We start from the raw sequence: 113,113 nt of genomic DNA, 5'->3' as shown, positions 1-113,113 counted from the left end.
GCCACCGAGGGGATCATGGAGGAGGACGACTTCTGGCGCACGGTCGCCGAGGTCACCCGTGCCTACCAGGAGTCGAGGCCCGAACTCGCCGACAAGTTCAAGCAGTACGACATGTTCGCCCCCGAGTTCTCCCTCTCCTGCCTCAACCGCCTCCAACTCCGCAACAACGAACAGATGGTGGACCTGTCGGACCCCTCCGGCGCCCTCCAACTGATCGGCACCCTGCAGAACCCGATCGCCGAGTTCTGACCCACGAGCAGACAGGCACCCCCGGAGTACGGTCCTCCGGGGGTGCCCGTCTCTGTTAGGGGCGCGGGGAACGGCGCATCTCTTAGGGGCGCGGGGAACCGCGCATCTTTTAGGGGCGCGGGGAACTGCGCGACCAGCCCCCACCGGCCCGCGGACGAATCACTGCGCACCCCACGGAACCTGCGGCGACCGATACCACTCAATCCCCAGGGCATTCCACCGCTCAGCCTGCGCAGCAAGCCGCACCTTGTACCGCGACCAGTCATGCGAAGCCGCCGAAGACCACCCCAACTCGGCCACGCCAGGCAACCGCGGAAACGCCATGAACTCGATTTGCCGGGAGTTCTCCAGGGTCTCCGACCACATCGGCGCCTCGACCCCCTTCACCGCCCCGCCCGGCACTCCCGGCAAATACGCCCCGGGATCCCAGTCATAAGACCGCCGCACCTCGACATACCCCGCCCACGACAGCCCCAACGGCGTGTCCTTCGTGTACTTCATATCGAGATACACCCGGTCGGCCGGCGACAGAATCAGCCCCGTGCCGCCCTGCGCGGCCTTCGCCACCCGCGCCTTCTCCTCCGCACTCGTACTGTCGAGCCCCCAGTACTGCGCGAGAGCCCCCTCCGCCGGCGTCGCCCCGGTCAGCTGGTGCCACCCGACGACCGTCTTCCCGTACTTCGCGACGACCGGCTGCACCCGGTCCATGAACGCGACGTAGTCCTCATGGCTGGTGGAGTGCGCCTCGTCGCCGCCGATGTGGAGGTACTTGCCCGGAGTCAGCGCGGCGAGCTCCCGAACGACGTCATCCACGAAGTCGTACGTGACCTCCTTGCCGACGCACAGCGAGCTGAAGCCCACCTCGGTCCCGGTGTAGAGCGGCGGAGCAACACCGTCGCAGTTGAGCTCGGCGTAGGAGGCGAGGGCCGCGTTGGTGTGGCCGGGCATGTCTATCTCGGGGACGACCTCGAGGTAGCGGGAGGACGCGTACCGCACGATCTCCTTGTAGTCGGCCTTGGTGTAGAAGCCGCCGGGCCCACCGCCGACCTCGGTCGAACCGCCGTAGGTGGCCAGCCGCGGCCAGGAGTCGATGGCGATGCGCCAGCCCTGGTCGTCGCTGAGGTGAAGGTGCAGCTTGTTGATCTTGTAGAGGGCCAACTGGTCGATGTAGCGCTTGACCTGGTCGACGGTGAAGAAATGCCGGGAGACGTCGAGCATCGCGCCGCGCCAGCCGTAGCGCGGGGTGTCCGTGACGGTGCCGCCCGCGACCAGCCAGGGGCCGGGCTGGACGGAGTCCCTCTCGACGGCCGCCGGGAGCAGCTGACGCAGGGTCTGCACGCCGTGGAAGAGGCCGGCGGGCCCCGCCGCGGTGATGGTGACGCCCTTGCGTCCGCTGTCGAGGCGGTAGCCCTCGGCGCCGAACGGGCCTTTGGCGAGCCGCAGCTGAATGCCTCCGGCGCCACGGTCGGTCACGGGAAGGCGGTAACCGGTGGAGGGCCGGAGGATCTTCGCGAGGTACTCGCCGATGCGCCGGGTCTCGCGGGAGCCGTCGACGCGTATGTGCGTGCCGCGGGTGATCCGGTAGGCGGACCCGCTCGGGGCGACCGAGGCGGGCGCGGGGACCACACGGTCGAGCGGGGTGGGCGAGGCCGCAGGTGCGGGGGCGGCTCCGGTCACGGAGACGCCCATCGCGACCAGCAGCAGGGAACCGAGAAGGCGGAGCGTTCTGTGGTGCTGTCTCACACGGCCGTCTCTCACAAGCGTGTCCCTTCAACGAGCCATTGAGCCCTAAGAGGTCTGGACCACTCTCTCGTGAGACTGGTGGAACAATCCACCCCATGGCGGAAATCATCCAGAAGGACGGCACATGGGCCTTCGACGGCGACGCCCTGCGACTGACTCCCGGACGGGACAAGAACGTCAGCCTGCTGCGCAGGGAACTGGGTGAACTGGTCGTCCCGCTCGGGGCGTTGGCGGGCATCTCGTTCGAGCAGGGCAAGAAGAGCGGGCGTCTGCGGCTGCGCCTGCGCGACGGTGCCGATCCCCTGCTGCACGCGACCGGCGGGCGGCTCGCCGAGCCCCATGACCCGTACCAGCTGCTCGTCGAGTCCGACCGCTACGGGGTCGCCGAGTACTTCACGGACGAGGTGCGCAGCGCGCTGCTCCTGGACCAGGTGCCGAGCGACCCGGTGACCGCGTACCTGCTGCCGGGTCCCTCCGTCCCCCTGTCGGTCTCCGCCGGAGACGGCACGGCCAGCTTCGACGGCGAGCGCATACGCCTGGAATGGAACTGGAAGACGGAGGACGCCAAGGCCGCCGCCGGCGCCCGCACGCTCGCGCTCGGCGACATCACGGGCGTGGAATGGCAGCCGGCGGCCGGCCTGGAGAACGGCTATGTCCGCTTCACCGTGCGGAACGCTCCCACCAAGGCCCCGCCCAAGTACGACCCCAACGCCGTGGAGCTGTGGGGCTTCAAGAAGGACCCGCTGATGGCCCTGGTCGCGGCGGCGGTCCAGGCCAGGCTTCCGCACCCGGCCGGGACCGCCCCCGACGTGCCTGCCGCGCGACCGGAAATGCCTTCCCTCCCGATCGCACCCGCCGAGGACGACCACGACGCCCTGCTGCGCCGCCTGCGCGAGCTCGGTGAACTGCACCGCACGGGCGTGCTGACGGACGACGAGTTCGCGCTCGCCAAGCAGGCCGTCCTCAAGCGCATGTAACGCCCCGGACACCCCGGAACACCCCGGGCCGCTACTTCGCGCGGCGCGCGATGGTGAAGTGGTCCACCTGCTCACCGCTCTCGGCGATTCCGCGCACCTTCAGCGTGGCCGTCCGTCCCTTCGGCGCGGGGGTGACGTCCACGCGCAGGAAGGAGTAGTCGAGGTAGCGCACCCGGGACCAGGCGACGGTCTCGTTCTGCTTGCCGCCCTTGACGTTGACGAACGAGGCCACGGAGTCCACGTCGTGCTCGTTGCCCTCGTACGACAGCGGGGCGGTGAACGCGTAGAGGCTGCGGCCCGCCGCACCGGCCGTCACGTACACGACGCCGTCGGTCTCGGGGTAGGCCGTGCCGCCGATCGGCAGCTTCTTGGCGACCTTGTTCTCCTTGATGACGTCCGTGCGCTCGTACTGGTGGTTGTGACCGTTGATGACCAGGTCCACCGTGTACTTCTCGAACAGCGGCACCCACTCCTGGCGCACACCCCCCTCCGAGGCGTGCGAGGTGGAGGTGCAGTAGGCGCAGTGGTGGAAGAAGACCACGATGAAGTCGACGTCCTGCGACGCCCGGTACTTCTTCAGCTGGGCTTCCAGCCACTTGGTCTGGGTGCCGCCGGAGATGCCGAGGTTGGCCGGGATCTCGAAGGAGATGTCGTTGGCGTCGAGCGAGATGACGGCCGTGTTGCCGTAGACGAAGGTGTAGACGCCCGGCAGGTTCTTCTTGTCGGGGCCGTTGCCCGGGAGGTTCCAGCGGGCCTCCTCGCCGCCGTAGCCGTTGGGCGAGTACCAGGCCTCCATGTCGTGGTTGCCGTAGGCGGGCATCCACGGGACGGACTTGGCGACGGACTCGGTCTGGGCGAGGAACTGGTCCCAGATCCGCGAGTCGAAGCCGGTGTCGGAGGTCTGGCCCGAGCCGGACGGGTCGGCGTAGGCGATGTCACCGGCGTGCAGATGGAAGGCCGGGTTCTGGCCGAGCAGCAGGCTGTTGTTGGCGAGGCCGTGGTAGCTGACGCCCTCGTCGCCGAAGGCCGTGAAGGTGAACGGCGTCTTGTGCGCGGGGGCGGTGGTGAAGGTGCCGAGGGTGCCCAGCAGGTGCGGTGCGGCCGGGTCGAAGCCCTGGTGGCCGACGCCGTAGTAGTAGGTCCGGCCCGGGCGCAGGTGCGCCAGCTCGGCGTGCACGTAGTACTGGGTGTGGTCGCCGCTCGCGCCGACGCCGGCGGGCGTGAAGAGGGTGCGGACCTCGGCGTCGATCTTCCGGGAGAGGTCCGTGGGGTGGGCGCCGATCCGGATGAACGGCTTCTTGACGGCGACCGGGACCTGCCAGGAGACGGTCATCTCGGTGCGCGGGTCGGCGCCGTAGGCGAGGTGGCGGCCGAAGGGGGCGACGAAAGCGCCGTCGACGGTCTCGGCCGCGGGGGCGGTGCGGGCGACCGGTACGGCCGCCTGGGCGGTGGCTCCGGGAACGAAGACGCCACCCGCGACGGCGCCGAGGGTGACGGCACCGCCTCTGATCATCGTGCGCCGGGAGAATCCGGCGCGCAGGTACTCGTGCTGCTCGGCCATGCTCATGCGCTCGGCGAGCCGCTCGGGTACGCCCATACGAGGAATGTCCATGGCGCCACAAATTGCTCCCCTCACACATCCGCCCGGGGAACAATCACCCATCAGACTCCCATGGGCGTCCCATAAGTGTTCCAACACTCATCTGCCCGAAACCGGGCAGATTTCTTGCGAAAGCATCGCCGGTGCCTCAGGATCTAGCGAGTGCACGACGAACTCGTTGATCATCTGACGCGGTCCAGCCCCCTCAGCCGGGGCGAGGCGCTGCGCGTGATCCAGGACGTGCTCGCGTACTTCGACGAGACGACCGAGGAGTACGTCCGTCGCCGCCACCGTGAGCTCCAGGCCCAGGGCCTGGTGAACACGGCGATCTTCGAACGGATCGAGGCGGACCTGAAATATCGCGCGGTGGCACCGCCGGAACTCTCGCTCCGGCAGCTGCGGCGCATCGTCTACGGCTAGGAATACGTATATATGTGCGGAATCGTCGGTTACATCGGGAAGCGTGACGTCGCGCCCCTCCTCCTGGAGGGCCTCCAGCGCCTGGAGTACCGCGGCTACGACTCCGCGGGCATCGTCGTCACGTCCCCGAAGACGTCCGGCCTGAAGATGGTCAAGGCCAAGGGCCGCGTGCGCGACCTGGAGGCCAAGGTCCCGGCCCGCTTCAAGGGCACGACCGGCATCGCCCACACCCGCTGGGCCACGCACGGCGCCCCCTCCGACGTCAACGCCCACCCGCACCTGGACGCCGAGGGCAAGGTCGCCGTCGTCCACAACGGCATCATCGACAACGCCTCCGACCTGCGCCGCAAGCTGGAGGCGGACGGCGTCGAGTTCCTCTCCGAGACCGACACCGAGGTCCTCACCCACCTCATCGCCCGCTCGCAGGCCACCAAGCTGGAGGACAAGGTCCGCGAGACCCTCCGGCTCATCGAGGGCACGTACGGCATCGCCGTCATGCACGCCGACTTCCCCGACCGGATCGTCGTCGCCCGCAACGGTTCCCCGGTCGTCCTCGGCATCGGCGAGAAGGAGATGTTCGTCGCCTCGGACATCGCCGCGCTGGTCGCCCACACCCGCCAGATCGTCACCCTGGACGACGGCGAGATGGCCACCCTCAAGGCCGACGACTTCCGCACCTACACCACCGAGGGCACCCGCACCACGGCCGAGCCCACCACCGTGGAGTGGGAAGCGGCGTCGTACGACATGGGCGGCCACGACACCTACATGCACAAGGAGATCCACGAGCAGGCCGACGCCGTGGACCGCGTGCTGCGCGGCCGCATCGACGACCGCTTCTCCACCGTGCACCTGGGCGGCCTCAACCTGGACGCCCGCGAGGCCCGCCGGATCCGCCGCGTGAAGATCCTCGGCTGCGGCACCTCGTACCACGCGGGCCAGATCGGCGCCCAGATGATCGAGGAACTGGCCCGCATCCCCGCCGACGCCGAGCCCGCCTCCGAGTTCCGCTACCGCAACGCGGTCGTCGACCCCGACACCCTCTACGTCGCGGTCTCCCAGTCCGGCGAGACCTACGACGTCCTCGCCGCGGTGCAGGAGCTCAAGCGCAAGGGCGCGCGGGTCCTGGGCGTGGTGAACGTGGTCGGCTCGGCGATCGCCCGCGAGGCCGACGGCGGCATCTACGTCCACGCCGGGCCGGAGGTCTGCGTGGTCTCCACCAAGTGCTTCACCAACACCACGGTCGCCTTCGCCCTGCTCGCCCTGCACCTGGGCCGCACCCGCGACCTCTCGGTCCGCGACGGCAAGCGGATCATCGCGGGCCTGCGGAAGCTGCCCGCCCAGATCGCCGAGATCATGGAGCACGAGGAGGACGTCAAGAAGCTGGCCCTGCAGTTCGCCGAGGCCCGCTCGATGCTCTTCATCGGCCGGGTGCGGGGCTACCCGGTGGCCCGCGAGGCCTCCCTGAAGCTCAAGGAGGTCTCCTACATCCACGCCGAGGCCTACCCCGCCTCCGAGCTCAAGCACGGCCCGCTGGCCCTGATCGAGCCGGCCCTCCCCACGGTCGCGATCGTCCCCGACGACGACCTGCTGGAGAAGAACCGCGCGGCACTGGAGGAGATCAAGGCCCGCAGCGGCAAGATCCTCGCGGTCGCCCACCAGCACCAGGAGAAGGCCGACGAGACGCTCGTCGTCCCGAAGAACGAGGACGAACTCGACCCGATCCTGATGGGCATCCCCCTCCAACTCCTGGCGTACCACACGGCTTTGGCGCTCGGGCGGGACATCGACAAGCCGCGCAACCTGGCCAAGTCGGTGACGGTTGAGTAGTTGGCCTCTCAGGGGCGCGGGGAATTGCGCGAGCACCCCCCACGCACCCGCACAGGCCAAACAATGAGGACGGACCCCCACGTGCTGCCACCAGCGCACAGGGGGTCCGTTTTCACACGCCGGGGCCGCCCAATACCCCAGCGCCGGCTGCCAGTTTCAGCCGGTGGCCGTCACGCCCCGACCGGCAGCACGCCGTCGCGGAACCGCCGTAGGCCAGTGCGCCAGAGCCGCGGTCGCCGCATACCAGGCCACCGCCCCCGCGGCGACGGCGAACCAGCCACCCACCTTCACGAGCCCGCCGTTGCCGGCGAAACTCGCGATCGCCATGAGCAACAGGCCGACAAAGAACAGCCCGTACATCCCCTGACCCAGCTGGTCACCACCCGCGAGCGTCAGAGACAGCGCCACCAGCGCGAACAACAGCAGGAACAAGCCTGCCGCGTTGGCGGACGCCTCCCCCGCCACGGCCCACGTGAACCAGAGCGCCCCGAGCACCGAGAACGCCGTACCCCCGGCGGAGTCCCCCTCCCGGAGGGCCATCAGCCCGGCGACGAAGAGGGCGACGCCGCCCACATACCGGGCGATTGACGCGGCGTCAGTGGCTGACACACCGTCGATGACGGCCGTGTGCCCCAACCCGAAGGCCAACAGGGTGATTCCGAGGGCGAGTCGACCGACCACGGTCGTGATTCCGCTTCCCGCGGAGACGTCTTTGTCCACGGCGGGCTCCCTTCGTGCATGTGCAGTTGTGCGGTGCACCGTATATGCCCTTCACAAGGGCACAAACACCTCTACGCGCAAGTAGTTTTACGCGCTGCACAGGGGAAGCCCGTACGCGGGGAACGCTCAGGGAGTCCGAGAATCAGGGAATGACCATGACCGGCCGCTGCGCCCGCTTGGCGAGCCGTCCCGCGACCGAGCCGAAGATGCGTCCCACGATGCCGTGACTCGACCCGACGACGATCGCGTCGGCCTCGTACTCCCGGCCGACCTCTTCGAGTTCGTGGCAGATGTCCCCGCCCCGCTCGACGAGGATCCAGGGCACCTCGGCGAGGTACTCCGCACACGCCAGCTCCAGCCCGAGCACCTCGGTCCGGTGGTCCGGCACGTCCACGAAGACGGGCGGCTCGCAGCCGGCCCACACCGTGGTCGGCAGCCGGTTGGCGACATGGACGATGATCAGGCCCGACCCGGAGCGATGGGCCATGCCGATCGCGTAGGCCAGGGCGCGCTCACTGGACGTGGAGCCGTCGAATCCGACGACGACGCCGTGCTTGAAGGCGGGATCGCAGGAATGGCGTGGCTCTTGTGCCGCCAGGGGCTCGGCCGCCGTGGGATCGGCGACGGGCCGCTTGCGGTCCGCTGGTTCGAAGAATTCGTGACCGGCCATGGCTGTCTCGGCGTTGTGATCCTTATATGGGGGACAACAGTGTGCGGCGGAGCTGTGTCCGGGAATGGTCTTCCCAACCCCATACCCCCAAGGGTACGGCGGCACGCCTCCTTAGCCCAGATCCCGCTCACGGTGCGTGCGGGTTCCAGGGAGCATGCACGAGGCGACGCCCGTAACGCAATGGTTGCTGCGTTGTACAGGCGGTTTGCACAGGATTCACTTACCCGTGGGGGTGATCCGCTCGCCCAGTGACCGACGCCCCCTCCGCGCGTTGAACCCCGTGAGTCACGCCACAGGGAGCACCCATGTCCGGACCCAGCATCGCCTCCGAGGCGGACCGCGCGGCCCCGCCGCCGCGGGACACCGCGACGGATGTGGTTCGCTGGGCGGCCTTCAGCTGCCTGCTCGTCCCGGTCGTGCTCCTCGGCTACGGCAGCTCCCTGGCCGGTGCCGCCGGCACGGCCCTCGGGCTCGCCGCCGTCACAGGCGCCTGCCGGGTGCTGCTGCGCCAGTCGGAGCGTGGTGCGGCCCGGCTGGCGGCGGAGGACCGGGCGCCCCACCGGGGCCGGCACCACCGCACCGGAACGGGGTCGCACCGGGGCGGACGGCACACTGGAGGAGATACACCGGTCGGCTGACCGGTTTCAGTGCACGTGCACGATGGTTTTCAGCCAACTTCTCGCCCCCGTGCATCACCCCGCCGAAGCACCCCCCAACCCTCGTTCGACCTGCACGGAAAGGGCCTCAGGGGACCTGCGCACCCTACGCGGATTGGCCACTGCGACAAGGCGCACTTCCCTGCACGCCCCACGAGTGCAACGCTTCGTGATCGAATGCTTCACGCCAAGTTGCCAAGTCGACAATGCGCCGAGTGCCGAACCGGCCACCTCGGCGCGACGGCACACAGTAGATTCGATCTTGACTGTCTACGGCGGGGGACTCGTGCAGGACCGAGGGGAAACGTGCAGGAGCGACACAACCGAGGAGCCGCGACCACCGAGGGGGGCTTAGCAGTATGAGCCACGACTCCACTGCCGCGCCGGAAGCCGGCGTCCGGAAGCTTTCCGGGCGACGCCGCAAGGAGATCGTCGCGGTGCTGCTGTTCAGCGGCGGCCCCATCTTCGAGAGTTCCATACCACTGTCGGTGTTCGGGATCGACCGCCAGGACGCCGGCGTGCCGCGCTACCGACTGCTGGTGTGCGGGGGTGAGGACGGCCCACTGCGGACCACAGGGGGCCTCGAACTCAGCGCACCGCATGGCCTGGAAGCGATCTCACGCGCGGGCACGGTCGTCGTGCCGGCCTGGCGTTCGATCACTTCTCCGCCACCGGACGAGGCGCTCGACGCGCTGCGCCGCGCCCACGAGGAGGGTGCCCGCATCGTCGGGCTGTGCACCGGCGCCTTCGTCCTCGCGGCGGCGGGCCTGCTGGACGGCCGGCCCGCGACGACACACTGGATGTACGCGCCGACACTGGCGAAACGCTACCCGTCGGTGCACGTCGATCCGCGCGAGCTGTTCGTCGACGACGGGGACGTCCTGACATCGGCGGGCACCGCGGCCGGAATCGATCTCTGTCTCCACATCGTGCGGACGGACCACGGCAACGAGGCGGCCGGCGCGCTGGCCCGCCGCCTGGTGGTCCCGCCGCGCCGGTCGGGCGGCCAGGAGCGCTACCTCGACAGGTCTTTACCAGAGGAGATCGGCGCCGACCCGCTCGCGGAGGTCGTCGCCTGGGCGCTGGAGCACCTCCACGAACAGTTCGACGTGGAGACGCTGGCGGCACGCGCGTACATGAGCCGTCGTACGTTCGACCGCCGCTTCCGCTCGCTGACCGGGAGTGCCCCGCTGCAGTGGCTGATCACGCAGCGGGTCCTCCAGGCGCAGCGCCTGCTGGAGACGTCGGACTACTCGGTGGACGAGGTGGCGGGTCGCTGCGGCTTCCGGTCGCCGGTCGCCCTGCGCGGGCACTTCCGCCGCCAGCTGGGCTCGTCCCCGGCCGCGTACCGGGCGGCGTACCGCGCCCGGCGTCCGCAGGCCGAGCGGCCCCAGGACGTCGACGGCGGACCGGGCGGTCCCGGGGGCGGCATGCCCGGCCACACGGGGCATCCCGGCCAGGCGCCCGCCCCGCTCCACCCGGAGCACCCGGTCCCGCTGCAGTCCCGCCGTACGGCGGCCGCGAGCGCGGTCGGATCGTCCCCGCCCCTGTCGGCTTCGGCCGCGTCCGACAACGGGCGGGAGGCCTACATATCGGCCCGGGCGAGTCTGCCGGGACAGCGCAGCGCGACGTGAGCCGGTGACCGGGCCCGGGGGGAGGAAGCCCTCCCCGCGGGCCCGGCGCCGTTTCCGGAGCAGGGCGGACCTTCGACGACAAGGTCACTGCACGGCCGGGCCGAGCCCGGGGCAGTGGGCCGTAAGGTTAGACACATGAACGATCGCATGGTGTGGATCGACTGCGAGATGACCGGCCTCTCGCTGTCGGACGACGCGCTCATCGAGGTGGCCGCCCTCGTGACCGACTCCGAGCTGAACGTGCTCGGCGAAGGCGTGGACATCGTCATCCGGCCGCCGGACCGGGCGCTGGAGACGATGCCGGATGTGGTGCGCCAGATGCACACCGCGTCCGGGCTGCTCGCCGAGCTGCCGGACGGCACGACGCTGAAGGACGCCGAGGAGCAGGTCCTGGCGTATGTGAGGGAGTTCGTCAAGGAGCCGGGCAAGGCCCCGCTGTGCGGCAACTCCGTCGGCACGGACCGCGGCTTCCTGCTGCGCGACATGCCGACGCTGGAGGACTACCTCCACTACCGGATCGTCGATGTCTCGTCGGTCAAGGAACTGGCCCGCCGCTGGTACCCGCGGGCGTACTTCAACAGCCCGAAGAAGAACGGCAACCACCGCGCGCTCGCCGACATCCGCGAGTCCATCGCGGAGCTGCGCTACTACCGCGAGGCCGTCTTCGTCCCGCAGCCCGGGCCCGACTCGGACACCGCGAAGAAGATCGCCGCGAAGCACGTTCTGCCTGCTCAGTAGGCGCGCCGGGGGCCCGTCGGGGAGCGCCGGGAAAGGTGGGCGCGAGCACCCCTTCGGACCCTGTACACTTTTTCTCGGCCGGTCAGGAAGTCACAGACCTCCAAGCCGGTCATGGTGGGTGTAGCTCAGCTGGTAGAGCACCTGGTTGTGGTCCAGGAAGTCGCGGGTTCAAGTCCCGTCACTCACCCTGAGTATTCAGCCGGTGGCTTCGACGAAGCCACCGGCTGAAGCTTTTTGCGCGCCTCTCCGGGGCTGCGTGGCAGGCGGGGCTACCGTCAGCGCCATGGACGGTGGATGCCGAGGGTGGCGCGCGTGTGTGCTCAGCGGGGCGGTGTTCGCCGTCTGCATGGCCGGCACCACGCTGCCGACTCCCCTCTACCCCCTTTACCAGGACAAGTTCGGGTTCTCCGAGCTGACCGTGACCGTGGTGTACGCCCTGTACGCCTTCGCGGTCATCGGTGTACTGCTGCTGGTCGGCAACGCCTCGGACGCCGTGGGCAGACGCCCGGTTCTGCTGTGCGGCCTGGGCCTCGCCGCGGCGAGCGCCGTCTGTTTCCTGTGCGCCACCGGGCTCGGCTGGCTGTACGCGGGGCGGCTGCTGTCAGGACTGTCCGCCGGGCTGTTCACCGGGGCGGCCACCGCGTACGTGATGGAGCTGGCGCCCGAGGGCGGCGCCGCCCGGGCCACGTTCGTGGCGACAGCCGCCAACATGGGCGGACTGGGCTGCGGTCCCCTGCTGTCCGGGGTGCTCGCGCAGTACGCCCCCTGGCCGCTGTATCTGCCGTTCGTCACGCACCTCGTCCTGGTGGCCGGTTCGGCCGCCGTCCTGCTGCGGCTCGCGGAGACCGTGCGGGAGCGGCGGCCGCTGCGCACCGTCCGGCCGCGGCGGCCCGCTCTGCCCCCGCGGGTGCGGGCGGTGTTCGGGCCCGCGGCGACCGCCTCGTTCGTGGGGTTCGCGCTGTTCGGGGTGTTCACGTCGGTCAGCCCGGAGTTCCTCGCCGAGTCCCTGGGCGTGACCGACCACGCCGTGAGCGGGCTGATCGTCGCGCTGGCCTTCTTCGCCTCGACCGCCGGCCAACTCGCGGTCGGCCGGGTCGGGGTACGGCGTTCCCTGCCCCTGGGCTGCGCCGGGCTCCTCGCTGGGCTCGCCCTGCTCGCGGGCGCGCTGCGGTGGGACCTGATGGCCCTGGTGGTGCTGAGCGCGCTCATCGGCGGGGCCGGGCAGGGACTGGCGTTCCGCGGCGCGCTGTCCGAGGTGGCCGAGGCCTCGCCCGAGCACCAGCGGGCCGCGGTGATCTCGACCCTGTTCGTGGTGGCCTACGCGGGCATCTCGGTCCCGGTGATCGGCGTCGGCCTGCTGACGGGCCCCGTCGGCCTGGAGGGCGCGGGCCTGGTGTTCATCGCGTGCATGGCCGTCCTGGTGTCGACGGCGGCCGCCTATGTGCTGCGGCGTCCGGCACCGGCCAGGACGTGACTCCCGCGGACGGCGGCCCCCGTCACGACGACGACCGCGACACCAGCTCCGTGGCCAGGACCATCTGGCGTCGTTCCAGGCCCCGGGATGCCGAGGGGCGGCGGTCGGCGATCTCCGTGAGCAGGAGGTCGATCATGCCGTGGCCCATCTCCTCGATGGGCTGGCGGACGCTGGTGAGGGGCGGGTCCATGTGGCGGGCGATGGCGGAGTCGTCGTAGCCGACGAGCGCGACGTCGTCCGGGATGCGGCGGCCCGCCTCGCGCAGGGCCTGGCGGGCACCGGCCGCGGTGACGTCGGAGGCGGCGAAGACCGCGTCCAGGGTGGGGCGGCGCTCCAGCAGGGCCGCCATGGCGCGGCGGCCGCCCTCCTCCGTGAAGTCGCCCGCCTCGATCAGTGCCTCGTCCGCCTCGTGGCCCGCGTCGCTCAGGGCGTCGCGGTAGCCCTCGATACGGCGCTGGGCACCGTAGACGTCGAGACGGCCGGTGATGTGGGCTATCCGGCGGCGGCCACCGGACAACAGGTGCTCGACGGCCTGGCGGCCGCCGCCGTAGTTGTCGGAGTCGACCGACGGGAGGGTCTCCGCCGACGAGCGCGGGCCGCTGATCACCGCCGGTATCTCCAGCTGGGCCAGCAGGTCGGGCAGCGGGTCGTCCGCGTGCACGGAGACCAGCAGGACGCCGTCCACCCGGTGGGCCGCCAAGTACTGGGCGAGGCGGCGGCGTTCGCGGTCGCTGCCCGCGAAGATCAGCAGCAGCTGCATCTCCGTGTCGGAGATCGCCGCCCCGACGCCCTTCAGCATGTCCGAGAAGTACGGCTCCGCGAAGAACCGGGTCTCCGGCTCCGGTACGACCAGCGCGATCGCGTCCGTACGGTTCGCCGCCAGGGCGCGCGCGGCGGTGTTCGGGACATATCCGAGCTCCGCGACCGCCGCCTCGACGGCCGCGCGGGTCGCGTCGCTGACCCGGGGAGAGCCGTTGATCACCCGGGAGACGGTGCCGCGGCCGACACCGGCGCGCGCCGCCACCTCTTCGAGGGTGGGCCGGCCACCGCTTCGGCCCCGCGCTCCGTGGCTTGCCATGGGCTCCGCCTTCCCGTCCACACCCGCACTCTGCGGCTGGCCTGGAATTTAACAGGCTAGTCAGCTGTAGTGACCGCCACCGAGGGCTGCCGCCCCCGGCCTCCGCTTGTGTCCGGCGGCCGGTTCGACTGGCTCGATACCGCCGGCCCGGGCCGCAACGGGCCCCGGTCCGGGTCCAGTTAACGGCCCGATAACTGAACGCATCTCTCCCTGTCCGGTCCCTTGACACCCCCGCCCCGACCCGCGAACCTTCAACACATCACTGGTGGGAGCGCTCCCACAGTACCTGACACATACACAACCCGCACGTTCCCCGCCCGAGCCGAAGCGAGTAAAAACGGGTCCAACAATGCAGTTGGCCGGGGGGTCGGCACGTCAGGGCAACAGGAGGACGCAATGCGAGCACGTACCCGATCCGCCCGCAACCGGGCGGTTGTCCTCGCGGCAGTCGCGTCGCTGGGCGCCGGACTGCTGGCCGGCTGCGCCGACGACGGCGGCGGCGACGACACTTCCGGCTCCTCGTCCGGCGACAGCAGCGGCAAGACCACGATCTCGGTGGGGCTCTTCGGCACCATGGGCTTCAAGGAGGCCGGCCTCTACGACGACTACGAGAAGCTCAACCCGAAGATCAAGATCGAGCAGAACGTCGTCGAGCGGAACGAGAACTACTACCCGGCGCTGCTGAACCACCTCACCACCAACAGTGGTCTGCTGGACGTCCAGGCCGTCGAAGTCGCCAACATCGCCGAGGTCACGGCCACCCAGGCCGGCAAGCTCGAGGACATGTCCAAGGCTCCGGGCGTGGACAAGAGCAAGTGGCTGCCCTGGAAGTGGCAGCAGGCCACCACCAAGGACGGCAAGACGATCGGCCTCGGTACCGACGTCGGCCCGATGGCGATCTGCTACCGCACGGACCTCTTCAAGCAGGCCGGTCTGCCCACCGACCCGGCCGAGGTCGGCAAGCTGTGGGCCGGTGACTGGGCCAAGCTCGTCGACGTCGGCGAGCGCTACAAGTCGAAGGCCCCCAAGGGCACCTTCTTCATGGACTCCCCCGGCGGTCTGATCAACGCGATCCTCGGCAGCGAGGAGGAGAAGTTCTACGACTCCTCCGGCAAGGTCATCTACAAGACGAATCCCGCCGTGAAGGCCGCCTTCGACCTGACCTCCGAGGCCGCCGAGAAGGGCCTGGTGCAGGCGCAGACGCAGTTCCAGCCGGCCTGGAACTCCACGATCGCCAACAACAAGTTCGCCGCGGTCGCCTGCCCGCCCTGGATGCTCGGCCACATCAAGGCCAACTCGAAGCCGGACGCGGCCGGCAAGTGGGCCGTGGCCGAGGCGCCCAAGGGCGGCAACTGGGGCGGCACCTTCCTCACCGTGCCGACGAGCGGCAAGAACGTGAAGGAGGCCCAGAAGTTCGTGGCCTGGCTGACCGCGCCGGAGCAGCAGGCGAAGCTGTTCAAGGTGCAGGCCAGCTTCCCGAGCGCCCCGTCCACCTACACGATGCCCGAAGTGACGGGCGCCACGAACGACATGACGGGCAAGCAGGAGATCGGCCCGATCTTCGCTGAGGCCGCCAAGGCCGCCCCGGTCCAGGTGATCGGCCCGAAGGACCAGATCATCCAGCAGGGCCTGTCGGACAACGGCGTGTTCCTGGTGACGAAGGGCAAGTCGGCCAAGGACGCCTGGGAGTCCGCGGTCAAGACCATCGACAACAAGCTGGACCAGTGACCCGTATGGCCACCCGCCACGACACCGCCGCGCCCCCCGCTGAGGGGGGCGCGGCCCCGGGCCGCCCGCCCGCGGACCCCGTGTCCCTGGAGAAGGAGCGGCGGCGCCGGGACCGGCTGTCCCGGCGCTGGCAGCGGGACATCCGCTGGAGCCCGTACGCCTTCGTGTCCCCGTTCTTCCTGCTGTTCGTCGCGTTCGGCCTGTTCCCGCTGATCTACACGGGCTGGGCCTCGCTGCATCAGGTGGAGCTGACCGCGCCGACCGACATGAACTGGGTCGGGCTGCGCAACTACACCCGGATCTTCGACGACGAGTTCTTCTGGAACGCGGCGAAGAACACCCTGACCATCGGCATCATCTCCACCGTTCCGCAGCTGCTGATGGCGATGGGCATCGCCCACATCCTCAACTACAAGCTGCGGGCCTCGACCTTCTTCCGGGTCGCGATGCTCGCGCCGTACGCGACGTCGATCGCCGCGGCCTCGCTGGTGTTCGTGCTGCTCTTCGGCCGTGACTACGGCATGATCAACTGGGCGCTGGACTTCGTCGGCATCGATCCGCTCGACTGGCAGAACGACCACTGGCCCTCGCAGATCGCCGTCTCGACGATCATCATCTGGCGCTGGACCGGCTACAACGCGCTGATCTATCTCGCCGCGATGCAGGCGATCCCGCAGGACCTCTACGAGTCGGCGGCCCTGGACGGGGCCAACCGCTGGCAGCAGTTCATCCATGTGACGCTGCCGTCGCTGCGCCCGACGATCCTGTTCACCTGTGTCGTCTCGACGATCGGCGCGAGCCAGGTCTTCGGCGAGCCGCTGCTGTTCGACGCCAACAAGGGCACCTCCGGCGGCGGGGAGCACCAGTTCCAGACGCTCGGTCTGTATCTGTACGAGCAGGGCTGGGTGGCCCAGCACCTGGGCCGTGCCTCGGCGATCGCCTGGACGATGTTCCTGATCCTGATCGTCATCGGCATCGTCAACTACGTCATCTCGCGCCGGCTGCGCGCCAGTAGTTAAGGAGTGGTGGCCGTGACGACGACTGTGACGCCCCCCGACGCGCCGCCGCCCGGTGCGCCCGTGAAGGAGTCCAAACGCCCGCGCCTGCCGAAGTCCGCACGGGCCGGCGGGCAGCTGCACGGCGGTCCGATCGCCTACGCGATCCTGATCCTGTTCACGATCGTTTCGCTGTTCCCGCTGGTGTGGACGGCGATCGCCGCCTCGCGTGACAACCAGCGGCTCGCCGAGACGCCGCCGCCGTTCTGGTTCGGCTCCGGCCTCTTCGACAAGCTGGAGATCGCCTGGAAGGACGCCAACCTCGGCGAGGCGTTCCTCAACACTACGATCGTGGCGGGGGTTTCGGCGGCCACCATCGTCGTCCTGTCGACGATCGCCGGTTTCGCCTTCGCCAAGCTGCGGTTCAGGGGCCGCGGCGCGCTGATGCTGATCGTGATCGGCACGATGATGGTGCCGCCGCAGCTCAGCGTGATCCCGCTGTACATGATGGTCGCCAAGCTCGACTGGACGGACCAGTTGCAGGCGGTGATCTTCCCGTCGCTGGTGAGCGCGTTCGGTGTGTTCTTCATGCGGCAGTACCTGATCCAGGCGCTGCCGGACGAGATCATAGAGGCCGCCCGGGTCGACGGGGCGAGCAGCTGGCGCGTGGTGTGGCATGTGGTGTTCCCGGCGGCGCGGCCGGCGATGGCCGTGCTCGGGATGCTGACGTTCGTGCAGACCTGGAACGACTTCATGTGGCCGTTCCTGGTGCTGACCCAGATGGGCAACCCGACCGTGCAGGTCGCGGTCGCGGGCCTGGGCCGCGGGTACACCCCCGACCAGTCCCTGATCATGGCGGGCGCACTGCTGGGCACGCTGCCGCTGCTGCTGGTCTTCGCGATCTTCGGCAAGCAGATCGTGGGCGGCATCATGCAGGGCGCCGTGAAGGGCTGACGCCCGCGTTGCCTTCCCTCGGGGGCCGGGTCACCGCTGCCTCGGCCCCTCGCTTCTCTTCCCTCCACCGTCGCCTCTCCACGACCCCCAATGGGAGCGCTTCCATGCCTGATTCCGAGAACCCGGCCACTCCGGTGACCTTCCCTCCCGCCTTCGTCTGGGGCGCGGCCACGTCCGCGTACCAGATCGAGGGTGCGGTGCGGGAGGACGGCCGTACGCCGTCGATCTGGGACACCTTCAGCCATACGCCGGGCAAGACCGTGGGCGGCGACCACGGTGACATCGCTGTCGACCACTACCACCGCTACCGCGAGGACGTGGCGATGATGGCGGACCTGGGCCTGGGCGCCTACCGCTTCTCCGTCTCGTGGTCGCGGGTGCAGCCGACCGGCCGGGGCCCGGCCGTCCAGAAGGGCCTGGACTTCTACCGCCGGCTGGTCGACGAGCTGCTGTCCAAGGGCATCAAGCCGGCCGTCACGCTCTACCACTGGGATCTTCCGCAGGATCTGGAGGACGCGGGCGGCTGGCCGGAGCGCGACACGGCGTACCGCTTCGCGGAGTACGCGCAGATCGTCGGTGAGGCGCTGGGCGACCGTGTCGAGCAGTGGATGACGCTCAACGAGCCGTGGTGCAGCGCGTTCCTCGGCTACGCGTCCGGGGTGCACGCGCCGGGCCGTACGGATCCGGCGGCCTCGCTGCGTGCCGCGCATCATCTGAACCTGGCGCACGGTCTTGGCGCGTCGGCGCTGCGGTCGGTGATGCCGGCCCGCAACCAGGTCGCGATCGCCCTCAACTCCGCGACCGTGCGGCCGCTTTCGCAGAACCCGGCGGACCTGGCGGCGGCCCGGAAGATCGACGACCTGGCCAACAGGGTCTTCCACGGCCCGATCCTGCACGGCGCCTACCCGGAGTCGCTGTACGTGGCGACGTCGGAGCTCACCGACTGGGACTACGTCCTGGACGACGACCTGACCCTGATCAACCAGCCGCTGGACGCGCTGGGCCTCAACTACTACACGCCCGCGCTGGTCTCGGCGGCGGACGCGGCGGCGCGGGCGCCGCGTGCCGACGGCCACGGGGCGAGCGACCACTCGCCGTGGCCGGCCGCGGGCGACGTCGCCTTCCACCAGACGCCCGGTGACCGCACGGAGATGGGCTGGACGATCGACCCGACCGGTCTGCACGAGCTGATCATGCGCTACACCCGGGAGGCGCCGGGCCTGCCGCTGTACATCACCGAGAACGGCGCGGCCTACGACGACAAGATCGACTCGGACGGCCGGGTGCACGACCCGGAGCGGGTCTCCTACCTCCACGGCCATCTGTCCGCGGTCCGCCGCGCGATCACCGACGGCGCCGATGTCCGCGGCTATTTCCTGTGGTCCCTGCTGGACAACTTCGAGTGGGCGTACGGCTACGGCAAGCGCTTCGGCGCGGTGTACGTGGACTACGCGACGCTCCAGCGGACGCCGAAGTCCAGCGCCCTGTGGTACGGGAAGGCGGCGCGCACCGGGGCGCTGCCGCCACTGGAGCCGGCCGCTTAGGCCGCCCCTGGGGGAGCGGGGAAGGGGCGCGGTACCCGACGGGGGGTGCCGCGCCCCGGGCGCTCAAGGGGAGGAGACGATGCGTTGCTCCTGGCCCGTGCCCAGGTCCTTCGCCGACACCCGGATCAGGTTGTCGGCGTCGACCTGGAACGTGACCTCGATCTGCGGGACGCCCCGCGGCGCCGGCGGCAGGTCGCACAGCTCGAACGTCCCGAGCAGCGTGTTGTGTGCCACCAGCTCATGCTCCCCCTGGAAGAGCCGGATCTGGAGGGACAGCTGGTTGTCCTCGGCTGTCGTGAAGATCTCGGAGCGCTTCGTCGGGATGGTGGTGTTGCGCTCGATCAGTTTGGTCATGATGCCGCCCTTGGTCTCGACCCCGAGGGAGAACGGCGTCACGTCGAGGATCAGGACCTCCTCGATCTGCTCCTTGAGGAGACCGGACTGCAGGGCGGCGCCCATGGCCACCACCTCGTCCGCGTTGATGCCTCTGCCGGTCTCCTTGCCTGCGGTCAGTTCCCTGACGAGTTCGGCGACCGCGGGCATCCGGGTGGAACCTCCGACGAGCACCACCCGGTCGATGTCGGCGAGGCCGGTGCCGGAGTCCCGGAGCACGGTGTGGAACGGGGTTTCGCAGCGCTTCAGCAGGTCGGCCGTCAGCTGCTGGAACTGGACCCGGGTGAGCTTCTCCTCCAGATGCAGCGTGCCTTTCGCGGACGTGGCGACGTACGGCAGGCTGACAAAGGTCTCGGCGGAGGAGGACAGGTCGGTCTTGGCTCTCTCGGCGGCCTCACGCACGCGCTGCAGAGCCATCTTGTCCGTGCGCAGGTCGACCCCGTGGTCGGCCCGGAACCGCTGCACCAGGTGGTCGACGATGCGCTGGTCCCAGTCGTCACCCCCGAGCGCGGTGTCACCGCTCGTGGCCTTCACCTCGACGACACCGTCGCCGACCTCCAGCAGGGACACGCCGAAGGTGCCCGCGCCCAGGTCGAAGACGAGGACGGTCCGGTCGTTCCTGTCGCGGCCATAGGCGGCGAGTGCGGCCGCGGTGGGCTCACTGACGATACGCAGGACGTTCAGGCCGGCGAGCTCCCCGGCCTTTCTGGTCGCCTCCCTCTGGGCCTGGTGGAAGTGGGCCGGGACGGTGATGACGGCCTCGGAGATCTCGCACCGCAGGCGGGCCTCGGCATCCCGCTTCAGCTTGTGCAGGGTGAACGCGGCGATCTGCTCCGGGCGGAATGTCTTGCCGTCGACCCGGAACTCCCAGTCGGTGCCCAGGTGACGCTTCACGGAGTGGATCGTCCGCTCCGCGTTGACGACGGCCTGGCGTCTGGCCTCCTCGCCGACGAGCACCTCACCGTTCTTGGCGAAGGCGACGACGGACGGGGTGCTCTTGGCCCCTTCGGCGTTGACGAGGACGATGGGCTCGCCGTCCTGCAGCACGCTGACGACCGAATTGCCGGCCCCGTAGTCGACGCAGATGCAGACGGGGGTCACGGCGGCAGGGGATACGAGCCGCCACGGGGGTGGGGTGGTCCAGGTGACCCGCTGTCTCCAGAAGTCACGGCTGGCCTGCGCGCTGCGCACGTTCGGTGAGTCCGCGCCGTACAGCGGGAGGAGCAGTTGGGTGATCTCCGTGTAGCGGCGGACCGCCGCCGCCGCGTCGCCGCCGTGGCCGAGCTGTTCGGCGTCCTCGACGACCAGTCGGCCGCTGCCGCCGGCCGTGCCCTGGTATTCGCCGTCCCGGGGGCTGTCGGCGGATGGCGGGCGGTAGCCCCGGTTGTGGGCCAGCACCAGGTCCTCGACGGTGTCCGTGCCCTGCCGCCGCGGCTCGGGCAGACCGCGGCTCTTGAGCCCGCGGTAGAGGGACCGGTACATGTGGTCCAGCGTCAACTGCTCGGGGGCTCTGGGGTCTCCCTCCCGCAGCAGCCTCAGCAGTTCGCCGGTGAAGGCGGTGTTGCGCTCACCCTTCGGGGCCAGGGCGGTCACGCCGCTCGCGGTCGCGGTGAGGGTGAACGTGCCGGTGATCTGGGTCTGTTCCCGCACGACGTCGTCGGGTGCCATGACGTCGATGGCGCGTCCCGAGAAGCAGCAGTCGAGAATGACGACTCGGTTGCGGGCGGGGCTGTCCGCGACGGCTTCCCGCACCCCGTCGTACGGCATGGCCGTGTAACGGAGCAGGTCCCGCTCCGTTCCGGTGAGTCCCAGATACAGGTTCCCGCGGCTGTCGAGCAATCCGTGACCGGAGTAGTAGATGAGCAGCAGGTCCTCCGCCTGCCGGGCGCGCAGGTTGAGCCGGCCGGCCAGGTCCGAGGCCGTGCCCGGGTCTCGGACGACCTCACAGATCCCCGGGTCGAACCAGCCGTGGACGGGTTCGCCCAGCTCGCTCACCAGGTCCGTGAGGTTGTTCAGCACCGGAGGGAGGTCGGGCAGTGAGGCGTCGGCCAGGTACTCGGCCGTGCCGATGAGCACGACACTCGAGGTGGCGCCGTCAGGCCGTCTCATCGGAGTCCGTGCTCTGCCGCCGTTCCAGGAATTCGAGGAGTTCGGTGACCAGCGCGTCCTGGGAGGTCGCGCGCCGGACACTGATCTCGAGGCTTTCCCCGCCGGGTTCGACCACCTTCAGGGTCACGTCCCGCGTGCGGTGCTTCACCCACTCGACGGCGGCGCGGGCCAGCACGCTCACGGCGCCGCCCGCGGCCACGGCGACGACCACGGCTTCGGGCAGCCCGCCCATCTCGCCACCGGCGATCTCGCCGTGCTCCGTGCGCACCCGGCCGCGCAGCTCCCGCTCGTGGCGGAGCCAGTCGGCCAGTTCTCCGAGTTGTGTCGCCGCCGCCCCCGGGCCGGCGTCGTCGATCAGCAGCCGGTACTCCACTGTTGCCCCCGTACGAAGAGTCACTGTCTCGGCACCCTACGAGAGGATCATCCAGTGACGCACGGAGAGTTGGGAAGAGTCCGGCCCTTGAGGAGAGCGGTCAGCCCTTGTTGGCCCCCAGGGTCAGGCCGCTGACGAACTGGCGCTGGAGCACGAAGTACACGATCAGTGTCGGGATCGCGGTGAGCAGGGCGCCGGCGGCGACCAGGTTGGGGTCGGTGAAGTACTGGCCGGAGAGGTTGTTCAGCGCCGAGGTGATCGGCATGTTCTCGCCGGTGGAGATGAGCACGATCGCCCAGAAGAAGTCGTTGTAGATCCAGATGGAGAGCAGCGTCGCGAGGGCGGCCATCGCGGGCTTGCACAGGGGCAGGACGATCTGCCAGTACAGCCGCCAGACGGAGGCGCCGTCGACCAGGGCGGCCTCGGTCAGCTCGTGCGGCAGCGAGCGCATGTAGTTGCTGAGCACGAACGCGCAGAAGCCGGACTGGAACGCCACATGGATCAGCACCAGGCCGAGCGCGGAGTCGTACAGCTTGCCGCTCATCGTGATGCCGGGCAGGTCGATCAGCAGGTACAGGCGGTACAGCGGGGTGATGATGACCTGCTGGGGCAGCAGGTTGCCCGCCGTGAAGAGCAGCAGCAGCGACAGGTTGACCCGGAAGTCGAAGCGGCTGACGTAGAAGGCGACCATCGACGACAGCAACAGCGTCAGCAGCACGGCCGGCACCGCGATGAGCAGTGTGTTGCCGAAGTAGTGCAGCATGTCCGACTGCTCGAAGGCGTTGGTGAAGTTGTCGAAGGTCAGCTTGTCGGGCCAGGAGACATAGCCCTTCTCGCTGGTCTCCGCGTACGGCCGCATCGCCGCGAGCAGCGCCCACAGCAGGGGCGCGAGCCAGGCGAGCGCCGTGACGACGAGGAAGGTGTGCAGCAGGACCCGGGCGGGGCGGATCGGGGTGCGCTGCTTGACCGGTGCGCTCACGGTGCTCATGCGCGCCGCTCCTTCCGGAAGGTGGCGATCAGATACGGAATGATCACCGCGAGCGAGATCACCAGCAGGACGACGGCGATGGCGGAGCCGTATCCGACACGGCTGGACTCGCCGATGATGTTGTTGGTCACCAGGATCGACAGCAGTTCGGTGCCCTGGGCGCCCTTGTTGAAGACGAAGACCAGGTCGAAGGCGCGCAGTGCCTCGATGATGGTGACGACCAGGACGACGGTGTTGGTGGGCCGAAGGGTGGGGAAGACGACGTTCTTGAACGTCTGCCACTCGTTGGCGCCGTCCAGGGCGGAGGCCTCGCGCAGGGCGGGATCGACGCCCTTCAGGCCGGCCAGGTACAGGATCATCATGTAGCCGGCGTGCCGCCAGGAGGCGGCGATCAGTACGGCCCACAGGTTGAGGTCCGGGTCGCCGATCCAGTCGATGTAGTGGCCGGGCTTGTTGGCGCCGATGACGCTGTTGATCAGGCCCGTGTCGGGGTTGTAGACCAGCTGCCAGACGAACCCGATGACCGCCAGCGACATCACGACCGGCAGGAAGAACGCGGTCTGGTAGACGCGGCTGAAGCGGATGCTCTTGTCCAGCTGCACGGCGAGGAACAGCCCGAAGGGCGTGGGCAGCAGGATGAGCACCACGAACCAGACGACGTTGTGCTCGACGGCCGGCCAGAACTGCGGGTTGCTGGTGAACAGTTCCCTGAAGTTCTGCAGGCCGACCCACTGGATGGAGTCGAAGCCGATGCCGTTCCAGCTGGTGAAGGCCAGCGCGATGGAGGCGAGCGCCGTCAGCCACACCAGGGCGACGTGCAGGATCGTCGGAAGGCCCGCCATGAGAGCGAGCGTGATGCGGTCGCGGCGGGTGAGGAGGCGACGGTGGCCCGTCGGGCTCGTGCGGGCAGCGGCTCCCGGAGACGGCTCGGCGGCCGCCTCCGGGTTCTCGGTGGTGGTGTCGGTGCTCATGCGGAGGCGAAGATCGTCTTCTTCTGGCGCTCGATCGACGAGAGGATGCTGTCGACGTTCTTGGGGTTGCGGACGAAGTTCTGCAGCGCCGGCTGCATCACCGTGGAGGTGAAGTCCGGGCGGGAGTCGCGGTCCATGAACTGCGTCAGGCTCTTCGCGCTGGAGATCATCTCGAAGGACTTCTTCTGCAGCGCGGTGTAGGAGGAGGTGTCGGCCTTCGTCGAGGCGGCCACCACGCTGGAGTCGGCCTTGAGGTAGATCTGCTCGGCCTCGGGGGTGCCGAGGTACTCCAGCAGCTTGACCGCGCCCGACCTGTTCTTCGGCGCCTTGGAGAGCATGAAGCCGTCGGTGGGCGCCTCGACCGTGTCCTGCCCGAAGGCCGGGTCGATCTCCGGGAAGGCGAAGAAGTCCAGGTCGTCCAGGTCGGCCTTGTCGGTGAACTGCTGGCCGACGAAGGTGCCCAGCAGATACATGCCCGCCTTCTTCGCCACGAGCGTCTGCGCCGCGTCCTGCCAGGTGCGGCCCACCGCGCCTTCCTGGTGGAAGGGCAGGATCTCCGTCCAGTGGTCGAAGACCTTGCGCACCTTCGCATCGGTCCAGGAGGCCTTGCCCGCCATCAGCTCGACATGGAAGTCGTAGCCGTTGGTGCGGAAGTTGATCTGGTCGAAGGTGCCCATCGCGGGCCAGGCGTCCTTGTCGCCGAACGCGATCGGGACCAGCCCGTCCTTCTTCATCCGCTTGCACAGGGCGACGAAGTCGTCCCAGGTGGTGGGGACCTCGTAGCCGTGCTGGGCGAAGACGCTCTTGCGGTAGAAGACCGCCCAGGGGTAGGTGTACAGCGGCACGAAGTAGTACTTGCCGTCCTCACCCTTGCTGAGCTTCTTCATCGCCTCGGGGAAGTCCCCGCCGATCTTCTGCCACACGTCGTCGATCGGGGTGGCGAGCTTCTTCGACGCGAAGAACTGCATCCGGTAGCCCGCGAACCAGGTGAACACGTCGTCCGGCGCGCCCTGCAGATAGGAGTTGATCTGCTCCTGGAACGTGTTGTGGTCCTTGGTGTTCACGTCGACCTTGATGCCGGACTTCTTCGTGAAGGCGGCGTAGATCTCGGCGAACGCCTTCTTCGGCACCGCGTCCGAGGAGTTCGATCCGAGACTGACCGTCTTCGGATCGGCGGCCGTGCCGCTGCCGCCGCAGGCGCTCAGCAGGGGTATGCCGGCGCCGAGCAGGGCCGCGCCGCCTATGCCGCGCAGCAGGGTCCGGCGGCCGGGAGCGGGGAGGGCGGGTCCCGAGGGAGTGAGGTCGTGCATGAACGGCTCCTGAGGGCAGGGTTCGGCCACGAGGGTGTGGCGTGAAACCCGGTCGTAATCGACCAGAAATCAACTTGACCGAACACGGTGGCGCAATAACAGCCGTGTGTCCGGCCATGCGTCAAGAGCCGTTGACTTCATTTGTCGAAACGTGACCGACTCGTGCGCAGGTCGTGCGCGGGTCGTGCGCGGGGTCAGTGAGACCGGGAGCGGTGGTAGGCGGCCGCCAGCCTGCCGGGCCGCCGGCGTCGCACCGCCCCGCGGTGCCCCCTGCTGACCGGCGCTCTGCCGTCCAGCTGGATCCAGATCCGCACCTCGGTCCCGCCGAGCACCGAGGAGCCGATCCGTACGTCCCCGCCGGTCGACTCCGCGAGCCGGCGCACGATGTCCAGGCCGAGGCCGGTCGAGCCGTCGCTCCCGGAGCCGCGGCCCCGCGCCATCGCGGCCTCCGGGTCGGGTATGCCCGCGCCCGCGTCGGACACGAGAACGATCACGGCGTCCTCGCCGTTGTGCAGGTCGACCGCGAAGGCGGTGCCCTCCGGGGTGTGCCGGAAGACGTTGCCGAGCAGCGCGTCGAGCGCGGCGGCCAGATCGGCGCGGGCCACGGGTATGCGCACCGGCCGCTCGGCCCCGGCCACCCGCCATTTGCGGCCCTCGTCCTCCGCCAGCGCCGACCAGAACGCCATCCGCTCCCGGACCACCTCGGCCGCGTCGCACCCGGCGCCCGGACCGGCCGCTGCCGTCTGCGGCTTGGCCTCCCGGGCCGTACGGATGATGGTGTCGACCTCGCGCTCCAGTTGCTCGACCGCGGTCCGGGTCTGGTCGGCGGCCGTCCCCTCACCGAGCGAGGCGGTGTTCAGCCGCAGCACGGTCAGGGGCGTACGCAGCCGGTGGGACAGGTCGGCCGCCAGCTCCCGCTCGTTCGCCAGAAGTTGGACGACCTGGTCGGCCATGGAGTTGAACGCGACCGCCGCGAGCCGCAGTTCGGTCGGGCCCTCCTCGGGCACCCGGGCACCGAGCTGGCCCTCCCCCAGGTCACGCGCCCCCTCGACCAGGCGTTTCGCGGGCCGGACCATCCGCACGCCCAGCCGGTCGGCGACGGCGACCGAGCCGAGGATCAGCGCGATCCCGACCGCGGCGAGCACAGCCCAGGCCGTGCCCAGGCCGTTGGTGACCTCGGACTCCGGCACATACACCTCGACGACCGCGATCTCGCCGGTGCTCAGCGCGACCGGCTGGAGCAGCGTCGAGCCGCCGGTGACGCCGGTGGTGGAGGCGCGGCCCAGCTTCCGCACGGCAGCGATGTCCTGGTCGGCGGCGCGCTGCCGTCCGAGCTCGATGGCGTCCTGACCGTCGCCCGCCGGTATGTGCACGGCCATCCCGGCGTCCGAGCCGGCGGAGGCGACGACCCGTTCGAGCTGGTCGCGGTCGGTGGTGATGGACAGGGCGGGGGCGACGGCCGCGGCCTCCCGCTCGGCGTTGGAGAAGGCGCGGTCCCGGGCCATCTCGCGGATGACGAGTCCGAGCGGCACCGCGAAGGCGAGCACGACCATGGTGGTCACCGCCAACGACACCTTGACCAGGGCCCACCTCATCGCGGCGCCTCCGCTCCCGGCGGTTCGAGCTTCACACCGACGCCCCTCAGGGTGTGCAGATAGCGCGGGTTCGCGGCCGTCTCGCCCAGCTTCCTGCGCAGCCAGGACAGATGGACGTCGATGGTCTGGTCGTCGCCGTACGACTGCTGCCACACCTCGGCGAGCAGCTCCTTGCGGGGGACGACGACACCGGGCCGGCGGGCCAGGAAGGCGAGCAGGTCGAACTCGCGGCGGGTGAGGTCGAGCCGCGCGCCGTCCAGCTCGGCCTGGCGCCGCAGCGGGTCGACGGTCAGACCGCCGACCCGGATCACCGGGGACGGCTCCCCTTCTCCCGCTCCGGAGCGGGCCCGGCGCAGCACGGCCGCCATCCGGGCCGACAGGTGCTCGACCGAGAAGGGCTTGGTCAGATAGTCGTCCGCTCCCGCGTTCAGCAGCCGGACGATCTCCGTCTCGTCGTCCCGGGCCGTGGCGACGATCACCGGCACGTCCGTGATGCCGCGCAGCATCTTCAGGGCCTCGGAGCCGTCGAGATCGGGCAGCCCGAGGTCCAGGATCACCACGTCGAAGCGGACGTGGGCGACCTCGCGCAGCGCCTCCAGGGCCGTCCCCACGCTGCGCACGGTGTGCGAGGCGTCGGTCAGGTGCCGGATGAGCGCCGAGCGTACGAACTGGTCGTCCTCGACCACGAGTACACGTGCCATGCGCCGCACCGTACGCCATCTCGAACAGCCCGGTACGGGCCTGTGGACAACTCTCGCCTGTGGACAACTCGTGGGACCCGTGGGGCAGTATGGCCCGCGATGCGCAGAGGACTCGTACACGTACTGGCCTGGCTGCTCGCCACGGGCGCGGCGGTCACGCTGTCGTGGTGGGGTGTCCACACGGTGATGGCGGGCACGGCCTACGAGCCGCCGCGCGCCCTGCCCATCAAGGCCGCCGACGCGACCAGGCAGAAGCCGGAGCCGTCGGCGACGCCGACACGGAGGCAGAGTCCGCCACAGCGCACCCCGAGTACACCGCCCGCCGCCAGGAAGCCGAGCCCCACCTCCACGAAGCCGCCCGGCCCCTCCCCCACTCCCCCTGCCTCCGCCTCCGGAGAGGTCAAGAGCTACGACACCGACGGCGGCCGGGCCGTCTTCGACCTCGGGCGGACCTCCGCCTCCCTGGTCTCTGCGACCCCCGGGGCGGGCTGGTCGATGCAGGTGTGGAAGACGGAGTCGTGGATCCGCGTGGAGTTCTCCTCGGGCGCGGACCGGGTGTCGGTGTTCTGCACCTGGCACGACGGACCGCCGCGCGTGGAGATCGGGACCTACTGAGAGACGTACGGAGTGCCGTACGGGGTCACGTCCCGTGCGGGGTCATCTGAACACCGACGCGGGCGGTGCCGGGGAGGCCACCGCCGCGAGGTCCGTCACGGGCACGGCCCCGCCGGTGAAGTCGGTGAGCGTCCTGCCGTGCTCGACCCGGCCGGGATGCGGGTCGGAGGCGGCGCGGCGGGTCAGTTCGGCGACGGGCAGGGGGTGGTCGGAGGCGACCAGGACGGCGTTCCCGAAGCGCTTGCCGCGCAGCACCGTCGGGTCGGCGACCAGCGCGAGCTGCTCGAAACGGGCGGCGGCGGTGGCGATCTGGCCGCGCAGGTGGGCCAGCGGCGGCCCGTCGGCGAGGTTGACGGCGTAGACACCACCGGGCTTGAGGGACCTGCGGACATCGTCGAGGAACTCGGTCGAGGTCAGGTGGGCCGGGGTCCGGGCCCCGCTGAACACATCGGTGACGACGAGATCAGCCCAGCCGTCCGGCACCTTGGCGAGGCCCTCGCGGGCGTCGACGGACCGCACCCGGATCCGCGCGTTCGGATCCAACGGCAGCTCCCGGCGGACCAGTTGCACGAGGGCGGCGTCCCGTTCGACGACCTGCTGGGTGGAGCGGGGCCGGGTGGCGGCGACGTAGCGGGCGAGGGTGAGCGCGCCACCGCCGAGGTGCACGGCGTGCACGGGCCGGCCGGGCGGAGCGGCGAGGTCGATGACGTGCCCGAGCCGGCGCTGGTACTCGAAGGACAGGTACGCCGGGTCGTCCAGGTCGACGTGCGACTGCGGGGCTCCGTCGATCACCAGGGTCCAGGCGCGGGACCGCTCACGGTCGGGGATCAGCTCGGCGAGCCCGCCGTCGACGCTCTCGACGACGGCCTCCGCGTCGGCCTGCCTGCGCCGGCCGCTCCTCGACTTTCCCATGGGGCCATTATCGGGGTCGGCCCGGCAAGCGGGGCGTACGCTCCGGGGCAGCCGCTCCGCGGCCTCAGGGCCTGTCGTTCGGATAACGCCGGTGAGCGGGGCGCCGCCGATTCCCTGCGGCCTGATCCGGACGACAGACCCTAGCGGCAGCTGTCCGCGGCCTTGATCATCCGGGCCGCCTCCCCCAGGGCCTCGCGCAGGACCGCGGGATCCGTCGCCAGGTCCGCCTCCCCGGGCGGCAGCAGCCAGTCCGAGCCCTCCACCGGCGGCTCGGGGGCCAGGGTCGTGCCGCGCCCGTCGGTTCCGGTGCAGGTGCTGCCCGGCATGTCCCACGCCGCGGCCGTGCCCGGCGGCACCAGGAAGCCCAGCGTGCCGCCCCCGTCGTCGTGCAGGACGGGCCCGACCGCTTCCGCGGGGCCGCGCCGCAGGATGTCGACCGCCTCCAGACCCTGCCGGGCCGGCACCGTCACGACATCGCAGCTGATCTCCATCCCGGCCTCCACCGCGGAACCCCTGCTTGGACGAGTGGTCGGAAGTCGGGGGCCTCCCGGTCCGTGGGGTTCAACGCGGCCGCCCGTCAACGGCTACGGCGGAAGTCAGCCGCAAAGGATGGCAGTTCATGGCAGATCACGTATGAGATATCCGGTTTGTAGCCAAACCCAGCGTGACGACTCCGGCACAGCAGGTACGTTCTTGCTCGCCGGACGCAAGGCGAGGCCTTACGGGCAATACGCACAGGCCTCCCCATTTCCGGCATGGTTCGACGGTTCGCACGAGAGGACCCGGCCATGGCGTCGTCAACAGTGACCTCGTCTCAACCCGACCGGCCGTCACGGCCGAACCTCGCCTTCCGGCAGCTGCGCGGACAGCGCTCGCCGGCCGAGTTCGCCGCGGTGATCCGCCGGGCCGCCCTCGAGATCGGCGAGCAGGTCAGCTGTGACGCCCGGTACATCGGCCGGGTCGAGGCGGGCGAGATCCGCTGCCCCAACTACGCGTACGAACGGGTGTTCCTGCATATGTTCCCAGGCCGCACGCTCACCGACCTGGGCTTCGCGCCCCGCTCGTCGGTACGCGGACGCCGGGCGCGCGACACCGAGGACGCGCCCCTGACGTGCACCACGAACCCGGCGAACGCCACGAGTGAGACCAGCGGGGCGTGCGAGCCGTATGAAACACAGAACCCGTACGACCCGTACCACCCGCACGACACCTACGAGGAGAGCGACGTGCTACGTCGCGCATTCATGACCAGCGGGGGCGCCACCGTGGCCGCCGCCTCGCTGGGCCCCGTCGGCCTCACCCTCGACGCCGCGGCGGCACAGCGCCCCGTGCACCGCGCCGGGGGCAGTGACGCGGGTGCCCTGGAAGAAGCCGTCCGCCGCATCCGGCTGCTCGACGACCGGCACGGAGCCGACGGCCTCTACCGCCGTGCGGCCGCCCCGCTGCGCGCCGCCTACGCCCTGCTGGACGCCGGCGCGACCCGGCAGACCACAGCGGACCGGCTCTACTCCGGCGCCGGTGAACTGGCCATCTCCGTGGGCTGGCTGGCCCACGACTCGGGACGCTTCGACGACGCCCGCTCCCACTACGCGGAGGCACTGGCGACCGCCCGGATGACCGGCGATCCGGGCCTGGAGGCGCATGCCTTCTGCAATACGGCGTTCCTCGCGCGCGACGCGGGCCGGCCGCGCGAGGCGGTCAGGGCGGCCCAGGCCGCGCAGCGCGTCGCCCGGCCCGTGGGCTCGGCCCGGCTGATGTCGCTGCTCGCGCTGCGCGAGGCGGGCGGCTGGTCGGGACTCGCCGACCGCGTCGGCTGCGAACAGGCACTGGCCCGGGCACAGACCTTCTTCGAACGCGGCACCTCGGAGGCCGACCCCGAGTGGATGAGCTTCTACGGAGAGGCCGAACTGGAGGGCCTGGAGGCGCAGTGCTGGTCCGCGCTCGGCGACTGGCGCCGGGCGGCACGGCACGCGCGGCGGGCGGCGGACCTGCAGGATCCGCACTTCACGCGGAACATCGCGCTGTACACGGCGGAGCTGGCGGACGACCTCGCGCGGGGCGGACGGCCCGACGAGGCGGCGACGGCGGGGATGCGGGTGCTGGATCTGCTGGAGGAGGTCCAGTCGTCCCGGATCCAGACGATGCTGGCGGCCACGGCACGCGTGCTGTTGCCGCATCGCCGGGCTTCCGGGGTGTCGGCGTTCCTGGAGCGGCACGCTTCGGCGCCGAGGGTCACCTAGCTATCCGAGGTGCCCGAGGTCGTTCCAGCTCTCGATCGCCGGCTCGCCGTACGCCCACCCCAGTACCGACAGTGACGTCGGGTTCAGCCGTATCCGCGCCGCGAAGTCGATCGGCAGACCCAGCCATCGCGCCCCGAGGGTGCGCAGGATGTGCCCGTGGGCGAAGACCAGGACGTCGCGGTCCTCGGAGCGCGCCCAGGAAACCACCTGGTCCGCCCGGGCCGTCACCTCGGCGAGGGTCTCGCCCTCGGGGACGCCGTCGCGCCAGATCAGCCAGCCGGGCCGGACGGCCTGGATGTCCGCCGGGGTCATGCCCTCGTAGGCCCCGTAGTCGACCTCCAGCAACGCGTCCCAGGCACGCGCGCGGTCACCGAAACCGGCCAGTTCACATGTTTCACGCGCGCGTGCCAGCGGGCTGGTGCGCACCTCGATGCCGGGCAGTCCGTCGTACGGCGCCCGGTGCAGACGTTCGCCGAGCAGCTTGGCACCACGCCTGCCCTCCTCCAGGAGGGGTACATCGGTCCTGCCGGTGTGCTTGCCGGACAGGGACCACTCGGTCTGTCCGTGCCGGGCCAGCAGGATGCGCGGAGCCATGGGGGACCTTTCCGGAAGAAAAACGCGAGCGGAACTCCTCCATCATCGCGCACGCTGGTGACGGGCAACCCGGGGGGCGATCTCTGCGTCTTTGAGGTCCGGAGGGCGCCCCCAGGGCGCGCACACGCGCCGTAAGGTGGCACGACCGGCCGGCGGGGAGCCGTGACGACGAAGGGGGAGGGCGATCGGATGCCGCACACCGAGACACCGGGCACCGAGGCGGCCCCTGCGCCCCGGCTGCGCTGGTGGACGGAGCTGCCGCTCATCCTGCTGGTGTACGCGTGCTACTCGGCGGGCCGGCTCCTCGTGCGGGGCGACGTCTCCGGGGCGGTCGACAACGGTCTGGCGATCCTGCGGATCGAGAAGGCCCTGTTCCTCAACGCAGAGCACCCGCTCAACCGCCTCTTCACGCACGAGGCGTGGATAGGCATACCGGCGGACTTCTGGTACGCGTCGCTGCACTACCTGGTCACGCCGGCGATCCTCATATGGCTGTTCCGCTCCCGGACCGTGCGCTACCGCGCCGCGCGCACCTGGCTGTGGACGTCGACCTTCGTGGGCCTGATCGGCTTCACGCTGCTGCCGACCTGCCCGCCCCGACTCCTCGACGCGAGCCACGGCTTCGTGGACACGATGGCCCAGTACAGCTCGTACGGCTGGTGGGGCGGCGAGGCGAGCGCCCCGCGGGGCCTGGGGGGTATGACCAACCAGTACGCGGCCATGCCGAGTCTGCACGTGGGCTGGGCCCTGTGGTGCGGAGTGATGCTGTGGCGCTACGGCGGTACGCGCACGGCGAAGGCGGCCGCCGTCGCCTACCCGCTGATCACCACGATCGTGGTCATGGGCACCGCCAACCACTACTTCCTCGACGCGGTCGCGGGCGCGGCCGTCATGGGCGTCGGACTGCTGCTGGCGCCGCTGGTGATGCGCACGGCGGACCAGGTCAGGGCACGGTTCGTGCCGCGGTTCGCGGCGGTCTCGGCGGTCTCGGCGGACTCCTCTTCCGCAGCCACTCCCGCATCCGCCTCCGCAGCCACATCCGCGGCCTCTTCCGCCGCGGGTTCCTCGGATGTCAGTGCCGGATGCCAGACTTCCGCGGGTGAGCGAATTCCACGGCAGCGCGATGCGCGGTTCGGAGCGGGAGCCGAGCCGAGTGCCTCTCCCCAGGACGCGGGGGACGGCGCTCCGGCAGCGGCTCGCTGAGCTGCGCGGGCCCGACGTACCCGCGAAGGCACTGGACGCACGCGCTCTGGCGGCGCTGGCCGCCAACCCCGGTTGTGCGCGCCGCGCGATCCTCGACGGTGCCGGGGTGAACAAGGCGGCGCTGGCAAGCGCGCTGGGTGCGCCGTCGGCCTTCGGACAGTCCCAGTTCGCGCTCACGCGAGGCAACGCGTTCGAGGCGCGGGTCAAGGCCGACGGCGGCGCGGAGCTGCTGCGGCTGGTGCACGAGAAGCTGGACCGGACCGCCGAGCCGCCCGCCGACGCGCGCGTGCCCGACCTGACCGCGACCGGCCCCCAGGGGCGTACGGCCCGTACGGCGCTGGAACTGCGCGAGGCCACCGAGCATCCCGGCGCGTGGACGCTGCTCGACCACCCGATGCTCGCGCTGGACGTCGCGGGCTCCCCGGCGTTCCTGGAGCCGGACGCGGTGGTGGTGCACCCGGACGGCAGCTGGACCGTGGTCGAGATCAAGTCCTTCCCGCTGCTGGACGGTTCGGCGGACCCGGCGAAGGTCGGGGCGGCGGCCCGGCAGGCGGCGGTGTACGTGCTGGCCCTGGAGGAGGTCGCGGAGCATCTGGATCCGGCCCCGCGCGTGCGGCACCGGGTCCTGCTCGTCTGCCCCCGGGACTTCTCCAACCTGCCGGCCGCGTCCGCCGTCGACATCCGCAAGCAGCGCGCGGTGACGGCCCGCCAGCTGGCCCGGCTGACCCGTATCGAGGACATCGCCGACGAGCTCCCCGAGGGCACGTGCTTCTCCCCCGAGCTGCCCGCCGACGAGCTGACCTCCGCCGTGGAGTCGGTCCCGGCGACCTACGCGCCCGAGTGCCTGTCCGCGTGCGAGCTGGCCTTCCACTGCCGGGGCCGGTCCCGGGAGGCGGGCGCGGTGACGACGCTCGGCCGTCCGGCGCGGGCGGAACTGGGCGGCCTCGAAACCGTCGAGGACGTCCTCGCGGCGGCCCGCGGGGAGGCCGGGGATCCCGGTGACCCTGCGGTGGCGGCGCTGCGGCGGGCGGCGGCCCTGCGGGCCGAGGCGCTGGAGGCGGCGTGTCGCTGATCTCCACCCTTGCCCGGCTCGAGGCCGTCAGCACCGGGCGCGCCCAGCCCGCCGCCACCGTCCGGCACCGGCATCTCGGCGACCGCCCGCTGGTGTTCGTGCCGCTGATCACCGCCGGTGAGGCCGGCGCCCCGCTCGGCGCGCTGGTCGGCACCGACCGGGACGAGCCGCGCCTGCTGGTCGTCCCACAGCCCCGCGACCGCGACCTCAGGTTCGCGTTCCTGGCCGAACTGGCCGACGTGGTGCTGCCGTACGTCGACGCGTTCGCCGAGGTCGTGGAGGCCGCGGAGCGCACCGAGACCGACCCGGAGACCGGCAAACGCGTGAAGGTCGAGGTCGACCTGTGCGCGGACGCCCCGCAGCTGATCGTGCCGAGCCGCGCGGGCATCGACCTGGTGCGGCTGCTCGGACGCTCCACCCGCTTCCGGCGTACGGCGGAACAGGACCCGGAAGCCCCGTATCCGGCGCCGCCCCGGGTGCCGTTGCTGGGGCGGTGGCTGACGCACTTCGGGGAGCGGGCCCGGGTGCCCGGATCCTCGCTGCTGCTGGCGATGACCGACGTCCTGGGCCGGCACTGGGCGACCGGGCAGTCCACCCTGGAGGACCAGCATCTGGGGGCGCTGCTCGCCTGGATCGACCCGCCGGAGGGCCTGTCCGGCGCCGAGGCCGCGCTGCGGGCCGAGCTGGAGCGGGACGAGCGGGGCCAGCTGACGTGTCCTCCGGCCGGTCCGGCCACCGACCCGGCGTTCGACAACAAGCTGCTCGCCCCGGCCATCGAGCGCTACGACCGGGCCCGCACGGCCCACGCCGTCGCCGAGGACGGGCTGGAGGCCGACGACCGGCTCGGCTCGCTGACCGGCGCCGAGCGGGAGATCCGCGACCTGGTGCTCAGCCGCACCCGGCCCACCTGGGACGCGATCTGGCGGGGCCTGGACCTGCTGCGGGAGCTGCCCGAGGGGGCGTATGCCGAGGAGCGGTGGACGCGCGACCGCTGGTCCTTCACCGGCCACCGCGACCGGGTCCTGGCCGGCGAGCCCCCGCAGCCGCGTCGCGACGACGCGGTCACCGCGGCGAACAAGCTGGCCACGCGCGAGCGCGAACAGGCCCGGCTGGAGGCGCAGGAGGCCCTCGACGATCCGCTGGTGATGGCCGGACGGCGGCTGTCCGGGGAGGCGTTCGCCGGCGAGGTCACCGATGTCGTGATGGCGTACAGCGAGGGCAAGCGGCCCAGCCCGCGCCCCCTGGTCACGGTCCGCACGGACGACCGGCCGCATCTCGGGGAGCGGACGAAGGTGTACCGGTCGCTGGGCGGGAAGTCGCAGTCGGCGGAGTTCGTCCGGGACGAGGAGGACGGCGCGTACGTCGTGCTGCGGGTCCTCGACAAGATGGGCCGCGGCAAGGAGCCCGAGCCGGGGTCCGTGCCGGAGAAGGGCGACCGGGTCTGCTTCACGCTCTTCGAGCACGAGCAGCGGGGCGGCGCGAAGCTCCCCGACCCGGAGGAGACGCCGTGGACGCACGGCGGGCCGCCCGGTGAGCCGACGCTGGAGACGGCCGACCCGGTGACCGAGGAGGACGTGCTGTGACGACGGTCTTCGACCCTTCCGCCGCCGCGACACAGGCCACCGACGCGATCCTCCACGACACGCTGCACGGCACCGCGCGCGGTGTGGTCGTCGACTCGCCGCCCGGTGCCGGCAAGTCCACGCTCGTCGTGCGCGCGGCCCTGGAACTCGCCGGGGCGGGCCACTCATTGATGGTCGTCGCGCAGACCAACGCCCAGGTCGACGACCTCGTCCTGAGGCTCGCCGAGAAGAATCCCGAGCTGCCGGTGGGCCGGCTGCACAGCAGCGACGCGGACCCGTACGACAAGGCGCTCGACGATCTGCCGAACGTCCGTAAGTCGGCGAAGGCGGGCGACCTCGCCGGGCTGGCCGTGGTGCTCTCGACGGCGGCGAAGTGGGCTCACGTCAAGGTCGACGAACCGTGGCGGCACGCGATCGTCGACGAGGCGTACCAGATGCGCTCGGACGCGCTGCTCGCGGTGGCCGGGCTGTTCGAGCGGGCGCTGTTCGTGGGCGACCCGGGGCAGCTGGACCCGTTCGCGATCGTGGGCAGCGAGCAGTGGGCGGGCCTGGCGTACGACCCGTCGGCCTCGGCGGTGACGACCCTGCTCGCGCACAACCCGGATCTGCCCCAGCACCGCCTGCCGGTCTCCTGGCGGCTCCCGGCCTCGGCGGCTCCCCTGGTCTCGGACGCGTTCTACCCGTTCACGCCGTTCCGCAGCGGCACCGGCCCGGGCGACCGTGCCCTGTCCTTCGCCGTCCCCTCCGACGGCTCGGGCTCCGACCGGGTGATCGACGAGGCGGCCGTATCGGGCTGGGGCCTGCTGGAACTTCCCCCGCGACACACCCCGCGCACGGACCCGGAGGCGGTACGGGCGGTGGCGACGGTCGTACGGCGCCTGCTGGACCGGGGCGGCGCGGCGACGTCGGAACGCTCAACGGACCCCTCGCCCCTCACCGCCGACCGCATCGCCGTCGGCACGGCGCACCGGGACCAGGCGGCGGCGGTACGTGCCGCCCTGGCCGACCTCGGCGTCACCGACGTGGTCGTGGACACGGCGAACCGGCTGCAGGGACGTGAGTACGACGCCACGGTGGTCCTGCACCCCCTCTCCGGCCGCCCCGACGCCACGGCCTTCCACCTGGAAACAGGCCGCCTCTGCGTCCTGGCCTCCCGCCACCGGCACGCCTGCATCGTGGTGTGCCGGGCGGGAGTGAGCGACCTGCTGGACGACTATCCGTCGACGGAGCCGGTGCAACTGGGGACAGTGGTGAAGTTTCCGGACGGGTGGGAGGCGAATCACGCGGTGCTGGCGCACCTGGCAGAACACCGCGTGACGTGGCGCCCGTGAGCCGCGCGGGCAGAGACCCCCGCGGGCACATGTGGCTGAACATCGCGGGTCCCGGCGGCCCCGGCGAACGCCGGGTGGTGTGGCGGCCGTACCCACTCCCGCGATGCCCACTTGCGCGCCCGCGAGACAATGGACGGTGGCCCACTCCACCGGGAGGGCCGTGCGCGACGTACGAGGAGGAGAAGACATGGCGGAGCCCACGCCGCGTCGGAACGAACCGCGGCTACGCCCCGCGCCCCTGCTTTTCGAGCCCGCGGAGGCGGCCTCCGACCCTGAGCACTTCTTCGACCTCGAGTCGATCGACGATCCCCGGGCCCTGCTGGCCCGGTCGACGGAGCTGACGCTGGCGTTCCGGGCCGCGGCGGACCGGGCCGTCGAGTTCCAGGCGATCGCGGCGGCACAGCTGGCCGATCCACGGCGGTTCGACCGGCTGACGACCGCGGACATCGCCGAGCGGGCCGAGTGGACCGAGGACTACGCCAAGAAGATGGTCGAGTTCGGCCGGGACCTGCTGCGGGGCGGCGTCGAGGGCCGGGGGCCCGTCGACCCGGTGTGATCTACGTGGCATATGCCAGGCGGGCAAGATACTCCCTCCCACCCCCTCCTGTCCCGGTTTCCCGCAACCCTCGGGAACCGCACGCTCACGGCCGGTAGATGTAGATGTCATGAGCAGCGGATGGAACGCCTCCCATGTCACCCCGGACGGAGCCGCCTGGCTCGCTTCGGCAGGAACGTATCCGCGAAGCACGCTCGCCCTCTGGGCGGAGCGGCCTGACGCGCCGATCGTGCTGCCCTGCGGGGCGGTCTTCGACGTGGTCAGCGCGCCCTCCACGTTCGGGCGGCGGATGCTCGACCGACTGTGGGACGACGGCCCCGGCTCGGGCCCGGTCGCGGAGTTCCGCGGCCGCATGCTGCTGTTCGCCGCACCGGGCACGGCCCAGCGGCTCCCGGCGCTGCTGGAGTGGGAGGAGTGGGGCACGCTCGGCCGCGACGGCGGGGAGGCCGGCCGCACGGGCGCCGTACCGCCCCTGCTGTGCCACGGCACGGGCGACGCCGTGACCATCCCCGCACCGACGGAGCCCGCCTCCCCCGCCCGCTCCGGCTGCCGCTGGCTCGTCGCCCCCGACACCCGTCAGCCCTGGCTCCCGGGCCCGGAAGTACTGCTGTGGGCGGCCGTGCGGGCGGCCCGTTCGGCGGTGCGGATTTCGATTTTTCCTCCCGCCGACCAGGGTGCTAAGGTCTACGACGTCAGCAGGCGCCGCTAGCTCAGTTGGTTAGAGCAGCTGACTCTTAATCAGCGGGTCCGGGGTTCGAGTCCCTGGCGGCGCACAGACGGTGAAAGACCCCCTCGCGAGAGCGAGGGGGTCTTTCGCGTGTCCGCGACGCCCTCAGCGGCCCACCGTGATCTTCACCGTCCACGCCCCCGAAGCCGTACGCCCCTCCACCTCCACCCGCACCCCCTCCCCCGGCACCGTGAAGCTCTCGCCGAGGGCGATCGGCGCGTCCGCGAGGGGCGGGTACACCGAGTCCTCCCAGCACGCCTCGGTCCGCGGATGGGCGTCGATCACCTCGATGGGGCCGCCCCCGGACTGTGCCTCGCCCCGCACCCGGTACACGAGCACCCCCTGCCGGCACGCGGCCGTGTCATTGCCCACCGGCCCCCGCGCCTCGAAGGCGAGCACACTGTCGGGGCCCGTCCGCACCACCGCGAGCTTGGCGCCCCGCCCGAGGCCGAAGACCGGCGCCCCGGCGACGCCCGAGACCGGCACCCCCGGCGCCGCGGCCAGCGGCTCCAGGGTCAGCCGGGCCGGCCCGGCGTCCTGCACACACCGCACCTGCCGCGGATTCAGCCAGCCCAGCTTCCACTTGTGCCAGCCGAACAGGTCAGGGGCGAGTCCGAACTGGCTGCCCATCAGGTCCCAGTCGCCGACATGCGTGTCCCAGTCGCCCTTGCCGTCGGCGGGCCGGTGGTAGAGGTCGGGCAGATCGAAGACATGCCCGGTCTCGTGGGCGAGGACGAGCCGGTCCGGCGGATGCTGCTCGAACACCGTGACGACCCGGCGCAGATCGGTACCGTCGGCCCGCATCGGGCTGGTGAGATTGACGACCTTGGTCGCGTCGGAGTCCACGCCGGGCGCGTCCGGGTCGGCGACGAAGTACACGACGTCGTAGCGCGAGAAGTCGACCTCCGGGTCGGCCGCGGAGAGGGCGTCCCGGAGGTAGGCGGCCCGGTGCTCGGCGCTCCAGTCGCGCTGTATGGCGTACGCCGTGGAGGGGCGCGGCATCTGGATCCAGTGGCCGAGCGGGTGCGGGCGCAGGGTGAAGCGGCCGTAGGACGCCCGTTCGAAGAATCGGGTGGTGTCCGGGAAGTGGTCGGCGGTCAGTTCCTGCGGCGTGGTCAGCGGACGGGCGTCCGGGAAGGAGAGGAAGACCATGACCGCGTCCAGGGAGCGGGCCGGGCGCGGATAGGCGGCGTTCCAGGTGTCCAGGCCCTCCGAGTGGTGGGCGTCGGTGCGGGTCAGGGCGCAGGGTTCGGCCGAGTCGGGCCCCGCGGCCGAGTGGCCGGTGCCGAGGGAGGTGGCGGCGAGGGCCGACATGGTGGTGAACACGGCCGCGGTAGCGCGCAGTCGGGCGCGCGAGAACTGACGCGGCACGGATACCTCCGGGTACGGTTCGCGGGACACCGCACCCAGCCTGTGTCGATTTGTATTACTGCGCCCTGTTTGCCTGCACCAGTCGGGTGAAGGAGCCGAAACATCGCGGAAGGCGACATCCCAGAAGCACTCACGGAATGTCACAACTGGTCGGGGGCCTGAAGAAGCCGTCCAGGTGCGAGCAGAAACGATCTGGCAGAAGGGCCGGTTGGTCGGGAACACTGGACACCGGCTGGAAGGCCCTGGGGCCAGCCTCTATGATCGGCACACTTTCCTGACCTTTCCTGCACGGACAGAGATCGAATACATGCGGGAGCGAGCGGTGAGCGGAACCTCCGAAGGGCCGGCGCCCGCGGCAGACCTCGACCGGCCGGTCGTCACAGAGAGTGAGATCGATACGTCCCCCCGTACCGAGCACGTGTCGCAGCCGCCCTATCGCTCCGTCTTCACGGCCGCCCCGCTCGCCATGGCCGTCGTGGACCGCGAGGGCACGGTCGTCAGCGCCAACGACTCACTCGCCGCGCTGCTCGGCACCGCCCCGGACGAACTCGCCGGGGCCGTCGCCGCAGATCTGGTCGACCTCACCTCCGACGCCCGCACCTGGCACGCCTACCGCGAGGTGCTGCGCGGCCGGCAGTCCCGGCTGCGCTGCACACGCCGCCTCAAGCACCCCGACGGGCACTCGCTGTGGGTGCAGGTGACGGTCGCCCCGCTGCCCGCCGACGACCGGGGCGTGCTCATGTCCGTCGCCGACATCAGCTCCCGCCGGGAACTCCAGGCCCGGCTGCGGCACTTGCAGATGCACGACGCGGTGACCCGGCTGCCCAACCGCACGCTGTTCTTCGAACGTCTGTCTGCCGCACTGGAGGCGGAGTCGTACGAGCAGAGCGGCACGGGCCGGATCGGGCTGTGCTATCTGGACCTGGACGGCTTCAAGGCCATCAACGACACCCTCGGCCACCGCGTCGGCGACCGGCTGCTGGCCGCCGTCGCCGAGCGTCTGATGCGCTGCGCGGACGAGACGGGTTTCGCCCGCACCAGCACCCCGCTGGTGGCCCGGCTCGGCGGTGACGAGTTCGCGCTGCTCGTCGAGGACTCCACGGGCACCGAGCAACTGGCCGAGCTGGCCGAAGCCGTACTGCGGGCGATCCAGGACCCCTTCGACATCTCCGGCCAGCGGCTGTCGGTCTCAGCGTCGATCGGGGTCGTGGAACGGCACGCGGCCGGCACCACCCCCACCGCCCTGGTGCAGGCGGCGGACACGACGCTCTACTGGGCGAAGGCCGACGGCAAGGCCCGCTGGACGCTGTTCGACCCGGAGCGCAACGCCCACCGCATGACCCGCCAGGCCCTGGCCTCCACGCTCCGGCCGGCCATCGACCGGGGCGAGTTCCGGCTGGAGTACCAGCCGCTGGTCGGCATGGAGGACGACCGGCTGCACGGGGTCGAGGCGCTCATCCGCTGGAATCATCCTCAGTTCGGCGTACTGACGCCGAATCGGTTCATCGGACTGGCCGAAGAGGACGGGTCGATCGTCCCGCTGGGCCGCTGGGTGCTGCGTACGGCCTGCCGGCAGGCCCGCCGCTGGCAGCGGGAGCACCCGGACGAGCCGCCGATCTTCGTCAGCGTCAACGTGGCGGTCCGCCAGGTCTGGGACTCGGACCTGGTCGCGGACGTGGCCGAGACCCTGGCCGAGACGGGCCTCGCGCCGCATCTGCTCCAGCTGGAGCTGACCGAGTCGGCGGTGATGGGCTCGGGCGGGCGGCCGCTGCAGGCCCTGAAGGCCCTGAGCGACATGGGTGTGCGCATCGCCATCGACGACTTCGGCACGGGCTACTCGAACCTCGCGTATCTGAGCCGGCTGCCGGTGTCGGTGCTGAAGCTGGACGGTTCCTTCGTGCGGGGCTTCCAGTACGACGACCGGGACGCGGCGGCGCGCCCGAACCCCGCCGACGAGGTCGTGGTCGAGGCGATGATCCAGCTCGCCCACCGGCTGGGGCTGACCGTGACGGCCGAGTGCGTGGAGACCTCGGCCCAGGCGGTCCGGCTGCGGCGCATCGGCTGCGACACCGGACAGGGCTGGCTGTACTCCCGTCCGGTGTCGCCGGACCGTATCTCCGAGCTGCTGGGCACGCCGGATGTTCAGGCGGGCGTCGGCAACCCGTAGGCGTCGGCGATGAGTTCGTAGCTGCGGACACGGACGTCACCGCCGTGCGCGTTGGCCGTGATCATCAGCTCGTCGGCGCCGGTGCGCTTGGCGAGGTCGTCGAGGCCGGAGCGGACCTCGTCCGGGGTGCCGTGGATGACATTGGCGTTCCAGGAGTCGACGAAGTCGCGCTCCATGGGGCTGAACTCGTAGGCCGCCGCCTCCTCGGGGCTGGGCACGAGGCCGGGGCGGCCGGTGCGCAGCCGGACCATGCTGAGGGCGGCGGCCAGCACCTGTCGGCGGGCCTCCTTCTCCTCGTCGGCGGCGAGGGCGGAGACGCCGATGAGGGCGTACGGCCGGTCGAGCACGGCGGACGGCTGGAAGGACTCCCGGTACAGGTCCAGGGCGGGGAGGGTGTTCTGCGCCGAGAAGTGGTGCGCGAAGGCGAAGGGCAGCCCGAGGGCACCGGCGAGGCGGGCGCTGAAGCCGGAGGAGCCGAGCAGCCAGAGCGGCGGCCGGTGCGGGGACTGGACGCCGCCGGGGGACGTGGCCTGGACCGGACCCGGTACGGCGTGGATACGGCGGTAGCGGTGCCCGTCGGGGAAGTCGTCGTCGAGGAAGCGGGTCAGCTCGGCGAGCTGCTCGGGGAAGTCGTCGGCGCCCTCGTTCAGCCGGTCCGTGCGGCGCAGGGCCGCGGCCGTGGCGCCGTCCGTGCCGGGGGCGCGGCCGAGGCCGAGGTCGATCCGGCCCGGGGCCATCGCCTCCAGCGTGCCGAACTGCTCGGCGATCACCAGCGGGGCGTGGTTGGGCAGCATCACGCCGCCCGAGCCGAGCCGGATGCGGTCGGTGTGGGCGGCGAGGTGGGCCAGGATCACGGCCGGGGACGACGAGGCCACGCCCGGCATGGAGTGGTGCTCGGCGACCCAGTAGCGATGGAAACCGCGGGCCTCCGCGAGGCGGGCCAGGTCGACGCTGGTACGCAGCGCGTCGGAGGCGGTGCGGCCGGCCCCTACGGTGACCAGGTCCAGTACGGAGAGGGGGACGGGGGCGCTGCCCTGCGCCGCGCCGCGAATCTCGTCGCCGCGTATCTCGTCTGCCGCCACGGTGGGGTGCCTCCTGCTGTGGGCCGTGTGCTGTCGTTCCGGCCTTAACAGGAGACTGTCTCCGGTTATTCCCCGGGCGTCGGGCGGCCTGCGCGCAGTCATCACGCCGAACGCCCGGAGGGGCCCAAGAGGTGTGGCCGATTCCGGCCCTCATGGAAGGTGCGTTCGAGGGCACCGCTCTCTGATGACAAGGAACGGGTCCAGCCTGCGCGACCGTGACCGTGGCCGTGGCGCGTCGCCGGAGACGACGCCCCGTTCCACCACCACCGCCGTATCCTCCGCCCTCGCCCCCGCCCCCCGAACAAAGGACATGAGCCCATGTCGGTTCCGATGGCTCACGACGACGTCACGCTGGCCTACAAGGGCCTGGGGCTGCTGCCCGACTGGGCGGCGATCGCCATCGCCGTGCTCGTCTGTGTCTGGCTGGTCGTTGTCCTGGTCCGGCGCAAGCGGTCATAGGCCGGGCTCGTCCTCGCCGCCCGGGCAACGGCCCGGGCGGCGAGGACGGCACTCGTCGATCACGCCTGCACGATCGGCTCCCTCGTGAACAGCGCCCCCAGCTCCGGCGCGTTCACGCGGCGGTCGGCCAGGCGCAGGCACTCCCAGACCGTGACCTGGTTGGCGGTGAGGATCGGCTTGCCGAGTTCCTTCTCCAGGGCCGGGATGTGCGCGGCCGTGTGCAGGGCCGTGTCCGGGAGGAGCAGGGCCTCGGCGTCGGGGTGGTCGGAGTTGCGGGCCAGGGCGAGGAGTTCGGCCTCGCCCCAGGTGCCGACCTCGGCGGCCGTGATGATGCCGGAGCTGTTGACCGACACGACCTCCACACCGTCCGAGCGCAGGAACTCGGCGAAGAGCCGCGCCACGTCGTCCGGGTACGTCGCCCCGATCGCGACCCGCCGCGCTCCCAGCTCCTTCACCGCGTGCGCGAAGGCGAAGGACGTCGAGGAGGCGGGCATGCCGGCCGTCTGCGCCAGGGAGCGGACCTGCTCCTGGGCGCCGTCCCAGCCGTAGACGAAGCTGCCGCTCGTGCAGGCCCACACGACGGCCTCCGCGCCCGCGTGCCGCAGCTCCTGGACGCCCGCCGCGAGCCGCCCGGCGGAGCCCATCTCCAGCAGCGCGTCGACCCGGTGCGCGTCCTCACCGATATCGGTGTGCACCAGGTCCACCCGGATGTCGCTGCCCAGCAACTGCTCGATGCGCGGATAGTCGTCCTCGGCCGAGTGGCCCGGGTAGAGAAATCCCAGTGCTGTCATGTCCAGCCTTCCTGCTGCTCTTCTTCCGGCACTACAGGGCCGGGGTCCGCCCCCGGCGATCCGAGACCGGCGCGCGCCTCCGGGTTGATCAGCGCTTGATACGGTCCCACCGCACGGGTACCCAGTCGGCGCAGCGCAGCCCACATCGTCACTTGGTTGGCCGAGATCACCGGGATCCGCAGCTCGGCCTCCAGCTGCGGGATGACGTCGTAGGTGGGCAGGTTGGTACAGCTGATGAACAGGGCGTCGGCGTCGCCGCGTACGGCCTCCCGCGCCATGTCCACCACCTCACGGTAGGGGACCTTCCAGATGTGCCGGGTCAGGCCCATGAAGGCACACCCGGAGATCGTGACGCCCGCCTGGGCGACGTAGGCCTCCAGCGACTGGGTCACCGACACCGTGTACGGCGTCACCAGCGCGACCCGCCGTACGTCCAGCTCCACCAGGGCCTCCAGCAGCCCGCCCGAGGTGGTGATCGCCGGTACGGCACCCGCCCGGCTCATCGCCTCGCACATCGCGCGCTCGCCCATGACGCCGCCGACGAAGCTGCCCGACGTACAGGCGTAGGCGATGACCTCGGGGGCGATCGCGTTGATGGTGCGGACCGCCTCGCTCAGCGTCTCGTGCTCGCTGACCAGGCGGGCCAGATCGAGGCTCACCTCGACCGGCACGAACGGTGTTCGTGTCATGTGCAGGGAGACCTCGTCCGGCACCCAGCGCCACAGCTCGCGGTCGAGTGCGAAGTCGAAGGGTGCGACAACGCCGACCCCGCGCTGCGGGCTGGGCCCGCCGAGAAAAGAGACGTCCATGGCAGGCACCGGCCTCACGCTGGGCAACTAGTGTGCAACGGATCGTGGGAACGCCCGTGTTGACGACGGTAGGTTCGGGTGCGAGCGTGGTCAATCCGCCTGGATCACTCCTTGGTCAACACCCGGTTAACTCGTCGTCACCGGCCGGCACCCGAAACCCGGCCGACCCCGCCGCACGGCTGGAGAAACGGCTGCTCATGCCCACTCCCACCCTCCTCGTCCTGGACGCCGAACCCCTGCCCCGCCTCGGCCGACTCACCGGCCGCGCCCGGATCGAACACACCGACGCGGAAGGTCTCGCCGAGCGTCTGCCGCATGCGGACGCCTTGCTGGTGTGGGACTTCACCTCACGCGCCGTGCGGGACGCGTGGCCGGGCGAGGGTCCGCGGCCACGCTGGGTGCATACGGCGAGCGCCGGTGTGGACCATCTGATGTGTCCGGAACTCGCCGCTTCCGACACGGTGGTGACGAACGCGCGCGGGATCTTCGACCAGCCGATCGCCGAGTACGTCGCCGCGCTCGTGCTGGCGATGGCCAAGGATCTGCCGCGCACGCTGGAGTTGCAGCGGGAGCGGACCTGGCGGCACCGCGAGTCGCACAAGGTCGCCGGGGGCCGGGCCGTCGTGGTCGGCTCCGGGCCGATCGGCCGGGCGATCGCCCGCACGCTCGGGGCGCTGGACATCACGACCGCGCTCGTGGGCCGCGCCCCGCGCACCGGCGTGCACGGCCCGGAGGACCTGGACCGGCTGCTGGCACGCGCCGACTGGGTGATCGCGGCGGCGCCGCTCACCGAGCAGACGCACGGCATGTTCGACGCCCGCCGCTTCGGCGTGATGCAGCCGTCCGCCCGGTTCGTCAACATCGGCCGGGGCCAGCTGGTCGTCGAGGACGCGCTCGCCGACGCCCTGGCCAAGCACACGATCGCGGGCGCCGCGCTGGATGTCTTCGAGGCCGAACCCCTGACCCCCGACAGCCCGTTGTGGCAGCTCCCGGGCCTGATCGTGTCCCCGCACATGAGCGGCGACATCGTCGGCTGGCGGGACGAACTCGGCGCCCAGTTCGTGGACCTCTACGAACTCTGGGCGAGCGGAGAGCCACTGAAGAACGTGGTCGACAAACAACGTGGGTACGTACCTGGTCACTGACGTTCCTTGGAGGGTGGATGACCGAGCTCACCGACCTGACCGCCGTACGGCTCCTCGACGGGTACCGCAAGGGCGAGTGGAGTCCCGTGGAGGCGACCCGGGCGGCGCTGGAGCGGGCCGAAGCGATCCAGCCGGAGGTGAACGCCTTCGTCCGGCTGACCGCCGATGACGCGCTGGCCCGGGCCCGGGAGTCGGAGGAGCGATGGCGGCGCGGTGAGCCGCAGGGGCTGCTGGACGGGGTGCCCGTCACGGTGAAGGACATCCTGCTGCAGCGCGGCGCGCCGACCCTGCGCGGCTCGAAGGCCGTGGATCCGGCGGGGCGCTGGGACGAGGACGCCCCTTCCGTGGCGCGGCTGCGGGAGCACGGGGCGGTCTTCATCGGCAAGACGACGACCCCCGAGTACGGTTGGAAGGGCGTGACGGACTCGCCGCTCAGCGGCGTGACCCGCAACCCGTACGACCCCTCGCGCACCGCCGGCGGGTCGAGCGGCGGCAGCGCGGCGGCCGTGGCGCTCGGCGCGGGGCCGCTGTCGCTGGGCACGGACGGCGGCGGCAGTGTGCGCATCCCGGCGTCGTTCTGCGGGATCTTCGCGCTGAAGCCGACGTACGGGCGGGTGCCGCTCTACCCGGCGAGCGCGTTCGGCACGCTGGCGCACGTCGGGCCGATGACCCGGGACGCGGCGGACTCGGCACTGCTGATGGACGTGATCGGCCACCCGGACTCGCGCGACTGGTCGGCGCTCGCCCCGCCGCCGGGTGCGTACACGGAGGGCCTGACGGGCGGGGTGCGCGGGCTGCGCGTGGCGTACTCGCCGTCGCTGGGCGGGCAGGTGGCGGTGCGCCCGGAGGTCGCGACGGCGGTGCGGCACGCGGTGGAGCGGCTGGCGGAGCTCGGCGCGTACGTCACGGAGACCGACCCGGATCTCACCGACCCGGTGGAGGCCTTCCACACCCTGTGGTTCAGCGGGGCGGCCCGGGTGACCGAGCATCTGGGACCGCACCAGCGGGAGTTGCTGGACCCGGGCCTCAGGGAGATCTGCGCGCAGGGCGCCAGTGCCTCGGCGCTGGACTATCTGGCCGCGGTGGACGTCCGGATGGACCTGGGCCGCCGGATGGGCGACTTCCACGACACCTACGACCTGCTCGTCACCCCGACCCTGCCGATCACGGCGTTCGAGGCGGGCGCCGAGGTACCGAAGGGATCAGGCCACCGGCGCTGGACGGGCTGGACGCCGTTCACGTACCCGTTCAACATGACGCAGCAGCCCGCGGCGAGCGTGCCGGTCGGCGCGGACGGGGACGGTCTGCCGATCGGGCTGCAGCTCGTGGCCGCCCGGCACCGGGACGATCTGGTGCTGCGGGCGGCCCACGCGCTGTACGAGGCCGGGGTGGCTTCCGCCGGCCGGTCTAGGCCCTCCGGAAGCTGAGCGACTCCCCCGCCGCTCCCGACCTCCACAGGTCGTTGCACGCCTCGGCCATGTTCTGCAGGCCGTCGACGACCTGGCCCCAGACGATGCCGGGGACCCAGCCGACATCGCCGTTCAGCAGCAGGTTGTTGCGCTCGTAGAACAGGGCCAGGTCGACGAGCGTGGTCCCGGCGCGGACCTCGCGGTCGTAGCCGTAGGACTTGGTCCCCAACTCCGCACCCGCGAAGGTGAAATAACACAGATCGCCCGGAATGGGGGTGACTGTCGGGTTTTCCAGAGGTGGCTCGGTTTCGGCGAAGGGCGGGAAAAGGGCGTAGATCTCGTTGCGTGCGTACTTTGCGTGGTAGACGTCACTGGCCAGCGGAAGGGAATCCCAGACGGCCGCGCAGGTGATCGGCGCGCGATCGTCCAGCAGCTTGGCCGTGCAGGTCACGTCGCGCTTGACCAGCGAGAGTTCGATGAAGCGATCAGCCATGCCTCCATGGGAGTGCCCCTCGGCTCCGCGGTCAAGAGCGCGTCGGCGAAGTGCGGGGCTCGAAAAGATCGGCATAACTCGGGTTCGGTCGGGTAGCCGCGCGCCCATGGCTCCACCACAGAGAAGCCCCCTCAGAATTCCGGAACCCATAACCCGGACCATGTCCGGGGCTGCGTCCGGTCCCACACGCCGATCGCTGCTCGCGGGGGTCGCGGCGCTCGGCGCGCTGGGCGCCGCCGGATGCAGCCGGGTCGCCACCGCCTCGGACGTCGAGGGCGGTGACCTGCTCGGACGGCTCCGGGCCGCGGGCGTCGTCCGCCTCGGCATCGCCGGCGAGATCCCGTTCGGGTTCATCGACAAGAACGGCGAGCTGACCGGTGAGGCACCGGAACTGGCCAAGGTGATCTTCAAGCGTCTCGGCGTCGACCGGGTGCAGCCCGTGCCGACCGAGTTCGGCTCGCTCATCCCGGGCCTGAACTCCCAGCAGTTCGACGTCGTCGCGGCCGGGATGTACGTCAACCCCGAGCGCTGCGAGCAGGTCATCTTCTCCGACCCCGACTACCAGATGCTCGACGCCTTCATCGTGCGCAAGGGCAACCCGAAGGGGCTGCACAGCTACAAGGACGTCGTCGCGAAGAAGGCGAAGTTCGCCACCGGGACCGGCTACGCCGAGATCCAGTACGCCGTCGAGGCGGGGTACAAGGAGAGCGACATCCTCATCGTCCCGGACCAGGTGGCGGGTCTGAACGCCGTCGAGGCGGGGCGCGTGGACGTGTTCGCCGGTACGGCGCTCACCGCCCGTGAGGTGGTGAAGAAGTCCGCCAAGGCGGAGGCGACCAAGCCCTTCACACCGATCGTGGGCGGCAAGCCGCACGTCGACGGAGGCGCCTTCGCGTTCCGGCCGACCGAGACGAACCTGCGGGACGCCTTCAACGTCGAGCTGCGCAAGCTCAAGAAGAGCGGCGAACTGTTCCGTATCCTCCAGCCCTTCGGTTTCACGAAGGCCGAGATGACGGATCTGACCGCGAAGGAGCTGTGCGGCGGATGACCTCGGGACTCTGGGAACTCGTACTCAAGGGCGTGTGGACCACCGTCCAGCTGCTCTTCTTCAGCGCTCTGCTGGGCGCGGCCGTCTCCTTCGTGGTCGGCGTCGCGCGCAGCCACCGGCTGCGGTTCGTCCGCTTCCTCGCGGGCTTCTACACCGAGGTGTTCCGCGGCACCTCCGCCCTGGTCATGATCTTCTGGGTGTTCTTCGTGCTGCCGGTCGCCTTCGGCTGGCAGCTCGTGCCGCTGTGGGCGGGCACGCTCGCGCTCGGGCTGACCTACGGCGCGTACGGCGCGGAGATCGTGCGCGGCGCGCTGAGCTCGGTCGACCCGGCGCAGCAGGAGGGCGGCATCGCGCTCTCCTTCACGCCCTGGCAGCGACTGCGCCTGATCCTGCTGCCGCAGGCGGTGCCGGAGATGATCCCGCCGTTCTCGAATCTGCTGATCGAGCTGCTCAAGGGCACCGCACTGGTGTCGATCACGGGCATGGGCGACCTGACGTTCAGCGCGAACCTGGTGCGCCTCGCGCTGCAGGAGAGCGCGGAGATCTACACGTACATCCTGGTCATCTACTTCGTGATCGCCTTCCTGCTCACGCGGGTCATGCGCGGTCTGGAGAAGAAGCTCAAGGCCGGTGTCGGGAAGAAGCCCGACAGCAAGACCCGGGCGCCTGAGCCGGTCGTGGTGGAGGGGGTCCGATGACCTGGGACTGGAGCGCGGTCTCCGACTTCATGCCGGACTTCTGGAAGGGCCTGCTGGTCACCCTCCAGATCCTGGTGTTCGGCTCGCTGATCTCGTTCGCGCTGGGCCTGGTGTGGGCGCTGCTGATGCGGGTGCCCTCGCGCTGGGTGACCTGGCCGGTCGGGGCGGTCACGGAATTCGTCCGCAACACCCCGCTGCTGGTGCAGCTGTTCTTCCTCTTCTACGTCCTGCCCGAGTGGGGCCTGACCTTCTCGGCGCTGGCCACCGGCGTCTTCGCGATCGGGCTGCACTACTCGACGTACACGATGCAGGTCTACCGGGCCGGTATCGAGGCCGTGCCGGTCGGCCAGTGGGAGGCGGCGACGGCGCTGAACCTGCCGCTGCGGCGGACGTGGACCGCGGTGATCCTGCCGCAGGCGGTGCGCCGCGTGGTGCCCGCGCTCGGCAACTACGTCATCGCGATGCTCAAGGACACGCCGATGCTGATGGCGATCACCGTCCTGGAGATGCTCGGCCACGCGCGCCTGTTCTCTCAGGAGCACTTCCAGTTCACCGAGCCGCTCACGGTGATCGGCGCGGCCTTCATCGTCATTTCCTACCTGGCCTCCCTTGCCCTGCGAGCCCTGGAGCGACGCCTTGCCCACTGACACTCTCCCCAATCCCGAGAAGAACCCCGCCAAGAGCACCGGCGAGCTGATCCGGCTGGAACAGGTCACCAAGCGGTTCGGCCAGAACACCGTCCTGGACCACCTGGACTTCTCGGTCGACGCCGGCAAGCACGTCACCCTGATCGGGCCGTCCGGCTCCGGCAAGACCACGATCCTGCGGCTGCTGATGACCCTGCTCAAGCCCGACGAGGGCACGATCACGGTCGACGGGCAGCAGTTGTTCCCCGCCTCCGACAAGGAGGTCCGCGAGGTCCGCAAGAAGATCGGGATGGTGTTCCAGCAGTTCAACCTGTTCCCTAACATGACCGTGCTGCGCAACCTCACCGAGGCGCCGGTCACCGTCCTCGGCATGTCGAAGGACGAGGCGGTGGAGCGCGCCAAGGGCCTGCTGGACCTGGTGGGCCTGGCCGACCGGTGCGACGCCCACCCCTCTCAGCTCTCCGGCGGTCAGCAGCAGCGCGTGGCGATCGCCCGGGCACTGGCGATGCAGCCCAAGGTGCTGCTGCTGGACGAGGTGACCTCCGCGCTCGACCCGGAGCTGGTCGCGGGCGTGCTGGACCTGCTGCGGGACATCGCCCGCAGCACGGACATCACCATGCTCTGTGTGACCCACGAGATGAACTTCGCCCGGGACATCTCCGACCAGGTACTGATGTTCGACTCGGGCCGGGTCATCGAGTCGGGCCCGCCGGAGAAGATCTTCAGCGACCCGGAGCTGGACCGGACGAGGGAGTTCCTCAGCGCGGTGCTGTGACCACGGCCCGCGAACAGGACCGACGTCGGGCCCTCGGATCGGGGCATGCTCCTGGCATATGCCAGAGGGTCAATGCCCCGGCCCGGGGGCCCGAAATCTTGTCAACCCCCGCTCTCCGCAACCCCTTTGCCGGTTATCGTGGAGACGATTCGCTGTCCGGATTACGGCCCAACAGCAAGCGCAGGGGGAGACCACCGTGGCGCTGAGGAACGAGCCGACCACCCCGTACCACTCGGCCCAGGAAGCCCTGCGCGTCCTGGAGACGGTGGCGCGAAACAGCTCCGGCGTCACCGACACCGAGCTCGCCCGGCGTACCGGCATCGGACCCGAGCGGCTCACCCCGCTGCTGCGCATGCTGCGCCGCGAGGGCTACGTCGAGCAGATCGCCGACGGCGCGTACGTCACGGGCGAGGCCCTGACGCGCCTCGGCTCCGCCCACCATCGCGAGCAGGCCCTGCGCGACAAGCTCCAGCACACCCTCGACCGGCTGCGCGACTCGGTCGGCGCCGCCGTCTACATGAGCCGCTACGTCGACGGCGAGATCAGCATCACCCAGTACGCCGACAGCCCGGCCACGCCCAAGGTCAACGAGTGGGTCGACTTCCGCTCCTCGGCCCACGCCACCGCCATCGGCAAGAGCCTGCTCACCCAGCTCGACCACGCCGGCCGCCGCGACCACCTCGCCCGGCACAAGATGGCCCGCCTCACCTCGCGCACCATCACCAGCGACCGCCTGCTGCTCTCCAGGCTGGAGGCCCAGCCGGCCACCGTGCCCGTCCTGGACCTCCAGGAGTACGCGGTCGGTACGGTCTGCGCGGCCGTCCCCATCACGGCCGGCTCCTCCGTCGGCTGCCTGGCCCTGTCCCTCCCGGTCGAGCACGCCCACCGCCTCCGCCAGGCCGCGGACGCCCTCAACCGCAACGCGGCCCCGGTCCTGCTGTCCATGGCGATCTAGCCGCCGCGAGGTGGTCAGAAGCACCCCTGGAGACCGGGTAGTATTTTCCCGTCGCCCACCGAGGAACGTGGTTCCACCGGTCGGCGGTGTGAGTCATGCGCCGCTAGCTCAGTTGGTTAGAGCAGCTGACTCTTAATCAGCGGGTCCGGGGTTCGAGTCCCTGGCGGCGCACCGGTGAAGGGCCTCTCGTGGGAGCGAGAGGCCCTTCGGCGTGTTCGAGGTCCTCCCCGGTCAGCCTGCGGTAGGTGCCCTTCCCCTGCGGTCGCCACCACACCGGATCTTCACACCGGAAGCCCTCCCCGCGTAACGCCGCCCGGTGGATCTTGTTCGTGGCCGTGACCGGCATGCGGTCCGTCACCCGGACGAAACGAGGGGCCATCTTCGTCCCCAGGTCCGGCTGGGCGAGCAGGAACTCCGCGAAGGACAGCGGGTCGAAGGTGCCGGCGATGGTCGCCATGACCTGGTCGCCGGTCACCGGGTCCGGTACCGCGTACACGCAGACCGCCTCGGCCCCGTCGTAGCGGGCGAGGATGTTCTCGATCATCGCGGCGGCCAGGTTCTCGCCGTCGACGCGGAGGCGGTCGTCGGTGCGGCCGGCGAAGTGGAGGTAGCCGTCGGGGTCACGGCAGAAGAGATCGCCCGTCCAGTACCAGCCTCCCCCGCTCCCGGCTTCGCTCGAGCGGGGGGACCCCCGCTTGCGGCGCTCCGCCTCGGCCGCCGGGTTGCGCCAGTAGCCCTCGAAGGAGCTGGGTCCCTGGTTGACCAGTTCGCCGATCGCCTCGTCCCCGTTGAGCAGCCGGCCCGCAGCGTCGAAGCGGGCCGGTGGACACTCCCGGCCCGTCTCCGGGTCCAGGACCACCAGCCCGGGCGTCGCCCGCCCGACCGCTCCGACCGGCGTGCCCGGCGACCACTGCACGGCCGCCCCGCCCTCCGACGAGCCGTACCCCTCGACCAGCCGCACCCCGAACCGCCGCTCGAAGGCCGCCGCGTCCACCGCGCCCGCCTCCGTGCCGAAGCCCAGACGCAGGGGGTTGTCGCGGTCCCCGGGGTGGGGTGCGGTGGCCAGGACGTACTGGATCGCCCGGCCGACGTAGGTGAAGTAGGTCGCCCCGTAGCGGCGTACGTCCGGCAGGAAACGGGACGCCGAGAAGCGGCGGCGCAGCGCCACGGCCGCCCCGGTGACCAGCGCAGGCGCCCAGTCGGCGATCACCGCGTTGCCGTGGAACAGCGGCATGCAGATGTAGTGGACGTCGTCCGGGCCCAGGGAGAACTGCCCGGCCAGGGAGCGGCCGGCGGCTGCCAGGCGGCCCTGGGAGCAGAGGGCGGCCTTGGGCGCGCCGGTCGAGCCGGAGGTGAAGTAGAGCAGGAGCCGGTCGTGCGGGGCGGCGCGGGAGGGGTCGGGCCGGGCGCCGGCGTACGGGGCGAGCAGGGCGTCGTACTCCTCCGAGCCGGTCAGCAGCAGGCGTACGCCGGGCAGTTCGAGACCGTCGAGCAGGTGCAGACGGGCCCGTTCGGTGATCAGCACCCGGCACTCGGTGTGCAGGATGTCCCGGGCGAGTTCGGGCCCCCGGCGGGTGGGGTTGATCCCGGCGACGGCGGCTCCCGCGAGAGCGGCCGCGCTCAGCCACATCAGGTACTCGGGGGTGTTGTCGAGCAGCACACCGATGTGCGGTTCGGCGCCGGGTGGCAGCAGGTCGGCGAGGAGCGCCGCCCGGACGGCGGCCCCGGTCGCCACCTCGTGCCGCGTGAGCACCCCGCCCTCGAACCACAGCCCCGGCCGGTGGTCACCCCACCGCGCCGCCACGAGCTCCGCGACCGTGCGCCCCTTAGTGGCTCCCATGAAGGCGCACCGTAGCTGACGTACCGTCAGATGTGGAGCGCTAGGGCAGCGGCGACTCGCCCACGGCGGAGAACATCGCGTACGTCACGGCCATGAAGCCGAGAGCGAAGAGGATGAAGGTGCCGAGGAAGGCGAGCAGGCACCCCGTGCCCACCGCCAGCCTCCCCCGCGCCGGGGGCCTGGCCGTGGCGTGCTCCGGGCGGTCGGCCGGGTAGTGCACGGTGACGATGTCGCCCTCGAGGGTCGTCCCCGGCCCGCCCGGCTCCTCGAACCGGACGCCGCGACCGTCGCGCGTGGTGAACTCGTAGACGTGGTGCAGAGTCGTGCGCACCGAGCTGTCGCCGCCACCACTCGTCGTCGCGTACGTCCGCAGACAGCGCGCCTCGGCGGTCAGGCCGCTGTTCCAGGCGCGGCTGACCCGCACGGAGCGGCGGATCACCACGACCGCGACGCAGGAAACCACCGCGATCACGAGCGTGGGCACGATGTAGAACAAGACTTCCATGAGCTCCCCCGAAGGCCCCACGCCGGCCTTCGATCGGCCGGCGTGGGAGGAACCTACCCACGCCGGCCGCGGCGGTGACTCAAGGGAACCTCAGAGGTTCTGACGGCTCAGAACGTGACGTCCGAGCACGCGTAGAACGCGTTGGCCGTGTCCGCGATCGTCCATACGGCGACGACGACGTGACGGCCGCTCAGCCCGGACGGCAGCCTGCCGCTGTGGGAGAGCGTCTGCGGCGGCCGCTGGCCGTTGTACGGGACCGTGAAGAACGGCGTGAGGTTGAGGTCGGACCGGGCCAGGTTGTGGTTCTGGTTCCAGCCCGGCTTGGTGACGTAGTACCGGAAGTCGGTCGTGGCGTGCATGGCCGTGAACTGCCAGCGGAACGTGTAGTTCTGGCCACCCGTCACCTTCGTGGCGGGCCAGGCGCCGCCGGACGGCGTCCGCGGTGCGCTGAGCTGGCCGAAGTGGCCGAGGCCGGCGTTGCAGATCTGCCCGTCGGCCGGACCGGACGCCGGGAAGCCCTTGGGGCCCTCGACGCTCTGCGGCTCCCACTGGATGGATCCGCAGTTGGTCACGGTGCCGTTCTGGCAGAGCTTCTGCCTGCTGATGGGGAGGTCGGTGTAGCCGTGGCCGCTGGCGCCGCCGGAGGAGAGTACGAGGGCTCCGGTCGTGGCCAGTCCCACCGCGGCTGCGGACAACTTGGTCCTTGTACGCATGCTGCCGCTCCTGGAGAACGTGGGGGATGTTCAGTGAGCCGTGCAGGTAGGTCTAGACCAAGTGTGAATGTAGGGGCGTTAGTTGAACATGTCCATACCAATCACGGGGCCGTTTCCCCGCGCCCCGCGCAGAACGCCACCGTCAGGTCCTTCACCAGCACCTTCCGCTCGTGGTCGTCGAGTTCGACCAGCCCCCGCATGGTCAGCCGGGTCACCGTGTCCTCCACCGAGTCCACGACCGAGGTGAGCACGCTCGCCCGGTGCTGGGCGTCCAGCGCCGCGATCCGGCGGCGGTGCAGCGCGGCGGCGACCTCGGGGTCGTACTCCGCCCTGAGCGGCTGCACCGAGAACACCTCCAGGCCGACCGGGGCCGCCTCAGCGGTCACCAGCCGGGTCAGCACCTCGGCCGCCGCGTCCCCGGCTCCCCGCGGGCCGCCCGGCATCACCACCGGCACCCGGGCCAGCGCCGCCTCGACGCACTCACGCAGGTACGACTCGTGGTCCTCGACGGCCAGCGTGGCCCGCGCGGTGTCCAGCACCCGCCACACCACCAGGACGACCACCCGCAGCGCGACCCCGTGCGCGTCGGTCGCGGGCACCGGCTCGCTGCGCCAGTGCCGCAGCCGTACGTCCACCCGGCGGCGCAGCAGCAGCGGGTTGACCCACAGCAGGCCGGAGCGCCGGACGGTCCCCCGGTAGCGGCCGAACAGATCCAGCACCCAGGCCCGCCCGGTCCGGCCCCGGGCCAGCCCGCCGAACCCGAACAGCGCGAGCGCCCCGGCTCCCGCGTACGCCGCCCACTGCGCGGGGCCGGGCCCGGCCCCGGCATGGGCGGGCAGCCGCAGCGCCTCCAGCGCGAGCGGCGGCAGCACCCCGGCCCACCAGGAGGTGGCCACGCACCCGGCCGCCCCGCACGCTCCGGCCAGCACACCCGCCGCGCCGGGCAGCACCCGCGCGGGCCGCTCCACCAGGTCCGGGTCGACCTGCGGCACCGGAGGCGGCGTCAGGGCGGCCGTGCGCCTGAGGCGTGGCTGCTCGCCCGTGCCCTGCCGACGGCCGACGACCGCCGTCTTCAGCGGTACCGACACCGGGTCGGGGTCGTCGCGGAACAACAGATGGACGGGGATCTCGGTGGTCGACTCGTTCTGGATGAGCCGGGCGGCCCTGGCCGGCCCCTCGGCCGGTCCGTCGGGCTCGGACGTGTGGGAAGTGGTCGTGGTCATGCGTGCCTCCAGCCTCCGCGCCAGATGCGTCACAACGGGTGGGCCCCCGGTGCCGGGAGTGCTACGAGAACAGCCGCCGCCAGGTCTCCGGCCCCGGGAAGCCGTCCGCCGCTCCGCCCCGCCAGCCCTGGGAGCGCTGGAAGGCCTCGACGGCCCGCCGGTCCGACTCGCCCCAGCGCGGCCCCGGCCGCTGCGGGTAGAACCTGCCGAACCCCTTCCGCACCAGTCGCTTCCCCAGCTTGGTGACGTACGGGTTGCTCGCACCGGGCCGGAACATCGCCCGTCCCGGGTAGCCGGGGACACCGTGGGAGGAGGGCGGCGGCCCGGCCTCCGCCGCTGTGACGTCCTTGCCCTTGCCCGCGACCAGCAGCTCCCAGGTGCGCGGGCCGGGCAGCCCGTCGGCGTCCGGGCCCTTCCAGCCCTGGGCCAGCTGGAAGGCCCGGGTCGCCCGCCGGTGCGCGTCCGTCCAGCGCGGGCCCGGGTCCGAGGGGAACGAGGCGCCGGCCCCGCGCGCGACGAGCATGCGGCCGAGCCGCGTGACGTACTTGTTGTCCGCGCCGGGGCCGAAATACGTCGCTCCCGGGTACGGCGTGGCGGCCGGTGCGCCCGGCAGCCCCCTGTCCTTTCCCGGGGCCGGCTCCTCCTGCGCCGTGAGTCCCTTGTAGCGGTAGGGGACGTACCGGTCGGAGTCGCTCGAGTAGGCGTACGGGGTGGTCTGCCGGCGGGTGTGCGGGCGGGTCTGCTCGTAGGCCGTGTAGGAGGTGTGCTTGGCGTTCGTCCAGCCGCCGAAAATGACGACGTGCGAGCCGCTCTCCGGGTTGGCCGGATTGTGGAACAGCAGAATGTCGCCCGGCTGGAGTTCCTCCTTGGAAATCCTTTCACCGAATTGGGCGAGGCTGCCCGTCCATTCGTTTCCGGGGAGCTGCCAGGCCATCGAGACATAGCCCGAGCAGTCCTGCCGGTAACCGTCGGACCAGTACGCGTTCATGTTGTACGGCACTTTCGCGGCGACCCAGGTCTTGGCCCGGTCGATGATGTCCGTACGGGTGATGGCGGCGGGCTCCAGGGCGTCGGAGGGCTTGCCCTCACGGCCGTCGGCACCGTGCAGGGGGGCCGTGTCACCCTGGGGGGTTTCGGGATCTTCATCTGCGAGAACACCCGATCGGTGGGGTGCCTGCGGGGCGGCGGCGGCCGGTACGGCGTGGCCCGCTCCGAGGGTGGCGGCGGCCACGGCGGCCAAGGCGAGAGCCCGGTGCGCGGCCGGATGGGTGGTGGTGCGGCCGGCCGGGGAACGCGGCAGGACGCGGCGCCAGTGGACGCAGCCGGGGCAGTCGCAGTCGCCCCCGGGGTCGAATTCCTCGAATTCCGGCGACTTCATGCGATTCCCCTCACAGTTCCGTCGGAAATATGGCGGCGCCGGTGCAGGCCCGGGCGCGCGCCGTCAGTTTCTCAACTGTCTTCCGCACTCGCATGCTGACGGTCCGAATGATGTAACCGGCCGCCCTCGCCGTGCCCGTCCCGGGCCCGGCCCGATGGTCCGGAGCACCTCCGGGTGTCCTGTAGAGTTACGACGTCAGCGCGCGCCGCTAGCTCAGTTGGTTAGAGCAGCTGACTCTTAATCAGCGGGTCCGGGGTTCGAGTCCCTGGCGGCGCACCGACTGGATAGCCCCTCGCGGAAGCGGGGGGCTTATCTGTGTCCCACTGGACCCTTCTCTCCCCGAGGCCCCTCCCCGCCTGGCCGGAACCCGGTGCACCGTGCGATTGGCCGGATACCCTCTCGCCATGGCAGCGCGTGACCTACAAGAGCGGATCAAGAAGCTCATCATCGACCGCCGGCTGGCCTCCGGGGCCCCGCTGCCGACCGAGCCCGAGCTGATGGAGTACCTCGGCGCGAGCCGGAACTCGGTGCGTGAGGCACTGAAGGCGCTCCAGGCGATGGGGATCGTCGAGATCCGGCACGGGTTCGGGACCTACGTCGGCCCGATGTCACTCGCGCCGATGATCGAGGGCCTCGCCTTCCGCACGGTCGCCGGGCACTACCGGGGCGAGGACTCCCTGCTCCAGCTGCTCGAACTGCGGGAGGCCGTGGAGACGGGGCTCGTCTCGCGGCTCGCGGGGCGGATACCGGACGCGGACCTCGTTGAACTGGACGCGCTCGTGAACCGTATGGATGAGGAGGCCGCGCGCGGAGCCGGCCTCGCCGAGACCGACCGGGCCTTCCACGCCACCCTCTACCGGGGGCTGGACAACGTGCTGCTGTGCGAGGTCCTGGAGGCGTTCTGGGACGCCTTCCACCGGGTCCGCACGGACCTCGGGGGCGAGCCGCAGGACCCGAAGGTCACCTGCCGGCAGCACCGGGAGATCCTCGACGCGGTCCGGTCCGGTGACTCGATGCGGGCGGAGGAGGCCATAAGAGAGCACTTCGGCAACATCCGCGCCCGTCTGTCCACAACGGCTCCACAGAGTCCCCACACCCGTCACAATGAACGCGTATGACCGGTAAACACCGTGTTTCGCATCTTGCGATCATGATGAACGCCGTAGAACCCTGGTTATCTGGTTTTTCAAGATGCTGCGGATTCGCGGCAGTTGGGGGGCAGAAGAACCGGTTGCCGACAGGGCGGGAGTAGGGGCCCCGTTCATGGAGCGATGCCGAGGGGGGCATCATGCAACCGGAAGGTCGCGTTGCCGTGTCTATAGGGTGTGGATGACGTGGTGACAGCGATCCACCACTGATACGTCTGTGAAGGTCGAGGGGGACCTGGCGCAGATGGCAAGAAGCGACGAAACACGCGGTTTTCCGCGTGTGGGGGGATGACTCATGACGTCGAGGCCCACGGGTGCCCGGCAGGACCACGACCCGTCCCAGACCACTCAGCTCAGGGTGCCGGGGCACCGGATGAGCACCACGGGGACATTCCGGCGGATCAAGAAAAATCTGCCGAGATACGACTACGAGCACTACAGCCGGCTCGCGGGTCCCCTCACCCAGCCCGATCCGAACAAGCCGTACAAGGTGCAGTACCGCTCGCTCATCTCGCAGGAGCCGCACCGCATCAGGGTCGCCCTGATGCTGGCCGCGGCCCCGGTGCTGTCCCTGGTACTGCTGTTCTGGCTGCTCCAGCCCGAGCACTGGACCGAGCGCGACTACCCGGCCTTCGACTGGCTGCCCGCGCTCGACATGGTCATGCTGGTCTCGATCGGCCTGATCGAGTTCTTCCGCTGCATGAACGTGCTGTCGAACGCGCACGCCACGCTCGTCGCCCGCGACCCGATCCCGGTGGTGCCCGAGACCGGCACCCGCGTGGCCTTCCTCACCTCCTTCGTGCCCGGCAAGGAACCGCTGGACATGGTGACGAAGACCCTGGAGGCCGCGGTGAAGATCCGCCACCGGGGCCTGATGCACGTCTGGCTGCTCGACGAGGGCGACGACCCCGACGTGAAGGCCGTCTGCCAGCGCCTCGGTGTGCACCACTTCTCCCGCAAGGGCGTCGCGAAGTGGAACCAGGCCAAGGGCCCGCACCGCGCCAAGACCAAGCACGGCAACTACAACGCATGGCTCGAGGCGCACGGCGACGACTACGACTTCTTCGCCTCGGTCGACACCGACCACGTGCCGCTGCCCAACTACCTGGAGCGGATGCTCGGCTTCTTCCGGGACCCGGACGTCGGCTTCGTCATCGGCCCGCAGGTCTACGGCAACTACGACAACCCCATCACCAAGGCCGCCGAGTCGCAGCAGTTCCTCTTCCACGCGCTGATCCAGCGCGCCGGCAACCGCTACGGCTCCCCGATGTTCGTCGGCACGTCCAACGCCGTGCGCATCAAGGCGCTCAAGCAGATCGGCGGCCTGTACGACTCGATCACCGAGGACATGGCGACCGGCTTCGAGATGCACCGCCACAAGAACCCGGCGACGGGGAAGAAGTGGCGCTCGGTGTACACGCCGGACGTGCTCGCGGTCGGTGAGGGCCCCAGCGCCTGGACGGACTTCTTCACCCAGCAGATGCGCTGGTCGCGAGGGACGTACGAGACGATCATCGGGCAGTACTGGAAGGGCTGGTACTCGCTGCCGCCGAGCAAGCTCTTCAACTACACGATGATGATCATCTTCTACCCGATGTCGGCCCTCAACTGGATCCTCGCGGCGCTGAGCTGCGCGCTGTTCCTGGGCCTGGGCGCCTCGGGTGTGAACATCGACCCGGCGGTCTGGCTGATGCTCTACGGCAACGCCTCCGCCCTGCAGATCGGCCTGTACGTCTGGAACCGCCGGCACAACGTCTCGCCGCACGAGCCGGAGGGCTCCGGCGGTGTGGCCGGCATGGTGATGTCCGCGCTGTCGGCGCCGCTGTACGCGAAGGCGCTGATCGACTCCGTGCTGCGGCGCAAGAGCAAGTTCGTCGTCACGCCCAAGGGCGACTCCGCGAGCCCCGACCGCTGGTTCGGGACGTTCCGCTACCACTGGTACTTCGTCGCGATCTTCGGTGCGTCGATCGCCGCCGGCTTCGTCTTCGGCCACGCCCACCCCGCGATGATCATCTGGGCGACGTTCGCGCTGCTGATCACCGCCTCGCCGGTCTTCGCCTGGCGCTGGCAACTGCGGCAGGACGCGAAGAAGCCCGCCGAACCCGCCGTGGAACAGCCGCAGGACTCCACGGGGCCGCACCGGACGCAGCCGCTGCCGATTCCGCAGCAGCCCGCCGCCCACGCCCCGCACCACAAGCCCAGTTGGGCCGCCGCTCCCGGCGGTAACGGGGAGGTCGGGGGATCCGACCAGACCATGCAGATCGCCCTTGGTGGACTTGGGGGACGTAAGGAATGAACGACCGTGCAGGCCGCCGCCGGGCCCGTCGACTCGCGATCGGCACGGCGGTGGTACTCGCGCTGGCCGGGATGAACGGGCCGTGGCTCTACCGCTTCGGAACCGAGCAATACCACCAGTACACAATCAACAAGCCGGAGTACAAGGCCGCGAACGGCAAGTGGGAGATCATCGATTTCCCCGAGGAATACCGGCAGAACACCATCCACGCGGCGCTGCTGCGCACCGGCAAGGTGCTGCTCGTCGCGGGGTCGGGAAACAACCAGGACAACTTCGACGCGAAGAAGTTCGACACCCGGATCTGGGACCCGGTCAAGGGCACCATCAAGAAGGTCCCCACACCCGCCGACCTGTTCTGCACCGGCCACACCCAGCTCGCCAACGGCAATCTGCTGATCGCGGGCGGCACGAAGCGGTACGAGAAGCTCGAGGGTGACGTCACCAAGGCCGGCGGCCTGATGATCGTCCACAACGAGAACCCGGACGAGCCGATCACCCTGCCCGCAGGCACCAGGTTCACGGGCAAGGAGAACGGCAAGACCTTCGTCTCGAAGGACCCGGTGCTCGTGCCGCGCGCGAAGAAGGTCTTCGACAAGGCGACCGGCAAGTTCCTGCGCAACGACCCCGGTCTCGGCCGTATCTACGTCGAGGCGCAGAAGCGCGGGCAGAAGTACGAGACGGGCACGCAGGACAACTACAAGGTGCACGGCCTGAGCGGCGCCGACGCCAAGAACACCTACGGCATCGCCCAGAAGCTCGCCCTCGACAAGAAGGACTTCCAGGGCATCCGGGACGCCTTCGAGTTCGATCCCGTGGCCGAGAAGTACATCAAGGTCGACCCGATGAAGGAGGCCCGCTGGTACCCGACGCTCACCACCTTGAGCGACGGGAAGATCCTCAGCGTCTCCGGCCTCGACGACATCGGGCAGCTCGTGCCGGGCAAGAACGAGGTCTTCGACCCGAAGACCAAGAAGTGGACCTACACGGGCAAGGTCCGGCAGTTCCCGACCTACCCGGCGCTGTTCCTCATGCAGAACGGCAAGGTCTTCTACTCGGGTTCGAACGCGGGCTACGGGCCGGACGACGTGGGCCGTGAGCCGGGCGTCTGGGACGTGGACACCAACAAGTTCACGAAGATCCCGGGGCTGAGCGACCCCAAGCTCATGGAGACGTCCGGCACGGTGCTGCTGCCGCCCGCGCAGGACGAGAAGTACATGGTGGTCGGCGGCGGTGGCGTCGGCGAGTCCGAGGAGTCCAGCGAGAAGACCCGGATCGTCGACCTGAAGGACGCGGACCCGAGCTTCGAGGACGGCCCGTCCCTGGAGAAGGGCACCCGCTACCCGAACGCCTCGATCCTGCCCGACGACAACGTGCTGATCTCCGGCGGCTCGGAGGACTACCGGGGTCGCGGCGACTCCAACATCTTCCAGGCGCACCTCTACGACACGGAGAAGAACGAGCTCAAGCGGGTCGCCGACCCGCTGGTGGGCCGCAACTACCACTCCGGGTCGATCCTGCTGCCCGACGGCCGCCTGATGTTCTTCGGCTCGGACTCGCTGTACGGCGACAAGGCCAACACCAAGCCGGGCAAGTTCGAGCAGCGCATCGAGATCTACACGCCGCCGTACCTCTACGGCGACGGGGAGCGGCCCTCGCTGTCCGGCGGGCCGCAGACCATCGAGCGCGGCGGGACGGGGACATTCACCTCGTCGAGCGCGTCCAAGGTCAAGAAGGTCCGGCTGATCCGGCCGAGCGCCGCCACGCACGTCACGGACGTCGACCAGCGGTCGATCGCCCTGGACTTCAAGGCGTCCGGCGACAAGCTGACCGTGACCGTTCCGAAGAACCGGAACCTGGTCCAGGCGGGCTGGTACATGCTGTTCGTGACGGACGACAAGGGGACGCCGAGCAAGGCCCAGTGGGTCAAGGTGCCGTAGTTCCCGGCTGATCGGGGCGCTCTCTTGTGCGGAGGGCGCCCCCTTCGCATGTCCGGTGGCCTGTCCGGGTGACGGGAAGCGTCCTTGACCTGGCCTCCGGCCCGGACCCCGAAACGGGGCTCACCCCGTCCTGGATCAACCTGAGCTTCTCCGACAACGACCACGCCGTGATCTCGGGGCTGTCGTACGTCCCACGCTGGAATCTCGACACCGGAAGGCCGGACGGCGAGATCTACCGGCCTCCCGTCCAGGAGCGTGCCCAGCTCGCCAACGAGGCGGCCGGCACCATGCGAACGCGCTGCGCCCGGCTCCCCGCAGGAACGTCACCACACCCAGTGGATCTGTGGGACGTCGAGAAGAAGCGGAAACTCCCCGACCTCACCTACAGCGGCGTCCACTACCTCGGCCGCTTCCTCGGCGACCGCCTGCTCCACACCACCACCGCCGCCGGCGAACAGGTCGTCTGGGACGTGGCGGACCGTCAGGACACCTACCGCTACTACGTGGGCTACGGCTCGGTCCTCTCACCGAGCACCGACGGCACGTCGCTCACGATCGTCGACGGTTCACGCACCTCGACCATCCCCCTCGCCCCCGAACGCTGGATGGACCGGCTCTGCTCCCTCGCACAGCGGGAGCTGACCGAGGACGAGAAGGACCTGGCCGTCAACCCCGGCCAGGTCGAAGACGTCTGCCCGGGCCTCTAGGAGCTGGCCTTGGTCAGCTTCAGTGCGTAGTCCGACCACCACTGGCCCGCCTTCGGGCCGCCCTTGCACTCGCCGTCCGACTCGCCGGGGCGCTTGACCCATAGGTAGGCGTCGACCAGCGGGTCGGCCGTCTTGGTCGTGGGCGTCTCGCCCAGCGCGCGGCCCGGCGGGTTGCACCAGCGCTCGTCCGGGTTGCCCTGGGTGTAGGGGCCCTTGCCGTTGCGGCTGGTGTCGATGACGAAGTGCTTGCCCCCGACCTTGGCGGAGAGCTGCTTGCCGTAGGCGATGGACTTGTCGGTGGCGTAGAAGTTGGAGACGTTGACGGAGAAGCCGTCGGCCTGTTCGATACCGGCCCGGTTCAGGGGATCGAAGATCTGGTCGGGGTGCCCCCAGCCGGCGTTGCCCGCGTCCAGGTACACCTTCGTGTTCTTCAGCGACTTCAGCTTGGCGACGGCACCCTTGAGGAGGTCGTAGCGCTCCTCGTGGAACTGCTCCGGCGTGCAGCCGTCGACGAGGTGCAGCAGGGCGTCCGGTTCCAGTATGACCGTGGCCGACCGGTCGCCGATGCCCGCCGCCACGCCGTCGAGCCAGTCACGGTAGGCGTTGCCGTCGGCGGCGCCGCCCTGTGAGTACTGGCCGCAGTCGCGGTGCGGGATGTTGTAGAGCACGAGCAGGGCCGTACGGCCGGCCTTGTCGGCGGCCTCGGTGAAGCCCTGGGTCTGCTCCTGTGGATTGTCCGGGCCGATCCACTCGGCGACCGGCTGCTCGGCGATCTTACGGATCTGCTCGGCGTCCTGCTTCTTGCCGGACTTCACCAGGGCGGCGAGCTGCTGTGCCGCGGTGCCGTCCGGGTTGACCCAGAAGGGGGCCTTTTCCTTGGGCTGTTGGGTGATCCCGGCGCCCGCGTCCGCGCCGCCGTCCGATCCGTCTCCTCCGTCGGAGGAGGAACACCCCGTGATCAGCAGTGCCGCCCCCAGCACCGCTGCGGACATCCGCCTCCCGGCGGTCGTCCCGGCCCCCCTGCTGCCGTACATCCAACTCCCCCTTGGGTGCACCGTTCCAAGTCTCAATCCTGACATACGTCCCGCGACGCCCACGAGGCCGAACCCCACCTGGGTGGATGACGCAGAGCCACCGTATCGGGACTTGACGTATTCAACCTCTAGGCCGGGGCGGCTCTTTGGTTCTACAGTCTTCTCAGCACAACCCGGCCTCCGGCCAGAGTTTCACCCACCGTGGCTCCCGTGGCCTCCCGCGCAGTTCGCCGGGTTACTCCCGCAGCCCGTGCGCGCGTGGTCGAGGACCGGCCCGGTCGTCGACTTCAGGGGGAGCGGGTCGTCGGCCGGGTCAGGTGGCGTTTCACTACAGTCCCGTACCGGTGAGGTACGCCGACACCACCACGTTCGCCGTATAGCTGCCGGTCGTACGGTCGAAGCTGCCGCCGCAGGTGACCAGCCGCAGTTCGGCCCGGCCCGACCGGCGGGGACCGTAGGCCTGGTGGGCGTCGAAGCGGTCGCGGGTGAGGACCTGGACGGACTCGACGGTGAACTCGGCGACCTTGGCGTCGGCCCGGATCACCCGGATCGTCTGGCCCGGCCGCAGGGCACTGACCTTGAAGAAGACGGCCGGCCGGGTGTCGCTGTCGACATGCCCGACCAGCAGCGCGGTCCCCGGCGCCCCGGGCGCGACCCCGCCCGCGTACCAGCCGACCACGCCCGGCTGGTCGTACGGCGGCGGATCGAGCGCCCCGCGCCGGTCCAGGCCGCGCGCCACCACCGGTGCCTGGACGCCGATGCCGGGGATGTCGACGCGCTGCGGCAGCGCGTCGCCCAGCGGGCGGTGCGCGGGGGGCAGTTTCACGTCCGGGGGGCGTCCGGCCGCGGCCATGTCACCCGTGGTGGGCGCGGAGATGCCGTGCCGTACGTCGGTCACCTCGCGGCCCCAGAGCCACAGTCCGAGGAGCAGCACCACCCAGGCAACGCCGGCCAGCAGGCGGCCGGTGCCCGAGGGGCGTGTGCGCACCCGGTCCAGGTCGAGTTCGGACATGGCCGGTCAGTCCGTTCCGCGCTTCCGGCGGACGCTGCCGAGCGCGACGGCCACCGCGGCCACTCCCGCGAGGACCAGGCCGGTCACCGTCTGCGCGGTGCCGGGCCCGGCACCGCGGTCCTCGGCGGCGACGAGGTGGGCGGCGCCGCCACCGCCCGCTTCGACGGGGGCGATGGGCGAGGCGTGCGCGGCCGGCCGCCGGGAGGCGGACGACTCTTCGTCTTCGGGCTCGGGCTCGGTCCTGGGCGATGGACCACCGCCCTCGGGCAGGGGCTGCCGTCCGCCCGTCCCCGGCGCGGGTGGCTGCCCGGCGGCCCCGGTCGCGGGCGGGCCCACACTTTCCCTCTCCCGGACGGTGAACGTGCCGGTCCGTTCGGCGCCCCCGCAGGTGATCTTCACGGGGTACGTCCCCGCCTTGAGCGTGGAGGGGACGCGGCTCTCGCCGCTGAGTTCGCCGTCGGTGACGGTGACGGTGAGCGGGACGTCCGCGACGAACGCCCCCGAGGCGGCGACGGCCGTCCTCGCCGCGCAGCCGGTCACTCGGAGCACGACGTCACTGCCGGGTGCGGGGGTCGCCGGGGTCACCGAGAAACCCCCCGCGTCCGCCGCGAACGCCGCCGGGGTGAGGGCGGCCGCGACCAGGACACTCGTGCAGAGAGTGACTCTCAGGGAACCCATCGTGAACCTCCAGATGCCTGGAGCCTCCCCCGCACGGTGGGTCACCGCATCCTCAGGGACGCGGCGACTGCTCCGAACGGGTGGCGACGGGTTTGGGTGCGCTGCCCTCGCGGGCCCTAGACCCGGTCGACGAGGTCCGCGATCGAGTCCAGGACCTGCGAGGGCCGGTACGGGAAGTCCTCGACCTGGTCGGGCCGGGTCAGCCCGGTGAGCACCAGGAACGTCTGCATCCCGGCCTCCATGCCGGCCAGCACGTCGGTGTCCATGCGGTCGCCGATCATCGCGCTGGACTCGGAGTGCGCCCCGATGGCGTTCAGGCCGGTCCGCATCATCAGGGGGTTCGGCTTGCCCGCGAAATACGGCTTCTTGCCGGTCGCCTGGGTGATCAGCGCCGCCACCGCGCCGGTCGCGGGCAGCGGGCCCTCGGTGGAGGGGCCGGTCTCGTCGGGGTTGGTGCAGATGAAGCGGGCGCCGCCGATGATGAGCCGTACCGCCTTCGTCATGGCCTCGAAGGAGTACGTGCGGGTCTCGCCGAGGACGACGTAGTCCGGCTCGTGGTCGGTCAGGATGTAGCCGATGTCGTGCAGCGCGGTGGTCAGGCCCGCCTCGCCGATGACGTACGCCGACCCGCCCGGCCGCTGGTCGTCCAGGAACTGGGCGGTGGCCAGGGCCGAGGTCCAGATGCTCTCGATCGGCACGTCCAGGCCCATGCGGCGCAGCCGGGCGTGCAGGTCGCGCGGGGTGTACATCGAGTTGTTGGTGAGGACCAGGAAGGGCTTCCCGGACTCACGCAGCTTCTTCAGGAAGGCGTCGGCGCCGGGGATCGGAACGCCCTCGTGGATGAGCACACCGTCCATGTCGGTGAGCCACGACTCGATGGGCTTGCGGTCTGCCATGTGCGGGATCTCCTGCCGTACGCGGTCCAGCGTGCGCCTTGGGGCTGCCTGGGGGATTCCCGTCGTCCGCCCGGAGGGCGGGCCACGCGGCGTCCGGTGCGTGCGATCGCAAGGCGCCGGAGCGCCCGCGTGGCGGAGCCACATGGGCGGTTCGGCAACGCGGCGAGCGTGCGTGCCAGGCGGTGCGCGGCAGGCGGGAATCCCCCAGGCAGCCCCTAGCCTAAACAGTGGCGGGATCATGCGGAACGGGCCGGTCGCGGCGTCCCGAGGGGCGGGACGGCGCAGAGCCCCGCGCCGCGGGCCGGCCGGCCGGCCTCAGCGGCGCCGCCGCGCGAGGAGCAGCACGCCGCCCCCGGTCAGCAGCAGCGCGGCCGCGGCCGCGGTGACCCGGACGCCGATGCCGGTGCGGGCGAGTTCCTCGGCGAACGGGAAGCGGTCCTCGCGGGGCGGGACGGAGGCCGTCGGCTCCGGATCAGGATCCGGCTGGGAGTCGGTGCCGCCGTCGGTCTCCCTGTCACCACCGTCGATCGGCGCGTCGCTGTCGATGCCGAACCGGTAGTCGTTGGACTGCCCGACCCAGTCGCCGTCGTCGTCGTGCCGCTGCACGACGGCGGCGTTGGCGGTGATGTCGTTGGGCACGGCGTCCGAGGTGACCGTGAGCCGCACCTTCACGGTGACGGTCTTTCCCGGCCCGACGGTGAACCCGGCGAACCGGTCCTCGTCGTCGGCCAGCGCCCCGACGAGCTCGTCCTCCCCACTCTTCTCGAACCGCACGCTGTGGGACCGCGCCCCCTCGAAGAACTCCAGCCGGGGCTGGGACGCCTCCAGGGCCCGCTTGTCGTCCACGAGCACGACGACGGGATGGATCCCGGTGCAGGTCCGGTCGGTCGTGTTGGTCAGGTCGAGGTACCAGGTCCCGTACCCGCCCCCGGCCGTGTAGGAGTCCGGCCCGCCGTGGATGCGGGTGGTGAGCGGGAAGGTGTGGTCGTCGGGCGCGGCACAGGCGGGCGCCGGATCGTCCGCGTACGCCGGGTGAGCACCAGGCAGCAGGACGGCGGCGGCTGCCGCCAGGCAGAGGTGAGCGGCCGTACAGAGTCGCATGGAGATGTGACATTGCCGGATGCGGGCGATCGCGAGCGACGCGGCCCGGAAAGGCCCCCGGACGGCGGTGCGAATCCGCCCGGTCGGCGGACAGCCGCCCTCAGGCCGTTCGCCGCCGCCCTAGCGGCGCCCCAGGGCCTTCGCGCGCGAGTGGGCCCAGCCGGTCAGGAGGACACCGGCGGCGGTGAGAACCGCGTAGGCGAGCAGCAGCGGCAGGAAACCACCGGGGAGCCCGTCCAGCAGCCCCCGCTCGCCCTCGTCGACGAGGAGCCGGATGAGCGCCTGGGCGCTCACCACCAGCAGCACCATGCCGAGAACCTGAAGGACGTCGTACTTCATGGCCTTTCCTTTCACGGGGGAGGACCAGACGTTACGAACGTATCAATGGGAGAAGATGGATTGGCCTTCTCCAGCCCACCATTCTTCCTTTACATCACACTTTCTCGGCGCGCTATCGTGAAGGGGTGCGTGACGAAAAACGACGGGCGTGCGCGGTGTGCGGCGGGCCCATGGCCCGTCCGGGCCGAGGCCGCCCGCCGGTCTACTGCTCCCGGAGCTGCCAGGCACGGGCCTACCGCCGGCGCAGGCAGCCGCTGCCCGAGCCGGGCACGCCGCCCGTGTCCCGGCCCACGGAGGTCCGGGCGCGGCAGCGGCGCCGGATCGCCGAGGCGGTATGGCGTATCGCGGCCCGGCAGGGGCTGGACGCGGCGAGCATGCGCGGGATCGCGGCGGAGGCGAGGGTGTCGCTGCGGGTCGTGCAGTACCACTTCGACTCCAAGCAGGCCCTGCTGGTCGACGCGCTGCGCCTGCTGCACGAGGAGAACGAGCGGCTGGCCCAGGGGCGCATCCGGTACGACATGACGGAGCCGTGCGCGCTGCTGCGGGCGATACTGGACGAGTTCCTGCCGCTGGACGAGCAACGCGCCTTCGCGCTGCGGGTGTTCACGGCGTACTACGCACGGAGCCTGACCGACCCCGAACTCGCGACGGTGTTCCTGGCCGCCGAGCAGCCGCTGGAGCGGCTCGTCGCCGACGTCATCGCGGTGGGAGAGGCAGCCGGGCTCACGACACCGGGCATCGACCGGACGTACGAGGCCGACCTGCTGGTGTCGGGGGCCGTCGGGCTGGGCCTGGACGTCCTGCACGAACGCCGTTCCCTCGCGGATGTGCGGACGGTGCTGGACTACCACCTGACCCGGATCTTCCCCACGGAGGCGGCCCCACCCGGATCCGGCCGGCAGCGGTCAGCCGCCGAACCCCGGCACTGACCGACCCGCCCTCACGTCGCTTCCCGGGCCCCGGCCAATGCCGGGTCACCCGGCCTCGTCCGGAGCCGACGCGCGCCGCTCAGTCGCCTCGCACATCCCAGTCAGCCACCGCCCCGCCGCCCGACCTCGGCACCGGCCGAGCCGAGCCGCACCCCCGCCGACACCGCCTCACCCACCCCCACGCCCGAACACCGGCCCCAACACCAGCTGAGCCGCCCCCACCGCCACGACTCGCCCACCCCCGGGGGCGACCCGCACCGGCACGGCCTCCTGGCCCGTCCGCCGGGCCCAGGCCTCCAGCACCACCCCTACCCCCCGCACGAACGCCTCGGGAGCCATGGCCACCGTGCGGCCGCCCAGCAGGACGACGTCGATGTCGAGCAGGCCCACCAGGTTCGCCGCCCCGGCGCCCAGGACCCGGGCCGCCTCCGCCGTGTCGCCGCGCGCCACCGCACCGAGGCACAGCGCCTCGACGCAGCCGCGGTCGCCGCAGGTGCAGGGCGGGCCGTCCAGCTGGATCACCTGGTGGCCGAACTCCCCGGCCCCGGTCCTGTCCCCCCGGTGCACGGTCCCGCCGATCACCAGACCGGCGCCCAGTCCCGTGCCGAGGTGCAGATAGGCGAAGGAGCCGCCCTCGCCCCCGGCGGCCAGGCCCAGCGCCGCCGCGTTGGTGTCCTTGTCGACCACCACCGGCACTCCGAGCCGCTCCGCCAGCGCCTCCCGCAGCGGAAAGCCGTCCCACTCGGGGAATCCGGTCACCCGGTGCAGCACCCCGCGGGCGTGGTCGAGCGGCCCGGGCAGCGCGACGCCGACCCCGAGCAGGGACCCGGGCCCGGCGAGCGGCATGGAGGCCGGCGCCTGGGCCACCGTCTCCCGGGCGGACCCCGCCCCGGCCGACCGGCCCTCGCCGACCGCCTCCCGCACCGCCCCCGCCCCGACCGGTGAACCGGCCCGGGCCAGCGGCATGGAGTTCGACGCCTGGTCCGCCGCGTCCCCGGCGGACCCCGCCCCACCCGGCCGGCCCTCGCCAACCACCTCCGGCACACCCCCCGCCCCGACCGGTGAACCGGCCCGGGCCAGCTGCATGGAGCTCGACGCCTGGCCCGCCGCGCCCCCGGCGGACCCCGCCCCGCCCAGCCGACCCTCGCCAACCGCCTCCCCGGGCAGGGAATCCGTCCGGGCGAGTGGCCCGGCGGGCAGCACCTCGGCCACCGTCTCCCGCACCGCTTCCGTCACCGCCGTCAGCACGGCCCGCGCCCCGGCCCCGAGGTCCAGCGGGGCCCGCCGCTCGCCCACCACGGTTCCCCGCAGGTCCACCAGCACGGCCCGCACCTCGTCCCGGTCCAGATGGACGCCCACCGCATGTCCCGCCTCGGGCACCAGCCGCAGCACCGTCCGCGGCTTGCCCCCCGTAGAGGCCCGTCGTCCGGCCTCCGCCGCGAGGCCGTCCTCCCGCAGCCGGGCCGTGATCTTGCTGACCGCCTGCGGGGTGAGCCCGGTCCGCTCGGCGAGTTCGAGCCGGCTGATGCCGTCGGCTCCGGCCGTCCGCAGCAGGTCGAGGACCAGCGCCGCGTTGTGACTGCGCAACGCGAGCAGGTTCACCCCACCTCCGGTCCCTTGCATGCCGCCCACCCCGCCCGTACGGTCGTCCGCCCTGTTCACGTCCCCCATTGTCCCCGGCGCTTGCACTTTGGCAACAGCGTTGCGAAAGTGGTGGCCATGACTGGCACACCCCTCCGCGTCGGCCTCGTCGGCTACGGCCTCGCCGGCTCCGTCTTCCACGCCCCGCTGATCGCCGCCACCGAGGGCCTCACCCTCGACACGGTCGTCACCTCGAACCCCGAACGGCAGCAGCAGGCCCGTGCCGAGTTCCCGGACGTACGCTTCGCCGCCACCCCGGACGAGCTGTTCGACCGGGCCGCCGAGCTGGACCTGATCGTCATCGCGTCCCCGAACAAGACGCATGTGCCGCTCGCCGCCACCGCCCTCAAGGCCGGCCTGCCGGTCGTGGTCGACAAGCCCGTCGCGGGCACCGCGGCCGAGGCCCGCGAGCTGGCCGCCCTCGCCGAGGAGCGCGGCCTGCTCCTCTCCGTCTTCCAGAACCGCCGCTGGGACAACGACTTCCTCACCCTGCGCAAGCTGCTCAGCGAGGGCGAGCTGGGCGACGTCCGGCGCTTCGAGTCCCGCTTCGAGCGCTGGCGCCCGCAACTGAAGGGCGGCTGGCGGGAGTCCGGCGACCCCGCAGAGATCGGAGGTCTGCTCTACGACCTCGGCAGCCACGTCGTCGACCAGGCCCTGGCCCTCTTCGGCCCGGCGGCCGCCGTCTACGCGGAGTCGGACATCCGCCGCCCGGGCGCCGAGACGGACGACGACACGTTCATCGCGATCACGCACACGAACGGCGTCCGCTCCCACCTCCACGTCTCCGCGACGACCCCGCAACTCGGCCCCCGCTTCCGCGTCCTGGGCTCCACCGCCGGCTACGTCAAGTACGGCCTCGACCCCCAGGAGGCGGCCCTCCGGGACGGCCTGCGCCCCGGCCCCGGCTGGGGTGTCGAGCCCGAGTCGGAGTGGGGCCGCGTGGGCTCCGGAGAGTCGCCCGTAACGGGGGGTGGCCGCCCCGAACCGACCCTCCCCGGCGACTACCCCGCTTACTATGCGGCCGTGGCGAAGGCCCTGCTGGAGGGCGGCCCCAACCCGGTGACCGCCCTGGAGGCGGCCGCCGCCCTGGACGTACTGGAGGCCGCCCGTCGTTCGGCCCGCGAGAAGGTGACGGTGACCCTGTGACGCACAAGAGCTCGCACAGCCCTTCGCACCACCAGGAACTCGGCCCCAAGTTCCAGCCGGAGCTCACCCCGAGCCTGGAGGAACTGGAGACGCAGGAACGCCGCCTGGTCTTCCGGCAGTTCAGCCACGACGACGCCTGGGCCCTCGGCTCGCTCCTCGTCGAACTCGCCCGGGAGCGGCAGGCCCCGCTCGCCATCGACATCCACCGGGCCGGCCAGCAGCTCTTCCACGCGGCGCTGCCCGGCTCCACCCCGGACAACGACGCCTGGATCGCCCGCAAGCGCCGGGTCGTCGAGCGCTACGGCTCCGCCTCCTACCTGGTGGGCGCCCGTTTCCGCGCCAAGGGCACGACGTTCGAGGAGTCCTCGCGCCTCGACCCCGACGCCTACGCGGCACACGGGGGCTCCTTCCCGATCACCGTCGAGGGCGTGGGCGTGATCGGCGCGGTGACGGTGTCCGGACTGCCGCAGCTCCAGGACCACCGGTTCGTGGTGGAGGCGCTGGAGGAGTTCTTGAGCAAGGACCGTTAGCGGAAACCCGGGGTAATGGGCCGGAATTAGTGCCGGGTCCCTCCGGTTGGCACCTGCTGTACGCACGATCAGGCACGGCGCCCAACCGGAGGGATCGCAACCGATGACCACCGCCCTGAAGGAAACCGTCGGCCGGTACGGCATCTGGAGCGTAGGCCTGCGCTCGGAGGACCCCGACCGACGCGGCGAACTCGCCGAGGCCGCCGCCGAACTGGAGGAACTCGGCTACGGCGCGGTCTGGCTGGGCGGCAACAGCTCCGCCGCCAACGCCGCCCCGCTGATCGAGGCGACCTCCCGGCTCACCGTCGGCACCAGCATCCAGAGCATCTGGCAGCACGAGCCGGACGCCGCCGCCACGGCCTTCGCGGAACTGGAGTCGGCCCACCCCGGGCGGTTCCTGCTGGGCCTCGGGGTGAGCCACGCCAAGCGGGTGGAGCAGTACGCCCGCCCCTACTCGGCCCTGGTCGAGCATCTCGACGGCCTGGACGCCGCCGGAGTGCCGGCGGACCGGCGCCTCCTGGCCGCCCTGGGCCCGAAGTCACTCCGCCTGGCCCGCGACCGAGCGGCGGGCTCGATCCCGTACCTGGTCACCCCGGAGCACACGGCGCACGCCCGCGAACTCCTGGGCGAAGGCCCCCTGCTCGCCCCCGAACTGGGCGTGGTCCCGGAGACGGACCCGACCCGCGCCCGCGCCCTGGCCCGCGAGTTCCTCGGCATCTATCTCCCGCTGCCGAACTACACCAACAACTTCCTCCGGCACGGCTTCACCGAGGACGACCTGCGGGACGGCGGCAGCGACCGCCTGGTCGACGCGCTGTTCGCCTGGGGCGACGACACGGCGATCCGCGCCAAGATCGACACGTTCTTCGACGCGGGCGCGGACCACATCGCCCTCCAGCTCATCAACGACGAGCCCCGGGACGCCCTCCCGAGGAAGGCGTGGCGCGACCTGGCTTCGGTACTGGCCTGAGGGAGGCGCCCTGAGGGGCGCGGGGAACTGCGCGACCGGCCACGGACGGCCCGCAGCCGAAGAGCACCGCAGTTCCCCGGCTCACCCAGCGGAGCGCCTACGCGTCCTTGAACTCCTGCCGCTGCCGTCCCAGCCCCTCGATCTCCAGCTCGACCACATCCCCGGCCCTGAGATACGGCTTCGGCTCAGGCTCCCCCAGCGCAACCCCCGCCGGCGTCCCGGTATTGATCACATCCCCGGGATACAAGGTCATCACCTGGCTGAGATACCGCACGACCTCCCCCACCGAGAAGATCTGCTCAGCCGTCGTCCCGTCCTGCTTCAACTCCCCGTTGACCCACAGCTTCAGGGACAGATTCTGCGGATCGGGCACCTCGTCCGCCGTCACCAGCCACGGCCCGAGCGGATTGAACGTCTCGCAGTTCTTCCCCTTGTCCCAGGTCCCGCCCCGCTCGATCTGGAACTCCCGCTCGGACACGTCATGCGCCACCGCGTACCCGGCGACATGCGCGAGCCCTTCCTCCGCGGACCCCAGATACCTGGCCGTACGCCCGATCACGACGGCCAGCTCGACCTCCCAGTCGGTCTTCACGGACCCGCGCGGCACGAGCACCGTGTCGTGCGGCCCGACGACCGTGTCCGGCGCCTTCATGAAGACGACCGGCTCGGCGGGCGGCTCGGCACCCGTCTCGCGCGCGTGGTCGTGGTAGTTCAGCCCGATGCAGACGATCTTGCCGATCCGGCCCAGCGGCGGTCCGATCCGCAGCCCGGTGGCGTCCAGGGCGGGCAGCTCACCGGCGTCCGCGGCGGCCCGGACCCTGCCGAGCGCGGCCTCGTCGGCGAGCAGCGCGCCGTCGACGTCCGCGACGACGCCCGACAGGTCCCGCAGGGTCCCCTCGGCGTCGAGCAGCGCGGGCCGCTCCGCCCCCGCCGTACCGACTCGCAGCAGCTTCATGATCACGTCTCCCTCGATCGCGGGCGCCCGACCGATGCGTGCGACCCGGATGCGGCGGGACAGCCATCGGAGGACTGGTCGATCCTCCAAGCTGGGAGTCCACTCCGCAATACCCAGTTCACGTACTGGACCGTCACCGGGGACCAAGCGGGGGACTACCTGTAGAGGACGGCCCTCTCGACCACACTCCACGTCGTACTGGTCACCACGTACAGCGCGGCGGCCAGCGGCACCACGGCCACGGTGACCAGCGTGAAGAAGGACATGAACGGCATGGCCTTGGTCACCGCCCCCAGCCCGGGCAGCTGCTCCCCACCACCGCCCCCGGCGGCGACGACCGGGTTCGCGGCCATCATCCGCTTGCTGAGGCGGTAGCTGAACGCCGCGACACCGGCGACGATCACGAACAGCCCGACGTAGACGAGCCCGGCGCCACTCAGCGCACCGCCCCCGCCCCCGCTGAGCGCGTCCGTCCACCGCGCACCCAGCGGCGCGGCGAACAGCTCATGGCCGAGCAGCTCATTGGCCCGCCCGCCGATCGTGTCGCTGGAGAACAGGTGGTAGAGGAGGAAGAACGCGGGCACCTGGAGCAGCCCGGGCAGGCAGCCGGCCAGCGGCGACACCTTCTCCTCGGCGTGCAGCTCCAGCACGGCCTTCTGCAGCTTCTCGGGGTTCTTCCCGTGCTTCTTCCGCAGCTCGGCGATCTTCGGCTGGAGCGCGGTCCGGGCCTTCTGGCCGCGCGCGGCGGCCCGGGACAGGGGGTGGACGAGAAGTCGTACGAGCGCGGTGAACAGGACGATCGCGGCGGCGGCCGCGGAGGCGCCGAACAACGGCTGGAGCAGGTCGGCGAGGTGCTCGACCAGGTTGGCGAAGACGGACATGCGTGAGCCCTCCGGGGGTCTCGTCGTGCCGGGAGTTGGTCATGGCGGCATGACGACCCACGCGGGGTCAGCTAGGTGATGTGCCCCTACGCGAAGGTCGCCCGGAGGGCGTGTCCGGGCGCCCGGGGCCGGGGGCGCCCCTTGGCGTCCGGGTCGCGTTGCGGCAGGAAGGCCGTACGGAGGTCACGGTCGCGGATGGCCGTACGCACACGGGTGCGGGGCACGGCGGGCGCGCAGCGCGAGGCGACGAGGGCGCAGACCGCGAGCGCGGCCGAGGCCGCGGCGGTCGCCGCGAGCGCGACGGTGGCGGTGAGGCTGCCGGTGTCCAGCAGCGCCACGCCCAGGACCAGGCAGAGCAGCACGAGAGCGGGACGCGAATTCGTCCAACCGCGGATCATCGACGGCCCCTCCTCCCGTACGCGCGTTCGCTCGACTACCCGTTCACCGCACTCCGTTCGTTATACACGATCCCCCGCTCCGACCGCGTCCGAGACTTCGTACACGGGTTTGAGAAAGGTTCGTCGTAACTCTCGACAACCCACCCGCCACACCCGATGCTTCTCGATGCCCTCGACTCGATGCCGTCGAGGGCCACCCCGCGACGCCGGGCCGGGGGGACCGGCGCCTGCCCCCCATTCCCCTGAACTCCCCTACGGAGGAGCCGTGATACGACGCAGAACCCTGCTGTCCGCAGCAGGCGGTACGTTCCTCGGCAGCGCCCTGGCGACCGGCACCGCGCACGCGGACGCCACCATCGCCGTCACCCCCTCGACCACCTACGGCACCTGGGAGGGCTGGGGCACCTCCCTCGCCTGGTGGGCCAATGTCTTCGGCGCCCGGGACGACTTCGCGGACCTCTTCTTCACCACCAAGTCGGTGACGTACAACGGCCGCTCCCTGCCCGGCCTGGGCCTCAACATCGCCCGCTACAACCTCGGCGCGTCCAGCTGGAACAGCGTCGGCGGCGAGACGATGGCGGAGTCCCCCAACATCCCCGCCTTCAAGCAGATCGAGGGCTTCTGGCAGGACTGGAACAACGAGGACCCCGCCTCCTCGGCCTGGAAGTGGTCGGCGGACGCCAACCAGCGCGCGATGCTGGTGAAGGCGACGCAGCGCGGCGCGATCACAGAACTCTTCGCCAACTCCCCGATGTGGTGGATGTGCGCCAACCACAACCCCTCGGGCGCGGCGGGCGGCGGCAACAACCTCCAGACCTGGAACTACCGCCAGCACGCGAGCCACTTGGCGGCGACGGCCCTCTACGCGAAGAACAACTGGGGCGTGAACTTCGCGACGGTCGACCCCTTCAACGAGCCGGCCTCCACCTGGTGGACCGCGACCGGCACCCAGGAGGGCTGCCACATGGACCCCGCGGTCCAGGCGGCCGTACTCCCGTACATGCGCAGCGAGCTGGACAAACGCGGCCTCAACAGCCTCCGCATCGCCGCCTCGGACGAAACGAACTACGACACGGCCCGCTCGACCTGGGCGTCCTTCAACTCCGCCACCAAAGCCCTGGTCTCCCAGGTCAACGTGCACGGCTACCAGGGCTCGGGCGGCCGCCGCGACCTCCTCTACACGGACGTGGTGACGACGTCCCGCAAGAAGCTGTGGAACTCCGAGACGGGCGACAGCGACGGCACGGGCCTCACCCTGGCCTCGAACCTCTGCTACGACTTCCGCTGGCTGCACCCCACGGCGTGGTGCTACTGGCAGGTCATGGACCCGTCGGCGGGCTGGGCGATGATCGCCTACGACGCGAACACCCTCCAGCCGACCACGGTCCAGACCAAGCACTACGTACTGGCCCAGTTCAGCCGCCACATCCGCCCCGGCATGACGATCCTGGACACGGGCGTGAGCTACGCGGTAGCGGCGTACGACGCGACATCCCGCCGCCTGGTGATCGTCGCGGTGAACACGGCCGCCTCCGCCCAGACCCTCACCTTCGACCTCTCCCGCTTCACGACGGTGACGGGCGGCTCGAACGGCGCCGTCCCCCGCTGGAACACGGTGACGACGGGCGGCGGCGACCTCTACACCCCTCGCTCGGACATCCGCCTGAACGGAAAATCGGTAAGCGTCCCATTCGCGGCAAAGTCGGTCCAAACACTCCAAGTGGACGGCGTCACACTGTAGGTCGGCTGCGTACGGCACGGCGGCGGTTCGGGGCGATCCGTAGAGCCGGGGCGGCGGGCATGGGGAATCCGGGCAGATCAGCGGTCTGGCCTGCACATCTCTCACGCTCGCCACCTCCCGGCAGTACGGTGTCCCCCATGCGCCCCGACACGCCTGCCGAAAACGTCGACCACACCGCCGAAGCGGCACGCCTGGAGCGGACCGCCGGCCTGTATCCCGAGGACGCCGAGGCCCTGCTGCTACGGGCCGCGGCCCACCTGGAACTCTCCGGCGACCGCCCCACCGCGTCCACGCTCTACGACCGCCTGCTGTCCTCCGCGGCCGACCTGGACAACCCCCACCTGGTACGGGCGCTCAAGGCCTCCAACCTCTGGGAGTACGGCCACGAGGCCGAGGCCAGGGCGATCATCGAGGGCGTCCGGGCAGCCTCCCCCCAGGACCCCGCCCCCTGGGTCATCGTGGCCGAAGCCCTCGAATCCCACGACGAACTGGAAGCGGCCCAGGAGACGTTCACGGAGGCCGTGCACCGCCTCCTGACGGACGTGGCGGAGCCCCCCTACGCCACCCACCCCCTCCTCTTCGGCCGCCACCGCGTACGGCGCATGCTGGGCGAGTCCCACGACGAATGGGACGCCCTGGCCGACACGGTCCACTCCCTCCCGATCACCCTGGACGAACTCCACGACCCCAAGCGCGTCTGGTCCCTGGGCTCGGAGAACCCGGCGGAACTGGAGGCCGAGATCCTCCGCCTCCGAGCAGAACTCGGCGCCTACAGAGAGGCCCTGTCCCGCCCGTTCCCGGTGGCGATCCTCCACTGGCCGGCCACGGAACTCGCCGAACTCCTGGAGGCGTACCCGTCACTTACGGCGGAGTACCCGACCCACGAGGCCCACCTCGCGACCATAGAGTCCGCCCTCCGAGAACTGGCCTCCTCCGGCACCCCGAACCTGGGCATCGTCACCGGCACGGTCCCGTCGTACGAGGCCTTCGCGGCATCGGAACTGTCGTCCCCGGACGATGCGACGCTGCTCCCTCAGTACGCCACGACACTGGCGGCAAGGGGGCGGGCGGTGGCTTGGCCGCCGCAGTCGGGGGCGGCTTGCTGGTGTGGGTCGGGCCAGGCCTACGGCGAGTGTCACGGGGCCGACCAGGGCAAGGGCGTCTAGCAACGGCCAACGCCTTTCTGTACACCCCTTAAAATCGCCCTCTGCCCGGTGCGTGCGCGCAACCGAGGGCTAGTCTCGCGGGCCTGGCATCCGGCCGTCACCTACTGGTGCCAAGGGAGAGCCTGGAAAATGCGAGACTTTGGTTTGGAGCGACCGTCCACAGCCATGGTCCCCCTCACAAGCACGATGGTTCATCCCCAGAAGGAGCGGCATGCCCCCCAGCGGCCAGAAGCGACCGCAGTTCACCACGCCACTGACCTCGATCGAGATCTGTGCGGGGGCCGGTGGGCAGGCCGTGGGGCTGCACAACGCCGGATTTGATCACTTGGCACTTGTCGAGTGGGACCAGCACGCGGTCAGTACACTGCGGGCCAACGTCGGACGCTGGCCCGGGTGGACGCCGCAAAAGGCCCAGGCCCTCGACCCTATGGACGTCAAGGGATTCCTCACTTCAGACGCATTCCAGGCTCTTGACCTCAAAGGCGACTCCCTCGACCTCTTCGCAGGCGGCGTCCCTTGCCCTCCTTTCTCCCTGGCCGGAAAAAGACTGGGCGAAGATGATGAGCGCGATCTTTTCCCGGATGCTCTGAACATCATTGAAAAACTCACCCCTAAAGCAGTCATGATTGAAAATGTCCGGGGGATCCTCGAGCCGCCCGAGGTTTTCATCGAATACAGGGGCAAGATCCTCGATCGACTGCGCCGCGCTGGCTACACGGTCCCCAACGTTGACACTTCACTTTCTCCAGAGGCCCAGGATCTCGAGATGCGAAAGGTGTGGCGCCGACTCGATGCGAAGGATTTCGGCGTCCCTCAGCTACGCCCTCGAGCTATCCTAGTAGCGATCCGTGAGGATTTTTCAAAGCTCGGCGTCAATGAATTCTGCTGGCCGCTGGGAATCAAGGGCGACGAAGCCGCTGTCGCGGAAAGCCTCAAAAGGACCATGCGGGAACGGTGCCTTCCTTACTGGGACAAGAACAAGTGGGGAGAGCCGGCCAAGCCCGGACAGCGGACAGGCGAGGATGTCTACAACGACTGGCTCGACGCGGCTCGGAAGTCCGCGGCCGCCGGCCGCGGCGTTGCCCCCACGTTGGTGGGTGGATCCAGGAAGCACGGCGGCGCCGACCTTGGACCCACGCGAGCAAAGAGGGCGTGGGCAGCCATGGGAGTTGACGCCATGGGGGTGGCCAACGACCCGAAGGCATGCGACCCGGAACGGGACTTGTTCAGGGAGAACGGCCCCATGCTCACGGTCGAGCAAGCCGCCATCATCCAAGGATTTCCGCGAAACTGGCGATTCCAGGGGAAAAAGACAGCACAGTACCGGCAAGTGGGAAATGCCTTCCCTCCGCCGGTCGCTGAAGCCGTAGGCCGCGCAATCGCTGCTATTCTGCGACCGGAGCACCGGGAAGAACTTCTTAGCAACTACGACGTCGACTCCTCGGGCTCAGCTGCCCTGGATGACATTCCACGCCAAATGGAACTCTCAGTTTCAGCGACAACCGCTCCCGCGCCTGCGCGCGAGGACCGTCGCGGCAATCTTGTCGGCACAAGCCACTGACTGCTCGTGCTCCCAGAACCGGAGCACGAGCCAGCCCGCGTCACTGAGCCTCTGATCTGTGTCCCGGTCCCGCTTCACATTACGCAGCACCTTCTCCGACCAGTAACCGGAGTTCGTTCTAGGAGGCACGTAATGTTCAGGGCAGCCATGCCAATAGCAGCCGTCAATGAATACCGCGACCTTCGCTGGGCGGAAGACCAAGTCGGCCGTCCGGCGAAGGTCTGGTATGGGGCGTGCTGCCACCCGGTAGCGGAGCCCTTGGGCGTGCACCAGACGTCTGATCAGCCATTCCGGCTTTGTATCTCGGCTGCGGATCGCCTGCATGTTGCGACGGCGGGCAGCGGACGAAGCCCAGGAACCTTCCGGGGCTTCCCATACGGCTTCGGAGGACACAGCATCGATCGTAGTGCGCTGCGTCCACCTCACGCAGCCAGCTACCGGTTGCCCCCCAGGTGACTCAGCAGCGCTTCGATGTCACTCGGCGCCAGACCAGCCGCCACCGACGGCTCCTCTTCCAAGTCGGCAAGCTGCTGGACTGTGGGGTCGTCCAGGATCTGGCCCATGAAGGCCAGCTTCTGTTCCAACCGCGCAGCCACGACCTCGTCTATGGAGTTGCGTACGGCGAGGACCGTGACCCGCGTCTCGGTGTCCGGCGCGAGGCCGAGGCGATGGATGCGGTCCAAGCTCTGCAGAAACCGGCCGGCCATGAAGTCGCGGTCCACGTAGACAGCGTCATGACAGTGGTGGTGCAGGCTGATGCCCTCGCCGAGGGTCGCCGGGTTGGAGATGAGCACCATGCAGGCCGGATCATCGCGGAACCGCCGGATCTGTTCCTCTCGGTCGGGGGTCCCTCCGTAGACCACGGCCGGACTGAATTTCCCCAGCATGCGCTCCAGCGTCGTAAGGCTCCGGACGAACGTCGTCCAAACCAGCGTCTTACGTCCAGCCGCCGCGTTCTCGGCGATGATCGCCACGGCTTCCTTGTACTTCGGTGACAGCTCGTGGTCGGGGAGGTTCTGCAACTTCGAGTACAGAGAGCCGCCTGGGGGAATCTCCAGCGGAGGCAACTGGTAAGCCAGCGGCTCGTACTTGGTGGCTCCTTCCAGGAGCAGAGCCGGACTCGTAGCGGCCATGAGAAGCCGCAGAGCCGTCTTGCCGAGCGCGCTGAGATCCTCCCTGGCCGCCCCGTTACTCATCCCGCCGACGAGGGAGCTGTAGATCTCGTCATGCAGGGGCGGCATGTCCACGTAACGGATGCCCAGATCAACAGGAGGCAGACCGAGTTCCTGCTTGGTCGTCCGCGTGAACAACGGCCGCAGCACCGTACTTGCCTGCCGAAGGTCTCCCCCGGCCACGGCGCGCACGACAGTCTGTTGCCCGTGCCCCGGCCACACGAAGCCCAGCAGATTCTCCAGGTCCTTGGAACCGTTCGGAGCCGGCGTACCTGTGAGGATCAGGCGCCGGTCCGCATGTGGCCCGAGGGCCATGCACGCTGCACCGTAGGTGCCCCGGGCCCCGAGCTTCATCCGGTGCGCCTCATCAAGGATGATCATGGAGGGCTGGGCTGCCAGCCAGGTGGTCAGCATCGACAGCGAGCGGTCCAGCCGTTCGTAGTTGACGACGAGCACCTCCGCCCATTGGTCCAGCGACCCGTCCAGGACATTGACGCGCAGCGCGTGCGTCAGACATTCCGCCGTCTCGAAACGCCACGAGTCGTAGGCCGACTTCGGGCAGACAACCAGAAGCCGCCGCGCGTGGCCGGCGGCCTTCTGAGCCGCATACACAGCGAGTGCGACGCGCGTCTTGCCGGCCCCGGGCACGCTGAAGTTCGCACCGTGCTGGAGAGACAGGAGCTTCGCGATGTCCCTGCGCTGGAAGGCGCTCAGCTCACCCTTCCAGTTGTCTCCGAGCAGACTCGGAACATCGTCCGCGTCGACCTCGCCGGAAGATCCCGTACCCGCCAGCCTGGTTTCCACGGTCCGCGCGTCCTGGAGGACACCGGTCGCCAGCTTCCTCAGGGCGGAGGACCACTCCACACCGCTGGGGTCGGGCCAGTCGCCAAGAACCTGCAGGTTTGCCAGGAAGTCATCAAGAGCAACAGAGGCGCTGAGCAGGCCAAGCTGGCCGCCCGTCCGGAAACGGGCGGCCAGCTGGACCAGGTCCGGCTGGTGGTGCTCAGTGGTCCGGAGCACTACACGCGTGTGCGTCTCGTCGAACCCCAAGTGCAGGGACGTTTCGCTCGATGCGTTCGTCACTATCGGGCCTCCGTGGCGACAGCGTCCATCAGCCAGGCCACGCCGTCGCCCGGATCCTGGAGACCGCGGCCCGCCTGCTGGGCCAGCTTCAGTAGGCTGCCACGGAGCTTGATCACCGCGTCATCGAAGGCTTCTTCGTCAAGGCTGCGCGACGTGCGGGCCTGCACCAGGTCGCTGACGCACTGGTCGATGCTGGCGCACGCCTCCGCCAGCCGGGCGGGCGCGAGCTGCTTGCGCTTGCGCAGCCGGGCACTGCGGCCAGCGGCTTCGATGGCGTCGTCGAAGGTCTTCTTCGTGTCTTCCAGGAGACTCTGCGCCTGCTCCTTCGCCTCGTTACCAAGGTCAGGGCCCTCGCTCCTGCTTCGTACGACAGCGGCGGCACGCAACAGACGGTCGTTGAGCGCCTTCATGTCAGCCACCGCGGAGGAGGCGGCCGGAACCTCCACCCCGAGCCCAGGGATCACTACGCCCGTCGGCTTGGCCTCAGGCCGATCCTCAGGCGCCGGACCGGCAGAGAGCAGCCTCTGCTCCAGCCCCTCCTTGAGGAAGTCCTCGTTGATGTGCCGCACGTCGGTCTTGGAGAAGTTGAGCAGAATGGCGGCCAGACGCAGTTCCTTGAGAATCTCCGCCTGGTCGCGGTCGAGCGTCTCCAGCTTCACGTACAAGCGCTGGAGTTCCTTGAGGCGCTCCTGGGCGCCTTCCCAGTCGACCAGCCGGAGGCCGTTGCCGCCGACGTCCTGGCTGCGCTTGATCAGCTCACGGATCGTGGCGAGGATCCAGCGTTCCTGGTGGTACGTCCGGACCTGGATCCGGAACTCCTTAGCAATCTGTTCGGGCGTACGCCCGAGGGCCGCCTGCTCCTCCATGGCGATGATGCGGTTGATGTAGGAGTAGTCACGCCGATGGTCCCGGCGAAGCTGCAAGGACAGCTCCACGGCGTTGATGTCCGCCCAAGTGAACGACTCAGGCAGCACGCCCACGCGCATCGACTGACCGCCAAGCTCTCGCAGGGCGGCCGCCCGGGTGTTGCCGTTCACCAGGATTCCCTGATGGGTGACCAGCCCCGGATCGTTCTGGCCGAACTCGTCGAGGCTGTCCTTCAAGGCGTCGAAGTCGACGTCGCGCAGGTTCGTGTCGGTGGGCGAGGCCTGGAGCAGGAAACGGAGGTAGTCCTGGCTCTCCGCGCTCCACGGGCTCTGGTCCAGCGCCGCGTCCTTCGCGGCGTCGTGGCTCCGCTGGGCCCGGATACGGTGCGTGCTGGGGTTGAAGTAGAGCTTGCTGAGGGGCAGGTCGATCACGTCGACGTGCGCCTTCTGCTCATTCCAGTCAACGGTCACCGTCTCGCGGGTCCCGCCCGCCGTTTGCGCCTCCGCGACCTTCTTCTTGATCAGTTCGCTCAGTTCGTCCGCCTGCGGCGGAGCGGGAAGTTCTCGCATCATTTTCCGGGTGTCCTGTTCCTAGTCGTTCGCGCCGTCGAGTGCATCCGCCACAGCCTTACGGGAGGTCTCCGGAAGAGTCCGGTACTGGCCCCAGAGCTTGTCCAGCGGACTCAGGGAACGCCGGTCCGCAGCGATCCAGGCGCCGAGCACCCGCCTTTCCATGGGCGACAGGGCAGCCGCCTGCTCCAGAACACGCCCGAGGTCGGCCTGCCGGCCGGAGCTGCCCACACCACACCGCTTGCACTCGGTGACCAACTCGTAGGTGACGTCTCCGCCAGGCTGGATCACCTGGCGGCGGGCCACGTTGAGCACCGCCTGTTCGATTCCCTCCTCGTACGGCTCACCAGCCGCGATGCCACACGTGCGGCAGAGGTAACCGTCCTCGTCCAGCACCTTGGCGCGCTGGGCGGCGGTAAGGCTCGCCTTGTGCTTCGGCGCCTTCGACTTGCCAGGGATCCACACCTCCGCCCCCTGGGCCACGAACCGCTGCTCCTGCTGACGGAGAGTCGGGTCCTCACGGCTGGTCGAGATCTTCCAGTCGTGGTCCCGCAGGTCACGCATGCGCCGGTCGATCTGAGCGACGTCCGGGAACGCCTCGCGCAGCTCGGCCTTCGTGAAGATCTTGTCCTCCCCCACTTCCTGTACGAGCCACAGTGCGGCCCGAGCCATGCTTCCCAACTTCGCGTCCCGCCAGGACGGCAGCGCCATTTGTCACTCCTGAGGTCGAATCGCACGCATTTTTGGCAAAGGCGCAGTATGTGCGCATGCGTAACTCACGCAGCGACACAGGCGTCTTAGCCACCCCCCGCTCCACGAGCGGCTATCCACAGTGTCCCACCAAGAACCGAAAACCAGTCCCCCCTGGAACACTTGCGCAACAGGTAGCAAGGACACAACTTGCCTCCCGTCATGCACAATTGACCAGACCTCAGCCTGGAGCGGCCGCAATGTCGACAACATGGGTCAACAGAAGGCCGATTTGAGCGGGTTCGCTACATATAGAACCGGAAAGCGAAGTGCGTGATATGCCACGACCAAAAGGAAGCAAGACTCCCTACTGCTGGACGGTGAAGGAGTTCGGCAGTGACGTTCCGCCAGGGAAACGCGCGCTTGCTGCCGAACTGCAGAAACTCTGCCGCCTCCTGGCCTTGGAGCCCAACGGCAGCGCCCCCACGCAGAAGCAGGCAGCCGACCGGCTGCACACCTGCGAGTCGTCACTGTCCAGATTCCTCCGCGCCGAGTACCTGCCGGACATAACGATCGTCAGGCTTCTTCACGCTGCCGCGACCAACGACGGTGGGGGCGTGGAGAAGGTAGGCATCACGCTCGCCGATCTAGAGGAGTTGCACTCCGCGGCCACCGCGGAGCAGCAATGCGGCGACTGTGTGAGCTTGCGCGGCGAGGCGGCGGCGTTGCGGCAGCAGGCCAGCGATAGCGCCGATGAGCTCAACGACATCCAGACCGAACTCGGCACCGTAAAGGAGGAGGCCGCAGCCCTGCGGGAGGAGGCTGCGGCCTTGAAGCACAAGATGCGGACACTGAAGGCGAGAGAGACGCGCGCCCTCAAGGCCACCGCACGGCGTGCGATTCGGGCCGGCCAGCGATCGCGTCTGGCGGCGCGGGCTGACGCGGCTCTGCTGCCGGTCCCCCCTCGGAGGGGGGACCGGCAGCAGAGTAATCCCGAGAAGAGAGCCGCACTGGCTGTCGTCCGCCAGGCCGAAGCCCTGCAGAGCGGCGGCCGGCAAGACGGGGCTCTGGCCCTACTGCGCCACTCCGCAGAAGTGCTCAGCCCAATAGAGACGGCGGCCCTTGTATGCGTCCTGCGCGAAGGTCAACTGGACGACCTGGCAAGCACATTGATCCACATCTACGGACGGGACAATCCCGATCCCCATGTGATGCGGGCAGCGGCCCAGCTTCACCAGCACGGAGCGCCTGACGATGCCGCCGCACTTTTGCGAGCGGCTCTGTCTACACGGCAAGGGCCGCCTTGAAGCCAAGGGGCAAGGTGCCGGTGGTCAGGCGGCGGCAGCCACCTCGGCTTCGTAGTGCACCTGGGCCCGGTCCAGTACGTCATCCGGGTCTTGGCCCTGGGCGGCGGTCCAGTGCAGCAAGTCCGCGATCAGCTCGACCGCAGACTCCTCAAGGAGAACTGACTTACTGCGCCCTTCCACAGTCATTGTGGGATGGCCCTCCCGGTACCACTCAAGCGCCCCGCGAGCCCGCTCGGCACGTCGGCACGCAGCCGCCGGCTGTGCCGCGATCTCACACCACACGGACTTGCCCACAGCCGTCAGAACCGTCCCCCCAGTCCGCCGCCAGAGCCGCGAGCAAATGGAGGCCACGCCCGCACTCCTCGTCACAGCGAGCCCTCACGGGGGCCGGCAGGACCCGGCTCTTGTCGTGGACCTCGACGCGCAGGCGTTCATACCGCCACTCCAGGATGAGTGTCGCCGGGGCACCCTCTCCCACATGTTTGATGACGTTCGTGACGAGTTCTGTCACCAGCAGTTCCGCCTCTTCGGCCGCAGAAGACACGCCCCATCGGCCAAGTTGCGCGACGGTGGCTCTGCGGAGCAGACGGACTTCCGCCGGCTCTGCCTCAAACGGCAGGACACAACGGAGTCCGGGTTCGATGACTTGGCAGCCTGACATTGGGCCACTCCTCCCTCCCGTGCCACGCACCTACTGCACCGCCGTAACCGTACGGCTGCGTTGCGTAGCGATCTGTAAGCGAGCATGGCACAGAGAAGTCTCACCATGTAACTTCTCACGGGAATCCATCGGGTGAATCTGATGGTGGCGCGACGCCCCCTCTGCCTAGCCTGATGAAGATCTCCGGGCCCGCCACCCAACGCTTGGCGAAGGAGCTGAATGTCCGAGCGGACTACCACCCGTCGGCGACAACTGGGCGCGATGCTGAGAAAGTTGCGTGCCCGGCAGGGGCTGACGCTTGAGGAGGCCGGTCGACGCGTCGACGTATCCAAGGCAACAGTCAGCAGGTACGAGACCCAGGCCGGACCGGTCAAGTGGATCCTCGTCGATGCGCTGTGCCGCGAGTACGGGGCGACGGATACCGAACGCGATGCCATCGTCAAACTCGCCAAGGACGCCAAGCAGCAGGGCTGGTGGAGCTCCTTCGCCGATGCCATCCCCGAGAGCATGAATCTTCTGCTCACGCTTGAGGACGAGGCAGTAAGCGAGAACCACTTCTCCTGCGTGTATGTCCCAGGCCTCCTGCAGACGCGTGCCTACAGCACTGCGCTGCAGAGAGCCAACGAGGTACCCCTGGACCCGACGGAAATCGAGCGGCTGGTCGACATCCGTATGAAGCGGCAGGAGATCCTCACCCGCACAAAGCCGCTGCGCCTCTGGGCGATCCTCGACGAGTCAGTAATCCGCCGGGTCGTCGGGTCACCAGGGGTTATGCGAGAGCAGCTCGATCGACTGCTCGAAGCGAACGAGTCTCCTCACATCACGCTCCAAGTGCTGCCCTTCTCGCAGGGCGCCCATGCAGCAGCGCTGGGGAGCTTCGTCATCATCGGCGGCCCTCAACCCGCCCTTGATGTGGTGTACGTCGACTTCCACACGGGCTCGCTCTTCCTGGAGAAGGAAGCAGAGCTGGAGCGATACAGACTTGCGTTCGAGTACCTCCGCGCACAAGCGTTGGACATGGAGGCTTCCTCCACCCTGATCCATCGCGCCCGCAAGGAGCTCTGAATGTCAGCTGGCCCCCAGACAGCCTCCGGCCTCCGGTGGTTCAAGTCGTCTTACAGCGGCGGCAACACCACCGAGTGTGTGGAGTGTGCCTACATCACCAACGGCGCCCTCATACGCGACTCCAAGGTCACGAGGGGGCAAATCGTCTCCGTCGGGAACGAACCATGGCGTTGCTTCGTAAGCGCAGTGAGCAGTGAACGAATCCGTGCTCGCGCCGCCACTCCTTAAATCTTCGTGCTTACAGTCGGGCCCCGTTATCTGCGCGGACGTACAGCAGCCGGTCAGTCATCCCGTTGTGGTGCGGGTGGAAGCCGAGGTCGGCGAGCGCCGCCTGGTGGGGTACAGCGTGCGTGAGGTCGTGGACTGCGGCCATCAGGTCGATGACGGGCTTGGCCGCCAGTCCCGGGACAGCTGTCGAGCCGATGTGCTCGATCTCCACGAACAGCCCAGGCGCCGCTGCTCGGAGAGCCTCGATGGCGGTAGCGGCCTGCCGGGGCCAGCTAGGGTCATAGTCGGCTACGTGGATGGCGCTGGGCACGGCCGTCATCCTGGTCAACGCAGGCTGCGATGTCCATCGGAATTCCGCCCAGCCACCAAGCCCGCCCTCACCATCCGAGGTTGGAAAAGGCTCACTGAGTCATCGGTTTAGGAGGAAACCGAATACGACCCAGGCTAGAACGGCGACGAAAAAGAGGCCGAACAGGACCCCCACAAGCTTTGCGGATCTTGTTGAACCGACGCCCTTCGCAGTAATAGTGGTATTACTGCTCAGATTCGTTACATGTTGCGTGCGCAGGGTTGTACCAGGCTGCCATTCCTCCTCGACACGGACCCAGTCTCCCGGCTCGATCGCTCCGTCGAAATGCTCCCCTCGCATCTCAACAGCAACGCGAGGCAGGGGTGCACCTTGGTCATCCTGGCGTTCGAGCCGGAAGCTCCAAATCGTGATTGGACGGTTGGTGTTCCGGTCCTGCTCGAATCGTTGCTGCATACCGGACACTTGGCCTGTCAGCATCGGCATAACTCCTCTCCCAGAGGGCCGAGCGATCCCTGTTAAGGGCTGCCTGGGGAGCTCAGGTTCGAAGAGGCGCTGCTAGGCGAACTGGAGGGCGTCACGCCCGGCGAGTTCGGGTTCGAGAACGTCGCGCCTGGCCCATTCGCGCCGCTTGGCGACAGACCACCGGATGGGCTTGGGAACGACGCACCACCGGTACCACCAGTGCCCAGCCCACTCATCCCACCAGAGACGCCCCCCAGCCCACTCACTCCACCCGCCCCGCCCGCTGAGGGCGCTCCCGGGCCAGAGGACACACCGCTGGACGCACCCAGTGACGTCCCCGGCCCGGAGGACGTCCCGCCAGACGTACCCGGGAAGGACGCGCCTCCGCTACCTCCGGTGCCCGGGCCACTCACTCCACCACCCGATGCGCCCGCTGACGTACTTGGGCTGAACGTCGCTCCACGAGGGCCACCTGCAGAGGACACGCCACCGGTGCCGCCTGTCCCAGGACTGCATGTGCCACCCGATGGACCTGAGCCGGAGGCTGGTGTACTCGGCGAACCGGGAGCCGCGGACGGGGAACTTGATGCACCGGGAGCTGGGGGCATGGTGCTCGACGCGCCCGGAGCCGCAGGCGTCGCGCCCGGAGGCGGCGCAGCTGGGGTGTTCGATATGCCGAATGCTTGGCATATCCCATGGACCAACGCTTGGGTGATGGCTCTCTCTCCCCCGGACTGAAGCGTCATGTCCGTGGCAGCCCGCATAGCGTCCACTCGCGCCTGCCCATCGCTTTGCGGCGGCGAGTTTTGCCCGCCCGCCTGCTGTGCTGCTGCGGCCATGGAAATCACCCTCGGCTCTCTCCGATATGTGCGCTGTCGCCCACCGGGATAGATATTTCCCCGAGCACTTCAAGACTACGCCTGCAGGGCCCCAGGTACGTTATCAGTCAACTAACGCCACGCGCGCGACGAATTACTCCCTGGCGCGGGGCAGGTAAGCCCTCACCGACAGCGGCGCAGCGCGATAACCCGCATCGAGAACGGCACGTCATCACGCTCCTCATCATCCGGCAGAACAGCAGGCGTTTGGGCATTGTGAATCCCGTTAATCTGCCGCTCGATACCGTGCAAATTCTCTTGCAAGTCCATGGTCACCACGTCATCGACGCTGACGTTCAGGGGGTCCGCGAGCAGGCGATGGCCACCCTGAAGTCCTGGCGGCTGTTTCGCAAGCCCCGCTGCAGCACGGTTCGGCAGCGTCGACGAGATCTGCAAGAGCGAGGTCGGCCGCGACATCCTCGCCGAGCCCACTCTCCTGTTCTCTGAGGTCGAGAAGGAGGAGAGGGGAGGAGCACAGGAGCTCTTCCACTGATGACGGTCTCATCTGGAGAGGCGGCTAACGGCCCCACAGCCCGCTGGACTGCCGGTTGGCCAGGAGGTACTCACGGCCGCCCGGTTCTCCCGAGGTTGGCGGTTCCGGGGCGAGGGTCAAGAGCGCCCTCCGGGCGTCGGCTTCGCCGATTGCGCTTCGCTTCACTCTTGACACTCGCCCCTCCACCGCGGGGATTTGATGGGCCGAGCGGCCCGGAGGGAGGGCGGCGGGGAACGGGGGTGGGGGTGCGGGTTCGTGCCCGAGTGGCGGGATCGGCGTGAGACCGCCAGGACCCACCGGCGCAGCTCCGGGCCCGGCAGAAGCCGATCGGCCTCGTCGGTGTACGGGAACGACGGGGAAACCGCTGATGTGTCGGATGGTGGGTCCGACGGGGTCAGCGGCCCTCTTCCTCACCGCGTCGTGTCGGGCTGTTGCCGTCGTCGGGCAGGTTCCCGTTGCCGCCCAGGTTGGCGACCATCCGCCGCAGGACGTTGATCGTGGTGATGAAGTCGGCCTCGGAGATGCCCTCGTGGGTACGGTGGTGGACTTGGAGGTTGCGTTCGCGGGCGCGGAGGCGGGCCGCCTCGCCGGCCTCCGTGAGGGACATGCCGCCCGTCGTGTCCTCCCTGAGCCAGCCGCGGGTGACCAGGTCGTCGTAGACCGCGTCGAAGTCGGTGTCTTGGTCGTCGTACGGGAGCAGGCGCTCGGTCAGGGTGGGGCGGGTCCATCTGCCGGGGGCGCCGGACGCGTGGTTGAGGGTCCACCAGTGGGGCTGGGTGAGGTTCTCGACCGCGAGTTGGGCTCGTATGGCCCCTACGACCCTGCGGCAGGCCTCGCCGGTCCAGGCTCCGATCGGCTGGGCGGCCAGTTCTTCCTGGGAGTACTCCTTGAGGTTGTCGCTCTGCGTGTTCATGCAGTCAACGTAGGACCTCAATCAAACTTGAGGTCAAGGAGGAAGGTGCTGATCGCCTCGTGGAGGCGGTCCGGCTGGTCCAGGTGGACATCGTGGGCCGCGTCCGGGATGCGGGTGAGGTGGGTGGCCGGGCGGTGGGTGAGCATGGTGGTGGGCTCGTCGGGGCGCATGGTGCCGTGTTCGCCCTGGACGAGGAGGGTCGGACAGGTGATCTGTGACCACTGGGGCCAGTAGGCGGTGGTGGCGAGTTCGGTGACCGACGAGATGAGCGTGGCGCGGTCGAAGGTGGGGTGCCAGCCGTCTTCTCGTTGCTCCAGGGTTCTCGTCCAGGTCTCGTGGCCCAGGAAGGTCTCCGCGGCCTCCAGCGATTCGAAGGGTGTCGGCCAGCTGTCCAGCCAGGTCGCGATCTGCGCGGGGAGTTCCGCGGTCGGGCCCGCCGGGCCCGCTTCGACCAGGATCAGGGACTCGACCAGGTGGGGGTGGGAGGCGGCCAGCAGCATCGCCGTGTGGCCGCCGAGGGACTGGCCGAGGAGGGTTACGGGGGCCAGGTCCAGTTCCTCGATCAGGGCTACGGCGTCCTGGACGTGGGCCGCGCGGGTGGTGGTCGCGGGGGTGCGGGTGCTGGCGCCGTGGCCTCGGGCGTCGTACGTGACCACGCGGTGGCCGTCGAAGAGGAGCCGGGCGGCGAGCGCGTCCCACTCGCCCTGGTGGCCGGCCAGGCCGTGCAGGAGGAGGAAGGGGGTGGCGGATTCCCGCTCGGGACGGTGGTCGTGGTGGGCGATACGGGTGCCGTCCGGCGTGGTGAGCGTCGCGGACGTGGTGCGGACGGTGCTCGGGTGGGGAGTCTTCAACTGGCCTACCTCCGGTGACGGTTCGGGCCAGCCTCTCCTTCCCCGACGGCCGCCGCCAGCCGATTTGTTTGGGGCCGGCGGTGGCGTCGTACGCGGGCTGCGGGGTTACGGCCGTACGCGGCCCACCCGGCTACGGCGTCGGGCCCAGGTCCGCTCGGCCGAACAGCAGGGCGTAGCCCGGCGGTAGCTGGGCCAGGATGCGGGTCACCAGGTCGTCGCCGATCAGGGGCGGCAGCACGCCGAGGACCGAGCTGACGTCCCAGCGGGCCGTGGCGGGGGTGGCTCCCTCGGTACGGGCGGCGATCGAGTCGACGAACTCCGCGGCCGTCAGCCGCTGTGCGGCCGGGATCTGGGAGGCGATCAGCCTGGCGGCCTCTTCGGGCAGGGCACGGGCGAGGTCGACCCGTTCGTCGCCGGTGACGTGGGCTCCGAGCGCGGACAGGACGACACGGGTGACGCGCTCCGCCTCGACCCTGGTGGGGTACTGGCCCGACTCCTGTACCGCGTCGAGCAGTCGGGTCGTGGTGAGCGTCTCAGTGGGCACCGTCATCGCGGTCATGTGCGGGATTTCCTCTGGGGGTGTACATGGGTGACCGTCCCGCGGGTGGGACGCCCGCGGGACGCTGCCTCAGTGGTGCGGTGGGTGCTCGGGCGGGGTCAGCCGCTGAGCTGCCTGCGGCTGTCGCCACCCGTGATCTGGATACGGCGTGGCTTGGCCTGCTCGGCCACCGGGATGCGCAGGGTGAGTACGCCGGCCTCGTACGACGCGTCGATGCGCTCCGTGTCCAGCGTGTCGCCGAGGAAGAGGCGGCGGGTGAAGACGCCGGTGGGACGTTCGGCGACCAGCAGCTCCGCACCCTCGGGAGCGGGGGACCTGCGTTCGGCTCGCACGCTCAGGACGTTGCGTTCGACGTCCAGCTCGATCGTCTCGGGGTCGATGCCGGGGAGGTCGAAGTGGACGAGGAAGTCGTCCCCGGAGCGGTAGGCGTCGATCGCCATCGCCGAAGGGCGGGCGGCGGAGCCGAGGACCTGCTGCGTGAGTCGGTCGAGGTCACGGAAGGGGTCCGTGCGCATGAGCATCACTGTCTCTCCTCTCATCAGGCACTGTGTCGCGATGCCGCATGTGTTGCTTCTTCTTATATAGCTCGGACGAGGAAAGTTGACAAGCCTGGACTCAGGTTCGGGTGGGTGTCGTTCTCGCGCCCCGGCGTGTGCACCGCCCGCCCCGGGAGTTAGCCTCGGTCTCTCGTGAGGTCAGGAGGCAGGAACATGGTGAAGGTTCCCAGCGCGGTGGTCGCCGCGAGCGGGCTGGTCGGCGGGTACGGCGTGGCCCGTTGGACCAGGCAGCGACCGCTCGGCGGGGCCGTGCTCGCGGTCGCCGGTGCGGCGGCGGCGCGGCAGTGGCGGGAGCAGGCCGGCGGGGTCGCCGCGGGGGCGTTGTCGGCCGCGTATGTCGCCGCCTTCGCCGGATCGCATCCCCTGGCCAAGAAGGTGGGCGCCTGGCCTGCCGTGTTCGGGGTCGCGAGCGCTGTGGCCGTGGCGTCGTGGGTGGTGGCCGACCGGCGGGGCCGGCCCGGACAGTAGTGGCCGACCGACGCGCCGGTCCGGAGGGTAGCCGCGACCAGTCCGGGCAGAACCGCGATCGGTCCGGACGGTGACGGGACAGCGAAGAACCCGGCCCTGAATCCCAGGGCCGGGTTCTTGTATGTGGAGCGCCGGGCAGGCCTCGCGGGGTGCGGGCCTGCTCCGGGTCGTGCGGTGTGCCGCGGTGCGTCAGTCCGGGTCGGGAACGGACTGCAGCGTTCCGTCGTCCACGACGAGCTCGTGGTAGCCAAGACGCTCGCCGAGTGCGTGGTACCGGTCGTACTGGGACTCCGTGACGGGAACCAAGTGGGCCTTGAGGACCCGCAGGAGGAACCGGAACCCCAGATCGGGGTCGACCTCGACGACCAGTTCCTCGAGCGCGGCCGTCACCTCCGCCCCGCCGGCCCCGACCGCGCCCTCCACGCCCGGAGTGACCTCACGGATCGCCTCCAGGATCTCCTGCCTCAGTGGCCCGTCCGCGGAAGGCGGCGGCGGAACAGGCGAGAAGGACGGCTCGTCGCGGTGGATCCGGTCGACGGAGATCCGGACGATGTCGCGCAGCCATGCGCGCCCGTCGAGCCACATGCCATCCGGGTCGTACGAAAGTCCGATCGCCGACCGCCACAGGAGTTCGATCGTCCGGGTGGGCAGCGGTGACTCCAGCAGCCGGAGAGCATCCTCCACGAGAGTGGCGGCGTAGACCCCGTCCCCCCAGTCCGCGGCACCGGTGACGATCTCCTCCGGCGTCGCCTCGCTGACCCAGGGGCCGGCGAACCACTTGGTGAGCCCGCTGAGCCCGAAGTCGACCCAGATGTCCTGCCGTGGTGCCGTCACGAGGTGGGCTTCTTTCCCTTGGGGTACGAGGTGTACACCATGTAGCCGGGTTTGTGCGCGGACCTCTTGAGGGTGATGGACACGATGTTCTGGGCCGCCCAGCTGTCACCGGTGTGGTGGTAGATCTTCCCCAGAGACGCCGTGTCGTCGAGCGTCACGTCGAACGAGAAGAGGTGAGCGGCGCTCTCGGTATCCTTCGGGGTCGACTGGACCCAGTTGTCGAGCTTCTTCCGGTTCGCCTTGTTCTGCTTCGGGGACATGCCCGTCAGCCACTTCTTCATCCCCTCGTCGACGGCGGCCTGGGCCGTGTCGAGATCCTTCCAGACACCGGTCACACCAGGGGCGTTGGGGTTCTTGGCAAGGTCGTCCTTGGCCTTGTTGATCGCCTTCTGCGGAGTGGTGTCGACGTGGACCCCGATGGTGTGGGCACCGCGGTCGTTCTCGTGCAGGCGCAGGTTCAGACAGTTGTGGACCAGGATGTCCGTGGTCCGCGCGCCCGCCGTCCCCTCCGTACCCACGTAGAAGGTGTGCAGCTTGTCGACCGTCAGGTCGTAGACCGAGCGGGGTGCCAGACCTGACCGGTCGTGCAACGCGCTGACGACACCGGAGGTGCCGTCCGACCGGCGCAGCCGGTCGCCGGTCCGCAGGTCGGCGACGAGCGTCCACCCTCGCCCGTCCACGTAGATCCGGTGTCCGGCGGTGCTGGTCAGGCTGGTGCCGTCGACGAGGGAGACGTCGACGAGGCGCCGAGTGCCGTGCCGGAACGTGTTCGTCACCTGCTGCGGCGCGCGGACACCGGTCTCGGGATCCGTCGCCAGGACCAGGTCACCCTCCCGAACCGAGCTGATCGGCCGACGGGTTCCGTCCGCCATCAGCACAGGCGTGTCCGCCGGGAAGCTGTTGACGCGGCAGCTCGTCAACGCGTCTTCGACGATGTTGGCCTGCCGCTCCAGGGCCGCCAGCGAACTGGGGTCGATGTCCAGGGTCTTCAGGGCCTTGAAGGCATCGGCGACGTTCACGCCGGTCCGCAGCGCGACGTCCAGGGCGATGAGCGCATCGGCGATCTTGGTGAACGCCTTGCCCGGGATGAAGTTGCTCGCCGCCCACGCGCAACCGCTGGCGCTGCCGTGCCAGCAGTCGACGAAGTCCTGGATCAGAACCGCTTTCAGGATCTGGTAGACGACGGTCTGCTTGATCAGGTCGAGCTTGCTGAAGTACTGGGTGACATCCTTCTCCAGCCCGGTGAAGCGCTCGCTCTTGACCAGGACCGTGTCCGCCGCCGCGCAGCCGGTTGCCGTGGCCGGCACGTCGGAGTCGGTGCAGAGGAAGAAGTCGACCGTCGCGTCGAACGTGACCTTGAAGGTGACGGTGCAGCCCTCGAAGCCGATCTCGATGACGCAGTCGTTCTGCTGCTTGGCGTCGGTGATGGAGATGCTGTCGTCGTCGACGACGTACCAGGTGCCGCCGAGGCCGGTGCCCGCGCCCGACGCGATCTGCTGGTTGGCCTGCTTGCGTGCCGCGGACTCCGCGGCTTCCTGTGCCTCCTTGGCGTACTTCAGTGCGTCCTTGGCCGCTTCCTCGGCTTCGGTCGCGGCGGTGTCGGCGCGGTCCGCGGCGGCGCGGGCGTCCTTCGCGGCCTGTTCGGCCTCGGAGGCGGCCGTGCGGGCGGCTTCGGCGTCGAGGGCTGCCTGGTCGGCGGAGTCGCGGGCGTCCTTGGCGTGGGTTTCGGCGCGGCCGGCTGCCTTGTCGGCGGCTTCGGCGTCCTCGGTGGCCTGGCGGTTGTACTCGACGGTGCGGGCCAGGGACGCTGTCGCCTTGGACGCGGCCTTGGCGGCGTCGGCGGCGTAGCCGAGTGCTTCCTTGGAGTAGGTGCGAGCGGTGGCCGCGTGTCCGGCGGCGTTGGCGGCGTGCTGGTAGGCGGCCTTGGCGTCGCCGGTCGCCTGCTCGGCGAGGTTCTTGGCCGCGGCGGCCTCCGCCTGCGCGTTCTCGGCGTGGGCGTCGGCGACGGCCTGCTGCTGCTCGGCGAGCGACTTCGACGCCTGCCCGGTCAGCACGACCAGGCCGGCGGCCGAGTCCGTGGTGACGTAGGGGGAGCCGAGTTCGATCGCGTCGTTGGCGGGCTTGGCGACCTGGACGGCGGCGTTGCCCGCGTCGACGGCGGCCTGCGCGGTGATGTGGGCGAAGCCCGCGGCCTTCGCCGAGGCGACCAGCGCCTTGGCGGCCTCCTTGTTCGCCTCGTCCGCCTGGGACTTGGCGGTCTTGGCCAGCTTCTCCGCCTCGTCCGCCAGCTCGACGGCCGTCTTGGCCTCGGAGGAGGCGTGCTCGGACGCCTTGATGGCGTCAGCCGCGGCGCTCGTCGCGGTCTTCAGCGCGGCGTCGGACTTCAGCTTCGCGGCCTGGGCGCCGTCCGCGTGTGCGCGGGAGCGCTTGGCGGCGGCTTCGGCGCGGGTGGCCGCGGCGTCCGCCTCGGCTGCCGCCTCGGTGGCGGCGTTCGCGGAGGCCCGGGCCCGGCCGGCTGCCGCCTCGGCGTCATCCGCGTGCCCAGCAGCGGCGTTCGCCGCGGCCCTGGACTCCTGGGCGTTGCTGTCGGACTCGTGGGCCTGGGCATAAGCCTCCTTGGCGTCCGCCTTGGCGCGGGCGGCGTCCGCCTTCTGCTCGGCGTCCCAGGCGTCGTCACGCAGATCGCGGGCCTTGTCGCGGGCCTTGACCGCGTCGTTCTTGCGCGCGACCGCGGTCGCCTCGGCGGCTTCGGCCTTGTCCTTGGCGTCCTTGGCGTTCGCCGCCTCGGCCTGGGCGTCCTGCTTGTGCCGGGCCGCCTCGGCCTGCTTGGCCTCGGCGGTCTCCTTCTCCGCCTTGGCCGTCTTCTCCTCGGCCTCGGCGGCCAGACGCTCGGCGTGGGCCTTGGCGGCGGCCGACTTGGCGTCGCCCTCGGCCTTCAGCGCCTCGGCGAGCTTGGCCTCCGCGGTCTCCTTGTCCTTCTTGGCGTTGTCGCGGTGCACCTTCGCCGCGTCGGCCGCGGCCTTCGCCTGGGACTCGGCCATCGCCGCGGCGGCCCTGCGGAACTCCGCCGCCGACTGCGCGGCCTGCGCGAGAGCGCGCTGCGCGATGGTCTGGCTGTCACCCGCGGACGCCCTGGTCGCCGCCTCGGCGGTCTCAGCGGCCTTCACCATCGCGGTCAGCGCCGCCACCGAACCCTTGGTGACCTGCGCCTTTTGCTGACCGACCAGCAGGCCCCGGCCCCGCGGCGCGCCGGCGGCATCCGCGATGCCGTAGGCGGCCTGCTCGGCCGTATCGGAGGTGGTGGCCGCCTTCTTGGCGTTCTCCAGCTGGGTCCTGATCGTGGCCAGGTGCTTCTTCGCCGCCGCCTGGGTGTCGGTGACGACCTTCTTCGCCTTGTCGAACTCGGCCTTCTCCGGGTACAGGGGACTGTCCGCGCCCTGGTGACCGGACGGCTTGATCAGGAACTTCTGCGAGGCGGCGTTCTTGCAGTCCAGCAGCCGCGCGTCCGTGCTCTTGGTGAACGCGCTCAGGTCCAGGCACTTGCCCGTGCTCACGCTCTTCAGAGGCGCGGTGGCACGGACGTCGCCCTTCCACGACTGCCCCTTGGACTTGTAGCAGTCATAGACCTGGATCTTCGTGCCGTTCGCCGACGCGTTCCCGGCCACGTCCAGGCATCGCTGGGAGGCGACATTGCGGAGGTAGAGCTTGTCCTCACTGCCCTCCAGCGTCCACTGCTGGGCCGCGCCGCCGTTGCAGGTGTAGATCTGCACGGGCGTGCCGTTGGCCTCCTTGCCGCCCGCGACGTCCAGGCAGTTGCCCGCCGCGCCCGGCACCTGGATCACCACGGTACTGTCACCGATCCAGCCCAGCCCGCCGGCCGACCAGTAGTCCTGCCAGCGGGCGGAATAGTCCGCCATCCACGACTGGCCGAGGACCTGCCCCAGGGCGAACGTGCCGTCCTGCAACGCCTTGGTGGCGGTGACGTTGGCACCGAGGATCTGCTGGCGCTGCGTGGCCTGCGAGGCGATCTCTTGCTGCCACTCGGCGGACGCCTGCGCCACCTCCTTACCCAGGACCCGGTTCGGGTCGATCGGGGCGTGCCAGGCACACGACGCGAAGCGGGCCTTCAGATCCTCGACCGCGACGCGGTATTCCGGGGTGTCCGCGGCCGGGGCCGTGCGAGGGAAGCCCCCGGAGCTCAGGAAGATACGCGCGTCATCGGCGAACACTCGGGGAACGAACAACTCGTTGGGTTCGATCTTCCCCGAGTTCTTCTTCCACAGCTTCCACGCCTGCTGCTCCTGCGCCGTCCCCCCGGAGGTGTACTGCGGGTCACCGACCGCGAGGGCGGCCGCCTTCGTCTTGTCGTCAGCAGTGGGAGAGGGATCGTAGAACGGCGAGAACAGGTCGACCGACTTGAAGTACGACTGGTACAGCCACGGAACCAGGCCCGTCCGGTCGTAGATCTTGTCCTCTCCTTGCGGTTCGTCAGGGTAGGAGCTCAGACCCATGACGGTGCTGGACCATGCCCGCTCCTGGTCATTGGCCTTCTTGAGCCACTGGTCGCTGTCGGCGCTGTCCGCATAGGAGGCCTGGTGCAGGGGAGAGTTGTTGTCTGCGAGGTCCCGCTTGAGCTTCTGATGGAGCTGATCGGGCGGCAGCCCTATGGCGTTCTGCGCGAGGGCGAACAGGTTGGGACCGCCCTTGCGCAGGGCGTCGACGGCCACACACTGGTCCTCGCGCAGCTGCTCAGCCGCCTTGGTGTCGAAGCCGTCGTACGAGTCACCCGCCGCGGCGACAGGCGCGGTGCGCGGTTCGGCGTCCCGGCCGAGCAGGCCGGGCTGGACGGCCAGACCGCCGAGGACGGCCAGGGCGGCGACGGACGTGACGGCTGACGTCAACGCGGCTGAGGTTCGTGAGCTGGGGTTGGACAACCCCGGTCTGAATCGCAAAGGAGCATCCTTCACAGAAAAGCGGGATGGCGGCGGACGGGGCCGCAGGAGGAGATGGGACACAGTGGGACGACCCGGACAGCAGCGGTCAGGTGTTCCCGCGAGCCGGCATCACGGCATGACGAACCATCTCTCCCCCGCGACGGCGCCCCGCGGGGCCCGCCGAATGATGCGCGTGCGGACGACGAGGGTGGTCGAATCCCCCGCCCGGTCCGGTACACGCGGCGGTCAACTTAGCCACAGGCCAGCCGATCGCGGCAAGCGTCGCCCCTGAGGCCCGGACGCCTGACCGGAAATCGTTTGCGCTGCGCGGCAGCTGCAAACGCCGAGCTCACGGCAGGAGTCGTATGTGAGAGATACGTAAAGAAACTGCGCAGATGTCGAAGCGTCCCGGCCAAAATTTGACTGAAATCCACTTACTCGCCAGTAGGGCGTTGAGGACACCCGGTGCCAGCCGTGGGTCATGCGAAGCGAGGGTGGCGAGGGACGGCGGGGACAGCCAGGGAGAGGCAGCGGGGACAACAAAGAACCCGGCCCTGAATCCCAGGGCCGGGTTCTTATGTGTGGAGCGCCGGGCAGGCCTTGCACCTGCATTTCCCCGCAGGAAGCGGGGCGTCTTTCCTTGGACCACCAACGCACGATCCTTCAGCCGGGAGTTCCGGCGACCGGATGCAGATCAACTGTACCGCAGTTTTTGTTATCGCCTCACCGCCCGCCCGTCTCCTCACCGTCCCCCACAGGCACGCGACTTGACGACGCTGAGGTACGACGACGTGACACGACAGATCAGCCGCCGGAGCATGCTGAGAGCAGCGGGTGCGGCGGGTGCCGGTATCGGTACGGCCGCCCTCGCGACCCCGGCCTCCGCCGCCGACGCCCCCTTCGCCCACCCGGGGTTGCTGCACACCCGTGACGACCTGGACCGTATGGCGGCCAAGGTGAAGGCGGGCGCCAGGCCCTACGCGGCCGGGTTCGCCAAGCTCACCGCCAATCGGCATGCCCAGAGCGGCTGGCGGGCCAATCCGCAGGCGACGGTGTACCGGGGGGCGGGGTCACCCCAGAACTACGCGGCCCTCTACAACGACATCCACGCCGCCTACCAGAACGCCCTGCGGTACCACGTCGGCGGAGAGGACGCGCATGCCGACACCGCCGTGGCGATCCTGAACGCCTGGTCGGGGAAGCTGACGTCGATCCAGGGCTCGGCCGACCGGTTTCTGGCGGCGGGGTTGTACGGGTATCAGTTCGCCAACGCGGCGGAACTCGTGCGCGATCGTGACGACTTCGGCCTCGGGCGGGCTCAGGAGCTGCTGTCGGACGTCTTCCTGCCGCTCAGTGACGGCTTCCTGAGCCATCACAACAACGCCGTCGTCACCAACTACTGGCCCAACTGGGATCTGACGGCCCTCGCCTGTGTGCTCGCGACCGGGATCTTCTGCGATGACCGGGCTGTCGTGGAGCGGGCCGTCGAGTACTTCAAGCACGGCGACGGGATGGGGTCGGTCCGGCATGCCATTCCCGTGGTGCACGACGACGGGCTCGCGGAGTGGGTCGAGGCCGGGCGCGATCAGGGGCATGCGCTGCTCGGGGTCGGGCTGATGGGCACGGTGTGCGAGATGGCGTGGAACCAGGGCATCGATCTGTACGGGTACGACGACAGCCGGTTCCTCAAGGGCGCGGAGTACGTGGCCAAGTGGAGCCTGGGGGGTGATGTGCCGTATACGGCCAACACGCGGAGTAAGGGGGCGATCGGGGGGTGGTCGGGGAGTGAGACGGCTACGGAGGCGGCTGGTGTGGATCCGGGGATGACCCGGCCCATCTGGGCGATGATCGCCAATCACTACACAAAGCGGCGGGGGCTGTCGGCGTCGTATGTGACGCGGGCGGCGGCGAAGGCCGCGCCTGAGGGTGGGGGCGGGGACTACGGGCCCAACAGCGGGGGGTTCGACCAGCTGGGGTTCGGGACTCTGGCGTTCACCCGGGAGCGGGCGGCCGAGGTGTCCTCCTCGCCGAGTCCGGGTCCTGCCGCGTCCGACGGGGCGGCCGGGGGTGTTCGGCCGCAGGCTTCGGCGTCGCCGGTCGCGGGTGGCGACCTGGCTGCCACGGGGTCGGCGGACACCGTCGGCTGGGCCGCGGCGGCGGGGATCACGGCCGTGGCGGGGGGACTGCTGTTGCTGCGGCGGCGGGGCCGGGCCGGGTAGCCGTGGCGGGCGGCCGGGGGCCGGTGGCACCTGGCGGGCCGGGTGGCACCTGTGGCCGTCATGTCCCTTGTGTGACGCGGTAGTTGGGGTGAGGGTGTGATCCAACTGTGAACTCCTGATCCCTGGAGGAACATCCGTGCCGTCCAACACCCCACGTGTCCCTCACGCGAGAAGAATCGGGAGACTGGCTGTCGGAGCCCTGGTCACCGCGCTCTTCGGCCAGTTGATGACCGGGACCGCGGTCGCCGCTCCCCCGGCCGAGGACAGAGCAGAGGCCCTCTTACCCGGGCGAATAGCCTGGGCACCCTGTGAGTCGCCCTCCGGCGAGGGCACCTTCGATTGCGCCACGGTCAAGGTGCCCGTGGACTGGAAGCGGCCCAAGGGTGCCACCTTCGAGCTGGCCCTCGCCCGGCACCGGGCCACCGACCCCGCCCGCAGGATCGGTTCGCTGCTGGTCAACCCCGGTGGGCCGGGGGGCTCCGGGGTTGACTTCGCGTTCCGTGCCCCGGACAGCTTCTCCCCCGAGCTGCTGGAGCGGTTCGACATCGTGGGCTTCGACCCGCGTGGTGTCGGCCGCAGCAACCCGGTGGTCTGCGACCGGGACCGGGTGAACGCCCAGAACGCGTTGCTCTACCCGGACGGCGCCGCCTCCTTCGCCGCCCTCCGCGCGGCCAACCGCGCTCTCGGTGAGAGCTGCCGCGACCTCACCGGCCCGCTCGCCGACCACATGGACACCGGAAGCGTCGTCCGCGACATGGAGGCGATCCGCGCCGGCCTCGGCGAGAAACGGATCAGCTACTACGGCGTCTCCTACGGCACCGCGGTCGGCCAGCAGTACGCCGAGCGTTACCCGCACCGCGTCCGCGCGATGACGCTCGACTCGAACATGGACCACAGCCTGGGCGCGTGGGGCTTCCAGAAGACCGAGGCCGTCGGGGTGGAGGAGTCGTACGGCCAGTTCGCCGACTGGTGCGCCCGTACTCCCTCGTGCGCGCTCCACGGCCGGGACGCCCGAGCCCTGTTCGACTCGCTCTACAAGCGCGCGGAGGCCGGTGAGCTGGTCGTGCCGGGCGACCCGCCCCAGCCGGTCGCCCCGTGGGAGGTCCAGACCATCGCCCACAGAAGCGGGTACGACCCGGCGTCGTGGTTCGATTTCGCCCAGGCCCTCGCCGACCTGGACGCCGGCGCCCCCGCTGCGGCACGGATGCTCCGGAAGTACGGGGCGCCGATGGAGTACCCGTTCAACTCGGTGATGTGCCAGGACTACGACCTAGGCGTGGACTCGTACCGCACCCTCGCCCGCTTCCAGCGCGAACTCGGCCGGCTCGCGCCGGTGACCAGGTTCAGCCCTCTCGGCTGGACCGTCCAGACGGGCTGCCAGGGCTGGCCGTCCGAGGTGTCCAACCCGCAGCGCAGGCTCGATGTCGACGGCACCCCGCCGATCCTGCTGACCAACAGCCGGTACGACCCCGCCACTCCGCACTCCTGGGGCGCCAACGCGGCGCGGCAGATCGGGCGCGAGGCCGTGTTCCTCACGTACGACGGTGTCGGCCACGGCGACTACTGGCTGAGCCCGTGCGCGCGTGACGCCATCGACACCTATCTCGTGACCCTGAAGACCCCGCGCGACGGCACCCACTGCCCCGCGATATGGCCGGCCGGGCCCTCCGCCCAGCGGCAGTCGCCGTCCGGCGGCCTCGTCAACCCGCTGCCCGAGCTGCTGGGCACGGGGACGGGGACGGGGACGTACGGGCGAGCCGGCTGAGGCGGACCGGCTCGGGTTCCCCTCGGGTGTGAGTGTGTGGGTGTGGCTCCGGCCCGGCCGGAGCCACACCCACACACGCGGGGGGCTTACGCCGTCGCCTTGTCCTCCGCCGCCGTCAGCGGCTTGGCGATGTCCTCCAAGGACCGCCGTTCCGCCTTCACCGCGAGGATCGCCGCCGCCAGTCCGGCCAGGCACATCAGGGTCGCGCCGATCTGGAAGGCGAGGGCCGTGTCGGCGACCACGCCCGTTTCAGTGAGGTCGGCGAAGAGGAGCGGGCCGCTGATGCCGCCGGCGGCCGTGCCGATGGCGTAGAAGAAGGCGATGGACATGGCGCGGGTCTCCATCGGGAAGACCTCGGAGACCGTCAGGTAGGCGCTGGAGGCTCCGGCCGAGGCGAAGAAGAGGACCGCGCACCAGCACGCCGTCATGGTGGTCGCGTTCAGCGAGCCCTGGTCGAAGAGCCAGGCCGTGCCGAAGAGGAGCAGGCCGGAGAGCAGGTAGGTGCCGGAGATCATGATCCGGCGGCCCACCGTGTCGAAGAGCTTGCCCAGGAGCAGCGGGCCGAAGAAGTTGCCGAGTGCGATGACCGCGAAGTAGTAGCCGGTGTTGCCGCTCGGGACGTCGAAGAAGGTCGTGAGGATCGCGCCGAAGCCGAAGGTGATGGCGTTGTAGAGGAAGGCCTGGCCGATGAAGAGGGAGAAGCCGAGGATGGCGCGGCGGCGGTAGTCGGAGAAGACCGTGCGGCCGATCTCCAGGAAGGAGACGCTGCGGCGCTGGTGGATGGTGATCTCGCCCTCCGGGCGCGGCAGCGGCTCGCCCCGCTCTTCCTCGATCTTGCGTTCGATGGAGGAGACGATGCGTTCCGCCTCGTCGTCGCGGCCGTGGATCAGCAGCCAGCGGGGGCTCTCCGGGACGTGCCGGCGGACCAGCAGGATCACCAGGGCCAGGACCGCGCCGAGCGCGAAGGTCAGGCGCCAGCCGACGTTCGCCGCGAAGATGTCGGTGTCCAGCGCGACGATCGACAGCAGGGAGCCGCCGACCGCGCCCAGCCAGAAGCTGCCGTTGATCATCAGGTCGGTGCGGCCCCGGTACTCCTTGGGGATCAGTTCGTCGATCGCGGAGTTGATGGCCGCGTACTCGCCGCCGATGCCGAAGCCGGTGAGGAAGCGGAAGAGGAAGAACCACCAGGTGTCGAAGGAGATGGCGGTCAGCGCCGTCGCCCCCAGATAGACCGCCAGGGTGATCATGAAGAGCTTCTTGCGGCCCCACTTGTCGGTGAGGCGGCCCCAGAAGAGGGCGCCGATGCAGGCTCCGGCCACGTACAGGGCCGCCGCCATGCCGGTGACCTGGCCGGAGGTGATGGGCAGGCCGCTGTCGGGCTCCGACAGGCGGCTGGCGATGTTGCCGACGACGGTGACTTCGAGGCCGTCGAGGATCCACACGGTGCCGAGGCCGAGGACGATCGTCCAGTGCCAGCGCGACCACGGGAGGCGGTCGAGGCGGGCGGGGATATTGGTGGTGACGGTTCGGCCGGTCCCGGCCTGCGCGGTGGTCATGGGCTCCCTCCCCATCGAGCGGAACCCGGGGCGAGTGCCCTGAGCGGGTTTTCTTACGCCCCGAGCCCGTCAACGCCCCCCGCACGACGCCCCGCAGGCCCCTACGCCCCCAGCGCGTGCGACACCGTGTAGATCAGCAGGCCGGCCAGCGAGCCGACCACCGTGCCGTTGATCCGGATGAACTGGAGGTCGCGGCCGATGTTCGCCTCGATCTTCCGCGTGGTGTGCTCGGCGTCCCAGCTCGCCACCGTGTCCGTGATCAGGGAGGTGATCTCCTTGCGGTAGGTGGTGACGACGTACACGGCCGCGTCCTCCACCCACTGGTCGACCTTGTCCTGCACCTTGCGCTCGGCCGCCATCCGGGAGCCGAGCGACAGCAGCGAGGACCGTACGCGCAGCCGCAGCTCGCTGCGCTCGTCCTCCGCGGCGGCGACGATCATGGATCGTACGGCCGTCCAGGCACTGGCGATGAGGTCCTGGACCTCGCCGCGGCCCAGCACGTCGCCCTTGAGCCGCTCGACGCGGGCGCGGGTCTCGGTGTCGGACTGGAGGTCGGAGGCGAAGTCGGTGAGGAAGCGGTCGAGGGCGCCGCGCGCGGGGTGGGCGGGCATGTCGCGCATCTCGGTGGCGAAGCGCAGCAGTTCCTTGTAGACGCGCTCGCCGACCTTCTTGTCGACGAACTTCGGCGTCCAGCCGGGGGCGCCGCCCTCCACGGCGTCCATCACCTCGTCGCGGTGCAGGACCAGCCAGTCGTGCGCGCGGGTGACGACGAGGTCGACGACGCGCTTGTGGCCGCCGTCGGCGACGACCTTCTCCAGCATCTTGCCGATGCCCGGTCCGATCTCCTGGGCGTTGGCGCGCCGGGTGATGGCCTCGCCGACGACTGCCTGGACGTCGGAGTCGCGCAGGACCGTCAGGGCGCCCCGCAGGGCGGTGGAGAGCTCCGCCGTGACCCGGTCGGCGTGCTCGGGGACCGCGAGCCAGGCGCCGAGGCGGCTGCCGATGCCGACGGCGCGCAGCCGCTGCCGTACGACGTCCTCGGAGAGGAAGTTCTCGCCGACGAACTCGCCGAGGGAGACGCCGAGCTGGTCCTTCTTGGTGGGGATGATCGCGGTGTGCGGGATGGGGATGCCGAGGGGGTGGCGGAAGAGGGCGGTGACGGCGAACCAGTCGGCGAGCGCGCCGACCATGCCGGCCTCGGAGGCGGCGGCGACGTAGCCCGCCCAGGGGCCGGCGCCGGAGTTCTGGGCCCACTTGGCGAGGATGTAGACCACGGCCACGAACAGCAGGAGCCCGGTGGCGGTGAGTTTCATACGGCGTACGCCGCGCTGTTTCTCCTCGTCCGCCGGGCTGAAGCTCGTCATCGCACGGTTCACCGCGGCGCCGGGGCGGGCATGCTGCCCCTCGACGCCGCCCTTTTCTTCCACTTTCATCCGTTCCATCCGCTCCACCCGCTTGGTGATCCCGCACACATTGTCCCTTCCTGACCGACTACTGGAACGGAACAGGAGTTCCCGGCGTCTGTCGGAAGGGGGTAATGCCGGGGGGTCCTGTCAGCTTCCCCCTGCCCATGACGCATCATGGGCACATCAGATCGGAGCCTTGGGCTCCCATCGCTGGAGGAGAACTGAACAGCATGACCCGGGGTCGTGGTTACTCCCTGCTCGCGGCGATCGTCGCAGCGGTTGTGGCCCTTTCCGCCGCCATATATGTCGGAGTGGCGACCGACGACGGCACGCAGACCCGGAATACCCGGGCAGACGGCCGTCTTCCGAACAACTCCGCCGCCCCCGCCTCCACCGGCACCTGGGTCGGCACCTGGTCCACCTCACCGTCCGGAGCCGAACCCGGCACCGAGACGACCGGCATGGCGGACCGTTCGGTGCGCAACGTCGTCCACACCAGCGTCGGCGGTACGAGTGCCCGCGTGACGCTGTCCAATCTCTACGGCCAGTCGCCGCTGAGCATCACGCAGGCCTCGATCGCCGTGGCCGCCGCCGCGGGTACGCCCGCCGCGCTCTCGGACACCATGCGGCAGCTGACCTTCAACGGCGGCCCCGCGGTGGTCATCCCGCCCGGCCGGCAGGTGATGAGCGACGTCGTGCGCGTCGTCGTCCCGCCCGACGCAGACGTCCTGATCACCACGTACACGCCGACCAGCTCCGGCCCGGTGACGTACCACCGCCACGCCCGCCAGACCTCCTACGTCGCCCAGGGCAACCAGGCACAGGACACGACGGGCACGCCGTACACCGAGCAGAGCGACTCCTGGCGCTACCTGACCGCGCTGGACGTGCTGAGCAACGAGTCCGACGGCACGGTCGTCGTCCTCGGCGACTCCCTCACCGACGGCATCACCTCCACCGCGGGCGCCAACAGGCGGTGGACCGACGTGCTGTCCCAGCGGCTACGCGCGGAGATCGCCGCCGGGCGGGACCTGCCCCGCTACAGCGTCGTCAACCAGGGCATCAGCGGCAACCGGGTCCTCACGGACGGGCTGGGCCGCCCGGCCGACAACCCCAGCGGGCTCAACCGCTTCGGCCGGGACGTGCTGGAGCGCACGAACGCCAAGGTCGTCGTCATCGACCTCGGCGTCAACGACATCCTGCGCAACCCGCGGCTCGCCGACCCGAACGCGATCCTCGGCGGCCTGCGCACCATGGTGGGCCAGGCCCACGCACGCGGCCTGAAGGTCGTCGGCGCGACCCTGATGCCCTTCTACGGGCACCGCGGCTACACGGACCCGCGGGAGTCGGTACGTCAGCAGATCAACGCGGAGATCCGGGCGGGCCGGGTCTTCGACGCGGTGGCCGACTTCGACAAGGCGCTGCGTGACCCCTACGACCCGCGCCGGCTGCGCGCCGACTACGACTCGGGCGACCATCTGCACCCCAGCGACAAGGGGTACGCCCGGATGGCCGAGGAGTTCGACCTGGAGAGCCTGAAGGGGTCGGCTCCGGCCGAGCTGTAGGAGTACGACGCCGAGTACTGGCCGACGACGCTCAGTACTCGCCGTTGCTCCGCCGCTCCAGCTTCTCCCGCCGCCGCTCCTCCTTGAGCCGCTGCTTCTCCGCCCGCGTCACCTTCCGCTGGACCCCCACGCCGCCCCAGAAGGCGAACCCGGTCACGATCACGCGCGGCGCCCCGGGCTCCCCCGGCACACCCTCCTCGCGGTGGTCGAAACCGCCCATGATCCCGATGCCGCGCACCACGACCTCGACGCCGGGCGGCACGATGACATCCACCCCGCCCATGATCGCGATCGCGTTGATCTCGACCTCGCGCTCCGCGAAGTTCGCCTCGCGCAGGTCGATCTCCCCGCCGCCCCAGAAGGCCAGGCAGGTGAACCGCCGGGGCATCGTCCAGTGCCCCTTGCGCTGGAAGCCGGACATCACGGCGACGGCCCAGGTCGAGGTCCCCTCGCCGCCGACGACCCGTCCGGGCCAGTCGGACCCCGTGGCGGGGTCCTTGCTCAGCGACACGGCGGGCACCGCGACACCCGCGGCCGGCAGGTCCCGGGTGATCGGCACCAGGTCCCCGTACGTCCGCGCCTGGTAGGTCGCGTCCAGCCGCTCCTCGAACTCCGCCATGTCGAGACGTCCCTCCGCGAGGGCGTCCCGCAGGACTTCGGCGACCCGTTCACGGTCGGCGTCGGAGGCGCGAAGATCCGGGACTGCGTCGTCGGTCATGTACAGCAGCCTACGAGTTACCGGTCCCGGGCACTACGCGGTCGCACGCTCCGCGTACATTTTGGCGATCACCGCTTCGATGTCCGGCTCCCGCACCGACAGGTCGACCAGCGGGTACTCCGCCGCGATCCGCGCGACCAGCGGCGCCGCCGACTCCGCCGCGGGGAACGCCAGCCACTGCCGCGGACCGTCCACCCGGACGACCCGCGCGGGTGCCGGGGCGTCGATCGGGGGCAGTTCCCGCTCGAAGTCCACCACCAGCGTCCGCTCGCTCTCCCCCGCCTCGTGCAGCCCGGCGAGCGGACCGTCGTACATCATGCGCCCGTGGTCGATGACCATCACCCGCTTGCACAACTGCTCGATGTCCTGCAGATCGTGCGTGGTCAGCAGCACCGTCGTGCCGCGCTCGGCGTTCATCTCCCGCAGGAACTCCCGCACCTTGGACTTGGAGACCACGTCAAGACCGATGGTCGGCTCGTCGAGGTACAGCACCTCCGGGTCGTGCAGCAGCGCCGCCGCGATGTCCCCGCGCATCCGCTGGCCCAGGGAGAGTTGGCGTACCGGCACGTCCAGCAGGTCGCCCAGGTCGAGGAGTTCGACCAGACGGTCGAGGTTCTCGCGGTAACGGGCGTCCGGGATCCGGTACATGCGGTGCATCAGCCGGTAGGAGTCGACCAACGGCAGGTCCCACCACAGCGTGGTGCGCTGCCCGAACACCACACCGATGCGGTGCGCGAGCCGGGTGCGCTCGCGGGAGGGGTCGATGCCCGCGACCCGCAGCCGGCCGGCGCTCGGGGTGAGGATGCCGGTCAGCATCTTGATCGTGGTCGACTTGCCGGCGCCGTTCGGGCCGATGTAGCCGACCATCTCGCCGCGTTCCACGCGGAAGGAGATCGAGTCGACGGCCCGTACCTGCCGTAGTTCCCGCTTCATGAAGCCGGTCTTCCTGCGTACGTCGAAGACCTTCTCGACACCGTCGAGTTCGATGAAGGCGCTGTCCGAACCGCCGCTGTCCACCTCGGTCACCTCAACTCCCTGTACTCCGGTAGGAACGAAGCCCCGTCCGCCACGCCGCCCCTGCCAGCGCGCAGCAGGCCACCGCCACCAGGGGCGAGGCGAAGGCCGCCCAGGGCGGCAGGCCGATGGGGTACGGCCGCCCCAGCACATAGGCGGCCGGGACCCAGTTGACGAAGGCGAGCGGCACCATGAAGGTCGCGCCGCGCACCAGGTCCTTCCCGAACACGCTCGGCGGATACTGCAGCAGCGTGGTCCCGCCGTACGTGAAGGCGTTCTGCACCTCGGCGGCGTCCTGCGCGAAGATCTGGAAGGCCGCGCCCGCGACGAACACCGCCGAGAAGATGGCCGCGCCGCTGATCACCATGACCGGCACCAGCAGCACCTTCGGCGCACTCCAGTCGACGTCCACCGAGACCAGCGCCCAGCCCAGCACCACAACCCCCTGGGTGATCCGGCCGAGGCGGCGCAGCGCGAAGCGGTCGGCTCCGACCTGGGCGAGCACCGGCGCGGGACGCACCAGCAGCGTGTCGAACGACCCGTCGCGCATCCGGGCGCCCAGGACGTCCATCGAGCCGAGCAGCAGGTCGGCGATCCCGAACGCCGTCACCGACAGCCCGTACAGGAAGGCCACCTCGGGCAGTGACCAGCCGCCCAGCGAGTCGACCTGCGAGAACATCAGCAGGATCCCCACGAAGTCCAGGCCGGTCACCGTGAGGTTGCCGAACACCGTGACGACGAAGGAGGTGCGGTAGGTCATGCTGGAGCGCACCCACATCCCGGCGATCAGCCAGTAGGCCCGCAGCCCCTCGGCCAGGGCACTCCGCTCACCCACCCTGCACCACCACCCGCCGCGTCGCGGCCGACTGCAGCAGCCGTCCCGCCGCCAGCAGCGCCACCGCCCACGCCGCCTGGAAGGCGAACGCCCGCAGCGGGTCGGTCTCCCCCATCAGCACATCCGCCGGCATCTGGATCTGCGCCGCCCACGGCAGCACCCGCACGACCTCGCCGAGCGCCCCGGGGAAGGCGTTCAGCGGCAGCACCATGCCCGAGAAGAAGATCCCCGTGACCATCAGGGCCTGGTTGACGCCCATGCCGTCCATCAGCCAGAACACGCTCAGGGCCGCCAGATAGCGGAGCGCGAAGCTGACCACCGTCGCCAGCAGGAGCGTGACCACGAAGGCCGCCCAGGGGGTGACCGACGTCGGCAGCGCCATGGGGAAGAAGGTCGCCCCGAACACGAACGGGATCACGCCCCGCCCCAGCATCTGGAACAGCGCCCGCCCCACGTCGCCCGCCAGCCACCACAGCTGCAGATCCACCGGCCGGTACAGATCGACGGCGATCTCACCGGTGCGGATGCGCTCCATCAGGTCCTTCTCGGCACCGCCGCCCTGGATGGCCAGCGTCGCGTAGAGACACTGCCCCAGCCACACGTACGTCACGGCCTGGGCCTGGTCGTACCCTCCGAGATGCGGCTTCTCGTCCCACAGCGCCAGATACGTGTACACGAGGATGACGCCGAAGACCGTATTGGTGAACACCCCGGCCACCGTGGCCGCCCGATACGTCGCGTACCGCCTGAAGCCTCCCGCCGCGACGGCCGCGTACAACCGTCCCGAGCCCACATCCACGGCCCTCCTCGCCTCCGGACACCGAAGCGCAGGAGCCTAGTGGGCCGAGGATCACGCGTGCCATGGGTTTTCGCGTGCCATGTCCCGCCCGGGAAACGCCGTGGGGCGTCCCGGGCCGTGCCCGGAGCGCCCCACGCGGAGTGCGATCACGCGTCGGTCTGCGCCCAGCCGCTGCACTTCTCCCAGATGATCCCGGCGGTGGGGTTGTCCGGGTTGCCCTTCCAGTCGCCGATGCACGCCTTGATGGTGATCGGCGTGCCCTCCTTGATGTCGAGGTTGAGCGTGCGGGTCGTGTTCACGCCGTCACGGTTCCAGTAGTAATACGTGTTGCCCTCGCCGCCGATCGAGATGATCCCGATCGTCGAGTGACCGTCCTTGGCCAGGTCGGTGATGGTGAAGACCTCGCCGTACGTCTGGATGTGGGCCTTGCCGCCCGAGTCCGCGTGGGGCGTTACGTTCCAGTCGACACCGGCCCAGACGGTACGATCCGTTCCGTCCGCGTGGGCAGAGGCGCCCGTGGCCAGGGCGAGCAGCGTGGCGGCGGTGCCGGCCAGGGCGGAGCGTGCGAGCAGTCGCATCTTCGGTCGTGTCCCCCTTCAGGCGAATCTCGCGCAGGCAAGATCGCGATTCGAACAGGCGTGCAGGATAGCTCAGTTGACCCTGCGTCCGCCTGTACGTTCGCCCGCATGCCGCCCGCCTCACCACACGGCTCGCGACACGGCCCTCGATCAGGGAACTGATCGCCGGATGGGACAGTCTTCATCACAGGGGCGCAAGAGCGAGCAGAGACGTACGGGAACGACGTACGACGCGAAACAGGAGTCCGTGCACGACATGAGTGACGAGCCTCAGCCGCAGCAGCCGAACCCGGGGCAGGCACCGAGAGAGCCGCAGCCGGACGGCGCCCCGGGCACGCCACGGGACCGGGCTGACGACGCCCCGCGCACGGCACGACCCCAGACCGACGGCACCCCGGGCGCTTCGCGGGCCGAGACGGACGGTGAGCCGGGCTCGCCACGGCCCCGGGCCGCCGGTGCCCCGGGCTCGCCCCGAGCGAAGACGGACGGTGACCCGGGCTCGCCCCGCGCCAAGACCGGCGACGATCCGGGCACGCCCCGAGCCGGTACGGACGGCGAACCGGGCACGTCCCGAGCCAAGACCGACGGCGACCCGGGCACGCCACGCGCCAAGACCGACGGCGAACCGGGTGCACCACAGCCCCAGGCCGACAACGACCCGGGCACCGTGCAGATCCGGGCCGTCGGCGCCGCGGGCACGGCACGAGGCCGGAAGGACGCCGCCCCTGGCACGCCATCTGCCAGGACGGACGGCGACCCGGGCACACCACAGCCCCAGGCCGACAACGACCCGGGCACGGTACAGATCCGGGCCGTCGGCGCCGCGGGCACGGCACGAGGCCGGAAGGACGCCGCCCCTGGCACGCCATCTGCCAGGACGGACGGCGACCCGGGCACACC

At 70.2% G+C, this 113,113-nt stretch carries 103 protein-coding genes, 4 tRNA genes and 3 pseudogenes (1 of these 110 running past the window's edge); 52 read left to right on the top strand and 58 right to left on the bottom strand.

All coding sequences use genetic code 11. The features are described 5' to 3' along the window. Positions 1–249, top strand: partial view of an IucA/IucC family protein gene (locus ACZ58V_RS13770; RefSeq protein WP_471290110.1) — the final stretch only. It extends 1,521 nt beyond the left edge of the window; 249 of the gene's 1,770 nt are visible here — the last part of the coding sequence; the start codon falls outside the window, past its left edge; it ends in the stop codon at positions 247–249. A 159-nt stretch (positions 250–408) separates the two neighbouring features. On the opposite strand, the gene ACZ58V_RS13765 is transcribed toward ACZ58V_RS13770, so the two are convergent. Then, positions 409–1,992, bottom strand: a complete 1,584-nt coding sequence (locus ACZ58V_RS13765) for a beta-N-acetylhexosaminidase (RefSeq protein WP_471290109.1) — start codon at positions 1,990–1,992, stop codon at positions 409–411. A 95-nt stretch (positions 1,993–2,087) separates the two neighbouring features. Here ACZ58V_RS13765 and ACZ58V_RS13760 point away from each other — a divergent pair, with 95 nt between their 5' ends. Beyond that, the gene (locus tag ACZ58V_RS13760; protein WP_471290108.1) at positions 2,088–2,969 is read left to right on the top strand and encodes a DUF4429 domain-containing protein; all 882 of its coding nucleotides are present in this window, start codon (positions 2,088–2,090) and stop codon (positions 2,967–2,969) included. Between the two features lie 31 nt (positions 2,970–3,000). Here ACZ58V_RS13760 and ACZ58V_RS13755 read toward each other — a convergent pair whose 3' ends face one another. After that, positions 3,001–4,581: a purple acid phosphatase family protein gene (locus ACZ58V_RS13755; protein WP_471290107.1), complete on the bottom strand. Its 1,581-nt coding sequence runs from the start codon at positions 4,579–4,581 to the stop codon at positions 3,001–3,003. Between the two features lie 150 nt (positions 4,582–4,731). Between ACZ58V_RS13755 and ACZ58V_RS13750 the strand changes: the two genes are divergently transcribed. Beyond that, on the top strand, positions 4,732–4,989 hold the full coding sequence (locus ACZ58V_RS13750; RefSeq protein ID WP_184592987.1) for a hypothetical protein: 258 nt from the start codon (positions 4,732–4,734) through the stop codon (positions 4,987–4,989). Positions 4,990–5,001: 12 nt separating this feature from the next. Further along, a complete protein-coding gene (gene glmS, locus ACZ58V_RS13745; protein WP_189723840.1) occupies positions 5,002–6,819 on the top strand; it encodes a glutamine--fructose-6-phosphate transaminase (isomerizing) in 1,818 nt (605 codons plus the stop codon). 156 nt (positions 6,820–6,975) lie between these two features. Here the strand turns inward: glmS and ACZ58V_RS13740 are convergent, their stop codons facing one another. Together ACZ58V_RS13740 and ACZ58V_RS13735 are read right to left on the bottom strand one after the other, a co-directional pair. Then, on the bottom strand, positions 6,976–7,539 hold the full coding sequence (locus tag ACZ58V_RS13740) for a GPR1/FUN34/YaaH family transporter (protein WP_468190127.1): 564 nt from the start codon (positions 7,537–7,539) through the stop codon (positions 6,976–6,978). Positions 7,540–7,681: 142 nt separating this feature from the next. After that, positions 7,682–8,209, bottom strand: a complete 528-nt coding sequence (locus ACZ58V_RS13735) for a universal stress protein (protein ID WP_193478238.1) — start codon at positions 8,207–8,209, stop codon at positions 7,682–7,684. Positions 8,210–8,514: 305 nt separating this feature from the next. Here ACZ58V_RS13735 and ACZ58V_RS13730 point away from each other — a divergent pair, with 305 nt between their 5' ends. The 5 genes from ACZ58V_RS13730 (at position 8,515) to ACZ58V_RS13710 (ending at position 12,711) form a co-directional block, all read left to right on the top strand. After that, positions 8,515–8,847, top strand: a complete 333-nt coding sequence (locus ACZ58V_RS13730) for a hypothetical protein (RefSeq protein ID WP_468190129.1) — start codon at positions 8,515–8,517, stop codon at positions 8,845–8,847. Positions 8,848–9,224: 377 nt separating this feature from the next. Then, the gene (locus ACZ58V_RS13725) at positions 9,225–10,499 is read left to right on the top strand and encodes a helix-turn-helix domain-containing protein (RefSeq protein ID WP_468190131.1); all 1,275 of its coding nucleotides are present in this window, start codon (positions 9,225–9,227) and stop codon (positions 10,497–10,499) included. 135 nt (positions 10,500–10,634) lie between these two features. Then, on the top strand, positions 10,635–11,237 hold the full coding sequence (gene orn, locus ACZ58V_RS13720) for an oligoribonuclease (protein WP_468190133.1): 603 nt from the start codon (positions 10,635–10,637) through the stop codon (positions 11,235–11,237). A 114-nt stretch (positions 11,238–11,351) separates the two neighbouring features. Then, a tRNA-His gene (locus ACZ58V_RS13715) sits at positions 11,352–11,424 on the top strand. 96 nt (positions 11,425–11,520) lie between these two features. Further along, positions 11,521–12,711 (top strand): MFS transporter, encoded by a 1,191-nt coding sequence (locus tag ACZ58V_RS13710; protein WP_468190135.1) that lies wholly within the window; start codon positions 11,521–11,523, stop codon positions 12,709–12,711. A gap of 22 nt (positions 12,712–12,733) precedes the next feature. Here ACZ58V_RS13710 and ACZ58V_RS13705 read toward each other — a convergent pair whose 3' ends face one another. Further along, the gene (locus tag ACZ58V_RS13705; RefSeq protein WP_468190137.1) at positions 12,734–13,789 is read right to left on the bottom strand and encodes a LacI family DNA-binding transcriptional regulator; all 1,056 of its coding nucleotides are present in this window, start codon (positions 13,787–13,789) and stop codon (positions 12,734–12,736) included. 396 nt (positions 13,790–14,185) lie between these two features. Between ACZ58V_RS13705 and ACZ58V_RS13700 the strand changes: the two genes are divergently transcribed. The 4 genes from ACZ58V_RS13700 (at position 14,186) to ACZ58V_RS13685 (ending at position 19,010) form a co-directional block, all read left to right on the top strand. Beyond that, complete coding sequence (locus tag ACZ58V_RS13700; RefSeq protein WP_468190139.1) at positions 14,186–15,517, top strand: ABC transporter substrate-binding protein; 1,332 nt, start codon at positions 14,186–14,188, stop codon at positions 15,515–15,517. Between the two features lie 5 nt (positions 15,518–15,522). Beyond that, positions 15,523–16,536, top strand: a complete 1,014-nt coding sequence (locus ACZ58V_RS13695) for a carbohydrate ABC transporter permease (protein ID WP_468190522.1) — start codon at positions 15,523–15,525, stop codon at positions 16,534–16,536. Positions 16,537–16,548: 12 nt separating this feature from the next. Further along, complete coding sequence (locus tag ACZ58V_RS13690; RefSeq protein ID WP_359894073.1) at positions 16,549–17,466, top strand: carbohydrate ABC transporter permease; 918 nt, start codon at positions 16,549–16,551, stop codon at positions 17,464–17,466. A gap of 104 nt (positions 17,467–17,570) precedes the next feature. Then, positions 17,571–19,010: a GH1 family beta-glucosidase gene (locus ACZ58V_RS13685; RefSeq protein WP_471290105.1), complete on the top strand. Its 1,440-nt coding sequence runs from the start codon at positions 17,571–17,573 to the stop codon at positions 19,008–19,010. Positions 19,011–19,088: 78 nt separating this feature from the next. Here the strand turns inward: ACZ58V_RS13685 and dnaK are convergent. The 8 genes and pseudogenes from dnaK to ACZ58V_RS13645 all read right to left on the bottom strand — a co-directional run. Further along, positions 19,089–20,489, bottom strand: a pseudogene (dnaK, locus tag ACZ58V_RS13680) (molecular chaperone DnaK); the annotation flags it as partial. 375 nt (positions 20,490–20,864) lie between these two features. After that, positions 20,865–21,512, bottom strand: a pseudogene (locus tag ACZ58V_RS13675) (caspase family protein); the annotation flags it as partial. Beyond that, positions 21,499–21,909, bottom strand: a complete 411-nt coding sequence (locus tag ACZ58V_RS13670; RefSeq protein WP_471290104.1) for an effector-associated constant component EACC1 — start codon at positions 21,907–21,909, stop codon at positions 21,499–21,501. The gene ACZ58V_RS13670 and the pseudogene ACZ58V_RS13675, both read right to left, overlap by 14 nt. 76 nt (positions 21,910–21,985) lie before the next feature. Beyond that, the gene (locus ACZ58V_RS13665) at positions 21,986–22,873 is read right to left on the bottom strand and encodes a carbohydrate ABC transporter permease (protein ID WP_468190145.1); all 888 of its coding nucleotides are present in this window, start codon (positions 22,871–22,873) and stop codon (positions 21,986–21,988) included. Continuing rightward, positions 22,870–23,844, bottom strand: coding sequence for a carbohydrate ABC transporter permease (locus ACZ58V_RS13660; RefSeq protein ID WP_468190147.1), 975 nt, complete (start codon positions 23,842–23,844; stop codon positions 22,870–22,872). The genes ACZ58V_RS13665 and ACZ58V_RS13660 overlap by 4 nt, the downstream gene beginning before the upstream one ends. Then, positions 23,841–25,154, bottom strand: a complete 1,314-nt coding sequence (locus ACZ58V_RS13655; RefSeq protein WP_471290102.1) for an ABC transporter substrate-binding protein — start codon at positions 25,152–25,154, stop codon at positions 23,841–23,843. The genes ACZ58V_RS13660 and ACZ58V_RS13655 overlap by 4 nt, the downstream gene beginning before the upstream one ends. A gap of 194 nt (positions 25,155–25,348) precedes the next feature. Then, the gene (locus ACZ58V_RS13650) at positions 25,349–26,749 is read right to left on the bottom strand and encodes a sensor histidine kinase (RefSeq protein WP_468190151.1); all 1,401 of its coding nucleotides are present in this window, start codon (positions 26,747–26,749) and stop codon (positions 25,349–25,351) included. Continuing rightward, complete coding sequence (locus ACZ58V_RS13645; protein WP_184593022.1) at positions 26,746–27,450, bottom strand: response regulator transcription factor; 705 nt, start codon at positions 27,448–27,450, stop codon at positions 26,746–26,748. Before ACZ58V_RS13645 ends, ACZ58V_RS13650 begins: the two co-directional genes overlap by 4 nt. A gap of 99 nt (positions 27,451–27,549) precedes the next feature. On the opposite strand from ACZ58V_RS13645, the gene ACZ58V_RS13640 reads away from it, so the two are divergent. Further along, positions 27,550–28,065, top strand: a complete 516-nt coding sequence (locus ACZ58V_RS13640) for a hypothetical protein (RefSeq protein ID WP_471290101.1) — start codon at positions 27,550–27,552, stop codon at positions 28,063–28,065. A gap of 42 nt (positions 28,066–28,107) precedes the next feature. On the opposite strand, the gene ACZ58V_RS13635 is transcribed toward ACZ58V_RS13640, so the two are convergent. Further along, positions 28,108–28,977 (bottom strand): spermidine synthase, encoded by an 870-nt coding sequence (locus ACZ58V_RS13635; RefSeq protein WP_468190156.1) that lies wholly within the window; start codon positions 28,975–28,977, stop codon positions 28,108–28,110. A gap of 140 nt (positions 28,978–29,117) precedes the next feature. Continuing rightward, a complete protein-coding gene (locus ACZ58V_RS13630; protein ID WP_468190158.1) occupies positions 29,118–29,468 on the bottom strand; it encodes a hypothetical protein in 351 nt (116 codons plus the stop codon). Between the two features lie 297 nt (positions 29,469–29,765). On the opposite strand from ACZ58V_RS13630, the gene ACZ58V_RS13625 reads away from it, so the two are divergent. Continuing rightward, a complete protein-coding gene (locus ACZ58V_RS13625; protein ID WP_468190160.1) occupies positions 29,766–31,217 on the top strand; it encodes a hypothetical protein in 1,452 nt (483 codons plus the stop codon). Here ACZ58V_RS13625 and ACZ58V_RS13620 read toward each other — a convergent pair whose 3' ends face one another. Next, positions 31,218–31,811, bottom strand: coding sequence for a histidine phosphatase family protein (locus tag ACZ58V_RS13620; protein WP_468190162.1), 594 nt, complete (start codon positions 31,809–31,811; stop codon positions 31,218–31,220). Positions 31,812–32,000: 189 nt separating this feature from the next. On the opposite strand from ACZ58V_RS13620, the gene ACZ58V_RS13615 reads away from it, so the two are divergent. The 7 genes from ACZ58V_RS13615 to ACZ58V_RS13585 all read left to right on the top strand — a co-directional run bounded on the left by ACZ58V_RS13615 (position 32,001) and on the right by ACZ58V_RS13585 (position 38,329). Beyond that, on the top strand, positions 32,001–33,014 hold the full coding sequence (locus ACZ58V_RS13615; protein WP_468190164.1) for a phosphatase PAP2 family protein: 1,014 nt from the start codon (positions 32,001–32,003) through the stop codon (positions 33,012–33,014). Beyond that, a complete protein-coding gene (locus ACZ58V_RS13610) occupies positions 32,965–34,086 on the top strand; it encodes a hypothetical protein (protein ID WP_471290684.1) in 1,122 nt (373 codons plus the stop codon). The genes ACZ58V_RS13615 and ACZ58V_RS13610 overlap by 50 nt, the downstream gene beginning before the upstream one ends. After that, positions 34,077–35,669, top strand: coding sequence for a hypothetical protein (locus ACZ58V_RS13605; RefSeq protein WP_471290099.1), 1,593 nt, complete (start codon positions 34,077–34,079; stop codon positions 35,667–35,669). Before ACZ58V_RS13610 ends, ACZ58V_RS13605 begins: the two co-directional genes overlap by 10 nt. Continuing rightward, on the top strand, positions 35,666–37,000 hold the full coding sequence (locus tag ACZ58V_RS13600; protein WP_471290097.1) for an AAA domain-containing protein: 1,335 nt from the start codon (positions 35,666–35,668) through the stop codon (positions 36,998–37,000). Before ACZ58V_RS13605 ends, ACZ58V_RS13600 begins: the two co-directional genes overlap by 4 nt. A gap of 187 nt (positions 37,001–37,187) precedes the next feature. Next, entirely contained in the window at positions 37,188–37,556 is a 369-nt protein-coding gene (locus tag ACZ58V_RS13595) for a hypothetical protein (RefSeq protein WP_193478260.1), read from the top strand. A 109-nt stretch (positions 37,557–37,665) separates the two neighbouring features. Beyond that, positions 37,666–38,265 carry a bifunctional DNA primase/polymerase gene (locus tag ACZ58V_RS13590; protein ID WP_468190169.1) on the top strand — a complete coding sequence of 200 codons (600 nt, stop codon included), beginning with the start codon at positions 37,666–37,668 and terminating at the stop codon, positions 38,263–38,265. Next, positions 38,256–38,329, top strand: a tRNA-Lys gene (locus tag ACZ58V_RS13585). The genes ACZ58V_RS13590 and ACZ58V_RS13585 overlap by 10 nt, the downstream gene beginning before the upstream one ends. Positions 38,330–38,388: 59 nt before the next feature. Here ACZ58V_RS13585 and ACZ58V_RS13580 read toward each other — a convergent pair. Further along, positions 38,389–39,684, bottom strand: a complete 1,296-nt coding sequence (locus ACZ58V_RS13580) for a M6 family metalloprotease domain-containing protein (protein WP_468190171.1) — start codon at positions 39,682–39,684, stop codon at positions 38,389–38,391. Between the two features lie 277 nt (positions 39,685–39,961). On the opposite strand from ACZ58V_RS13580, the gene ACZ58V_RS13575 reads away from it, so the two are divergent. Continuing rightward, a complete protein-coding gene (locus ACZ58V_RS13575; protein ID WP_359894052.1) occupies positions 39,962–41,821 on the top strand; it encodes a putative bifunctional diguanylate cyclase/phosphodiesterase in 1,860 nt (619 codons plus the stop codon). Here the strand turns inward: ACZ58V_RS13575 and ACZ58V_RS13570 are convergent. Continuing rightward, the gene (locus ACZ58V_RS13570) at positions 41,797–42,903 is read right to left on the bottom strand and encodes an LLM class flavin-dependent oxidoreductase (RefSeq protein ID WP_471290096.1); all 1,107 of its coding nucleotides are present in this window, start codon (positions 42,901–42,903) and stop codon (positions 41,797–41,799) included. The two genes, ACZ58V_RS13575 and ACZ58V_RS13570, sit on opposite strands and share 25 nt — an antisense overlap. Positions 42,904–43,221: 318 nt before the next feature. On the opposite strand from ACZ58V_RS13570, the gene ACZ58V_RS13565 reads away from it, so the two are divergent. After that, positions 43,222–43,362 (top strand): hypothetical protein, encoded by a 141-nt coding sequence (locus ACZ58V_RS13565; protein WP_468190177.1) that lies wholly within the window; start codon positions 43,222–43,224, stop codon positions 43,360–43,362. Between the two features lie 59 nt (positions 43,363–43,421). On the opposite strand, the gene ACZ58V_RS13560 is transcribed toward ACZ58V_RS13565, so the two are convergent. Both ACZ58V_RS13560 and ACZ58V_RS13555 read right to left on the bottom strand, forming a co-directional pair. Beyond that, a complete protein-coding gene (locus ACZ58V_RS13560; RefSeq protein WP_189723870.1) occupies positions 43,422–44,153 on the bottom strand; it encodes a maleate cis-trans isomerase family protein in 732 nt (243 codons plus the stop codon). Further along, entirely contained in the window at positions 44,150–44,962 is an 813-nt protein-coding gene (locus ACZ58V_RS13555) for a maleate cis-trans isomerase family protein (RefSeq protein WP_189723871.1), read from the bottom strand. The genes ACZ58V_RS13560 and ACZ58V_RS13555 overlap by 4 nt, the downstream gene beginning before the upstream one ends. Positions 44,963–45,159: 197 nt before the next feature. On the opposite strand from ACZ58V_RS13555, the gene ACZ58V_RS13550 reads away from it, so the two are divergent. Further along, entirely contained in the window at positions 45,160–46,107 is a 948-nt protein-coding gene (locus tag ACZ58V_RS13550) for a D-2-hydroxyacid dehydrogenase (protein WP_189723872.1), read from the top strand. 17 nt (positions 46,108–46,124) lie between these two features. Continuing rightward, positions 46,125–47,534: an amidase gene (locus ACZ58V_RS13545; protein ID WP_471290095.1), complete on the top strand. Its 1,410-nt coding sequence runs from the start codon at positions 46,125–46,127 to the stop codon at positions 47,532–47,534. Here the strand turns inward: ACZ58V_RS13545 and ACZ58V_RS13540 are convergent. Continuing rightward, positions 47,515–48,009, bottom strand: a complete 495-nt coding sequence (locus ACZ58V_RS13540) for a DUF3830 family protein (RefSeq protein ID WP_471290094.1) — start codon at positions 48,007–48,009, stop codon at positions 47,515–47,517. The two genes, ACZ58V_RS13545 and ACZ58V_RS13540, sit on opposite strands and share 20 nt — an antisense overlap. 160 nt (positions 48,010–48,169) lie before the next feature. On the opposite strand from ACZ58V_RS13540, the gene ehuB reads away from it, so the two are divergent. The 6 genes from ehuB (at position 48,170) to ACZ58V_RS13510 (ending at position 52,303) form a co-directional block, all read left to right on the top strand. Continuing rightward, positions 48,170–49,057, top strand: coding sequence for an ectoine/hydroxyectoine ABC transporter substrate-binding protein EhuB (gene ehuB, locus ACZ58V_RS13535; RefSeq protein WP_468190184.1), 888 nt, complete (start codon positions 48,170–48,172; stop codon positions 49,055–49,057). Continuing rightward, entirely contained in the window at positions 49,054–49,755 is a 702-nt protein-coding gene (gene ehuC, locus ACZ58V_RS13530; protein ID WP_189723876.1) for an ectoine/hydroxyectoine ABC transporter permease subunit EhuC, read from the top strand. Before ehuB ends, ehuC begins: the two co-directional genes overlap by 4 nt. After that, positions 49,752–50,402, top strand: a complete 651-nt coding sequence (gene ehuD / locus ACZ58V_RS13525; protein ID WP_468190186.1) for an ectoine/hydroxyectoine ABC transporter permease subunit EhuD — start codon at positions 49,752–49,754, stop codon at positions 50,400–50,402. The genes ehuC and ehuD overlap by 4 nt, the downstream gene beginning before the upstream one ends. Next, positions 50,392–51,177: an ectoine/hydroxyectoine ABC transporter ATP-binding protein EhuA gene (gene ehuA, locus ACZ58V_RS13520; RefSeq protein WP_468190188.1), complete on the top strand. Its 786-nt coding sequence runs from the start codon at positions 50,392–50,394 to the stop codon at positions 51,175–51,177. The genes ehuD and ehuA overlap by 11 nt, the downstream gene beginning before the upstream one ends. 196 nt (positions 51,178–51,373) lie before the next feature. Then, the gene (locus ACZ58V_RS13515) at positions 51,374–52,132 is read left to right on the top strand and encodes an IclR family transcriptional regulator (protein ID WP_468190190.1); all 759 of its coding nucleotides are present in this window, start codon (positions 51,374–51,376) and stop codon (positions 52,130–52,132) included. 97 nt (positions 52,133–52,229) lie between these two features. After that, positions 52,230–52,303, top strand: a tRNA-Lys gene (locus ACZ58V_RS13510). Here ACZ58V_RS13510 and ACZ58V_RS13505 read toward each other — a convergent pair. The 5 genes from ACZ58V_RS13505 to ACZ58V_RS13485 form a co-directional block, all read right to left on the bottom strand. Beyond that, positions 52,269–53,972 carry a long-chain-fatty-acid--CoA ligase gene (locus ACZ58V_RS13505; RefSeq protein ID WP_471290092.1) on the bottom strand — a complete coding sequence of 568 codons (1,704 nt, stop codon included), beginning with the start codon at positions 53,970–53,972 and terminating at the stop codon, positions 52,269–52,271. The genes ACZ58V_RS13510 and ACZ58V_RS13505 overlap by 35 nt on opposite strands. 40 nt (positions 53,973–54,012) lie before the next feature. Next, the gene (locus ACZ58V_RS13500) at positions 54,013–54,477 is read right to left on the bottom strand and encodes a DUF3592 domain-containing protein (protein WP_468190192.1); all 465 of its coding nucleotides are present in this window, start codon (positions 54,475–54,477) and stop codon (positions 54,013–54,015) included. A gap of 107 nt (positions 54,478–54,584) precedes the next feature. After that, positions 54,585–55,190, bottom strand: coding sequence for a lytic polysaccharide monooxygenase auxiliary activity family 9 protein (locus ACZ58V_RS13495; RefSeq protein ID WP_471290091.1), 606 nt, complete (start codon positions 55,188–55,190; stop codon positions 54,585–54,587). A 101-nt stretch (positions 55,191–55,291) separates the two neighbouring features. Beyond that, complete coding sequence (locus tag ACZ58V_RS13490; RefSeq protein WP_471290089.1) at positions 55,292–56,413, bottom strand: SPFH domain-containing protein; 1,122 nt, start codon at positions 56,411–56,413, stop codon at positions 55,292–55,294. Between the two features lie 61 nt (positions 56,414–56,474). Further along, entirely contained in the window at positions 56,475–57,791 is a 1,317-nt protein-coding gene (locus ACZ58V_RS13485; RefSeq protein WP_471290088.1) for a peptidoglycan-binding protein, read from the bottom strand. Between the two features lie 202 nt (positions 57,792–57,993). Between ACZ58V_RS13485 and ACZ58V_RS13480 the strand changes: the two genes are divergently transcribed. The 5 genes from ACZ58V_RS13480 to ACZ58V_RS13460 all read left to right on the top strand — a co-directional run bounded on the left by ACZ58V_RS13480 (position 57,994) and on the right by ACZ58V_RS13460 (position 63,879). Then, positions 57,994–58,067, top strand: a tRNA-Lys gene (locus ACZ58V_RS13480). Between the two features lie 128 nt (positions 58,068–58,195). Then, on the top strand, positions 58,196–58,909 hold the full coding sequence (locus tag ACZ58V_RS13475) for a FadR/GntR family transcriptional regulator (RefSeq protein ID WP_468190198.1): 714 nt from the start codon (positions 58,196–58,198) through the stop codon (positions 58,907–58,909). Positions 58,910–59,234: 325 nt separating this feature from the next. Then, on the top strand, positions 59,235–61,235 hold the full coding sequence (locus ACZ58V_RS13470) for a glycosyltransferase family 2 protein (protein ID WP_471290086.1): 2,001 nt from the start codon (positions 59,235–59,237) through the stop codon (positions 61,233–61,235). Then, positions 61,232–63,172, top strand: a complete 1,941-nt coding sequence (glxA, locus tag ACZ58V_RS13465; protein ID WP_471290085.1) for a radical copper oxidase GlxA — start codon at positions 61,232–61,234, stop codon at positions 63,170–63,172. The genes ACZ58V_RS13470 and glxA overlap by 4 nt, the downstream gene beginning before the upstream one ends. Positions 63,173–63,240: 68 nt before the next feature. Beyond that, positions 63,241–63,879, top strand: a complete 639-nt coding sequence (locus ACZ58V_RS13460; protein WP_468190204.1) for a hypothetical protein — start codon at positions 63,241–63,243, stop codon at positions 63,877–63,879. Here ACZ58V_RS13460 and ACZ58V_RS13455 read toward each other — a convergent pair. The 6 genes from ACZ58V_RS13455 to ACZ58V_RS13430 form a co-directional block, all read right to left on the bottom strand. Continuing rightward, positions 63,876–64,913: a glycoside hydrolase family 6 protein gene (locus ACZ58V_RS13455; protein ID WP_468190206.1), complete on the bottom strand. Its 1,038-nt coding sequence runs from the start codon at positions 64,911–64,913 to the stop codon at positions 63,876–63,878. The genes ACZ58V_RS13460 and ACZ58V_RS13455 overlap by 4 nt on opposite strands. 328 nt (positions 64,914–65,241) lie before the next feature. Next, entirely contained in the window at positions 65,242–65,925 is a 684-nt protein-coding gene (locus ACZ58V_RS13450; protein WP_468190208.1) for a class F sortase, read from the bottom strand. Between the two features lie 6 nt (positions 65,926–65,931). Further along, positions 65,932–66,603: a hypothetical protein gene (locus ACZ58V_RS13445; protein WP_471290082.1), complete on the bottom strand. Its 672-nt coding sequence runs from the start codon at positions 66,601–66,603 to the stop codon at positions 65,932–65,934. Between the two features lie 116 nt (positions 66,604–66,719). After that, positions 66,720–67,499 carry an HAD-IIA family hydrolase gene (locus ACZ58V_RS13440; protein WP_468190212.1) on the bottom strand — a complete coding sequence of 260 codons (780 nt, stop codon included), beginning with the start codon at positions 67,497–67,499 and terminating at the stop codon, positions 66,720–66,722. Between the two features lie 315 nt (positions 67,500–67,814). Continuing rightward, a complete protein-coding gene (locus tag ACZ58V_RS13435; RefSeq protein WP_471290081.1) occupies positions 67,815–68,600 on the bottom strand; it encodes a hypothetical protein in 786 nt (261 codons plus the stop codon). A gap of 120 nt (positions 68,601–68,720) precedes the next feature. Beyond that, on the bottom strand, positions 68,721–68,939 hold the full coding sequence (locus ACZ58V_RS13430) for a hypothetical protein (protein ID WP_468190215.1): 219 nt from the start codon (positions 68,937–68,939) through the stop codon (positions 68,721–68,723). Between the two features lie 125 nt (positions 68,940–69,064). Between ACZ58V_RS13430 and ACZ58V_RS13425 the strand changes: the two genes are divergently transcribed. Continuing rightward, positions 69,065–69,868, top strand: coding sequence for a TetR/AcrR family transcriptional regulator (locus ACZ58V_RS13425; protein WP_471290080.1), 804 nt, complete (start codon positions 69,065–69,067; stop codon positions 69,866–69,868). A 168-nt stretch (positions 69,869–70,036) separates the two neighbouring features. Here the strand turns inward: ACZ58V_RS13425 and ACZ58V_RS13420 are convergent, their stop codons facing one another. After that, positions 70,037–71,539 carry an ROK family protein gene (locus ACZ58V_RS13420; protein ID WP_471290079.1) on the bottom strand — a complete coding sequence of 501 codons (1,503 nt, stop codon included), beginning with the start codon at positions 71,537–71,539 and terminating at the stop codon, positions 70,037–70,039. A 48-nt stretch (positions 71,540–71,587) separates the two neighbouring features. Here ACZ58V_RS13420 and ACZ58V_RS13415 point away from each other — a divergent pair, with 48 nt between their 5' ends. The 3 genes from ACZ58V_RS13415 to ACZ58V_RS13405 all read left to right on the top strand — a co-directional run bounded on the left by ACZ58V_RS13415 (position 71,588) and on the right by ACZ58V_RS13405 (position 74,155). After that, positions 71,588–72,655 carry a Gfo/Idh/MocA family protein gene (locus tag ACZ58V_RS13415; protein ID WP_471290078.1) on the top strand — a complete coding sequence of 356 codons (1,068 nt, stop codon included), beginning with the start codon at positions 71,588–71,590 and terminating at the stop codon, positions 72,653–72,655. After that, a complete protein-coding gene (locus tag ACZ58V_RS13410; RefSeq protein ID WP_471290077.1) occupies positions 72,652–73,185 on the top strand; it encodes a heme-degrading domain-containing protein in 534 nt (177 codons plus the stop codon). Before ACZ58V_RS13415 ends, ACZ58V_RS13410 begins: the two co-directional genes overlap by 4 nt. A gap of 103 nt (positions 73,186–73,288) precedes the next feature. Then, positions 73,289–74,155 (top strand): LLM class F420-dependent oxidoreductase, encoded by an 867-nt coding sequence (locus ACZ58V_RS13405; RefSeq protein WP_468190225.1) that lies wholly within the window; start codon positions 73,289–73,291, stop codon positions 74,153–74,155. A 97-nt stretch (positions 74,156–74,252) separates the two neighbouring features. On the opposite strand, the gene ACZ58V_RS13400 is transcribed toward ACZ58V_RS13405, so the two are convergent. The 3 genes from ACZ58V_RS13400 to ACZ58V_RS13390 form a co-directional block, all read right to left on the bottom strand. Then, positions 74,253–75,110, bottom strand: a complete 858-nt coding sequence (locus tag ACZ58V_RS13400; RefSeq protein ID WP_468190227.1) for a fumarylacetoacetate hydrolase family protein — start codon at positions 75,108–75,110, stop codon at positions 74,253–74,255. 155 nt (positions 75,111–75,265) lie between these two features. Continuing rightward, the gene (locus ACZ58V_RS13395) at positions 75,266–75,991 is read right to left on the bottom strand and encodes a YidC/Oxa1 family membrane protein insertase (protein ID WP_471290075.1); all 726 of its coding nucleotides are present in this window, start codon (positions 75,989–75,991) and stop codon (positions 75,266–75,268) included. Positions 75,992–76,077: 86 nt separating this feature from the next. Further along, positions 76,078–76,389, bottom strand: coding sequence for a DUF6412 domain-containing protein (locus ACZ58V_RS13390; RefSeq protein WP_359894024.1), 312 nt, complete (start codon positions 76,387–76,389; stop codon positions 76,078–76,080). Between the two features lie 265 nt (positions 76,390–76,654). Here ACZ58V_RS13390 and ACZ58V_RS13385 point away from each other — a divergent pair, with 265 nt between their 5' ends. The 3 genes from ACZ58V_RS13385 (at position 76,655) to ACZ58V_RS13375 (ending at position 80,857) form a co-directional block, all read left to right on the top strand. Next, the gene (locus ACZ58V_RS13385) at positions 76,655–78,130 is read left to right on the top strand and encodes a glycoside hydrolase (protein WP_471290073.1); all 1,476 of its coding nucleotides are present in this window, start codon (positions 76,655–76,657) and stop codon (positions 78,128–78,130) included. Between the two features lie 137 nt (positions 78,131–78,267). Beyond that, positions 78,268–79,296 carry an SEC-C domain-containing protein gene (locus ACZ58V_RS13380; protein WP_471290072.1) on the top strand — a complete coding sequence of 343 codons (1,029 nt, stop codon included), beginning with the start codon at positions 78,268–78,270 and terminating at the stop codon, positions 79,294–79,296. A gap of 211 nt (positions 79,297–79,507) precedes the next feature. Then, entirely contained in the window at positions 79,508–80,857 is a 1,350-nt protein-coding gene (locus ACZ58V_RS13375; protein WP_471290071.1) for a DNA cytosine methyltransferase, read from the top strand. On the opposite strand, the gene ACZ58V_RS13370 is transcribed toward ACZ58V_RS13375, so the two are convergent. The 4 genes from ACZ58V_RS13370 to ACZ58V_RS13355 are packed head-to-tail and all read right to left on the bottom strand — an operon-like array spanning position 80,789 to position 85,259. After that, positions 80,789–81,250 carry a very short patch repair endonuclease gene (locus ACZ58V_RS13370; RefSeq protein WP_471290070.1) on the bottom strand — a complete coding sequence of 154 codons (462 nt, stop codon included), beginning with the start codon at positions 81,248–81,250 and terminating at the stop codon, positions 80,789–80,791. The two genes, ACZ58V_RS13375 and ACZ58V_RS13370, sit on opposite strands and share 69 nt — an antisense overlap. 41 nt (positions 81,251–81,291) lie before the next feature. Further along, positions 81,292–83,112, bottom strand: coding sequence for a DEAD/DEAH box helicase (locus ACZ58V_RS13365; protein WP_471290069.1), 1,821 nt, complete (start codon positions 83,110–83,112; stop codon positions 81,292–81,294). Continuing rightward, positions 83,112–84,551, bottom strand: a complete 1,440-nt coding sequence (locus ACZ58V_RS13360) for a ParB N-terminal domain-containing protein (RefSeq protein ID WP_471290067.1) — start codon at positions 84,549–84,551, stop codon at positions 83,112–83,114. The genes ACZ58V_RS13365 and ACZ58V_RS13360 overlap by 1 nt, the downstream gene beginning before the upstream one ends. A gap of 18 nt (positions 84,552–84,569) precedes the next feature. Next, complete coding sequence (locus tag ACZ58V_RS13355) at positions 84,570–85,259, bottom strand: hypothetical protein (protein ID WP_471290066.1); 690 nt, start codon at positions 85,257–85,259, stop codon at positions 84,570–84,572. 359 nt (positions 85,260–85,618) lie between these two features. Here ACZ58V_RS13355 and ACZ58V_RS13350 point away from each other — a divergent pair, with 359 nt between their 5' ends. Then, positions 85,619–86,545 carry a hypothetical protein gene (locus tag ACZ58V_RS13350; protein ID WP_471290065.1) on the top strand — a complete coding sequence of 309 codons (927 nt, stop codon included), beginning with the start codon at positions 85,619–85,621 and terminating at the stop codon, positions 86,543–86,545. Positions 86,546–86,569: 24 nt separating this feature from the next. Here the strand turns inward: ACZ58V_RS13350 and ACZ58V_RS13345 are convergent, their stop codons facing one another. Next, on the bottom strand, positions 86,570–86,731 hold the full coding sequence (locus ACZ58V_RS13345; RefSeq protein ID WP_471290064.1) for a hypothetical protein: 162 nt from the start codon (positions 86,729–86,731) through the stop codon (positions 86,570–86,572). An 85-nt stretch (positions 86,732–86,816) separates the two neighbouring features. Then, entirely contained in the window at positions 86,817–87,206 is a 390-nt protein-coding gene (locus ACZ58V_RS13340) for an ATP-binding protein (protein WP_471290063.1), read from the bottom strand. Between the two features lie 219 nt (positions 87,207–87,425). Here ACZ58V_RS13340 and ACZ58V_RS13335 point away from each other — a divergent pair, with 219 nt between their 5' ends. Together ACZ58V_RS13335 and ACZ58V_RS13330 are read left to right on the top strand one after the other, a co-directional pair. After that, entirely contained in the window at positions 87,426–88,271 is an 846-nt protein-coding gene (locus ACZ58V_RS13335) for a helix-turn-helix domain-containing protein (protein ID WP_471290062.1), read from the top strand. Continuing rightward, a complete protein-coding gene (locus tag ACZ58V_RS13330) occupies positions 88,272–88,499 on the top strand; it encodes a DUF397 domain-containing protein (protein WP_471290061.1) in 228 nt (75 codons plus the stop codon). A gap of 10 nt (positions 88,500–88,509) precedes the next feature. Here ACZ58V_RS13330 and ACZ58V_RS13325 read toward each other — a convergent pair whose 3' ends face one another. The 7 genes from ACZ58V_RS13325 to ACZ58V_RS13295 form a co-directional block, all read right to left on the bottom strand. Next, positions 88,510–88,818 (bottom strand): GrpB family protein, encoded by a 309-nt coding sequence (locus ACZ58V_RS13325; RefSeq protein ID WP_471290060.1) that lies wholly within the window; start codon positions 88,816–88,818, stop codon positions 88,510–88,512. 90 nt (positions 88,819–88,908) lie between these two features. After that, on the bottom strand, positions 88,909–89,292 hold the full coding sequence (locus ACZ58V_RS13320) for a hypothetical protein (RefSeq protein WP_471290059.1): 384 nt from the start codon (positions 89,290–89,292) through the stop codon (positions 88,909–88,911). Between the two features lie 980 nt (positions 89,293–90,272). Then, positions 90,273–90,566 (bottom strand): hypothetical protein, encoded by a 294-nt coding sequence (locus ACZ58V_RS13315; protein WP_471290058.1) that lies wholly within the window; start codon positions 90,564–90,566, stop codon positions 90,273–90,275. Between the two features lie 470 nt (positions 90,567–91,036). Then, entirely contained in the window at positions 91,037–91,555 is a 519-nt protein-coding gene (locus tag ACZ58V_RS13310) for a MarR family transcriptional regulator (RefSeq protein WP_471290057.1), read from the bottom strand. A 17-nt stretch (positions 91,556–91,572) separates the two neighbouring features. After that, complete coding sequence (locus ACZ58V_RS13305; protein WP_471290055.1) at positions 91,573–92,406, bottom strand: alpha/beta fold hydrolase; 834 nt, start codon at positions 92,404–92,406, stop codon at positions 91,573–91,575. Positions 92,407–92,536: 130 nt separating this feature from the next. Then, complete coding sequence (locus ACZ58V_RS13300; protein WP_471290054.1) at positions 92,537–92,965, bottom strand: DUF2267 domain-containing protein; 429 nt, start codon at positions 92,963–92,965, stop codon at positions 92,537–92,539. A gap of 98 nt (positions 92,966–93,063) precedes the next feature. Beyond that, complete coding sequence (locus tag ACZ58V_RS13295) at positions 93,064–93,486, bottom strand: Hsp20/alpha crystallin family protein (protein ID WP_468190263.1); 423 nt, start codon at positions 93,484–93,486, stop codon at positions 93,064–93,066. Positions 93,487–93,675: 189 nt separating this feature from the next. Here ACZ58V_RS13295 and ACZ58V_RS13290 point away from each other — a divergent pair, with 189 nt between their 5' ends. Continuing rightward, positions 93,676–93,990: a hypothetical protein gene (locus ACZ58V_RS13290; protein ID WP_471290052.1), complete on the top strand. Its 315-nt coding sequence runs from the start codon at positions 93,676–93,678 to the stop codon at positions 93,988–93,990. 189 nt (positions 93,991–94,179) lie between these two features. Here ACZ58V_RS13290 and ACZ58V_RS13285 read toward each other — a convergent pair whose 3' ends face one another. Next, positions 94,180–94,824, bottom strand: coding sequence for a hypothetical protein (locus ACZ58V_RS13285; protein ID WP_471290051.1), 645 nt, complete (start codon positions 94,822–94,824; stop codon positions 94,180–94,182). Next, positions 94,821–99,725: a ricin-type beta-trefoil lectin domain protein gene (locus tag ACZ58V_RS13280; protein ID WP_471290050.1), complete on the bottom strand. Its 4,905-nt coding sequence runs from the start codon at positions 99,723–99,725 to the stop codon at positions 94,821–94,823. Before ACZ58V_RS13280 ends, ACZ58V_RS13285 begins: the two co-directional genes overlap by 4 nt. Before the next feature lie 851 nt (positions 99,726–100,576). Between ACZ58V_RS13280 and ACZ58V_RS13275 the strand changes: the two genes are divergently transcribed. After that, a complete protein-coding gene (locus tag ACZ58V_RS13275) occupies positions 100,577–101,977 on the top strand; it encodes an alginate lyase family protein (protein WP_471290683.1) in 1,401 nt (466 codons plus the stop codon). Positions 101,978–102,338: 361 nt separating this feature from the next. Next, the gene (locus ACZ58V_RS13270) at positions 102,339–103,742 is read left to right on the top strand and encodes an alpha/beta hydrolase (protein ID WP_471290048.1); all 1,404 of its coding nucleotides are present in this window, start codon (positions 102,339–102,341) and stop codon (positions 103,740–103,742) included. An 86-nt stretch (positions 103,743–103,828) separates the two neighbouring features. Here the strand turns inward: ACZ58V_RS13270 and ACZ58V_RS13265 are convergent, their stop codons facing one another. Then, on the bottom strand, positions 103,829–105,298 hold the full coding sequence (locus tag ACZ58V_RS13265) for an MFS transporter (protein ID WP_468190269.1): 1,470 nt from the start codon (positions 105,296–105,298) through the stop codon (positions 103,829–103,831). Between the two features lie 101 nt (positions 105,299–105,399). Beyond that, entirely contained in the window at positions 105,400–106,740 is a 1,341-nt protein-coding gene (locus ACZ58V_RS13260) for a DUF445 domain-containing protein (protein ID WP_468190271.1), read from the bottom strand. 194 nt (positions 106,741–106,934) lie between these two features. On the opposite strand from ACZ58V_RS13260, the gene ACZ58V_RS13255 reads away from it, so the two are divergent. Then, positions 106,935–108,269, top strand: coding sequence for an SGNH/GDSL hydrolase family protein (locus ACZ58V_RS13255; RefSeq protein ID WP_468190273.1), 1,335 nt, complete (start codon positions 106,935–106,937; stop codon positions 108,267–108,269). Positions 108,270–108,300: 31 nt separating this feature from the next. On the opposite strand, the gene ACZ58V_RS13250 is transcribed toward ACZ58V_RS13255, so the two are convergent. The 5 genes from ACZ58V_RS13250 to ACZ58V_RS13230 form a co-directional block, all read right to left on the bottom strand. Continuing rightward, positions 108,301–108,987 (bottom strand): DUF1707 SHOCT-like domain-containing protein, encoded by a 687-nt coding sequence (locus ACZ58V_RS13250; protein ID WP_468190275.1) that lies wholly within the window; start codon positions 108,985–108,987, stop codon positions 108,301–108,303. A 33-nt stretch (positions 108,988–109,020) separates the two neighbouring features. Next, on the bottom strand, positions 109,021–110,013 hold the full coding sequence (locus ACZ58V_RS13245) for an ABC transporter ATP-binding protein (RefSeq protein ID WP_471290046.1): 993 nt from the start codon (positions 110,011–110,013) through the stop codon (positions 109,021–109,023). Position 110,014: 1 nt separating this feature from the next. Further along, entirely contained in the window at positions 110,015–110,836 is an 822-nt protein-coding gene (locus ACZ58V_RS13240; RefSeq protein ID WP_468190279.1) for an ABC transporter permease, read from the bottom strand. Further along, positions 110,829–111,629: an ABC transporter permease gene (locus tag ACZ58V_RS13235; protein ID WP_468190530.1), complete on the bottom strand. Its 801-nt coding sequence runs from the start codon at positions 111,627–111,629 to the stop codon at positions 110,829–110,831. The genes ACZ58V_RS13240 and ACZ58V_RS13235 overlap by 8 nt, the downstream gene beginning before the upstream one ends. A 152-nt stretch (positions 111,630–111,781) precedes the next feature. Then, a complete protein-coding gene (locus ACZ58V_RS13230) occupies positions 111,782–112,213 on the bottom strand; it encodes a hypothetical protein (RefSeq protein WP_468190281.1) in 432 nt (143 codons plus the stop codon). Between the two features lie 256 nt (positions 112,214–112,469). Between ACZ58V_RS13230 and ACZ58V_RS13225 the strand changes: the two are divergent. Beyond that, positions 112,470–113,113, top strand: a pseudogene (locus tag ACZ58V_RS13225) (hypothetical protein); the annotation flags it as partial.

It is taken from the genome of Streptomyces sp. NPDC040589 (assembly GCF_055594445.1).
Note: the sequence above shows the minus strand (reverse complement) of the source record. Positions and strands in the feature narration are given on the sequence as shown.

Coding starts and splice junctions, on each gene's coding strand:
- ACZ58V_RS13705 (WP_468190137.1), bottom strand. CDS start 13,789: ATGGCAAGCCACGGAGCGCGGGGCCGAAGCGGTGGCCGGCCCACCCTC.
- ACZ58V_RS13290 (WP_471290052.1), top strand. CDS start 93,676: ATGGTGAAGGTTCCCAGCGCGGTGGTCGCCGCGAGCGGGCTGGTCGGC.
- ehuC (WP_189723876.1), top strand. CDS start 49,054: ATGACCTCGGGACTCTGGGAACTCGTACTCAAGGGCGTGTGGACCACC.
- orn (WP_468190133.1), top strand. CDS start 10,635: ATGAACGATCGCATGGTGTGGATCGACTGCGAGATGACCGGCCTCTCG.
- ACZ58V_RS13260 (WP_468190271.1), bottom strand. CDS start 106,740: ATGGAACGGATGAAAGTGGAAGAAAAGGGCGGCGTCGAGGGGCAGCAT.
- ACZ58V_RS13640 (WP_471290101.1), top strand. CDS start 27,550: ATGCGCAGAGGACTCGTACACGTACTGGCCTGGCTGCTCGCCACGGGC.
- ACZ58V_RS13540 (WP_471290094.1), bottom strand. CDS start 48,009: ATGGCTGATCGCTTCATCGAACTCTCGCTGGTCAAGCGCGACGTGACC.
- ehuD (WP_468190186.1), top strand. CDS start 49,752: ATGACCTGGGACTGGAGCGCGGTCTCCGACTTCATGCCGGACTTCTGG.
- ACZ58V_RS13650 (WP_468190151.1), bottom strand. CDS start 26,749: ATGAGGTGGGCCCTGGTCAAGGTGTCGTTGGCGGTGACCACCATGGTC.
- ACZ58V_RS13315 (WP_471290058.1), bottom strand. CDS start 90,566: ATGTCGCGGCCGACCTCGCTCTTGCAGATCTCGTCGACGCTGCCGAAC.
- ACZ58V_RS13275 (WP_471290683.1), top strand. CDS start 100,577: ATGCTGAGAGCAGCGGGTGCGGCGGGTGCCGGTATCGGTACGGCCGCC.
- ACZ58V_RS13250 (WP_468190275.1), bottom strand. CDS start 108,987: ATGACCGACGACGCAGTCCCGGATCTTCGCGCCTCCGACGCCGACCGT.
- ACZ58V_RS13400 (WP_468190227.1), bottom strand. CDS start 75,110: ATGAAGCTGCTGCGAGTCGGTACGGCGGGGGCGGAGCGGCCCGCGCTG.
- ACZ58V_RS13550 (WP_189723872.1), top strand. CDS start 45,160: ATGCCCACTCCCACCCTCCTCGTCCTGGACGCCGAACCCCTGCCCCGC.
- ACZ58V_RS13695 (WP_468190522.1), top strand. CDS start 15,523: ATGGCCACCCGCCACGACACCGCCGCGCCCCCCGCTGAGGGGGGCGCG.
- ACZ58V_RS13470 (WP_471290086.1), top strand. CDS start 59,235: ATGACGTCGAGGCCCACGGGTGCCCGGCAGGACCACGACCCGTCCCAG.
- ACZ58V_RS13590 (WP_468190169.1), top strand. CDS start 37,666: ATGAGCAGCGGATGGAACGCCTCCCATGTCACCCCGGACGGAGCCGCC.
- ACZ58V_RS13730 (WP_468190129.1), top strand. CDS start 8,515: ATGTCCGGACCCAGCATCGCCTCCGAGGCGGACCGCGCGGCCCCGCCG.
- ACZ58V_RS13710 (WP_468190135.1), top strand. CDS start 11,521: ATGGACGGTGGATGCCGAGGGTGGCGCGCGTGTGTGCTCAGCGGGGCG.
- ACZ58V_RS13420 (WP_471290079.1), bottom strand. CDS start 71,539: ATGGGGGACGTGAACAGGGCGGACGACCGTACGGGCGGGGTGGGCGGC.
- ACZ58V_RS13495 (WP_471290091.1), bottom strand. CDS start 55,190: ATGCGTACAAGGACCAAGTTGTCCGCAGCCGCGGTGGGACTGGCCACG.
- ACZ58V_RS13440 (WP_468190212.1), bottom strand. CDS start 67,499: ATGGCAGACCGCAAGCCCATCGAGTCGTGGCTCACCGACATGGACGGT.
- ACZ58V_RS13665 (WP_468190145.1), bottom strand. CDS start 22,873: ATGAGCACCGTGAGCGCACCGGTCAAGCAGCGCACCCCGATCCGCCCC.
- ACZ58V_RS13300 (WP_471290054.1), bottom strand. CDS start 92,965: ATGACCGCGATGACGGTGCCCACTGAGACGCTCACCACGACCCGACTG.
- ACZ58V_RS13545 (WP_471290095.1), top strand. CDS start 46,125: ATGACCGAGCTCACCGACCTGACCGCCGTACGGCTCCTCGACGGGTAC.
- ACZ58V_RS13295 (WP_468190263.1), bottom strand. CDS start 93,486: ATGCTCATGCGCACGGACCCCTTCCGTGACCTCGACCGACTCACGCAG.
- ACZ58V_RS13565 (WP_468190177.1), top strand. CDS start 43,222: ATGTCGGTTCCGATGGCTCACGACGACGTCACGCTGGCCTACAAGGGC.
- ACZ58V_RS13725 (WP_468190131.1), top strand. CDS start 9,225: ATGAGCCACGACTCCACTGCCGCGCCGGAAGCCGGCGTCCGGAAGCTT.
- ACZ58V_RS13390 (WP_359894024.1), bottom strand. CDS start 76,389: ATGATCCGCGGTTGGACGAATTCGCGTCCCGCTCTCGTGCTGCTCTGC.
- ACZ58V_RS13660 (WP_468190147.1), bottom strand. CDS start 23,844: ATGAGCACCGACACCACCACCGAGAACCCGGAGGCGGCCGCCGAGCCG.
- glxA (WP_471290085.1), top strand. CDS start 61,232: ATGAACGACCGTGCAGGCCGCCGCCGGGCCCGTCGACTCGCGATCGGC.
- ACZ58V_RS13455 (WP_468190206.1), bottom strand. CDS start 64,913: ATGTACGGCAGCAGGGGGGCCGGGACGACCGCCGGGAGGCGGATGTCC.
- ACZ58V_RS13615 (WP_468190164.1), top strand. CDS start 32,001: ATGCCGCACACCGAGACACCGGGCACCGAGGCGGCCCCTGCGCCCCGG.
- ACZ58V_RS13330 (WP_471290061.1), top strand. CDS start 88,272: ATGTCAGCTGGCCCCCAGACAGCCTCCGGCCTCCGGTGGTTCAAGTCG.
- glmS (WP_189723840.1), top strand. CDS start 5,002: ATGTGCGGAATCGTCGGTTACATCGGGAAGCGTGACGTCGCGCCCCTC.
- ACZ58V_RS13560 (WP_189723870.1), bottom strand. CDS start 44,153: ATGACAGCACTGGGATTTCTCTACCCGGGCCACTCGGCCGAGGACGAC.
- ACZ58V_RS13635 (WP_468190156.1), bottom strand. CDS start 28,977: ATGGGAAAGTCGAGGAGCGGCCGGCGCAGGCAGGCCGACGCGGAGGCC.
- ACZ58V_RS13760 (WP_471290108.1), top strand. CDS start 2,088: ATGGCGGAAATCATCCAGAAGGACGGCACATGGGCCTTCGACGGCGAC.
- ACZ58V_RS13625 (WP_468190160.1), top strand. CDS start 29,766: ATGGCGTCGTCAACAGTGACCTCGTCTCAACCCGACCGGCCGTCACGG.
- ACZ58V_RS13405 (WP_468190225.1), top strand. CDS start 73,289: ATGACCACCGCCCTGAAGGAAACCGTCGGCCGGTACGGCATCTGGAGC.
- ACZ58V_RS13310 (WP_471290057.1), bottom strand. CDS start 91,555: ATGAACACGCAGAGCGACAACCTCAAGGAGTACTCCCAGGAAGAACTG.
- ACZ58V_RS13345 (WP_471290064.1), bottom strand. CDS start 86,731: ATGACTGTGGAAGGGCGCAGTAAGTCAGTTCTCCTTGAGGAGTCTGCG.
- ACZ58V_RS13700 (WP_468190139.1), top strand. CDS start 14,186: ATGCGAGCACGTACCCGATCCGCCCGCAACCGGGCGGTTGTCCTCGCG.
- ACZ58V_RS13430 (WP_468190215.1), bottom strand. CDS start 68,939: ATGAAGTACGACGTCCTTCAGGTTCTCGGCATGGTGCTGCTGGTGGTG.
- ACZ58V_RS13395 (WP_471290075.1), bottom strand. CDS start 75,991: ATGTCCGTCTTCGCCAACCTGGTCGAGCACCTCGCCGACCTGCTCCAG.
- ACZ58V_RS13450 (WP_468190208.1), bottom strand. CDS start 65,925: ATGTCCGAACTCGACCTGGACCGGGTGCGCACACGCCCCTCGGGCACC.
- ehuB (WP_468190184.1), top strand. CDS start 48,170: ATGTCCGGGGCTGCGTCCGGTCCCACACGCCGATCGCTGCTCGCGGGG.
- ACZ58V_RS13685 (WP_471290105.1), top strand. CDS start 17,571: ATGCCTGATTCCGAGAACCCGGCCACTCCGGTGACCTTCCCTCCCGCC.
- ACZ58V_RS13620 (WP_468190162.1), bottom strand. CDS start 31,811: ATGGCTCCGCGCATCCTGCTGGCCCGGCACGGACAGACCGAGTGGTCC.
- ACZ58V_RS13475 (WP_468190198.1), top strand. CDS start 58,196: ATGGCAGCGCGTGACCTACAAGAGCGGATCAAGAAGCTCATCATCGAC.
- ACZ58V_RS13335 (WP_471290062.1), top strand. CDS start 87,426: ATGTCCGAGCGGACTACCACCCGTCGGCGACAACTGGGCGCGATGCTG.
- ACZ58V_RS13320 (WP_471290059.1), bottom strand. CDS start 89,292: ATGCCGATGCTGACAGGCCAAGTGTCCGGTATGCAGCAACGATTCGAG.
- ACZ58V_RS13655 (WP_471290102.1), bottom strand. CDS start 25,154: ATGCACGACCTCACTCCCTCGGGACCCGCCCTCCCCGCTCCCGGCCGC.
- ACZ58V_RS13230 (WP_468190281.1), bottom strand. CDS start 112,213: ATGCGACTGCTCGCACGCTCCGCCCTGGCCGGCACCGCCGCCACGCTG.
- ACZ58V_RS13265 (WP_468190269.1), bottom strand. CDS start 105,298: ATGACCACCGCGCAGGCCGGGACCGGCCGAACCGTCACCACCAATATC.
- ACZ58V_RS13255 (WP_468190273.1), top strand. CDS start 106,935: ATGACCCGGGGTCGTGGTTACTCCCTGCTCGCGGCGATCGTCGCAGCG.
- ACZ58V_RS13555 (WP_189723871.1), bottom strand. CDS start 44,962: ATGGACGTCTCTTTTCTCGGCGGGCCCAGCCCGCAGCGCGGGGTCGGC.
- ACZ58V_RS13595 (WP_193478260.1), top strand. CDS start 37,188: ATGGCGGAGCCCACGCCGCGTCGGAACGAACCGCGGCTACGCCCCGCG.
- ACZ58V_RS13435 (WP_471290081.1), bottom strand. CDS start 68,600: ATGCGACTCTGTACGGCCGCTCACCTCTGCCTGGCGGCAGCCGCCGCC.
- ACZ58V_RS13755 (WP_471290107.1), bottom strand. CDS start 4,581: ATGGACATTCCTCGTATGGGCGTACCCGAGCGGCTCGCCGAGCGCATG.
- ACZ58V_RS13415 (WP_471290078.1), top strand. CDS start 71,588: ATGACTGGCACACCCCTCCGCGTCGGCCTCGTCGGCTACGGCCTCGCC.
- ACZ58V_RS13380 (WP_471290072.1), top strand. CDS start 78,268: ATGCGCCCCGACACGCCTGCCGAAAACGTCGACCACACCGCCGAAGCG.
- ACZ58V_RS13500 (WP_468190192.1), bottom strand. CDS start 54,477: ATGGAAGTCTTGTTCTACATCGTGCCCACGCTCGTGATCGCGGTGGTT.
- ACZ58V_RS13490 (WP_471290089.1), bottom strand. CDS start 56,413: ATGACCACGACCACTTCCCACACGTCCGAGCCCGACGGACCGGCCGAG.
- ACZ58V_RS13645 (WP_184593022.1), bottom strand. CDS start 27,450: ATGGCACGTGTACTCGTGGTCGAGGACGACCAGTTCGTACGCTCGGCG.
- ACZ58V_RS13355 (WP_471290066.1), bottom strand. CDS start 85,259: ATGGCGCTGCCGTCCTGGCGGGACGCGAAGTTGGGAAGCATGGCTCGG.
- ACZ58V_RS13340 (WP_471290063.1), bottom strand. CDS start 87,206: ATGTCAGGCTGCCAAGTCATCGAACCCGGACTCCGTTGTGTCCTGCCG.
- ACZ58V_RS13735 (WP_193478238.1), bottom strand. CDS start 8,209: ATGGCCGGTCACGAATTCTTCGAACCAGCGGACCGCAAGCGGCCCGTC.
- ACZ58V_RS13485 (WP_471290088.1), bottom strand. CDS start 57,791: ATGAAGTCGCCGGAATTCGAGGAATTCGACCCCGGGGGCGACTGCGAC.
- ACZ58V_RS13445 (WP_471290082.1), bottom strand. CDS start 66,603: ATGGGTTCCCTGAGAGTCACTCTCTGCACGAGTGTCCTGGTCGCGGCC.
- ACZ58V_RS13505 (WP_471290092.1), bottom strand. CDS start 53,972: ATGGGAGCCACTAAGGGGCGCACGGTCGCGGAGCTCGTGGCGGCGCGG.
- ACZ58V_RS13630 (WP_468190158.1), bottom strand. CDS start 29,468: ATGGAGATCAGCTGCGATGTCGTGACGGTGCCGGCCCGGCAGGGTCTG.
- ACZ58V_RS13575 (WP_359894052.1), top strand. CDS start 39,962: ATGCGGGAGCGAGCGGTGAGCGGAACCTCCGAAGGGCCGGCGCCCGCG.
- ACZ58V_RS13325 (WP_471290060.1), bottom strand. CDS start 88,818: ATGACGGCCGTGCCCAGCGCCATCCACGTAGCCGACTATGACCCTAGC.
- ACZ58V_RS13360 (WP_471290067.1), bottom strand. CDS start 84,551: ATGATGCGAGAACTTCCCGCTCCGCCGCAGGCGGACGAACTGAGCGAA.
- ACZ58V_RS13375 (WP_471290071.1), top strand. CDS start 79,508: ATGCCCCCCAGCGGCCAGAAGCGACCGCAGTTCACCACGCCACTGACC.